The sequence below is a fragment of the Faecalibacterium sp. DFI.5.82 genome, assembly GCF_029076575.1.
Lineage (GTDB): Bacteria > Bacillota > Clostridia > Oscillospirales > Ruminococcaceae > Faecalibacterium > Faecalibacterium duncaniae.
On record NZ_JARFIS010000010.1, the window covers coordinates 1 to 112263 of the forward strand.

A 112263-nucleotide genomic window follows, 5' to 3' on the forward strand; every position below is an offset into this window, starting at 1 on the left:
ATAAGTCCAGCGGAAAGCGGGTGCAGCACATCCATATCAAGTACGATGGGCTGGGGTACATCCCTCTGGATGAACTGGAAGCAAAAGAAAAGGCGTGACCGAAGTCACGCCAAATCTTCCCCATTTCGGGAGCTTTTGCAAATACTGTTTTATGGGAACTCTGCTACCGGGAACCACCCCCTTTTTATGATTCTGCCGATCCTGCTCAGACCCCGCAGCTCTCACCGCTGCAATGGTCACAGTCTTCTTCCAGCTTGCCCACGATGGGTTCCGGATCGATGCCCTGACGGCGGTAGTAGTCAGACAGGGCAGCCTTCACGGCCTGCTCTGCCAGAACGGAGCAGTGCACTTTGATGGGGGGCAGACCTTCCAGAGCTTCCACAACGGCCTTGTTGGTCAGCTTCAGGGCCTCGTCAATGGTCTTGCCCTTGATGAGGTCGGTGGCCATGCTGCTGGTGGCAATGGCGGCACCGCAGCCAAAGGTCAGGAACTTGACATCAACGATCACGTTGTTCTCGATCTTCAGGTACATGCGCATGATATCGCCGCACTTGGGGTTGCCGACCTCACCCACGCCGTTTGCATCGGGGATCTCGCCGACATTGTGCGGGTTTGCGAAATGCTCCATGACCTTTGCGCTATACATACTTGCCATCTTAGTTTTCTCCCTTCAGGCTGAACTGGCGGGCGGTGTTCTGGCCCTGCAGCCACATACAACTCATAGCACGGCGGCGGGGAATGACCTCCTCCAGCACGTCGCACAGATATTTTGCTTCCTCCATGGTATTCTGCGGGCCAAAGGTGAACCGCATGGAACCGTGGCCGATCTCCTCCGGCACGCCGATGCTCAGCAGAACATGGCTGGGGTCCAGGCTGTCGGAGTTGCAGGCAGAGCCAGTGGATGCGCAGATGTGGTGCATATCCAGATCCAGCAGAATGGTCTCGCCCTCCAGGCCGGGGAAGCTGATGTTCGCATTGCCAGGCAGGCGGTGCTCCAGGCCGCCGTTCAGGCGAGCCTCCGGGATGTTCTTGAGCACGCGGTCAATGACGTAATCACGCAGCTCTTTCTCGTGGGCCATCCGCTCATCCAGATGGGCGACGGCCATTTCCAGTGCCTTGCCCATACCGGCGATACCGGCCACGTTCTCGGTGCCGGCGCGGTGGCGGGCCTCCTGGCTGCCGCCGTCAATCAGGTTCTGGGGCCAGATGCCCTTGCGGCAGTACAGTGCGCCCATGCCCTTGGGGCCATTGAACTTATGGGCGCTCATGGACAGCATATCCACGCCCAGCTCCTTGACATCCACCGGAATGGTGCCAACGGCCTGCACCGCATCGGTGTGCATCCACACGCCGTGCTTGTGGGCGATCTCCGCGATCTCCTTGATGGGCTGGATGGTGCCGATCTCATTGTTGGCCATCATAATGCTGACCAGCGCGGTATCGGGACGGATGGCCGCCTCCACATCCTCCGGGCGGATATAACCTTCCGGGGTGGGCTTGATATAAGTGACCTCAAAGCCCATGCGCTCCAGAGCCGCCATGCTGTGCATGATGGCGTGGTGCTCAAAGGCGCTGGTGATGAGGTGCTTCTTGTTCTGGCGTGCCTTGGTGAAGGCAGTGCCCTTCACGGCCCAGTTGTCGGCCTCAGAGCCGCAGCCGGTGAAGAAGATCTCTGCCGGGGAAGCATTGATGGCCTTGGCCACCTGTGCGCGGCCGGTGTCCACAAACTCTTTGGCCTCATAGCCGACGCTGTAATGGCTGCTGGGGTTGCCGCAGGCACCGCTCAGGGCCTGGGTCATCACTGCCAGCACCTCCGGGGCACAGGCAGTCGTGGCAGCATTGTCGAGATAAACCACTTTCTCCATAGTTTCCATGGGATTGATCCTTTCTGGCAAACGACAAATCGTTTTTGCATTTCCGGACCGAACGTCCGGGCCTATGATACCTTTTAACGGGAATGTTATACCATATCATTCCCTAGCATGTCAATAGGAATACTGGAAATTCATCAATCCGTAACAATCCGGGCAGATTCAGCGCCCTTTTCCGGCCAGCTTTCCCAGAACCACCTTCCATTTGGGGTAGCCCCAGCGTTTGTCCTCGGCAAAATCATCGGCCAGCTTCCAGGGGAAGGTGCCGCCATCGAAGTACAGATTGCCCGCTTCGTCCACCCGGTCCAGCTTTTTGGGCAGGTACTCCTCATCATAATAACTCTTGCGCTTATCCGGCAGGGCCCAGTGCAAGGTGCCGTCGGCATCCATGCCGGAAGCCCACACGCCGAACACAAAGGTCGCCGCCTCGCCGTAGCAGTGCTGCTCAAAGCGGATGGCACCATCATAATAGAATTTGATGACCTCCAGCGTACCGGATTCCTTTTTGCCGTCCCGGCCCAGCGTGGGGCGGTAGTCCTGCTGATACCGGCAGCCGCAATGGGCTCCGGCAAACTTTTTCGGGTCGAACGCCATAAGTGCACATCCTTTCTTTTGCACAAAACTCCCTCCGTTATCGCTGTGCGCTGCCACCTTCCTCTAGGAGGGAGGCTTACCGCACGGACAGGCCCCATCTCAGAGGGGGCTGTCTGCGAAGCAGACTGGGGGAGCTTCTTTTAAAAATGCCCCTCAAAATCGCCCTCGATCTCATACGGCCAGCTCAGGATGCCGCCGAGATCACGCAGGTTGGTGTAGCCCTGCGCTTCCAGCTTCTGTGCGGCATCGGCACTGCGGCGGCCGGTGCGGCAGTAGATCAGCCACTGGGCATTTTTGTCCGGCATGACCTCCTCCGCACGGGTCAGCACGTCACCCAGGGGCAGCAGCTTTGCGCCGGGGATATGCCCCACGGCAAATTCGTCCGGCTCCCGGACATCCACGGCCTGCGCCTTGCCTGCATCCAGCAGGCGGATGGCTTCGGCCGGAGTGATCTTCTCTACCATTGTCTCATCTCCAAGTTCCAATAATTTCTCTATTATATGATAACAGACGTTTTTTGTTTCGGCAAGAGAAACCGGCGTTTTCGCTTTGCAAAACCTGCACCGCGTGGTATACTAAGGGGAGAAACAAGGAGAGTAGACCATGAAATTTTCCACAAAGAGCCGCTACGCCCTGCGGCTGATGGCCGAGCTGGCCCGCTACGCACCGGGCACCACCGTCTCCCTGAAAGAGATCAGCGAGCGGCAGAACCTGAGCCTGAAATATCTGGAACAGATCGTCACCCCGCTGGCCCGGGTGGGGCTTGTGAAAAGTGAGCGCGGCAGCCAGGGCGGCTACCGGCTGACCAAGGCCCCCGCCGACTACACCGCCGGTGAGATCCTGCGCGCCATTGAGGGCAGCGTGGCCCCCATCCCCTGCCTTGGCAGCGAGACCAACGAGTGCCCCATGTCCGAGCAGTGCTTCACCCTGCCGTTCTGGGCCGGGCTGGACGAGGTCATCAACCAGTACATCGACAGCGTCACTCTGGAGCAGCTGGCCCAGAGCCTGCCCGCCGCCAAGGACGGCTGCTGCGGCTGCAACACCAAGACCTGAAAATTTATGCTTGACATTTTGCGCCAAATCTTATATAATAAGCAGGCATTCAGCGAATGCAGCATAGATTTAGGGGTATAGCTCAGTTGGTAGAGCAGCGGTCTCCAAAACCGCGTGCCGTGAGTTCGAGACTTACTACCCCTGCCACAAACCTCCGGAGCAGCCGTTCCGGAGGTTTTGTTTTTGCGTAAACATACTCCCCCAGTCATCGCTGCGCGATGCCAGCCCCCTCTGGGATGGGGCCTTTGTGCCCCTGCAAAGAGGCTCCCTCATGGAAGGAGCTGGCTGCGAATGCAGTGAGCAGACTGAGGAAGTCCGCCTTTTTCATCTTTTTTGCGGCTTTTTTGTTTTTTCCGCTTGACAAGCCGCCTATCTTCCGGTATAATAAGGCACGTTCCGGCGGTAAACGCCGCACGAACTTGAGCGATCATGGCCCGGTAGCTCAGTTGGTTAGAGCACCAGCCTGTCACGCTGGGGGTCGTCGGTTCGAGCCCGATCCGGGTCGCCATTTGCTGCTATAGCTCAGTTGGTAGAGCGCATCCTTGGTAAGGATGAGGTCTCCAGTTCGAATCTGGATAGCAGCTCCATTGAAAAACCACTTGAAGTCTTAGAGCTTCAGGTGGTTTTTTGTTTGCCATTTTCCCGGTTTCTCCGGCCGGGAAGCCCTCCCTTTCCAGCGAAATGCCCAAAATTGGGTCTGATTTTTCCACATTCCGGCAATTGAACTTTTGGATGGTTTGCAGTACACTTTGTGTAAGAGAGTTGGTTATTTTTGTGTCAAATATCCACAGACTAGAGAGTTTTGATTGAATCGGAGGTATTTCCCATGGCTCGTTTTACTCTTCCCCGCGATCTGTACCACGGCAAGGGTGCTCTGGAAGCCCTGAAGTCCTTTACCGGCAAAAAGGCCATGATCTGTGTCGGCGGCGGCTCCATGAAGCGGTTCGGCTTCCTTGACCGCGCTGTTGGCTACCTGAAGGAAGCCGGCATGGAAGTGGAGCTGTTTGAGGGCATCGAGCCCGATCCCTCTGTTGAGACCGTCATGCGCGGCGCAGAGGCCATGCTGAAGTTTGAGCCCGACTGGATCATTGCCATGGGCGGCGGCTCCCCCATTGATGCCGCAAAGGCCATGTGGATCAAGTACGAGTACCCTGAGATCACCTTTGAGGAGATGTGCAAGGTGTTCGGCATTCCGCCGCTCCGCCGCAAGGCCCACTTCTGCGCCATCTCTTCCACCTCCGGCACCGCCACTGAGGTGACCGCCTTCTCCATCATCACCGATTATCAGAAGGGCATCAAGTACCCCATCGCTGACTTTGAGATCACCCCCGATGTCGCCATCGTCGATCCCGATCTGGCCGAGACCATGCCCAAGAAGCTGGTTGCCCACACCGGTATGGATGCAATGACCCACGCCATCGAGGCTTACGTTTCCACCGCCCACTGCGACTACACCGACCCGCTGGCCATCTTCGCCATCCGGATGATCCAGGGCGATCTGGTGGACAGCTACAACGGCGATATGTCCAAGCGTGATTCCATGCACAACGCACAGTGCCTGGCCGGTATGGCGTTCTCCAATGCGCTGCTGGGCATCGTCCACTCCATGGCACACAAGACCGGTGCTGCCTTTGCCGACTACGGCGCACACATCATCCACGGTGCTGCCAACGCCATATATCTGCCCAAGGTCATCGCCTTCAACGCCAAGGACCCCGAGGCCAAGAAGCGCTATGGTGTCATCGCCGACGAGATGAAGCTGGGCGGTTCCAACGACGACGAGAAGGTCAAGCTGCTCATCGAGTACCTGCGCGGCATGAACGATGCGCTGAACATCCCCCACTGCATCAAGAACTACGGCCCCGATTCCTACCCCACCGAGCAGGGCTTTGTTCCCGAGGAAGTGTTCCTGGAGCGTCTGCCCGAGATCGCAAAGAACGCCATCGGCGATGCCTGCACCGGCTCCAACCCCCGCCAGCCCAGCCAGGAGGAGATGGAGAAGCTGCTCAAGTGCTGCTACTACGACACTGAGGTCGACTTCTGATTTAAACCGACATTTTACAGACACTTTTACCTCTTTCCCATAACAGCAAAGCCGCAAGCCCTCAACAGGCCTGCGGCTTTGTTGTTTGATGGACCTCTCAGGCGCTCCGTGCCAGCTCCCCTGACTGGGGCTGCCAGGCTTGCGCTGCTGCAGACGGCAGAGCGATGGATGCAAAAAACCGCCCTGACGGTTTCCCATCAAGGCGGTTTGAGCTGGAGCTGCTATCCAGATTCGAACTGGAGACCTCATCCTTACCAAGGATGCGCTCTACCAACTGAGCTATAGCAGCACAATCACAGCTCAATTATTTTACCACAAGAATTCTCTCTTTGCAAGTGTTTTTTGCAAAAAATCCGATTTTTCTGTTCCAAAGCAAAAAAGCCCAGAGCAATACCGCTCCAGGCTCCTTTGTCTGTATGTACATATCATATTATAATGTCCGGGGCGTATATTATGTCCGAGGCGGATATTGTCAAGGGAAGTGAACGGGTTTCATCTCCAGGTGCCCACCGATTCATCTTGTTTGGTGTTTTGCATCCACCGCACCAGCGCTTCGGCATCCTGTTTGCCTTTGGCGTACATTTTTTCAAGGCCGGCGCGGTTCTTGGTCAGGGTGGACATTCCCTCGGTGCTGTCCGGGGCGATGATGCAGACAAGGCCCTGCCGCTCCAGCTCCCGCGCCCGCTGGACAGCCGTGTTGTACCGCCATGCCCGGCGGCGCAGCCCCTCGGCTGCAGCGGGGTAATGCGACTGCAGCAGGTGTGCCAGATGCTCGTCCAGGGCATCACTCCTCACCAGCCCCATGGGCTTGGTCAGGATGAGAGCCACCCGGTCGCAGCCGTGGGCAAAGGCCCATTCCAGCGGGACGGGGTCGGCCAGGCCGCCATCAAAATAAGGCACGCCGTCGATGACGCAGGGCTGGTCGATGACCGGGATGCAGCAGGATGCCATGAGGACGCGGTAGTCGTCCGGGTGGAGGTCTGCCTTGGTGAAATACTGCGCCTCGCCGTTCTGTGCATTAGCGGCCACCACGCAGAGCTCTGCCGGGCTGCGGGCAAGCGCCGCGTAATCCAGCGGATTCTCGCCGCCTGCATTGCTGAGGGTGCCGTAGACATAGCCCAGATCGAGATAGGAGTGCTTGTGGATGAGGTTGTGCACGCTCATGTACTCCCTGCGGAAGGAGTATTCATCATAAAAGGGCTTGTTCCGCCCATGCTGGCCTGCCAGATAGGATGTCATATTGGCGCTGCCCGCCGAAACGCCGATGCAGAGATCGAAGCGGAGGTCCTCCTCCAGGCAGCGGTCCAGCACGCCAGCGCCGTAAATGCCCCGCAGGCCGCCACCCACATCGATGACACCGTATTTCATGGTCTGTTCCTCCATCGTTTCATTCCATTTCCCTCCCAGTATAACGGGACGGCGGGAAATACTCATTGAGCAAACGGCGGGATCTGATGCAATTTGCGGCAGAAAGCAGGATCTGCCGCAAAAGAAAAGCACGAGACCGAAATCTCGTGCTTTTTTGGTGGGCCAGCCAGGACTTGAACCCGGGACCAAGCGGTTATGAGCCGCCAGCTCTGACCAACTGAGCTACTAGCCCCCATTGCCCGGTTTGCCGGGCGCACAAGTAAGTATAACAAAAAACGCGCGAAATGAAAAGCGTTTCGGGCAAAATTATTTTGTGCGGTGGGCTTCCAGCTTCTGCTGCATGAACTTGTCCAGCATCTCCTGCGGAAAAAGCGGCTCCTTGTAGCCAAAGGCCTCCCGGATGAAGATCAGGGTGGCGATGGTCTGCCGCCCGGGGTCAAGCCGGAGGGTATACAGGGTGTCCAGCGGCTGCTGGGTTGGCTGGTGCAGAGTCAGATGGAGCAGGAAACCGCCATCGTTCTCACGGCGGCACTCGTAGGCGAACTCGTCGTCCGGGCTGTGCTGGTCCAGCCGGTCGAAGCAGTCGTCCAGCGGCAGGTCAGTGCGGAATTCGGAAAGGCCGCTGGGGCCATACTGGCTGCGGCGGGCGTTTTCCCGCCGGGTGAGCAGAAAAACGATGCAGCCCAGGGCGGCCGCCAGCAGGATGAGTGAGAATACAACGTTCATGGGTCCCTCCGCAGATTTTGAATCATGTTTTCCTTATTGTAACACAACCTGCGGAAAATTGTGTTATAATATTTGAAACAATCCAAATTTTGCTGGAGGACTTCCCCTATGAAGCTCAAATTCACCCATAAGACCTGGTATTTCTTCCTGCTGTGCGCAGCGGCGGCATCCATGCTCAACGGCTTTGCCGTGCTGGGCGGCATGGATTTTTCTTTTCTGGAGATGGTCGCGTTCTGCATCACCGGCATCACCATCCTGTTTCTGGCCGCTGAAAAGGGCTCTGACCCCAAGGACAAGCGCAGCTATTTCCTGATCTTTGTCCTGCTCATGCTCAGCTATGTGCTGAACGGCTGGGCAGCCTACTTATTCTCCGCACTGGTCTGGCCCGCCCTGCTGGCACTGGAGTACCAGAAGGGCAGGCCCATCCAGCGCCAGCTGCAGCTGGTGGGTGCCGCTGAGGCGTTCCACCTGCTCTTTGTCCTGCTCACGGTCTACGGCGGCATGGCAGGCCTGAGCTTCTGGGCCAATCTGCTCTGGGTGCTGCTGGCCTGCGCCCGGGGCTGGGCGGCACTGAGCCTGTACAAGATGCAGGAGGAAGACGCATGACCCAGCGGCGGCGGAACCGGCACCGCAAGCGCCGGGTTGGCCGCCGCGCCTTCCTGATCGGACTGGGCGGCTCTGTATCTGCCGCCCTGACGTATTATCTGCTGCGTTCTATCCCGGCAGGAAACAACGCGGAGCCTGCGCCATCGCCACAGGCTGCCCCCAACCCCGCCCTGCCCAGCGGCGAGTGGCGGGCGGTGTGGGTGAGCTATCTCGAATTTGCAGAGATGGACTTTTCCTCAGAAGCCGCGTTCCGGGCCGATGCCGCCGCGCTGATGGACAACTGCCTGTCCCTTGGGCTGAACACCGTCATTGCGCAGGTGCGGCCCTTCGGGGATGCGCTTTACCGGAGCAGCCTCTTCCCGTGGAGCCACCTGTGCACCGGCGTGCAGGGGCAGGACCCGGGCTTTGACCCGCTGGACGTGCTGCTGACCGAGGCCCACGCCCGGGGGCTTTCGCTGGAGGCCTGGGTCAACCCCTACCGGCTCAGGAGCTCGGCTTCCATGCCCCCTGCTATTGCAGAGAACAGCCTGCTGAACGCCCACCCGGAGTGGGTCTGCACCGTGAACGAGGGGGCCTACCTGAACCCCGCCATTCCGGAGGCTGCCGACTATGTGGTACAGGGCGTGGCAGAGCTGGTGCAGAATTACGCCGTGGACGGCATCCACTTTGACGACTACTTCTACCCCACCACCGATCCTTCCATTGATGCGGCGCAGTTTGCAGCCAGCGGGGAAGTTGACCTGACTGCATGGCGGCGGGCCAACGTGACCCGGCTGGTCAAAGCCGCCCACGATGCCGTCAAGGCCGCCGACCCGACCCTGCGGTTCGGGGTCAGTCCCCAGGGCAACCCAGACAACGACCGAAACGAGCAGTACACCGATCTCTCCGTCTGGCTGACGGCCTCCGGTGCGGATGCCGTTGTGGATTACCTCTGCCCCCAGATCTACTGGGGCTACGGCTATACCCTCTCCTCCGGCAGCACCCGCTTTGCCTTTGAGAACATCACCGCCGAGTGGCTGGCCCTGCCCCGGGCAGAGAACACGGCCCTCTATTTCGGGCTGGGAGCCTACCGGGTCGGTGTGGGAGACGGTGGAGCCAACGCCGACAGCGTCAGCCAGTGGTGCACCGGCAGCGCGCTGGCCCGGCAGGTGACCGACCTGCGCAGCGCCGGTGCCGGGGGCTGGGCGCTCTACCGCTATGGCTCCCTGTTCCGCTCCGACGAAAGCGGCCTTGCCGCCGCCGAACGTGCCGCTCTGACGGCATTGGACGGCTAAGACACAGAAAATCCCTTGTAAGCAGGAAAAAAATGCGGTATACTATGGTATCATGCAAAAATATCGCATTTTTCACCTGCTGTTTTTGAGGATAGAAAAACATGAGTAAAACAAAACGAATCCTTGCCTTTGCGCTGGCAGCTGTGCTGGCCGTTGTCGTCCTGACCGGCTGCAAGAGCATTGCTCAAAAGGTGTTCGGATCTTCCAACGAGGTGCAGGAGGACGACACCACCCAGTGGGCCGTGCTCAGCTCTGACCCGCTGATGCTCGATGGCATTGCCGATACCACGGCCAAATACGCCACAGCCCGGGCCAACGGGGCGCTGAATATCGTGTTCAACGGCATCTGGAGCCGCAAGACCGAATACTTCACCGTGCCCAGCGGCCTGCTGAGCATTTACGGCTGCGGCACCACCGACGGCGGTGCCCAGAAGTTCAAGGTCTCCCTCTGGAAAAAGGTGGACGGCGGCGCGCAGTATGTGGACAACACCACCTTCTATTTCACCGCCGACGGCCAGAACTACCACTGCGACATCGACAACCTTGACCCCAATGCAAGCTACCGCGTTACCATTTCCTACGATTCCAGCCGTTACTACCTCTACGGTCTGATGAAAGTGGAGGGCATCGGCTAAAATGAACACACAAACAAAACACTCTCTCATGCTGATGCTCTGCGCCTTTATCTGGGGCACGGCGTTCGTGGCCCAGAGCGCAGGCTCCGGCATGGGGGCTTATTCTTTTCTGGCCGGGCGCAGCTGGCTGGCGGTGCTGGTGCTGCTGCCCACCGTCCGCGCCTTCGATGCCCTCCACCGCAGGCACGGCGCAGCCTATGGCTGGCCCAAAGCCCCTGCCGACCGCAGACATCTGCTGACGGCGGGGCTTTGCTGCGGCACTTTGCTGTTTGCGGCTTCCGCTGCCCAGCAGATTGGCATCACGCTCAACCCTTCCACGGCCAAGGCCGGTTTCCTGACCGCCATGTATGTGGTGCTGGTGCCGGTATTCGGGCTGTTTCTGGGGCGGCGGGGCAGTGCCCGGCTCTGGCTGAGTATGGTCATCGCCGTGGGCGGGCTCTATCTGCTCTGCATGAAAAACGGCTTTGGCGGCATTGAGGCCAGCGATTGGATCCTGCTTTCCTGCGCTGTGCTGTTCAGCTTTCAGATTATAACGGTGGACCACTTTGCCCCACAGGTAGACGGTGTCCGCCTGAGCCTGCTGCAGTTCTTTGTGGTGGCCGTAGAGAGCACCGCTGCCGCCCTCCTGTTCGAGAACCCCACCCTGGCCGAGTTCGGGGCCAACTGGCTCCCGCTGGCCTACTGCGGCGTAATGTCCAGCGGCGTGGCCTACACCCTGCAGATCCTGGGCCAGCGGGACGTAAACCCCGCCATTGCAAGCCTTATCATGTGTCTGGAAAGCGTGTTCAGCGCACTGGGCGGCTGGCTGCTGCTCCACCAGAGCCTTTCCATGCGGGAGGTCTTTGGCTGCACCCTCATCTTTGCAGCGGTGGTTCTGGCCCAGCTGCCCGTGGAGGACTGGCTGAAATGCCGCAGCGCAAGCCGGAAGTGACCCGGCGCACCGCCGCAGGCATTCCCTATGAGCTGACCCGCAAAAAGGTCAAGCGGCTCAACCTGCACATCCGGCGGGACGGCACCGTGGCCGTGAGCATCCCGTGGACCTACACGATGGGCTTTGCCGATGCCTTTGTGACAGAGCAGGCCCAGTGGATCCGGGAGGCGGTCTCCCGCCAGCTGCGGCGGAACGCCCGGGATGACCAGCCCCTGCCCTCCCAGGCGGAGGCACTGGCCTGTTTTACCGCCATGAGCGACAAGGTCTACCCAGCCTTTGCCGGGGTTCTGGGCGGGCAGAAACCCACCATCAAGGTGCGGGACATGACCAGCAGGTGGGGCGTGTGCTACATGAAACGGCGGCAGATCACCTTTGCATTGCAACTCTACAATATGCCGCCCGCCGCACAGATCTATGTGGTGGTGCACGAGTACTGCCACTTCCTGCAGCCTAACCACAGCCCGGCCTTCTGGGCCGAGGTGGAAAAGCTGCTGCCGGACTGGAAAGAACGGCGGGCTTTATTGAAATAAACCTTGTGATAAAAATCAACAGGAGGGGTTCGACCCTTGGAAAGTGAAAAAAAGACCTCCGGCGGCGATAAATATTCAAAGCTGGCCGGAAACACCATTATCTTTGCCATTTCGAGCTTTTCGTCTAAGCTGCTGACCCTTTTGGTGCAGCCGTTCCTGACCTACGCCATGGCCGAGATCGCCGATCTGGGCCTGGCGAAGATCCTGAGCCAGTATGCAAACCTGCTCATCCCCTTTGTCTCAATGGGCATGTCCAACGCCATCATCCGCTTTGGCCTGGACAAGGGCAACAGCGAAAAGCAGGTGTTCACCAACGGCCTGCTGACCATTCTGGGGGGCTTCGGCATCCTGATCCTCTGCTGGCCTGTGGCGCAGTTCCTGCCCGATATGGCGCAGTACGGCTTCCTCATCTACATCTACGTCCTGATGAGCTGCCTGCGCACCCTCTGCACCCAGTTCGTGCGCAGCCGCCAGTGGAACAAGCTGGTGGCCGTGGACGGCATCCTGTGCACCTTTGCCACCCTGATGTTCTATGTGCTCTACCTTGTAGGCTTCCACTGGGGTGCCAACGGTTACCTGCTGGCCATCATCAGCGGTGACCTGGTCAGCGTGCTCTTCCTCTGCATCACCGGCAGGCTGTGGAACTATGTGGAGCTCAAGGGTCTGAACCGGGATCTCTGGCAGCAGATGCTCCGCTTTTCCCTGCCCATGATCCCGGCCCAGATCAGCTTCTGGGTCATCAACGCATCGGACCTGTTCTTCGTGCGCGAGATGTGCGGTGGGCTGGACGGCCACAGTGGTGACGCTTGGAGCGGCCTGCTTTCCACCGGCTACTTCCTGCCCACCATCCTGACCACGCTGGGCTTGATCTTCTACGATGCCTGGCAGCTCTCCGCCGTGACTGAGGAAGAGGGCCGTGCCCGGTTCTTTACCAAGATCTTCCGCACCTATTCCTCGGTGCTGTTCTGCTGTGCGGCAGGCATCATCTGGCTCTGCCGTCCGGTCATGCACGTGATGAAGGCCAACTACTACTACGCCTGGCACTTTGTGCCCTTCCTGACGCTGGCTTCCACCTGCAGCTGCTTCAACCAGTTCCTCAACAGCGCATACGTTGTCAACAAAAAGTCCACCCACAGCCTGTGGACCATGTTGGCCGGTGCCGTGAGCAACTGCATTATGAACTACTTCTTCATCAAGTGGTGGGGGCCCATCGGCGCAACGGTGGCTTCCTTCTTCGGTCTGGGCATCGTGTTTGTGCTGCGCGCGCTGGATGCCCATAACATGATCGGCATGTCCATCCACCCGGGCCGGGTGGCGCTGAACTTCGGCGTGCTGGCGGGCGAGGCCCTGCTCCTGCTGGCCGAACCTCCGCTCTACGGCCTGTGGACAGGCCTCCTGACCGCCGCCATCATCCTGTTCAACTTTGCAGGTGTCTGGGCCATGGCCCGGATGCTCCTGCCCAAGCTCCTGGGCCGCCGGGGCAGGGCTCTGGTGAGCGCAGTGGACAACTGGATCAAAAAGTAAACCAAAAAACAACCCTCTCCGGGAATTGCAATGCAATACGGAGAGGGTCGTTTTCTCTTAATATCCCAACTTATACGCCAAAGAACTCCTTGGCAATATCGGCACTCTGCTTGGCATCCTTGGCGTACCAGTCGGCACCGATCTTTTTTGCATATTCGGGGGTCAGCACAGCTCCGCCAACCATGATCTTACAGTCCAGCTTGGCATCGTGCAGGGCCCGGATGGTCTCCTCCATGCTCTTGAGGGTGGTGGTCATCAGGGCGGAAAGGCCCACCAGATGCACATCCTTCTCCCGGACGGTGTTCACGACCGTTTCCACCGGCACGTCACGGCCCAGGTCGATGACCTCAAAGCCATAATTCTCCAGGATGACCCGGACGATGTTCTTGCCGATGTCGTGGACATCGCCCTTGACAGTGGCAATGACGATGCGTCCCTTGCTGGCGCTGCCCTCGCCCTTTTGGGCAATGGCGGTCTTGATCTCCTCAAAGGCTCCCTGCGCGGCGGTGGCCGCCTGCAGCAGCTGCGGCAGGAAGAGGGTGCCCTTTTCATACTTTGCGCCCACGATATCCAGCGCCGGAATGAGGGCTTCGTCCACCAGCTCCAGCGGCTCCTTTTCCTCCAGCAGCGCCCGGGTGCGGGCAGCTGCCTCGCCCTTCAGACCCTTTTCCACCGCCTTCATCAAGGGGGCATAGGGGCCGGCGGCCTCCGGTGTTTCGCCTGCTGCCGGGGCGGTCTGGGCATTCTGCACGGCCTGCACCAGTGCGGCAGAAGCGGGCACCCGGTTGGCATACCGCTCAATGTACTTCGTGCTCTGCCGGTCCCGGTTGGTCAGAACGTTGTAAGCGTAGACCGCCGCCATCATCTCCTCGCTGGAGGGGTTCATAATGGCAAGGTCAAGCCCGGCATACATGGCCATGGTGAGGAAGGTGGTGTTCAGGTAGGAGCGGCAGGGCAGACCAAAGCTGATGTTGGACACGCCCAGAATGGTGCGCACCCCCAGCTCCTCCTTGCAGGCGTGAAGGGCCTGCACCGTGGCAAGCACATCCTCCTGCTGGGCGCTGGCCGTCAGGGTCAGGCAGTCGATGTAGATGTCCTCCTGCGGGATGCCTGCCGCCAGTGCCGCGTCCCGGATGCGGCGGGCAATGGCCACGCGGTCCTCGGCTTTGGGCAGGATGCCCCGCTCATCAATGGCAAGGCCGACCACCGCCGCGCCGTACTTTTTGCACAGGGGCAGAATGGTGTTCAGCTTTTCCGCCTCGCCGTTCACCGAGTTGACGATGGGCTTGCCGTTGTAGACCCGCAGGCCCCGTTCCAGCGCCTCGGCATGGGAGGAATCCAGCTGCAACGGCAGGCTGACCACGCTCTGCAGGGCCTTGACCACCTGCTCCATCAGGGCAGGCTCATCCACACCGGGCGCACCCACGTTCACATCCAGGATCTGGGCCCCGGCCTCGGTCTGGCTCACGGCCTGTTCCAGCACATAGTTCATATCCCCTTCCCGCAGGGCCTGCTGGAACCGCTTTTTGCCGGTGGGATTGATGCGCTCACCCACCACCGTGATGCCGTCCACATCCACGCAGTCCATGGGGCTGCATACCACCGACTTCATGGGGTGGTCGGGGCGGCCCGGCCTGCAATCGGCAAACACGCCGTTCAGCAGCTGGATGAACTCCGGGGTGGTACCGCAGCAGCCGCCTGCAGCAAACAGGCCCAGTTCCCGGTAGGGCTTCATCTGCATGGCGTAGAGCTGCGGGGTGATATCGTAGCCCGAGCCATCGGCGCGGGGCAGGCCCGCGTTGGGCTTGACGAACACCGGGAAGCTGCCGGGCAGGGCCTCGGTCAGCCGCTTTGCCATGGGGAAGATCTCCTTGGGGCCAAGAGAGCAGTTGATGCCCACGGCATCGGCCCCCAAACCCCGGGCGGTGGCGGCAAAGCTCTCGACCGTGCAGCCGGTAAAGGTGCGGCCGCCCGCTTCAAAGCTCATGCTGGCCAGCACGGGCAGGCTGCTGTTCTCCTTGACGGCCAGCAGGGCGGCCTTCAGCTCATACAGATCGGTAAAGGTCTCAAGGAACACGAGGTCAGCCCCGGCGGCCACGCCTGCCCGGACGATGCGGCCATACTCTGCCACGGCATCCTCAAACGCAAGGGTGCCGTTGGGTTCCAGCAGCTCCCCCAGCGGCCCCACATCCAGCGCGGCCAGTGCACCGTAAGGGGCACAGGCCCGTTTGCAGTTGGCAATGCCCGCCGCAATGATCTCCTCCAGCGTGTACTCGCTGCCCGCCAGCTTGTGGGCGGAAGCGCCAAAGGTATTGGCATTGATGATGCGGCTGCCTGCGGCGGCATACCGGGCATGGATGCTCTCGATGAGCGCCGGATCGGTGATGTTCAGCTCCTCGGGGCGGGCCCCCAGTTTCAGGCCCGCTGCCTGCAGCATGGTGCCCATGCCGCCATCCAGCAGGATGGTATTGGGCCGGTCAAACAGTTCATTCGCTTGCACAGGTGATCCCCCTCTTTCTATATTCGCACCGGGTGCGGAGCACGCAGTGCCCGCACCCCGCCAGATGACCCCGGACCGGGTGATCGCTGACCCCCAGAATGGCCGTGATGCTCTTGCGGGGGGTCATCAGGTTGTTTTCCGTGACACAGAGCCCGGCGCGGCGGGCGGTGTCCAGCGCGGCTGCCAACAGCGGCTGCACGGCAAGGGGCCAGTCCCCGTAGCCCGGGGAATAGCGCCCCGTCAGATACTTTCCCTGCCGGGCGGCCCACTGGCGCAGCTCAGCCTCAGCGGCCTCCGCAGCCTGTTCGGCCAGTGCGGAGCCCAGCGCATCCGATGCCACACCGGCGGCGATATCGCCCACACCAGCCCGGCGGATCTGGGCATCCACACCGGGGCCAAGCGTTACAGCCAGCAGCAGGGCGGCGGTGCAGCCTTCCAGATGCTTTGCCACATCTTCCCCCGCCAGAATGCCCGCCGCTGTCAGGCTGTCGGGGTCGGCCTCCAGCCAGACTGCCCGGGGCGTGGCTGCCGCCAGCAGCGGCACGGCGCATTTTTCCAGCAGTGCCTGGGTAGCCGCGTCCGCGCCGCCCCGGGCCCCGAAGTACCGCGCCGCTTGTGCAAGGTCGATGCCCTCCGGCTTTTCCAGCCGCAGCGGCATACTTGGCCCAATGCTCATCTGCCCGCCCTCCTTTACAAGAATAAAGAATAGACTTAGTATACAGCATCCCCGTTTTCCCGTCAACGCAAAACACCGCATTTATTTTTGCTTGCAACCGATTGCATTCGCAAGCAATCTGCGTTATACTGTAAAAAAGGAGTGTGATCGTTATGGCTAACACCGCCGCCGTCTATGTCCGCATTGATACCAACCTGAAAGAAAGCGCCGAGGATATCCTTGCTCAACTGGGCATTACCCCATCCAGCGCCATCCAGATGCTTTACCGCCAGATCGTCCTGACCCGGGGGCTCCCGCTCGATCTGCATCTTCCCCCTGCCACCCCCACTGCTGTGGGTGGCATGAGCCGTACCGAGTTGGATACCGAGCTGCAAAAGGGAGTCGCCTCTCTGCAAAATAGCAAAAGTTTTTCTGCCGATGAAGTCGATGCCGCATTGTATCAGGAGTTCGGAATATGAGCAGTGTTTATACGGTCCGCTACGCACCGCAGGCGTTGGACGACCTGCGGGATCTCTACTCCTATGTCGCATTTTCGCTCAAAGAGCCAGCTACCGCCCAAAAACTGGTCAACCGCATCCGCAAGGCTGCTCGCTCACTGGATGCCCTGCCCGGGCGGTACCCTGTTGTGGACTGGGAACCGTGGCAGAGCATGGGGATGCACAGGCTTACCGTGGAGAATTTTCTGCTGTTCTACCTGATCGATCAAAGCACCCGTACCGTAACTCTCGTTCGTATTGTTTATGGTGGGCGGGATCTTCAAAACCTCGCAAAATAGACCCCTGCGGAAAATTTCCAACTTTTTTGCAATAAACCTATTGACAATCTAGGTAAATAGGGATATAATCCAGACAACAAATCCACCAACCTAGTGGGAAATTGAAGCCAAGTTCCCCAGGGTCGTAGAGGATTGGGAAAACCATTGAAAGGAGGGCACCAAAATGACGCTGATCTGGAAAAACCTGCTCCACGCGAACTTCCGTTGTGGGCGAATGTACACCACCCGGGCAGAATATGGGACCGAGCGCTGTGCATTGCCCTCTGCAGACCGAATGTGTGTGCGAATGTGATGGCAAAGCTGCCAAAGCGCTAAACCCGAATTTTTGCCCGGTGCACTGAAATGGTGTCAGTGACCGGGATTTTTTATGCGTCAGAATTATACTTTAAGTACAGATAGAGAGGCTAATTACTATGTCTAACTATAAATTTGAGACCCTGCAGCTTCACGTTGGCCAGGAGCAGGCCGATCCCGCAACCGATTCCCGCGCCGTGCCCATCTACCAGACCACTTCCTATGTGTTCCGCAACAGCCAGCACGCCGCTGACCGTTTCGGTCTGGCCGATGCGGGCAACATCTACGGCCGCCTAACCAACTCCACGCAGGATGTGTTCGAGAAGCGCATCGCTGCTCTGGAGGGCGGCGTGGCTGCTCTGGCCACTGCTTCCGGCGCTGCCGCCATCACCTACACCATCGAGGCGCTGGCACAGGCCGGTGACCACATCGTGGCACAAAAGACCATCTACGGCGGCAGCTACAACCTGCTGGAGCACACCCTGACCCAGTTCGGCGTGACCACCACCTTTGTCAACGCTCACGATCTGGCCGAGGTGGAGAACGCCATCCAGCCCAACACCAAGGCCGTCTATCTGGAGACGCTGGGCAACCCCAACAGCGATATCCCCGACATTGATGCCATCGCCGCCATTGCCCACAAGCACGGCCTGCCGCTGGTCATCGACAACACCTTCGGCACCCCGTACCTGATCCGCCCCATTGAGCACGGCGCAGACATCGTGGTTCACTCTGCCACCAAGTTCATCGGCGGCCATGGCACCACCCTGGGCGGCATCATCGTGGACAGCGGCAAGTTTGACTGGAAGGCCAGCGGCAAGTTCGGCAATATCGCCGATCCCAACCCCAGCTACCACGGTGTTTCCTTCGCCGATGCCGCAGGCCCTGCCGCCTTCGTCACCTACATCCGCGCCATCCTGCTGCGCGATACCGGTGCCACCATCTCCCCGTTCAATGCATTCCTGCTGCTGCAGGGCACCGAGACCCTGAGCCTGCGCATCGAGCGCCATGTGGAGAACACCAAGAAGGTGGTCGAATTCCTGGCAAACCACCCCCAGGTGGAGAAGGTCAACCACCCCTCTCTGCCCGATCACCCGGATCACGCCCTGTACGAGAAGTATTTCCCCAACGGCGGCGCATCCATCTTCACCTTCAACATCAAGGGTGGCCGCGAGGAAGCCTTCAAGTTCATTGACAACCTGAAGATCTTCTCCCTGCTGGCAAACGTTGCGGACGTAAAGAGCCTGGTCATCCACCCGGCCTCCACCACCCACAGCCAGCTGAACGATCAGGAGCTGGCCGAGCAGCAGATCTATCAGAACACCATCCGCCTGTCCATCGGCACCGAGCACATCGATGACATCATTGCCGATCTGGAGGCAGGCTTCGCAGCCGTCCGCGGCGAGTAACGCTCCTATCCCCCATGCTCTGACAAAAACTCTCCTCCATTCTTCTTTTTGATCGTGTGTGCAAAGAACCGCCGCCCGGAAATTTCCGGGCGGCGGTTCTGTTTTTGCGTGTTCGTGTTTTTACAGTCGGCGTTCCAGCCAGTCACCAATGTCAGCAAAGACCTCTTCGCGGTTCAGCTCCACCAGCAGCTCATGCCGGGCGCTGGGGTACAGCTTGACCTCGATGTTCTTCACACCGGCATCCAGCAGGCTCTTGACCGCCCGCTTCACACCTGCGCCCTGTTCGCCCACCGGGTCGGCATCGCCTGCCAGGAACAGCAGGGGCAGATTCTTGGGCACCCGGGCCAGAAGAGCCGGGTCGTACAGCCGCAGGATGCCGCTGAACATGCTGTAATAGGCGTTCAGGGTAAAGATAAAGGTACAGCGCTCGTCGGCGCGGTAGCGGTCCACCTCCACCGGGTCACGGTTGAGCCAGTCGTGGGCCGTGCGGCCCTCCAGCCCCTTGTTGTACCCCAGAAACGAAAGTCTGGCCACCAGTTTGCTGCGGTAGTGCCAGCCATGGAACACGGCCAGCACCCGGCAGATGGTCCTGGCCAGCTGCACCAGCGCTTTGGGCTGGTAGCCGGTGCCCATGATGATGGCACCGTCCAGCTCATCGCCCCACTCACAGAGGTACTGCCGCGCGTAGAACGAGCCCATGCTGTGGCCCAGCAGGAAATAGGGCACGCCGGGATACAGCTGCTTTGTCAGGGTCGTCACGGCGTGCAGATCCTCCAGCACGGCGCGGTTGCCGTCGGGTTCGCCGAAGTAGCCGTAATCCTCTTTGGTGCGGATGGACCCGCCGTGGCCCAGGTGGTCGTTGCCGGTGACAAGGATGCCCCGGGCGGCCAGATTCTCGGCCAGCGGCTTATAGCGGTCGATGAACTCCACCATCCCGTGGGAGAGCTGCAGCACCGCCCGCACCTCTCCCTCCGGCACACAGCGGAACGCGTGGAGCGTCCGCCCCGGCTGGCAGGACGGCAGGGTAAAGTCGATCATCTGGCTCATGGGCTGCCCTCCTTCTCCGCATTATTTTTTCATGTTGCCGATCTTCTTGCGGCAGGAGGTGCAGATGCAGTAGCCTGCATACTGGATTGCGTTGTCGTCTACCTCGCCGCAGAAATCGCAGCTGCCGGTGGGGCGGTATTTTTTGAGGATGATCTCATCGCCCTCCACAAAGATCTCCAGCTTGGCATCGTTGTCCAGCTTCATGCTGGTGCGCAGCTCCTTGGGCAGGACGATACGGCCCAGGCCGTCAACGCCGCGGACGATTCCGGTACTCTTCATAGTTTTTTCTTCTCCTTTATCATTTACACCTCAGACAGCCATTTTCCCCTTCTCTCCCGGCCCTGATCTCTCCTTCAGAGCCTTCAAAGGAAAATTGTGCCATCTCTCCCACTCAGTATACAAAATTTCCAATCATTCGTCAATGATTGCGTGCAGTTTCGACAAAAAGATTTTTCTTTTGCTTCCAAACGCCCATTCTGCCAAATCTGCGGCCGATTCGTTGACAAAACAGCGCACAGCGATTAAACTAAAAGGTAGCTATCCGCAATTTTTTGCCTGTAAATATAAAAGGAGCGTTTTTCTATGCCGAGCAATAAAGTCCGCACCCGTTTTGCCCCCTCGCCCACCGGCTACATGCATGTTGGCAACCTGCGCACCGCGCTGTACACCTACCTGATGGCCAAGCACGAGGATGGCACCTTCATCCTGCGCATTGAGGACACCGACCAGGGCCGTTACGTTGAGGGCGCTGTGGATGTCATCTACAACACCCTGCGGGAGACCGGCCTGCTGTGGGACGAGGGCCCGGACATCGGCGGCCCTGTGGGCCCCTACGTTCAGAGCGAGCGGATGGGCATGTTCAAGCAGTATGCCGAGCAGCTGGTGGCAGAGGGCAAGGCCTACTACTGCTTCTGCACCGAGGAGCGGCTGGAGGCACTGCACGCCGAACAGCGCGCCAACGGTGAGATGACCCACTACGACGGCTGCTGCCGCGACCTGCCCGAGGAGGAGGTCAAGCAGCGTCTGGCCGCAGGTGAGCCCTACGTCATCCGCCAGAAGATCCCCAAGGAGGGCGTGACCGGCTTTGACGATGTGGTCTACGGCCACATCGAGGTCGAGAACAGCGAGATGGACGACCAGATCCTCATCAAGACCGACGGAATGCCCACCTACAACTTTGCCAACGTTGTGGACGACCACCTGATGGGCATCACCCATGTCATCCGCGGCAGCGAGTATCTGTCCTCCACCCCCAAGTACAACCTGCTGTATCAGGCCTTTGGCTGGGAGATCCCCACCTATATCCACTGCCCGCCCGTGATGAAGGACGCGCAGAACAAGCTGTCCAAGCGCAACGGTGATGCCAGCTATCAGGATCTGGTGGCCAAGGGCTACCTGAGCGAGGCCGTGATGAACTACATCTGCCTGCTGGGCTGGAGCCCCAAGGGCGAATACGCCGAGCAGGAGATCTTCAGCCTGGAAGAGCTCATCAAGATCTGGAGCCCGGACGGCATCTCCAAGTCCCCCGCCATCTTCGACCCCCTCAAGCTGCGGGCCATCAACGCGGAGTATATCCGCCGCCTGAGCCCCGAGGAGTTCCAGAAGAAGGCCGAGCCCTGGATCGATCAGGCTGTGCACACCCCCATCGACAAGAAGCTGCTCTGCGCCAACCTGCAGCCCCGCTGTGAGGTGCTGGGCGAGATCCCCGAGCAGCTGGACTTCTTTGACGCAATGCCCGACTACGATGTGAGCCTGTACGCCAACAAGAAGCAGAAGACCACCCCGGAGACCGCCCGGGAGGCACTGGAAGCCCTGCTGCCCCTGCTGAGCGACGAGAGCCTGGACTTCTCTGACCGCGACACCGTGTTCAACGCCTGCAAGGCCAAGGCCGAAGAGCTGGGCAAGAAGAACGGCTGGCTGCTCTACCCGCTGGGCATTGCCCTTTCCGGCAAGCAGCGCACCCCCGGCGGCGGCACCGACCTTGCCTGCATGATGGGCCGCGAGACGACCCTTGCCCGTGTCAAGGCTGCCATTGAGAAGCTGAACGGGTAATTTTTTGCCGCTTCCCCGCATGGCCCCATAAAACGCCGCGCGCCCGCGCTACAGTATATGCAAAGGGCGCGGGAAACAGAACATTGCAAAAGATCCCCGCCGGAAAGCGGGGATTTTTTCATGCCGGAAACCACAAAACTCCACCCGAAGCAGCCTGTTGCCGCCGCGTTGGCCTCCCGGGCGGCGGTACGCCCGGCCCTGCGGCAGGGCGGGGCCTTTGCGCTGGGGCTTGCCGGGGGCTGGGCCGTTCTCTACGGGGCCCTGCTCCCCTTTGGGCTGGGGCTGACATTGGGCCTGCCTGCGGACTGCTTTGCCGCCTGCGCAGCCGGAGCTGCGCTGAGCATCCTGTTCCACGGGTTCGGGGCATTTTCGCTGGACAGCCTCTGCCTGCTCTGCGCCGTGGGGGCGGCCGTGGCCGCCCGATGGCTCTGGCCCGGCAGGCTCCGCCCGGCATTTCTGGCCGGGTGCGGGGCGCTGGTGCTGGGAGGTGCCTGCTTTGCACTGGGGCCCGGCGGGGCAGGCTTCACGCTGGTATTCTTCTGCGGGGCAGATGCCCTGCTGGCGGGTGGCTTCGGCTATGCGCTGCAGCGCTTCCCGCCCGAAAAACCCGGCTTTGGCACCCTGCTGGCCGCTTCTGCCGTGGCGGCGGCGCTGGGCGGGCTGCGCTTCGGCTCCCTCTGCCTTGGGGTAGCGGCCTGTGCTATGGTGGATGCCGCCCTCTGCTGCCGTGGGCAGGAAAAGCCCGCGCTGGCCTTTGCTGCTTTCACCGGGGCCGCGCTCTGCGCCGCAGACCCTTCCCTTGCCCCGGCAGCGGTGGGGCTTTGCTGCGGCACGGCAGCAGCGGTCCTGCTGGCCCCCGGGCGGCGGGCTGAGACCCTTGCCGCCTGTGCGGGCGGGTGTGTGCTGGGGGTGCTCTGTGTTCCCGCCCCCGGCACGGCTCTGCCCCTGCTCCTCAGCGCCGGGCTGGGCCTTGCGGCCCCCGCCTTTTTCCCAAAACATTGGCTGACACCGGTGCCGGAAGCCCCCGCGCCGCCCGAGGAGCCGCCCCGGCTTTCTGCTGCCGCCACCCGGCTGGAAGCAGTGGCCGAGAGCCTTTCCTCGCTGGCCGAGACGGTGAACGCTGTGTACGATGCGTTTCCCCGTCGGTGCGACACCTTCCGCTGGGTCATTGACAACACCCACGACAGCCTGTGCTTCAACTGCGGGCGGCGGGAGACCTGCTGGAAGCAGGAATACACTGCCACGCTGGAGGGGATGAACGCCCTGCGGCCCATTCTGGAACAGCAGGGCCATCTGCAGACCAGCGACCTACCCGGCCAGCTGTCCAGATGCATCCACCCGGCGGCGCTCTGCGCGGCGGCAAACCGCTCCTTTGCGCTCTACCGGAGCCGGAAGGAGGCCCATGTCCACGCCGAGGCCATGCGCACCGCCCTGACCGAACAATACAGCGCCATGGCCGATGCCCTGAGCGTGCTCAGTGAGCAGCTGGGCCGCCCCGGAAACCCGGAGCCCTACAAATCCGGGCGGGTGGCCGCGTTTTTTGCCAGCCTGGGCACGCCGCCGCTGGAATGCGCTGTCACGCTGGACGACCTGGGCCGGGCACGGGCGGCGGTCACCCTGCCCCGCACCCGCTTCTCCTCCCCCGAGCTGGCCGCGCTGGCGCAGGAGACCGGGCGCATCTGCCGCCGGGACTTCGACCCGCCGCAGGTGCTCTCCTGCAAAGGGATGACCACCCTGCTCTTCTGCGAAAAGCCCGCCCTCCGGGCCGTGTTCGGAAGCGCAGGCACGGCGGCAAAGGGCACTGTCTCCGGGGATGCGGTCCAGCAGTTCTGCAGCCCGGCCGCTGCCCAGATGATCCTGTGTGACGGCATGGGCACAGGCCGCCCGGCCGCCGTGGACGGCAGCCTTGCCGCCGAGCTCACTGCCCGCCTGCTGAAAGCCGGTTTCACCGCTGAGCTGGCAGCGCGGCTGGTCAATGTGGCGCTGACCCTGAAAAGCGATGAGGAGAGCGGGGCCACCCTCGACCTGATCAGCGTGGACCTTTACACCGGCACGGCACGGATCTTCAAGGCCGGGGCCGCCCCGGGCTTTCTGGTGCACGGGGGCCGCGCCCGTCCGGTGGGCGATATCAGCCTGCCCATCGGCATTCTGGGCGGCGTGAACGGCCAGAGCCGGGTGGTGCATCTTGCTGCCGGGGACTATGCCGTACTGGTCTCGGACGGTCTGCTGGTGGACGGTCCCGGCTGGGTGGCCAAGCAGCTGGAACTCTCCGCTGCTGCAGGCGACCCGCCCGAGAAGGTGGCCCGGATCCTTGTGGAGACCGCCCGCGCCCGCGCCGAACAGACCGGCCGACCCGATGATATCACCGCCGCCGTGCTCCGGTTAGAGCCCTGCGGACATTGAAAATTTCACAAAAGGGGCATATAATAGCCTTATCTTTTACAAGGGAGGACTGCCCATGTTAAAACTCACCGTTTCCCAGGATGGCAGCGGCGATTTTGCCAGCATCTCGGAGGCCGTGCTGGCGGTGCCCTACGAGCTGGAAGCAGAGATCTGCATCGGCCCCGGCATCTACCGGGAAAAGCTGGTCTGTGAAAAACGGGCGCTCACCCTGCGGGGCGCGGGAGCTGATGCTACCACCCTGATCTTTGGGGACGGCGGCAAGCTGCCCCACCCGGATGGGCGGCCCACCCACACCTTCCGCAGCTACACCGCTTTTTTCAGCGGCGGCAGCGTAACGGTGGAGGATCTGACCATTGCCAACGATGCCGGTCCGGGCAGTGCCGTGGGGCAGGCCATTGCTGCCTATGTGGATGCCGAAAAGGCCGTGTTCCGCCGGGTAAGGCTGCTGGGCAACCAGGACACGCTCTTCTGCGCGCCCCTGCCCGAGGCTGAACGGGAGAAGGACGGTTTTCTGGGCCCCCGCAAGTTTGCGCCCCGCCGCCCCTCGGCGCAGTATTACCAGAGCTGTGAGATCGCGGGGGACATCGACTTCATCTTTGGCGGGGCCGATGTCCTGTTTGAGCAGTGCATCCTGCGCACGGTAGACAACCACCTTCCCCACAGCTACATCACCGCCCCTTCGGGCAGTGCCAACGGGCTGGGCTTCGTGTTCTGGGACTGCGATTTCGTCTCCGACTGCCCCGCCGGAACGGTCTATCTGGGCAGGCCCTGGCGGCCCACCGGCAAGACTGCCGTACTGGACTGCCGCCTTGGAGCCCACATTGCGCCGGAGGGCTTTTCCGGCTGGAATGACCGCACGGACACCTGCCTTGCCCGCTTTGCCGAGACCGGAAGCAGCGGCCCGGGGGCTCGCCAGCGCCCGGACTGGGTCGCAGCGCCCTCTGCCGCCGATGCCGCCGCCCTGCTGGCCCGGGCGCGGAAGCTCTGCCGCCCCTGAGATCAAAAACAAAGGAATACGAATATGAAAAAACTCCCCAACGCCGTAAAATGGCTCATTATCGTGGTGGTGCTGGCCCTGATGGGCTGGATGCTGGTCAAGGTGAACGACCGCGCCTCCCGCGTGAAGATGCCGGAACCGGACAACAGTCTGGGCATTTACCGGAAAGCAGATGCTTAAAAAGAGCGACCCTCTCCGTCATTCCGAAACAATGACGGAGAGGGCCGCTTTATTTGGTATCCGTTGCAATGAACCAGAAGGTCGTGCCTTTGCCCAGCGTACTCTGCACGCCGAAGCGGAAGCCGTGCTGCTGGAAGATGGCCTTGGTGATGGAAAGCCCCAGGCCGGTGCCCTGCTTGCCCGCATCGGAGCGGGAGCGGTAATACCGGTCAAAGATATAGGGCAGATCCTCGGCACAGATGCCGGGGCCGTGGTCCTCGATCTCCACCCGGACCCCCTCGGGCACCTTAGAGGCCCGCAGGAGGAAGATGCCGTCCCCGCCGATGTGGTGCATGGCGTTGCCCAGCAGGTTGTGGAGGGCGCGCTGCATCATGTTGGGGTCGGCATAGACAGGCAGCTCTTCCTCCGGCAGTTCCAGCTTGAGCTGCCAGCCATTTTGGGCACAGACCGCGTCATAGCGCTCACTGACCTCATCGCAGAGCTGGCCCATATCAAAATGGACCTTCTCGCACTTTTCCGCGCCGCTGGTCACCTTGCTCAGCTCCATGACGCTGGAGACCAGCGCCGTCAGCCGGTCGGCCTCATCCACGATGATGTTCATCTGCTCGTCCCGGTGGGCCTTGTCATCGCCGGTGATGTCCCGCACCGTCTCCGCATAGCCCTTGATGAGGGTCAGCGGAGTGCGCAGGTCGTGGGAGACATTCGCCAGCAGGTCACGCTGCATCTGAGCCGCGTGCTGGACTTCCTTGGCCATGTGGTTGAACTCCTGCGCCAAGTCGCCCAGTTCGTCCCGGCGGTTGGTCTCCACCTGAACGGCATAATCGCCCTGTGCCACCTGCCGGGCCGCGCCCGAAAGCTGGCGCAGGGGCTTGGTGAACCACTCGCTGAACAGCCACGCCGCGCTCATGGAAAAGGCAAAGATCAGCGCCGCCGCCAGCGGCAGCACCGTGCTCATCACCTCGCCGGCCTCCGAGACATGCATCAGGCTTGTGGTCACCAGCACGGTATAGCTGCCGTCGGAGGTCGTTCTGCCCACCATCAGCTCCACCGTGCCCGAGGGCGTGGGCGGATTGATCTTCCGCACGCAGCTGCCGGTCTCGCGGCAGAGCTGGCGCATGGCGCGGGCGGTGCTGTAAGAGGGCAGCTCGCTGTTTTCATCGGTGGGCCGGGTGCGGTGAAGGTTGCAGTAGGAGAGATTCTCCACCTTGAAGATCTGCCGCAGCGTGACATCGGAGATATCCACGCAGAAGCTGCTCATGCCGCCGTTTTCGTAGATCTCGCTGCCGAGCTGGTTGAAGAACTGGCTGTTGACATAGAGCTGACTGCCGAACCCCCAATAAGAGAGGGTCTGGCCGTCGGCAATGGCATCGTCCAGCTTCTGCACGATGGCATCCGCCTGTTCGGTCAGCTGCTTCTGGATATGGGTGGTGTACAGGGGCTCCAGCAGCTGGGTGCACAAAAACCAGAACAGCACCAGCAGCAGCAGGCAGATGAAGCAGAGGAACCACATCAGCTGCCCGCGGATGCCCACGGTACGCCGCTTTTTTTCGGGTTGCCGCATCAACCGCAAACCTCCTGTTTAACGCGCTGCATCCGGGTCGAACTTATAGCCGATGCCCCATACGGTGGCAATATAGCCCCGGCATTTGCCCAGATGGCCGCGCAGCATCTTGACATGGGTATCCACAGTGCGGTCCTCGCCAAAATAGTCGTAGTTCCACACCTTCTGCAGGATCTTCTCCCGGCTCAGGGCAATGCCCTTGTTGGAGGCCAGGAACACCAGCAGGTCAAACTCCTTGGGGGTCAGGCTCACATCCTCGCCCGCCACCCGCACGGTGTGGCTGGCCGTGTCGATGGTCAGTTCGCCGAAGGTCATGGTGCCGTCCGATGCCTCGGAGCGGGGCATGGTGCGGTTGAGCACCGCCTTGACACGGGCCACCAACTCCCGCGGGGAGAAAGGCTTGACCACATAGTCATCCGCGCCGCCTTCCAGACCGGCCAGCTTGTCATATTCCTCGCCGCGCGCGGTCAGGATGATCACCGGCGTGTTGATGTGGCGGGCGCGCATCTCGCGCAGGCAGGTCATGCCGTCCATAAAGGGCATCATCACATCCAGGATCACCAGATCAAAGCCGCCGCCGCTCAGCAGCGAAAGGGCGGCAGAGCCGTCGCCCGCTTCCTCGCAGACATAGCCTGCATATTGTAAATGCTCCCGGATCAGTTCCCGGATGCGGGGTTCATCATCAACGATCAGTATCTTTGCCATCTGAGGTTTCCTCCTCGTTATCAAAATAGCTCCAGTTTCTAGGGGTATCATAATATAATTATTGGAAAATTTTGTGAAGTTTAAGTGAATGGTTTGGAAAACCGCCGCCCCATTTCTTTTAGTATACCACAAAAGCCCCGCAAGAAACAGCAGGAGCCTGCCGCCGGCTTGCTTCTCTGCTATAAAGTGTGCTATACTGATTTGATAAAAACAACCATCAGAACAAAGGAAATCTGCCTATGCGCATCGGATTCGTTGAACTGCTTCTCATCCTGCTCATCGCGTCACTGACCATCGGGCCCAGTGCGGCCCTGTGGGTAGACCGCTGGCTTCGCCGCGCCAACCGGGCCAGCGCCGCCGCTGCCCGCCGCCGGGCCGTGCAGGAGGCCCAGCGTGCCGCCGAGCGGGAGGAAGTGCTCCAGAGGTTCCAGAAATTGAGCATCGTGTTTACGCTGGCCGTGGTTGCGGCGCTGGTCTGGGCGCTGGTGCTCCGGCCCATTGAGGCCCCGCCCAAAGCCTACACCGCCCCGGATCACCGGCAGGCCTCCGGCGCGGCGCAGGCAGAGCTTTCCACCGACCGCAGGGAGATCTGGGATCTGGGCGGGTATCAGGGTGTGGACTGCATCCGCACCCGGGATGGCCTTGTCTATGCGACGGCGTGGAACGGCTCCTCCCTGAAAAAACGCACCAGCGATCTGGTGCGCACCGACGGCGGCAACGCTGCGGTCATCCTGAGCGTAGAGGGCGAGCTGACCGGCTTTGCGTTCGATGCTGCGGGAGACCTGTGGCTCACAGTTCTCACCCCTGCCGGGGGCACCCTCTGTCGCGCCCGGCACGACAGCTGGGGCGCTTCGGTAGTGCAGGTGGTCACGCAGATCGACGGGGCCCCGCTGGGGGCCCTTTCTGCCGTAGAGGTCGGTGCGGACGGCAAGGTCTACTTTGCCGTGGTCGGGCAGGAGAGCGCGGAACAGGGGCTGGAAATTGCCCTGCGCACCGAGCTGCTGGCCCACACCGGAACAGGTGCGGTATACGTTTATGATCCCGCTGCCCGCACCGTGGAGCAGGTGGTGGGCGGCATTGCCGGAGCGTCCGGCCTTGCGCTGGACGAGCGCACCCAGACCCTCTACATCTCCGACCTCGGCAGCCGCTGCATCTGGAGCGTTGCGGCCTCTGCCCGCGGCCTGACTGCAGGGGGCAAGGGCTGTCAGAGCAGCTTCAGCGGGCTGCCGGGCTATCCCGGCGCGCTGGCGCTGGATGAGGACAGCACCCTCTACATCAGCTACCGCTGGGCCAGCTCCAGCTGGCTGGAACGCCATGCAAGCAGCACCTTCCTGCGCGGCGTGGCTCTGCGGCTGAGCGAATCGATGCAGGAGAACCTGTTCTCCCTGCCCGCCGACGGCATCCGCGCCGAGGCCGTTTCCACCGCCAGCGGAAGCTGGCTGTGGAGCTTTTCCGGCAAGCCTCAGGGCAGCAGCTCTGCCCTCTGCCCGGTGGAGAACCGGGTGTATTTTGGCATTGCGGGAGAAAAAGCGCTTTATTCTGTACGGGTCTGAACCGCTCCGTCACGCTTCGCGTGCCAGCTCCCCTGCCAGGGGAGCTCTTGGCATCCCGGAAAAATTGTTGTAAACGCTTGGGCCCAATCGAACACAGAACATCGGGTCATCGCGGCAACCGATCGATACGAGGTAATTGATATGACAGACGCATTCAAACAGCAGATCCAGGCGGAAGCCCGGCAGGCAGTGGAAGAGCTGCTGGAACAGGCAAAGCTGAAAAAAGGCGACGTGTTCGTGGTGGGCTGCTCGTCCAGCGAGATCGTGGGCGGGCACATCGGCAAGGACAGCAGTCTGGAGGCCGCACAGGCCGTGTATGCAGGCATTGCACCGGTGCTGGCTCAGCGCGGCATCTGGCTGGCGGCACAGTGCTGTGAGCACCTGAACCGGGCCATTATCATTGAGCGGGAAGCCGCCGAACAATACGGCTGGGAGGAAGTGTGTGTCGTGCCCCGGCCCCATGCGGGCGGCAGCTGGGCCACCACCTGCTGGAAGCAGTGCAAAGATCCCATTGCTGTGGAGGAGATCCGCGCCCACGCCGGTATCGACATTGGCGGCACCCTGATCGGGATGCACCTGCGCCGGGTGGCCGTGCCGGTGCGGCTGAGCCTGAACCGGATCGGTGAAGCAAACATTCTCTGCGCCCGCACCCGTCCGAAGCTCATTGGCGGAGAGCGCGCAAAATATACCGAGGAGGACTGATGCCTTATGGCAGAAAAAACACCGGAAGAGATGCGGGAGGCCGTGCTGGCCATCCGTGAAAAGATGGCCGCCGCTGCCCGGGAGGCAGGCCGCGACCCTGCCGAGGTCCAGCTGTGCGCCGCCTGCAAGACCCGCACCGCTGAAACCGTGGCCGCAAGTGCCGCCCTGCCCATTGACGTGTTTGGCGAAAACCATGTGCAGGAGCTCTGCGCAAACTTTGACGCAGGCGCTTACTGCGGCAAGCCCAGCCATTTCATCGGGCACCTGCAGACCAACAAGATCAAAAAAGTCCTGGGCCGGGCCAGCCTGATCCAGAGCGTGGGCAGTGAACACCTTCTGACCGCCATCGAGAAGGAAGCCGCCAAGGCGGGCATCGTGCAGAACGTCCTGCTGGAGGTGAACATCGGCGGGGAGGAGAGCAAGAGCGGCGTTTCGCCAGAAGCGCTCTGGCCCCTGCTGGATGCCGCTGCCGCGCAGGAGCACATCCGGGTCAAGGGCCTGATGGCCATTCCCCCGGTCAATGATGACGATGCACAAAACCGCCGGTATCTCGCCGCCGTCCATGACCTGTTCGTAAAGGCCGGGGAGCGCGGCTATTCCAACGTGGAGATGCAGACCCTCTCCATGGGCATGAGCGGCGATTACGAGAACGCCATCCGCGAAGGCGCAACGCTGGTGCGCATTGGCACCGCGGTCTACGGCGAACGGGATTATAGGAAAAGATAAAATTGCTCGCCCTCTCAGTCTCGCTTCGCTCGCCAGCTCTCCCAAAGGGAGAGCCCTTGGCATAAAGATGAAGCTTGCAAATCCTGCCAAAGCCTCCCACTTTGGGGGAGGTGGCATTGCGTCAGCAATGACGGAGAGGGTGAGCCCGTTAAAAAGGAGGAACCATGGCAAAGCAAAGCATCAAAGACCCCGGAGCGCATCACAACAGCAGCGGCGCGCTCATCCGCCGCTTTTTACCCTATCTGGCAAAGCACAAGGCAGTGCTCTTTCTCGACCTGTTCTGCGCCGCGCTGACCACCCTGTGTGACATCTTCCTGCCCAAGATCATGAGCACCATCACCAACTCGGCCATGGGCGTTGGCATCACCCTGACCACCGGCATCGTGCTCAAGCTGGCTGGCATCTACTTTGTGCTCCGCATCATCGACGGCGCGGCCCAGTATTTCATGTCCGGCATCGGCCACATCATGGGCGTGCACATCGAGACCGACATGCGCCGGGATGCCTTCGACCACCTGCTGCTGCTCGACCACACCTATTACAATAACACCAAGGTCGGCACCATCATGGGCCGCATCACCAACGATCTGTTCGATGTGACCGAGTTTGCCCACCACTGCCCCGAGGAATTTTTCATCGCCTTTATCAAGATCCTGGCCTCCTTCATCATCCTGTGCCAGGCCAGCATCCCGCTGACGCTGGCGGTGTTCGCCTGCGTGCCCCTGATGGGCGTGGTTTCCGTTTACCTGAACGGCCGTCTGCGTGCCCGGTTCCGGCAGCAGCGTATCCAGATCGGTGAGCTGAACGCTACCATCGAGGACAGCCTGCTGGGGCAGGGCGTGGTAAAAGCCTTTGCCGCCGAGGAGCAGGAGCGCGTCAAGTTCGAGCAGGGCAACAAGGACTTTGAGCACATCAAAACGCTGGGCTACTACGCCATGGCTGCCTTCAACACCTCCACCCGCCTGTTCGACGGCCTGATGTATCTGGTGGTCATTCTGGCGGGCGGCCTGTCGCTGGTCAACGGCAAGATCACCGCCGGTGACCTGGTGGCCTACATGCTCTATGTCACCACCCTCATCGCCACCATCCGCCGCATCGTCGAGTTCGCCGAGCAGTTCCAGCGCGGCATGACCGGCATCGAGCGCTTTGCCGAGATCATGGACACCCCCGTGCCCATCCACGATGCCCCCGATGCCCGGCCCCTGCAGCCCGGCCCCGGTGCCATCCGCTTTGACGATGTCAGCTTTGAGTACCCGGACGACCACAACAAGGTGCTCCACCATGTCAGTCTGGACATCAAGGCAGGCGAGCGGCTGGCTCTGGTCGGCCCATCCGGCGGCGGCAAGACCACCCTGTGCAACCTCATCCCCCGCTTCTACGATGTGACCAGCGGCCACATCTACATCGACGGGCAGGACATCCAGCAGGTCACCCTCAAGAGCCTGCGCGAGGACATCGGCATCGTCCAGCAGGACGTGTACCTGTTCAGCGGCTCTGTGGCGGATAACATCGCCTACGGCAAGCCCGATGCCACCCGGGAGGAGATCATCGAAGCCGCCCGTCTGGCCGGTGCAGAGCGCTTTATCATGGCCCTGAAGGACGGCTTCGACACCTATGTCGGCGAGCGCGGTGTCAAGCTCTCGGGCGGCCAGAAGCAGCGCATCGCCATTGCCCGTGTCTTCCTGAAGAACCCGCCCATCCTGATCCTGGACGAGGCCACCAGCGCACTGGACAACGAGAGCGAGATCCTTGTGGGGCAGAGCCTGGAAAAGCTGGCCCATGGCCGCACCACCCTGACCATTGCCCACCGCCTGACCACCATCAAGAACTACGACCGTATTCTTGTGCTTGGCTCCGAGGGCATTGTGGAATCCGGCACTCACGACCAGCTGCTGGCAAAGCAGGGCGTGTACTACCGCCTGTGGAACCAGCTGCCCGGTGAGGACACCTTATAACAGGAGAACGTTTATGACAGAACGTGAAAAATGGGAAGCAGGTCTCTGGTACGACGCAAACTACACCCCGGAGCTCTGTGCCGAACGAGAGAAAGCCGAGGAGCTCTACACCGAGTTCAACCAGACCCGCCCCTCTGAAAAAGCAAAGCGGGCAGAGCTTCTGCGTCAGCTGCTGCCCCACATGGAAGAACATGTGGTCATTCTGCCGCACCTGTATGTGGATTACGGCTATCACTGCTTCATCGGTGCGGGCACCTACATCAACCACGGTGCTTACCTGATGGACTGCGCAAAAATCACACTGGGCAGGCACTGCTTCATCGGCCCCAACTGCGGCATGTACACTGCCATCCACCCCATGCTGCCGGAAGAGCGCAACAGCGGCCTTGAGACCACAGCCCCCATCACACTGGGGGACAACGTCTGGCTGGGCGGTGATGTCACCATCCTGCCCGGGGTCACCATCGGCTCCAACACGGTCATCGGTGCAGGCAGCGTGGTCACAAAGGATATTCCCTCCGGCGTGGTGGCCGTGGGCAACCCCTGTAAGGTGCTGCGGCCTATCACCGAAAAAGACAGCATCCGGTATCAGAAATAATTGCAACAACAAAAAGCGGAACCGCTGAGTTTTCAACGGTTCCGCTTTTTGTTGTGGAAAATCAGGTGTTATTTTTCTTCCGGTTCATCGTCCAACTTTTTCCGGTTCTTCTTCACCAGATGTGCACAGAATTGGAGCAGTGCAAAGCAGAGCAGACCTGTCGAAACACCAGTAAACGCAGCGCCCATCCAATAGCCATAGGTCAGGCCATGAAGCACCGTAACCGCCACAGCCGCCAGCAGAGAACAAACCGCATTGGCACCCATACTGGAAGAAAGATGGCGGTCCCACAGGCCATTCCGGACGCACTCTGCAACGGTGTAAACACATCCGGCCATAAAAACGACCCCTTCTCCGGTCGCTTTATCTGCATTGCCCGTCAGCTGCTGAATCACCATTGCGGCCAGCAGACCGCCCCACATCAGCCAGAAGCCACGCCTCTCAATTTTGGACATGGTCTGCTCCTGCATCTCATCCAGAACATTTTTCTTGCTGTACAGTGAAAATTTCATTTCTCATTCCTCCCAGAACAGTTCATCCAGTGTTTTTCCCAGAATTTTGCAGATGCTGCGGCAGAGATTGATGGTGGGGTTGTACTCGCCCTTTTCGATCGCGTTGATGGTCTGGCGCGAGACCCCAGCCGCTTCTGCCAATGCCCCCTGCGTCATATCTTTTTCCGCGCGGGCAGCTTTCAGTTTCAGATTCTTCGGCATCCTGTCACCTCGTCTATTTCCTGTGAGGGTGAACTCGTTCCCTCTGGATACAGAATAACACTCACCAGACATTATGTCAAGTATAATTTACTTTTTGTCTTGTATTTTATATTTCAAAAATAGAAAAAGCCCCATACCCACACATTCAGAGTGCAGGCATGGGGCTCAACCATTTCATCAGGTCGCAGCTTTCTGCAAGTAAAACTCACTTTCTGCCACACGGGTCACAAAGTCGTATTCCAGACGGGTCGCTCTGGATGGATTGATATTGTACCTCTTACAAACTGTGCGGAAATAGGAAAAATATTCCCGATCTTCCTCATTCAGCGGTGTGACCCAGCTTCTTTCCATCGGTTCATTCATCTGCATTCACCTCGTATTCTGCAATCAATCTTTGTGCAGCATCTTCCCAGAGTACTAACCGGAATGGGTCATATCTCCCTACCGGACGTGCTCCAAATTCGTGAAGATAGTATTCCAGAAGAGTATCCGTTTTTGCTTTGAACAGTACCACGCCATCATAGCCATGATTGATAGATTCCTGTACTGCATATGCAAATAATGCCTTTGCAATTCCCTGATACTTCTTTTCCTGTCCATTCTGATGCAGAAGATTTGCATTGCTTTCCGGCTGACTTTCCAGATAGACAAGTTCTAATGCCAGAAACCGATCATCGCAGAAGTAAGACATCAAACCCAGCAATTCCTGTTCTTCTGTTTTCAGTGCAACACGATTCGGGAAATATGCAGTGTCCATCGTTTTCCAATTCGTCTGCCATCCCATGCTGGCAGTCTGCTGAAAATCCAGCTTTCCCGCCGCCACAACATGTACTGGCACTTTTGCACCATCCTGCAACCGGGTAACTTGCAGATTCAGCTTCATCTTATTCTCCCACGATGAGCCGCACAGCACCATAGATGCCGGCATCATTGCCGAGGGTAGCGGCAACGATGGGGGTCTCGCGGCAGGAACTGAAGGCATAGGTCTTGAAATGCTCCCGCAGGGGGTTGAAGAGGACATCTCCGGCACGGGCGACACCGCCGCCCACCATAAACATCTCGGGGTCGGTGGTGGAGGCAATAGAGGCCAGCGCCATGCCCAGGGTGTCGGTCATCTCGTCCACCTCACGGGCGGCCAGTGCATCGCCTGCACGGGCGGCATCAAAGACATCCTTGGCGGCAAAGTCGGTGCCGCGCAGGGTGCAGGGGGTGTCCGGGTTCTCGTCCAGCAGCTTCTTCATACAGCGGACCACGCCGGTGGCGCTGGAATACTGCTCCAGACAGCCGTGCTTGCCGCAGCCGCAGACCGCCGTCTCGTGGGGGTTGACGGTAATGTGGCCGATCTCGCCGCCTGCACCGTGTGCACCTTCGATGATCCTGCCGTTGACGATGACACCGCCGCCGACACCGGTGCCCAGCGTGACCATCACCGCGCTGCGGCAGCCCTTGGCACAGCCCATCCAGATCTCGCCCAGCGCGGCCACATCGGCATCGTTGCCCACCAGCACCTTGATGCCGTCCAGCAGGCCGGACAGCTGGATGGAGACGTTCCGCTCACCCCAGCCGCCGAGGTTGGCGCAGACAATGGGCACGATGCGGCTGTCCAGCACAGGGCCGGGCACACCGACACCCACGCCCTCCACCTGCTCGGCAGTGATGCCGTTTTCCTGCATCTTGTCCTTCACGGCCTTGGCCAGGTTCCCGAGGATGTGTTCACCTGCATTGGAGGTGTCGGTGGGCACCTCCCACTTTTCCAGCAGAGCGCCCGCCGTGGTGAACAGGCCCACCTTGGCCGTGGTGCCGCCCAGGTCGATGCCGAATGCGTACTCTTTCATATTCATTTACCCCTTCTTTGCGGCGGTCAGGCCGCCGGTTTTCTCATCGTTATCATTATAACATATCCATTTGCAAAAGACAGAGGCTGAAACAGGATTTATGCAAAAAGCCGAAAATCCGTTTCGATTTTTGGCAAAGCAAAAGGCCCTCCCGCAGTGGGAGGGCCGGAAAGCCTTGGGAGAACTTACTCCTCGTCAGAGGATTCCTCTTCGTCATCCTCATCCTCGTCGTCATCATCCGTCTTGGGCTTATAGAAAATGCCGCTGAGGAAGATGCTGATAAAGTACAGCAGGCACATGGGCACAGCCACGAAGCACTGCGACACGATATCGGGCGGGGTGATGATGGCTGCGACCAGGAAGATCAGGACAATGGCAACGCCGCGGCCCTTCTTCATGATCTCGGGGTTTGCAATGCCCATCTTGGCCAGAATGATGGTAACCAGAGGCATTTCAAACACACAGCCGAAGATGATGAACATGGTCAGGCAGAGGTTGATGTAGCTCTCGATGCTGATGGATGCCGTGATGTAATCGGTACCCTCCAGCGTGACGAGGAAGTTCAGCATGAACGGCAGGGTGACCTTGTAGGCGAACAGCACACCCACGCAGAACAGAGCCAGACCGAACAGCAGCACCAGCCGGAAGAAGAAGCTCTCGCTCCGTTTCAGGCCGGGTTTTGCAAAGGCGTAGACCTGATACAGCGCCACCGGAATGGTCACGATCACCGCAGCGATCAGGGACACCCGGAAATACTGCATCAGCTTTTCCTGCGGGGCCAGGAACACGAAGGTGTAGTTCGCATTCATTGCCATGGCCGTCAGCAGGTCGATCAGCTTATCCGAAATTGCCAGGAAACCGATCACGCCCACTACAAACACCGCCGCGCAGATGATCAGCCGGTTCCGCAGCTCTTTCAGATGTCCGGTCAGCGTCATGCTGCCGTCGTCCGACATGACTTCGGCTTTCTTTTTGCGCTTCACGTTGGTAGCCACAAATTACTCCTCGTCCTTCTTCTCAGCCTTTTCCTCGGTCTTGGTCTCGGCAGGCTTGGCATCGCCGTTCTCATCCACGTCGTCCATGCCTTCCTTAAAGTTCTTCATGGTCTTGCCGAACATCTTGCCCAGCTTCGGCAGGTTCTTGGGTCCAAAGATGACCAGAACGATGATCAGAACAATGATAAGCTCCTGAGGTCCGATTCTCATAATAATAATCTCCTTTTTACTCTTGCCGCGCCGCTCTGGCGGGCTGGATTCCAGTTTTTATCCTACAACCGCGGGCGCGGGTGTATCCATGTACTTAGACCTTTGCCTCTTCGGCAGGGGCAGCCTCCTCAGCGGGAGCAGCCTCGGCAGGGGCTTCGTTTGCAGCGGGGGCCTCCTCGGGCTTTTCCTCTGCAGCAGGCTCTTCTGCCTTTTCCTCTGCCTTCACAGGCTCAGCGACAGGCTCCTCCGCCTTGGCGGGCTCTTCGGGCAGCTCCTCCACGGGTTCCTCCAGCTCGGCCACCTCCTCGACCTCTTCGGCCTTCTTGGCTTCTTCCTTGCTGGTCTTACCAATGTTGGTAAAGCTCTTGGTGACATCCTTCATGCTGTCGTCGATGTCCTTCTTGATGTCGGTCAGGGGAGCAACGGCTTCCTTGATGGGGGCCTGGATCTCGTTCAGGGGCTCCACCACATTCTTCTGGATCTCCTCGGAAGCGGCACCGGTGTACTTCTTCAGCTCCCGCAGCATCTTGCCGAGCTTGCGGGCGTACTCGGGCAGCTTATCGGGGCCGATGACCACGAAGGCCACGATGGCCACCAGGATCAGCTCTGTAAAACCAATTTTCATAGCGTTCCAATTCCTTTCCTCTCACACAACAGGCATCCTTTGCGGCCTGCCGTGCTGTTACTGCACAGGGGATGCGGCGCGGTGTGCGCCTTTGTTGCCCTATGTATACCGGAAGTGTGTGAATTTCAAATGAACTTATTTTGAACAGTATATGAACAAGAGCAATTTCATGTTCATTTATATAACAGTTCATATACTCTGTCAAAGATATTACGTCTTGGAATCACTTGACCGGATTTGTCAGCGTACCAATACCATCGATCTCGCACCGCACCACATCTCCGGGTTTGAGGAACTGCGGCGGGTCCATGCCCATGCCCACACCCGCCGGGGTGCCGGTGGCAATGATGGTGCCCGCTTTCAGGGTCATACCCTGCGAAAGCTCGGCAATGACATGGTCGATGTCAAAGATCTGCAGGGCCGTATTGGAATCCTGCCGCTTCTCGCCGTTGACAAAGCTGCGGATGCCCAGCCTGGGCGGGTAGTCGGCAAAGGCATCTGCCGTGACGATGCAGGGCCCGATGGGGGTAAAGCCGTCCAGACTCTTGCCAAAGTACCACTGTTTGTGCGTCGTCTGCACATCCCGGGCCGAGACATCGTTCAGGATGGTGTAGCCGAAGATATAGTCCCGGGTCTGACCGGCGGGCACGTCCCTGGCATCCCTGCCCAGCACCACAGCCAGCTCACACTCATAATCCAGCTTTTTCACCAGATCGGTGTGGGCCTCGATGGGGCCGCCGTCCGGCACGGCGCGGGTCACGCGCTTGGAAAAGTAGATGGCATCCTCGTGCTTGGTGGCAAAGGCAGCGGCAGAATATTTCTCCGCCTCATCGGAGTGGGCCATATAATTGATGCCCAGACAGATGACATCCTGCGCCGGGGCCGGGATGGGGCTTTCCAGCGTGACGGCCTCCACAGGCAGAGCGGGAATGCCCGCAATGGCCAGCGACAGCCCATACCGCACCTGCGGGGTCAGAAACGGGATGGCCTCGCTCAGGGTCTCATAGCTCAGGCCCAGCCAGCTCAGCGGCCAGACCTGCCGCCCATCCTCCGATAAAATCGCCGGGTCTTCCACGCCGTCCGGCAAGCGGCAGGTAATAAAGCGCATACCGTATCCCCTTTCTCAGTGCCGATACGCAATGGCGTTCCGGATACGCTCCGCCTCTGCCTGACCGGCCAGCTGGCGCACCAGTTCCAGTGCAAAGGGGATGGCACCGCCCAGCCCATAGCTGGTGGTGATGTTGCCATCCACCACGACCTCTTCATCGTGGACGATGGCACCGGCCAGCTGATCCTGGAAGCCAGCGTGGGCGGTGGCGTTCCTGCCCTCCAGCAGGCCCAGAGAGGCCAGGATGCTGGGGGCGGCACAGATGGCGGCCACCTTCCGGCCCGCCTTTGCAAAGGCGGCACAGGTCTCGGTGACCGTCTTGTTGGCGGCAAGGTTGGGTGTGCCCGGGATCCCGCCGGGCAGAACGACCATGTCCACATCGGAATAATCCACTTCCTCGGCCAGCGCATCGGCGGTCAGGTGGATCTTATGGCTGCTCACCAGCTCCCTGCGGCCCATGGCAGAGGCCACGATGACCTCCACCTTGGCGCGGCGCAGCAGGTCTACCACCAGCAGAGCTTCGCACTCCTCGGTGCCATCGGCAAAAAATACAACTGCCTTACTCATCTTTACAGACTCCCTTCTAAAAAAGCGCACCGCAGGGCGGGTGCTCCCCTGCCCCGCGGCGCGCGGTCCGTGTTATTCTTCGGCGGGCTGTTCCGCCTTTTCTTCCAGCAGGCGGCGCAGCACACTGTCATCCTTGCTGATGACCCGGCTCACCCGGCTGATGATGGCGCTGGACGCACCAATGTTGCCCATGATGCTGGTATAGCTCTGCTTGTTGACCAGCTTTTCCGCAATGTTATACCGCTGCTCCATTGCACTGAGCTCAGCGTAGCTGCACACATCCTGCAAAAAGCGGTAGCACTCCTCAGGCGTTTTCAGTTCCAGCAATGCAGAATACAGGCCGGACTCTCCGGTGGGATGATCTTTTGCCATGGCTTGTTCCTCCCCTATCGTTCAGGTTGGGTCTGGCCCGCGCGGGGCACTTCAATACACTACTTTATTGTAGTGCAAACGCGGCAAAAAATCAACGGGAAATTTACAGCATTTTTTCCAGCGTGGTCAGCTGCATGGGAATGCCCGCCGCTTCTGCCTCGGCTGGGCCCAGCACGCGGTAGCCCTTGGTCTTGAAGAACTGCAGCACCGGCAGGCACTTGGTGTGTACCTCGCAGTACAGGCGGCCCCGGCCCTCACCCCGGGCCAGACGCTCGCAGGTGGCCAGGATATCCCGGCCCAGTGCCTTGCCCCGGTACTCGGGCTTGAGGTAGAGGTGGAGCAGGTGCAGAGCCGTATTCTCCATCTTCCAGGCAAAGTAGCCGATGGTCTTGCCGCCCAGCACCACGAGGAAATAGTTCACATCGTTGTCGATATCCGCCTCAATGGCATCGGCGCTCTGCAGCGTTTCCACCAGTGTGTCCAGCTGCTTTGCAGGGTAATAGCGCTTGTAGACCTCGTGCCAGATCTCACTGGCAAGGTCAGCGTTGGCGTGAATGTATTTGGCCTTTGCGACCAGCTTGTAATCGGGTTTCATAGTGCTCCTTATGCGTATACGATATAATCCGGCTTGCGGGGGGCGGCGGGGCGGGGTTCCTCTGCCGGGTAGCCCAGAATGCAGTGGCCCACACCGATATAGTCCCCCTCAATGCCCCACTTCTTCAGCAGGGCCTTGCCCTCTTCGGTCTCGAACTCTTCCTTTGCGCGGTTGATCCAGCAGCTGCCCAGCCCGATGGCGGCAGCAGCGTTCATCAGGTTGCCCATCACAAGGCTGCCATCCTGCACCACCACGATCTTTGCGCTCTGGCGGTTCATGGCGCTGGGGGCAAAGGTGCCTGCACGCAGAACGGCTTCCAGCTCCTCTTTCGTGATCTGCTCCGGCTTGTAGGCGCGGCAGCTGCGGCGGGTCTCAAGGGTATGTAAGGTCTCATTGGTCATAGCAATTTCCCTCCCTAAAAGTTCTGGTGTTATTGTACCATACAACGCCGTAAAGTGCAAAACAAAAAGGCGGCTGCGCCTTCCTTTTTGAAAGCGCAGCCGCCTGATTGCTCTTCGTTGGTTTGGAACGAGATGTTTTACAGCGCGGTCTTGATGTTGTGATGCGTGGAGCTGTAACGAACAACTGCTTCCATCAGGGCAACGGGCCACAGAATGACCTTACCCAGGATCTCGGCCGGCTTGACATCCACCGTATCCATGCTGTTGATGCCGAACAGAACCAGACAAGCAATGCCGCAACCCAGAATGTAATAGTACATAAGTCAAACCTCCTATATTTTTCTCACAGGCTTACGCCTGAAGCTCAAGTGTCGGCGGGGCGTTTTCCGCTCTCCGCATCCTTACTATACCGCAGTTTTGATATAAAGTCAATATCCAAAAACGTGAAACAAATTAAAGTTTCTTTTGAAAGCCGTTTTGTTCATGTAAATAAAGCAGTGAAGTTCGCTTTGCTTTATAAATGTGAAGTCAGTGTCCTGAATTGGCCGTGAGCCGGAAACAAATTGTTCATATTCTGCCCTGAAAGAGGCCGAAAACGGGCGTTTTGTACTTGTAAGAAAAACAGGAAATGGTGCACAAAGCTCCATCTGCAATTTTGTGCAGAGCGCCCTGCAATAACAGCTGTTTTTCATACGTTTACAGGTTAAGGAAAGACGTGTCGGAATTTTTTGTTTTTTGAAGTGAGGACACCGCCATGAAGAAAATTTTTCGCAAAAAAATTTTTGCTTTTTTCCTCTCGGCCCTGCTGGTGCTGGCCCTTTCCCTGCCCGTTTTTGCGGACATGGGCCCCAAGCCCTCGGTCACGCTCAAGCTCTATTACACACCGGGCCAGCGCTATGCGGTCACCCTGCTGGGCAATACGGCCCTCAACGGCCCCTGGACCGCCCCGGCAGACTACCGGGAGCGGATGGGTTCCCGGGAGGCCTGGGAGGCCTTCCGGAACTATCCCGCCCCCGAGGGCTACTACTTTCTGGGCTATTTTCAGGAATACCCCGGCACGGCCGACGAGGAGTTCGTCTGGGGCTACTACCCGCCCAACAAGTTCTATGTTTTGCTCTATAATATAGAGACTGGTACATTCTACCGCAGTCAGGAGCCGGTGGAGCGCTATGCCTTTTCCAGCGAGTGGCAGGTGCTTCTCGATTCCCAAGACGGCCTGCGGGTCTACCATAACCGCAACGATTCTGACATCCTTTCCTCCTTTGCCGCCCGGGTGCTCATTACCCTGATTTTAGAGCTGACGTGGGGCATCCTGCTTTTCGGGCTGCGCGGCCCCGCCCAGCGCGCTCTCATCGGCAAGGTCAACCTTGCCACGCAGATCATCCTGAACCTTGGGCTGTGCTACGGCACACTCTACCTCGGGCCGATGTGGGGCAATTTCCTTTATTTTGCACTGGAGGTGCTGGTGTTCTCCGTGGAAGCCTTTGTCTACAACCGGTATCTACCCTGGCCGGAGGGCAAAAAGCCTCACCCCATCCTCTATGCGCTGACCGCCAATCTCCTTTCCTTCGGCATCGGGCTGGAATTGAACACCCACTGCACCAACACGCAGATCCGGCTGATCGGGCTTGTCTGTCTGGTGTTGTGGTACGCCGGGCCGTGGCTCTGTCGAAAGCTGCAGAAAGTGCAAAATGCACAATAAAAAGAAAAATATTCGTCAAGAATCAATCTTGTTGCGCACCGGGAAATCCGCTATAATAGAAGCGTCAAACCAGATTTTACCGGAAAGGAGACACGGACGTATGGCAAAAGCATCTCAGGTCGTTTTACTGGAAAATGAGTTTTACCTCATCAAGGCACCCAATGGGAAGGTGTTGGAGATCAAGAACTTCAACACGGAGAACGGCGCGGCCATCCGTCTGTGGGACTACGCCGGGCATCCGTGGCAGCAGTGGCAGTTCGTGGACGCTGGCGAGGGACGCTGGCGGATCAGGAACCGCTTTACAGGCAAGTTCATCGATCTGGCCCTGGGCGGCGTGGTCGAGGGCACCTGGCTGCATCAGTGGGGCCGCACCAGCGGGCTGAGCCAGTGCTGGGAGTTGGAGTCCACCCGGAATGGCCGCACCCGCATCCGCAATGTGCTGGCCGACAAGTACATCGACCTTGTGGGCATGAACACCTCCAACGGTGCACAGGCCCAGATCTGGAATTACGTCTCGGGCGGCAATCAGGAATGGAACCTTGTGCGCGTTGACCCCGACACCGCGCAGACCAACGCCCGTGCCGAGGAAAAGCGGGACCCGGAGCCCACGCCCTCCCAGCGCAAGCACCAGAATGATCTGGTGCGGAAGCTGAACAACGCCGGAAAAGGCCGGGCCGCACGGAAATAAGAAACGATAAAAGCGTCCCACAGGGGGCTCCCTGTGGGACGCTTTTTGTAATGCTGACAGAAACGGAGAATTGCTGATGGATCCCAAATTTCCCATGCGCAACACCACCCTGTGCTATCTGGAACAGGATAATGCCTACCTGATGCTCCACCGCGTGACCAAGAAGAACGACCTGAACCACGACAAATGGATCGGTGTGGGCGGCAAGTTTGAGCCGTTTGAAAGCCCGGAGGACTGCCTGCTGCGGGAAGTGCAGGAGGAGACCGGCCTCACCCTGACCTCCTACCGCTGCCGGGGTGTGGTGACCTTTCTTCTGGGCGAGCTGACCGAATACATGTTCCTTTACACCGCCGATGCCTGGACGGGCACACTGGTAAAGGATGCCGCCCGGAACGAGGGCATTCTGGAATGGGTGCCCAAGGAGCAGGTGGAGCAGCTGCCCATCTGGGAGGGCGACAAGATCTTCTTCCGCCTGCTCGAGGAGGACAGACCCTTTTTCTCGCTCAAACTCCGATATGAAGATGATACGCTGGCTGAAGCCGTGTTGGACGGGAAACCTTTATAACTCCCTCAGTCACGGCTTTGCCGTGCCAGCTCCCTCGGAGAGGGAGCCTTTTAGCCTCCCTCATTGAGGGAGGTGGCATCGCGTAAGCGATGACGGAGGGAGTTTAGTTCAGCTTCAGCTCGCCCTCTTTGATCCAGCCCAGCTTGCGCTCGATCTCGCAGAAGAGAACGCTCAGGACTGCGGGCAGAACAAAGCAGATGAGGGCCATGGCAGCCCAGTCCATGGGGGTGATGGCGGCCTTGGTGCCGGCGGCGATATCGTTCACCCAGCCGGTGTACACGCCGATCTGGCCCACCAGACCGCAGGTGCCCATGCCGGAGGAGACCGCCGCGCCGTTCATCTCAAAGTGGAACAGGCAGGTCGCCAGCGGGCCGGTGATGGCCGAGGCCAGCGTGGGGGCGATCCAGATGCGGGGATTCTTGATGATATTGCCCATCTGGAGCATACTGGTGCCCAGGCCCTGGCTGACCAGGCCGCCCACACCGTTCTCCTTATAGCTCATCACGGCAAAGCCGACCATCTGGGCGCAGCAGCCTGCCACAGCAGCGCCGCCCGCCAGACCGGTCAGGCCCAGAGCCGCGCAGATGGCGGCAGAGGAGATGGGCAGGGTCAGCGCCACACCCACGATGACAGACACCAGAATGCCCATGACCAGCGGGGCCTGCTCAGTGGCCCACATGATCAGGGTGCCCACCTGGCTGGCGGCGGCACCGATGGGAGCCGCGATGAGCATGGAAAGGCCCACGCCCACAAAAATGGTCACCAGCGGGGTGACAAGGATATCGACCTTGGTCTCCTTGCTCACGGCCTTGCCCATCTCAGCAGCCACAATGGCAATGATCAGGACAGCCAGCGGGCCGCCTGCTCCGCCCAGTGCATTGGCCGAGTAGCCCACGGTGATCAGGCTGAACAGCACCAGCGGGGGGCAGTGCAGTGCCCAGCCGATGGCACAGGCCATGGCCGGGCCGCTCATGGCCGAGGCATAGCCGCCCAGATCGACCAGCACCTCCAGCCCGGTCTGCTGGCCCAGCGTTTTGATGATGGTGCCGATCAGCAGGCTGGCGAACAGGCCCTGTGCCATGGCACCCAGAGCCTCGATGAGATAACGCTGCGGAGTGATAACGATATCCTTCCGCTTCAAAAAGTCCTTTACACTTGACATAGACTCTTCCTAACCTTTCTCTCCCGGCCCATTGCGCGGGAGCTTTCCGTGTCAAGTATCATACCATACACCTGTCAAGACAGCAAGAGGAGGCCGCGTTTTTCGTCCAAAGCGACAAATTTCACAGCTTTGGATGCAATGATTCTGCTTTCCTGCTCGTTTTTACTGTGGAGCGTGTTTTTCTTTCCGCTTTTTCTGCCTGACGCGATGCCGAAGCACAGCGAACTGATTGACGGCGACACGGGTTTGGGTGTATACTGGGAGAGTAAAAATAGCTTTATCCGCAATTATGCGAGACTATATTGGCGGGCCGGTGCAGTTCGTGTATCCTGCCCGGTCCAGCTTGGAGGCAGAGCAAGCGGCATGAAACAAACATCTTTCAAGAAATCAAGCAAGAACGGCACCGGCCGCAGCATCGGCCAGGCTGTTGCGTGCCTGGTGATGGCGGCAGCCATCACCATTGGCGGTGCGGGCACCACCTTCCTGCTGGCATCCCAGCCTGCGGGCCTGACGGTCGAGCCCGCCGCCCTGCAGACTGAGGGCAGAGTGACTCTGCCCAGGTTCGATCATAAGAGTGACAGGAGCGAGGCAAAGGCCGAGAGCACCCAGCCAGAGGAGAGCGCTTCTTCTCAGGAGCAGGCCGCAGCCAGCACCCCTGCCGCACCCGCGACCAAGGCGGAGAACACCGCCGCCCCGGCAGAGAGCACCGCCCCCGCTGCGGAGCCCGCTGTGCAGCCGGAAGCCGCACCCGCCGACCCCATGGCCGGGGATGCTTCGGAGATCGAGAACGAGAACTCCTTCCCCCACTTCCTGACAGAGACCGAGGCGCTGGCCGCTGAGGACCCGATGGCTGCTCCTGAAGAGGCCGCCATCCTGCCCGAAACGGAGGAGACCGCCCCCGTAGCCGAGGAAGCGCCTGCCGCTTCCGAGAACGGCGAGGATGTGCTGGCCGAAGCCCAGATCAAGGATATCAACGGCACCGTTCTGCTGACCCCTGAGGAGATCCGGGATGCACTGGACAGCGGCACGCTGGACGAAGAGAGCATCGACCCCACCTGCCTGACCGGTGAAAACGGCCTGCTGCAGTGGCTGTGGGAGTTCTTCTTCGGCAAGGATGAGGAAGAAACGCCCCAGTATTCCGGCTGGCGCACCGAAAACGGCAAGACCTATTACTACGACCAGAACACTCACCAGCCCGTCACCGGCATCCAGAGCATCGACAACAAGCTCTATTATTTTGATGCCTCCGGCGTGCAGCAGCCCGCCACCTTCGGCATCGATGTTTCCAAGTACCAGAGCAGCATCGATTGGGACAAGGTGAAAACGGCAGGTGTGGAGTTTGCCATCATCCGCGTAGGCTACCGCGGCTACGGCTCCGGCGCGCTGGTGCAGGACCCCAAGTTTGAGGAGCACTTCACCAACGCCCGCAACGCCGGGCTGCGGGTGGGCATCTACTGCTTCAGCCAGGCCGTCAACGAGAACGAGGCCCGCGAGGAAGCACAGGCCTGCGTCTATGTGCTGAATGGCCGCCAGCTCGATTACCCCATCTACTTTGATACCGAGGCTTCCGGTGCAGGCAATGGCCGTGCCGATGGTCTGGGCGTGGAAGACCGCACCAAGTGTGCTGTGGCTTTCTGCGAAGAGGTCAAGGCACTGGGCTACAAGCCCGGCGTGTACGCCTCCACCACCTGGTTCCGCAAGCGGCTGGATATGAGCCAGCTGTCCAACTACTACATCTGGAACGCCCACTACAACGTGGCCTCCAGCCCCATTGCCTGCAATATGTGGCAGGGCACCTGCACCGCCCGCATTCCCGGTTACGGCGGCCAGATCGATGTGAACATCAGCTATATGGGCTGATCTGACTGCAAACAAAAAGAGCGAAGATTCAACCGAATCTTCGCTCTTTTTTGATGGACAGCTTATGCGAACATATCCTTCAGCTTTTTGAAGAAGCCCTTGCGCTTTTCGTAGTTCTCCTCTTTCAGGGTGCCCTCAAACTTCTTCAGGGCATCCCGCTGGGCCTTGTTCAGCTTCTTGGGGATCTCCACCTCGCACTTGACGTACATATCGCCCCGGCCGCGGCCGTTCAGATACTGGATGCCCTTGCCGCGCAGGCGGAAGGTGGTGCCGCTCTGGGTGCCTTCGGGCACGGTGTACTCCACCTTGCCGTCAATGGAAGGCACGGTGATGCTGTCGCCCAGAACCGCCTGGCTGTAGGTAATGGGCACCGTGACCCAGACATCATAGCCGTCGCGCTGGAACACCTCGCTGGGCCGGACCGTGACCATCACGATCACATCACCGGCAGGGCCGCCGTTGGCACCGGCATCGCCCATGCCGCGCAGTGCAAAGCTCTGATCGTCGTCGATGCCCATGGGGATGGACACCTCCAGCGTTTTCCTGGCGGCAGTTTTTCCACTGCCGTGGCAGACCTTGCAGGGGTTCTTGACCAGCTTGCCCTTGCCGCCGCAGCGGGAGCAGGGCTGCTGGGTCTGCATCACGCCAAAGGGAGTGCGCTGCTGCCGGATGACATAGCCGCGGCCGCCGCAGTCCGGGCAGGTCTCGGGGCTGCTGCCGGCGGCGCAGCCGCTGCCATGGCACTCCGTGCACTCCTGCTGGCGGGTGATGGTGATGTTCTTCTTGCAGCCATGCACGGCCTCATCAAAGCTCAGGGTGATCCGCACACGGATATCCTGACCCTTGCGGGGGGCGTTGGGGTTTGCCTGACGGGCAGAGCCGCCAAAGCCGCCGAAACCGCCGCCAAAGATATCACCAAAGATATCGCCCAGATCGACCCCATCGCCGCCAAAGCCGCTGAAGCCGCCCGCGCCGCCGCCGTTCTGGGCTGCATAGCTGGGGTCCACACCGGCAAAGCCGTACTGATCGTACAGCTGGCGCTTCTTCGGGTCCGAAAGCACCTCGTTGGCTTCATTGACTTCCTTGAACTTTTCCTCGGCATCCTTATCGCCGGGGTTGTAGTCCGGGTGGTACTTCATGGCCAGCTTGCGGTAAGCCTTTTTGATCTCCGCATCGGTGGCCGTTTTGGATACTCCCAGCACTTCGTAGTAATCGCGCTTTTCCTGTGCCATAACCATACCTCTATAAAACCAGCAAAGGCCGCCCCGGCAAAACCGGAGCGGCTTTTGCTTTTATCCGGCACGCCTGCCCGCCGGTTTGGCCGGGCATCTGCCGTTTGTGTCAGAACTTAAACTTCCTTGAAGTCAGCGTCCACAACGCCGTCATCGTTGGGCTTCTGCTGGTTGTTTGCGCCAGCATCGGGGCCGGGCTGTGCGCCTGCAGCCTGCTGGGCAGCAGCGGCAGCCTGATACATCTTCTCAAAGACATGGCTCAGCTCATCCTGCTTTGCCTTGATCTCATCGATGGAGCCGGACTGAACAGCGGTCTTGAGGTCGGCCAGTTTTGCCTCAGCTTCGCTCTTCACGTCAGCGGGCATCTTGTCGCCGTTCTCCTTCAGCATCTTCTCAGTCTGGAACACCATCTGATCAGCGCCGTTGCGGATATCGACCTCTTCACGCTTCTTCTTATCATCGGCAGCAAACTGCTCAGCTTCCTTCACAGCCTTGTCGATATCTTCCTTGGACATATTGGTGGAAGCGGTGATGGTGATATTCTGCTCCTTGCCGGTGCCCAGATCCTTCGCGCTGACCTTCACGATGCCGTTTGCATCGATATCGAAGGTGACTTCGATCTGAGGCACACCACGGGGAGCCGGAGCAATGCCATCCAGGTGGAACACACCCAGGCTCTTGTTGTCGCGGGCAAACTCACGCTCGCCCTGCAGAACGTTGATCTCAACAGAGGGCTGGTTATCAGCAGCAGTGGAGAACACCTGGCTCTTGTGGGTGGGGATGGTGGTGTTGCGGTCAATGATCTTGGTGCACACGCCGCCCAGGGTCTCAATGCCCAGGCTCAGCGGGGTGACATCCAGCAGCAGCAGGCCCTTGACATCGCCCTGCAGAACGCCGCCCTGGATGGCAGCGCCCACAGCCACGCACTCATCGGGGTTGATGCCCTTGAAGGGCTCGCAGTTCAGTTCCTTCTTGACTGCATCGTAGACAGCGGGGATACGGGTGGAACCACCGACCATCAGGACCTTCTTCAGGTCAGAGGGACGCAGGCCTGCATCCTGCAGAGCCTTGCGGACAGGGGTCATGGTGCGGTCAACCAGATCAGCGGTCAGCTCATTGAACTTTGCGCGGGTCAGGGTCATATCCAGATGCTTGGGGCCGGTAGCGTCGGCAGTGATGAAGGGCAGGTTGATCTGGCTGCTCATTGCGCTGGACAGCTCGATCTTTGCCTTCTCAGCAGCTTCCTTCAAGCGCTGTGCGGCCATCTTATCCTTGCGCAGGTCGATGCCGTTCTCGTTCTGGAACGCATCTGCCATCCAGTCGATGATGCGCTGGTCGAAGTCATCGCCGCCCAGGTGGGTATCACCGTTGGTGGCCAGAACCTCGGTCACGCCGTCGCCCATCTCGATGATGGAGACATCGAAGGTGCCGCCGCCCAGGTCGTAGACCATGATCTTCTGGTCCTCTTCCTTATCGATGCCGTATGCCAGAGATGCGGCAGTGGGCTCGTTGATGATACGCTTGACGTTCAGGCCGGCAATGGTGCCTGCGTCCTTGGTTGCCTGACGCTGGCTGTCGTTGAAGTATGCAGGAACGGTGATGACTGCATCGGTGACAGTCTCGCCCAGATAAGCCTCAGCATCTGCCTTCAGCTTCTGCAGGATCATCGCGCTGACCTGCTGGGGAGTGTACTCCTTGCCGTTCAGGGTCACCTTGTGGTCGGTGCCCATATAACGCTTGATGGAAGCCACCGTGTTCTCAGGGTTGGTGATGGCCTGGCGCTTTGCGACCTGACCCACCAGACGGTCGCCGGTCTTGGTGAAGCCGACAACAGACGGGGTGGTGCGTGCACCCTCAGAGTTTGCGATAACAACGGGCTCGCCGCCCTCCATAACAGCCACGCAGCTGTTGGTAGTACCAAGGTCGATACCAATGATCTTACTCATAATGAAAGCTCCTCTCAAATTCAGAACGTTTTTTGTTTATGTGATGCTCAAATGTTACCAAGCGGATGTTATATTTGAAAACCCTTGCGGGGTCTTGCAAAATCACTCTGCCACAACAACGGTGGCATGGCGGACGATCTTATCGCCCAGCTTGTAGCCCTTCTGGTAAACCGTGATCACGGTGCCGCTCTCCTGCCCATCGGGGGCGGGGATCTGCTGCACGGCATTCATAAAGTTGGGGTCAAAGGGCTTGCCCAGCGCCTCGATCTCCTCCACATGGAGGGCGTTCAGCGCCTTGGCGGCTTTGTCCAGCGTCATGGTCACGCCCTTCTTGTAATTCTCGTCGGTGGTGGGGGCGTTGGCCGCCATCTCCAGCGTATCCAGAATGGGGATGATCTGGTTCACGGCAAAGGACACGCCGTCGTTGAACTTCTGGTCAGCCTCACGGGTGGAGCGCTTGCGGTAATTCTCATACTCGGCGGCCATCCGCAGCAGCTGATCCTTGGCCTGATTGGCATTCTTCTCAGCCGCGTCCAGCTTTGCCTTCACGGCCTCCAGCTCCCGGGCCTTCTTGTTGAAGAAGCCATCCTTTTTCTTGGGGTCTGCCGCTTCAGCGTTCGTCTCGGGAGCCGCTGCCTGCTCAGGTGCAGTTTCCGGGGCGGCCTGCTCGGCGGTGTTGGGCTCCACGGCAGGTTCTTCTGCCTGCGGGGTCTTTTTTGTTTCTTCGCTCATTCCAGGTCCTCCTTATAGATCACAGTCCGCCGGGGTGCGGCTGCCTGCGGGGTATCTTTTCGTTTGCCGCTCATTCCTTCGCCAAGCTGATCGGCAAAGGTGTGGAGCAGCGGCATCAGCTTCTGGAAGGGCATCCGGGTGGGGCCGATGAGGGCCACAGAGCCCCAGAGGCCTCCGCCCACCAGATACCGGTCACTCACGATGCACAGGCCGGGGATCTGAGGTTCCAGATCCTCGCCCAGCAGGATGCTTTCGCTCTGCTCTGCCGGGGGTGCAATGAGGGCGGCGGCCTGCTCTTCGTCGTTCAGCAGGCTCAGGATGCTGCCCACCTTGCCGTCCAGCTGGGGCCAGTCCAGCAGGTACTGCTCACCACCCAGATACACATGGGGCTGGGTGGAATCCTGCAGGATGGCGGCGGCGGCGCTGATCACCGGCACCAGCTCCGGGCTGATCTGGCTGCACAGCTCTGCAAGGAGCCGGGGCGACAGATCAACAGGAGCCACAAAGGTCAGGTTCCGGTTGAGCAGGGCGGCAAGCGCCGCTGCATTTTCCCGGGAAAGACCGGTGCGGACCCGCGCCACACGGGTGCGGACATAACCGGCAGTGGTCACAGCCAGCACCGCTGCGGCGCTGCGGCCCACCTGCACCACCTCGTAGTGGGCGATGCAGAGATCCTCAGCACAGGGGGTGCTGACGGCGGCGGTGCAGCCGCTGATGGCGGCCAGCGCCTTGGCGGCACCCTGTGCCAGCTTTTCCGGCTCGTGGTCGAGGCTTGCGAACACCGCATCCACACGGGCGCGGGTCACACGGTCCAGCGGCTGGTCATCGGTGAGAAGATGATCCAGATAATAACGGTAGCCCTTGGCACTGGGGACACGGCCTGCGCTGGTGTGGGGCTGCTCCAGCAGACCCAGCTTGGTCAGCGCGGCCATCTCGTTGCGCAGCGTGGCACTGGAAACTGCCATATCAAAGTAGTTTGCCAGCACACTGCTGCCCACGGGCTCGCCCTCGAGGCCATACAGCGCAACGATCGCCTGCAAGACACGCTGCTTGCGTGCATCCATCGTCATAGCGCCTGCCTCCTTCGTTCGCTTTTCGTTTCTTTAGCACTCCTTCTTCCTGAGTGCTAAGACCATTATATCCAATTTTGCGGCGCTGTCAATAGCTTCTCAGAAAAGTTTTGAAAGATTCATAATTCTGTCATAAAGGCCGCACAAAAAAGAGCCGCCCTGCGGCGGCTCTCCTATATAATAGATCATTCCTCCATCTGCTTTGCCAGAAATGCCGCCGCCACGTTCACCGCCTTGAGCTGGGCGGCATCGGGCTGGGCAGTGCGGTCCTCCGTAAGCAGGCCCACACTGCCGGTGACATCCCCCGCCGCAATGATGGGCACAGCGCACAGCAGCGCCCGGGGCGAGCCCTCACAGGGCAGCAATGCCTTTTCGGGGCTACCATCGCTCTGGTAGGGCTTGCGGCTGTCCATCAGCTTTTCCAGCGGCTGGCTTACGCTGCGGTCTGCCAGATCCCGCCTGCCCGCACCGGATGCCGCCAGAATGCGGTCCCGGTCTGAGACAAAGGCCGTCAGGGCAAAGCACTTGCTCAGCACATCCACATACTGGGCCGTCACCCCGCTCAGTTCCCCCATGGGCGAATACTTTTTGAAGATGACCTCGCCGTCCCCCGTTGTGAAGATCTCCAGCGGGTCTCCCCTGCGGATGCGCTGGGTGCGGCGGATCTCCTTGGGGATGACCACCCGCCCCAGCTCATCGATGCGGCGCACGATGCCGGTTGCTTTCATAAGGTTCCCTTCCTTTCCATGTTCCGGTTTTGCTTCCAGATTTCTGTGAAGTATGGTTATTCTGTGGAAACAGGAAGGGAATTATTCATTCAGCTCCGGCCGGAGCCTTACCTGCGCACATACTGCGTCTTTCTGCCCGCGCCGATCCTCTCCAGAACGCCCTCCTCTGTCAGTTTTTTCAGCGCGCTTTCAATCGAGCTTGTACCAAAGCCCGGGCAGGCCTCTGCGGCCTCCTGTTTTGTAAAGGCTCCCAGCCTTTCCATCGCATAGCTGCGCACTCGCTCGTACGCCGTCACGCGCTTCTGTCCCCCGCCGACCAGATCGACCCGCTGCTCAAAATCCTGATAACAGGAGCAGATCACCGCCAGCATATATTTGATGAACGGTGTCGGGTCATTTTCCTCCTCATGCCAGTGCTGATCAGCCTGCGCCAATGCTGCATAGTACTCATCCTTAGTCTCTGCAATTGCTTTTTCAATGCTGATGTACTGCCCCACAACATATCCATTCTGATACAGCATCAAAAGGGTCAGCAGCCGGCTCATTCTGCCGTTACCATCATTGAAAGGATGGATACAGAGAAAATCCAAGATAAAACAGGGGATCAAAAGCAGGGGATCAACGAGTTCTCTGTGCAGCACATCCTGATAAGTGCAGCAAAGTGCCTCCACAGCACCCGGTGTCTCGTATGGTTCCAGCGGGCGGAACAGCACATGGCGTTCCCCGCTGGGAAGGGTCATATCGATCTCATTGGGTGTAGTCTTAAAATGTCCTCGATAGGTCAAATTCGTATATTTCAGCAGATCACGGTGCAGTTGCAGGATGTACCCCGGCTCTACCGGAATATAGGCATAGTTCTCGTGGATGAGATTTAAAACATTCCGATATCCCAATATCTCCATTTCGTCCCGGTTACGTGGAGTCGTTTTATCTTCAACCAGCTGTTTCAGGCGTGCATTGGTCGTGATGATTCCTTCGATCCGATTGGAGGACTCTGTACTTTGGATCTTTGCGATCTCCACCAGCCGCTCCAATTCAGCGGGCCTTTGTTTCAGATATAGTTCCTGCCGCCCCTTGCATTCATGGATCTTCGCAACATAAGACAAGACCTCATTATCCCAGGAGTATTCTGCAATCTTTTTATAATCAAATGTACGCATGATTCACCCATTTCTTCTCCCAGCCCGTTCTTCCTTCTCCCAATTATACGCTCATTTTGGGAGAAAGTACAAGAAACTGGGAGAAAGCTTTTATCGTTCTCGTCACTCGCAGCTCCGGCCGGAGCGCTGCTTATCCTCATACATCCGGTGGTCGGCCAGGATGCGGATGGCACGCACATCGTCGCTGTCGCAGGGGTAGACCGCACAGCCGCAGCTGGTGCCAACCTGCACCTCTGCATCCTTCAGGCGGTAAGGCTCCCGGATGGCTGCCTTGATCTTTTCCACCCGGCTCTTGCAGAACCCCTCCGTTATGGCTCCGTTGACGATGAGGGCGAACTCATCCCCGCCGATGCGGAACACCGCATCGCTCTCCCGCACGCAGCCCCGCAGGCGGCTGGCCACCTCCTTGAGCAGCTGGTCGCCCACATCGTGGCCGTAACGGTCGTTCACAGGCTTGAAACGGTCAAGGTCGAGGTAGAACAGGACAAACGGTGTCCTGTTCAGCTCGTTTTCTTTCAACAATGCGTCAAAATAGCGTTCATTATACAGTCCGGTCAGGCCGTCGGTGTTGGCCAGGTCCTCCATCTGCTGGCGGGCCTCCTCTTCCTGCCGGAGGGCGCGCTCCTTTTCCTCCACGCGCAGGCGAGCATCGATGCGGACACCGTGCACCAGCACGATGCCTGCGCAGAAGAACAGCCCAGCCAGCAGCAGGATGGTGGCGTTCTGGATCTTCCGCATTCCACTGTCCACCACGTCACGGCCGACGATGCCCACAATGGACAGATCCTGAAAGCCCACAGGCTGGTAGACCAGATAATAGCTCTTGCCCTCAAGCCAGTAGAAAAGGCTGCCGCTGCGGCCCTCTGCCACGTCCTGCCGGGCCCGGGTCAGTGTGCCCGCATCCACCTGCGCACGCTTCTGCAGGTAGTCGAACAGGTTGTCCATCCAGTCCTCGATCTCGCTCTTGGGCTCCTCCGAGAGCATCACATCGCCATCGGGATGGATGATGTAGCAGTCGCTCTGACCGCCATAAGCACTGCCGCCGATCAATTCCTCTATGGTCTTATTCCGATAGCTCACGGCAAGGCTGGTGTAGGTGGTGCCGTCGATCTCCACCGGCGCAATGGGCGCAGAGTATACCACCCGGCGCTCCCCGCTCCGCATGATGTAGCTGGACACCGTAGGCTTGCCGGTGCGGTACATCTCCTCAAAGGCCGTCCAGAGGTGATCCACTTTTTCATGCTTGCCCCGGATGCTCCAATATTCGCAGTTTTCATTGAACAGATACACGCTGCTGTACCGCCAGATCTCCCGCTCGGCCTCATAGCTGTGCAGGCGTTCCTCCGCCAGGCCCTCCTCATTGGCAGCCTGCAGGCTCTTGCCCCACTCGTTCAGCATGTTCCAGTTGCTCCGGCTGAAGATGGTAAACGCCTTATCCACCTGCTCATAGGTCTCCAGCAGGTTGCGGGTGCCTTCGTCATAGAACTGCTGCCGGATGTACAGGATGTACCAGCACAGACCTGTCACCACGACCATCGCCAGCAGCAGCGCAGCAGCCGTCCATCTTTCTTTTTTCTTCCACATATTCAGCTTCTCCTCAGCAGAGTCCCAACTCTCTGCCCTTTTCCGGCCGCATTTCCACAGCCTGCGAAACCACGCAATTCCGTCGAATCAACACTACCAAATTCTGCTTTTTCTGTCAAGGCTTTCGCCAAAGATTATTCGCTGCAAATTTGGGGCATTCTTCTATCCTTTTGCTGTTGTGTATGTTATAATAAAATGTATGGATTTCTGAGGGGGTGCTCTTATGCAGCAGATCGTGATATTGGGCGGCGGTGCAGCGGGCCTTGCCGCCGCATTGGCCGCCGCCCAGTCTGCCCCGGCAGGGGCAGTGCGGGTGACGGTGCTGGACCGCAACCCCAGGTGCGGCAAAAAGCTGTTGGCCACCGGCAACGGCCGCTGCAATTTGGACAACACCGGCATTGCACCGGAGCAGTATTTCACCGCTGACCCCGCCGCCCTGCGGCCCCTGCTGGCCGCGGTGGATGCCGCCGCACCGCTGGAATGGTTCGCGGCGCTGGGCCTGTACACCCGCACCGATGAGGCCGGGCGGGTGTACCCCTACTCCAACCAGGCCGCAGACGTGCTGGCCCTGCTGGAAGGCCACCTTGCCCGGCTGGGCGTGAAGGTGCGTACCGGCTGCACTGTGCAGACCCTGAGCCAGAACCGCAGCGGCTACACCATCCTGTGCGAGGATGCCGAGGGTCAGGACCAGACCCTGCGGGCCGATGCCGTCATCTGCGCCATGGGCGGCAATGCCGGGCCGCAGTTCGGCACCGACGGCTTCGGTACCCGATTCGCCGCCCAGTGCGGCGGAAAGCTGGAGCCGCTGTACCCCTGCCTGACCGCCCTGCAGACAGCAAAGCCCAACCGATCTCTGGCCGGCATCCGGGCCAAGGCCGCTGCCACCCTGCTGGACCTCGACCGCCACTGCACTGTGGCTATGGAAAACGGCGAGGTGCAGTTCACGGACTACGGACTTTCGGGCATCTGCATCATGCAGCTGTCCGGCCATCTGGCCCCGGGGCGGGGGCCAAAGCGCCCGGCCGTGGAGCTGGACCTCTTCCCCATGCTGGACGAGACTGCCCTGACCGCCCTGTTTGCGGCCCGGGTGCCCCTGCTGCCGGGCAAGGCACCTGCGGATTTCTGGACAGGTCTGCTCAATCCCAAGCTGGGCCGCGCCCTGTGGGCAGCGGCAAAGCTGCCTGAAAAACCGGTGGACACCCTGCCGGATGCCGCCTGGCAGGTGCTGGCCAACGCGGCCAAGCACTGGCTGTTCGAGGGCCTGACCCCCTGCGGCTGGAAGCAGGCCCAGACCACCGGCGGCGGCCTGTGCCTGACCGAAGTGACCCCCAGCTTCCAGTTCAAGGGCTGCCCCGGCCTTTACTTTGTGGGTGAAGCGCTGGACTGCGCCGGCAGCTGCGGCGGCTTCAACCTGCACTGGGCCTTTGGCAGCGGCATCGCCGCCGGGCGTGACGCGGTGCGGAGCCTGAAGCGGCCTGCCCCGAAGCCGAATAAAAAGAAGCGATAAAGAATGACCCTCTCCATCCCGCATCTGACAGACAGACTGCAGGGACGGAGAGGGTCATTTTCGTTTCAGGTACGCTTGTGTCTCCCGGACCACCACGCCCGAAAGCCCCACCACGCCCACAAGATTGGGCAGCATCATCAGGCCGTTGAAGGTATCGGAGAGTGCCCAGGCCAGATCCAGCTTCATCACAGCACCCACCAGCACCATGGCCGCAAACACCAGTTTATATCCTGCGGCGGCACGCTCCCCCAGCAGATACACCACTGCCCGGGTGCCGTAATGGCTCCACCCCAGCGTAGTGGAATAGGCAAACAACAGGACCGACACCGCGATGAACTGCGGCCCGAACGCCCCGAACACCGTGGAAAAGGCCTGCCCCACCAGTGCGGAGCCCTCCACGCCGGTCAGGGCCGCACCGGTGTCCAGATCCACAAGGCCGCTGGTGAGTACCACAAGGGCTGTGAGGGTGCAGACCACCATGGTATCTGCAAACACCTCGAACATGCCCCACATGCCCTGCTGGACAGGCTCCTCCACGTTGGCCGCGCAGTGCACCAGCACCGACGCGCCCAGTCCTGCTTCGTTGGAAAAGGCTCCCCGCTTGAATCCCCAGCTGATGACCCGGGCCATGCCGTAACCCAGCACCCCGCCCCCGGCGGCCTGCAAGCCAAACGCCCCCCGGAAGATGGCCGCGAATGCCGCCGGGACAGCCGCCCAATGGACACAGACCACGGTCAGCGCCCCGAACAGGTAGAACAGGGCCATGAGCGGGACGATGGCCTCCGTGACTGCGGCCACCCGCTTCAGTCCGCCCAGTATGACCCGCCCGGTGAGCAGGGCCAGTACGATGCCCGTTGCCACCGGCGGCACCCGGAACACCGCCTGCAGATTGCCTGCAATGGAGTTGATCTGGCTCATATTCCCCATGCCGAAGCTGGCCAGCACACAAAAGCAGGCAAACAGCACCGCCAGTGCCCGGCCAAAGCCGCCGCCCAGCCCCTCGGCCAGATAGTACATGGGCCCGCCGCACCATCTTCCGGCGGCATCCCGGCGGCGGTAGCAGATGCCCAGCACGTTCTCGGCATAGCTGGTCATCATCCCCAGCAGGGCCATGACCCACATCCAGAACACAGCCCCTGGCCCGCCCGCCAGAATGGCCGCCGCCACGCCCACGATGTTGCCGGTGCCGATGGTTGCCGCCAGCGCCGTGCAAAGGCTCTGAAACTGGCTGATGGCTTCATCGTCCGTGTGGGCGGTCACATTCCGGTCCAGGAAGATAGCCCCGATGGTGTGCCGCATCCAGTACCCGAAATACCGCAGCTGGAAAAAACCGGTGCGCACTGTCAGCAGACAGCCGGTGCCAAACAGCAGCGCCAGCCCCACCGGCCCCCATACCACACCGCCGACCACCGCGTTCACCCGCGCCAAGCTCTCCCACATATACAAACGCCCCCTGTGCTCTACTGTATGGCACAGGGGGCGTTTTCATGCCCGGGCAGCGGTTTCTGTATAAAAAAGCACATCCCGGCCCACCCTGTTCCAAAACGGAACGGAGGAACACGGGATGCACAAGAACGGTTGGAGGCCCTTCTGGGCGGCTTTGGGGGCGGCACTTCTGGTGCTGCTGCCGCTGGTGGGCGGCACAGTCCTGCTCACCCGGCAGATGGTGCGCACCCGCATCCAGACCGCCCAGCCCCAGAGCGGGGTGCCCATCCAGCTGCCCCGGGCCGAGCACCGGATGACCCTGCTTCTCTGCACCGCCGGGGAGCAGCCGGGCTTTTTGCTGGTCTACCTGAACGCCGCCCAGAACAGTCTGAACCTGCTGGCCGTGCCGGGGGAGCTGACGGTTCCCTTCAACGGAGAGACTGCCAGCCTTGCCCACTGCTACGGAGCGGCAGGGCCCGCCCGGTGCCGTCAGGCACTTCTGGAGGTGCTGGGCCTGCCGGAGGATATGTTTTATCTGGCGCTGTCCCCCGCCGTGCTGGAAAAGACTGCTTCCCGTTACGGGCCGGTGCGGGTGGGGTTTTCGGGGGCACTGACTGCCGATGAGCTGGCCGAAACCGGGCTTTCCGCCGCCGTGCAGAGCATTTCGGCCAAGGAGGCCCACGCTCTGCTCTCCGGCTGGGATGCGGAGGGCACCCTGCCGCCTGCCCGCCGGGCCGCCGCCCGGGCGGCAGTGTGGGAAGCCTTTTTCCGGCAGGACCTCGCCCTGCTGCCCGCCACCCTGCCGGATGCCCTGCGGGCCAGCAGCGCGGCCCTGCTCACCGACTTTGCAGCACAGGATTATACCCTGCTGGGCACGGTCCTGGAGTTTCTGGCCAACAACAGCGCCCTCCCCCACGCCGAGGCCCTGCCCGGGGCGTGGGATGCAAAAGCGGGCACTTACACGGTCACAGACGCTTCCCGGGCGGCGGTGCAGACCTTCCTCAGCGTTTCGCCCGCCTCGGGGAACGATGCCTCGCTCAGGGAGCCATAGCCCAGCACAAACGTACCGGAAAAATCCTGTTCCCCGCCGGTCAGGTCATAATCGCTCAGCAGGCTCAGGGCCACGCCCTGCGCCTTTGCGGCGGCGTGAAGGGCGGCATCCGGCGGGGCATTTTTCAGCCTTGCCAACAGATGCAGGCCGGTGTGCAGGCCGGTCAGGGTCAGCTCGTCCGGCGCAAAGGCAGCGCGCAGAGAGGCAGCCAGAGCATCCCGCCGGGCCTTGTAGGCCACGCGCTCCCGGGCAAGGTGCCGGGTAAAGTAGCCCTCGCGGATGAAGCGGGCCAGGGTCTGCTGCTCAAACCGGCTGACGGTGCCGGAATAGATCCGGTACTTTGCCCGCCAGGCGGGCAGCAGCTGCCGTGGCAGCACCATGTAAGCGATGCGGATGCCGGGGGCCAGACTGCGGGAACAGGTGGAAAGGTAGACCACCGGACCGTCGGCCCCGGCCATGCCCTGCAGGCTGGGCAGGGGGCGGGTATCAAAGCGGAACTCCGAATCGTAATCGTCCTCTATGATATACCGCTGGCCCGGGCAGCGGGATGCCCAGTGGAGCAGCTCCGTTCGGCGGCCCGCCGGCATGGTCACGCCCGTGGGGAACTGGTGGCTGGGCGTGACATAGCACACCGCCGCGCCCGAGCCGGACAATGCCTCAACAGAAAGGCCGTCCGCATCCACAGGCAGGCAGCAGCACGCCACGCCGTTGTTTTCCAGCACCTGCTTCGCGCGCTGGTAGCCGGGGTTTTCCACCGCCGTTTTGCCGGGCAGGAGCGGGGCCAGCAGGCTCAGCAGATACTCCATACCGGCACCCACCACCACCTGCTCGGCGGTGCACCGCACGCCCCGGTATTCCTCCAGATAGTCCGCCAGCGCCTGCCGCAGCTCCACGTCCCCCTGTGCATCGCCATGGGTCAGCAGCTGGGGTGAGGAATAGAGCAGCTCTTTCTGCAGTCGGGCCCAGGTGCGGAACGGGAACAGCCCCGGGTCCACGCCCCGGGTGGACAGATCGAACCGGACGGGCGGCTCGGCTGCTTCCGGCGGAGCGGCAGACACCGGGGGCGGCACTTCCTCGGGCCGGGTGGGCAGGGCAAGATATTCCTGTACATAAAAGCCGCTGCGCTCCCGCGGCTCCATGTAGCCCTCGGTCGCCAGGATCTGATATGCCGCGTCCACCGTGTTGACAGACACCGACAGCTCTGCCGCCAGCCGCCGCTTGCCGGGCATCCGGGTGCCCGCCGGAATGGCCCCGCTGCGCATCTCGGCGGCAAGGCTCTCATAGAGCTGCTCGTACAGCGGCACCCCGCTGGCGGCATCCAGTGCAGTTGTCAGATGAAACATAAGACCTCTCCCCTTTTTGGGTGCTTTGCCAAACTGACCCCATAAAAAAACTTTATTCTGGATATTTTCATGGTGCCAGTTTCGCGTATAATAGGAGCATACCAACCACACACCCAAATGTCAAGTAGTTTTATGGGTAAGTGGCTTTGAAACGGGCGAAGGATCCTGCAGAGCAGGACAGAGGGGGTTCGCCCCGAAGAAATTTGGAGGGAAAAATCATGTCTACAACTGCAATGTGGCTGCTGCTGGCTGTGGTGATCGTTGTCATCCTGTTCGGCAGTGTGCTGTACAAGCGCACCTTTACCACCAAGGAACTGGCCCTGACCGGCGTTATGGCCGCGTTGAGCCTGGTGGCATACCTGTTCTTCCGCGTGCCGTTCTACGGCGGCTCCTCGTTCCATCTGGGCAACACCTTCACCGCCCTGACCGCCCTGCTACTGGACGGCGTTTCCGGCGGCCTGGCCGGTGCGATCGGTCTGGCTCTGGCCGATATCCTGGCCGGTGACCCGGGCTATGCCGTGACCACCTTTGTGCTGAAGTTCATCATCGGCATCACCTGCGGTGCCGTGGCCCACAAGGTGTTCAAGCTGCGCGATCTCGACCGCCACAGCAAGGGCTACCTGCTCAAGGTCATCGTGGCAGGCGGCTCCGGCCTGCTGCTGAACGTTATCACCGACCCGTTCCTGGGCTATTTCCGCAACATTTACATCTTTGGCCAGGAGTATACCGTGGCACAGGCCCTGTCCAAGATCGCCGGTGGTGTCACCTTTGTCAACAGCGTAGCCTCCACCATCTGCGTGGTCATCCTGTATCTGGCCCTGCGCCCGGCTCTGGAGCGCGCCGGTCTGCTGCCCAAAGGCGAAAAAAAGTAAGCCTCTCATCTCTTTCTGACGCATATATGGAAAGCCCCCGGCCTGTATCCTCAACATGATATGCTCCCCCTGGAGTAGACAGAGTAAAAAGAAAACTCTGCGTACTCTGGGGGTATTTTCATGTCAAGCAAGAACAATCACGATACAGCGGAGGTAAAATATCCAAAAATGTCCCGTGTTGGACACTGCAAGCTCACGTCCGTGCCATGAATCGAGCGTCCTAACGCCGATTTGCACAAAAAATTCGCCGTTCCCTTGTGGAAACGGCGAACAAAAATCTTATATTATTTTTTCTGTCTACTTGACGGGGCACTTCACGGGCAGACGATGTGAGACAGAAGCGCAGAAGATCAGCCCTCGATGAGCTCAACGGTCTTCATCTTGACGGGGGTGGTGGGCTTATCGTTCCAGTCGGTGCGGACGGAAGCGATCTTATCCACAACCTCCATTCCGGCAACGACCTTGCCGAAAGCGGCATACTGGCCGTCCAGATGGGGAGCGTCCTTGTGCATGATGAAGAACTGGCTGCCGGCGCTGTTGGGGTTCATGCTGCGGGCCATGCTGATCACGCCGCGGGTGTGCTTGATGGGGTTGTTCACACCGTTTGCAGCGAACTCGCCCTTGATGTTCCAGCCCGGGCCGCCGGTGCCGTTGCCCAGCGGGCAGCCGCCCTGGATCATAAAGCCGGGGATGACACGGTGGAAGGTCAGGCCGTTATAGAAGCCCTCGCTGACCAGCTTCTTGAAATTCTCACAGGTGATGGGGGCGACTTCCTCATTCAGCTCAATGTCGATGATGCCGCCGTCTTCCATAGTAATGCGAACCATAACGCTACAATACTCCTTTTGTGTTGACCCCGCAGCGGGGGTGTGTGGGGCAGAAATGCCTGCCCGGATATCTCTTATAGTATACCATAGGTTTTGCAGGTTGCAACTGCATGGTTGCAACCTTTTTGTAAATTCGGCAAAGTTCCGGGGCCGGGAGCCTGCTTATTCCATCTTCATCCGCTTTGTGACGAGTTGGCCATTCTGTACTGTGCCGTCCGTGATATAATACTTCCACTCGGTCGAGCCGTCGGACATCAGGTACTCCACAGCAAACACCTGCCCGGCCTGGATTTTTATAGGGTAGTTGTCGGCTGGCAGAATCTCACGGGGTGTCGGCAGATTCTTGAAGTCCTCGTATGCGTCTTCCAACCGCCAGAACTTTCGGGTCTTGTAGCCCTTTACCATCGAAATATCCTGCTCACCGAAATAGGATGCTGTGTAGGTCTTTCCGTTGACTTCCAGCGCGTCGATCCGTTCCGGTTCCTGCGTCAGATCTTTGGTATGGAGATGTTCCCCATAGTTCTCGCTCAACTGTTTTGCCATGCGAAAATCCGAGTTCCGATACTCCGACTCCACAATATGTGCACTTCCATAGATACCCATGATATCGGTGCGGCGTACCGCTTCCAGCTCCTGATAGCTGCGCCGGAAGTTCTCCACCATCCGATCCTCCCGGTATCGGACCGAAGAAGCTTCATCCGTCGCCTCGATCTCATAGTACCGTTTGCCCTGTTCCATGTTTTCCTGCGCACGCCGGTACTCTTCGCTGTCCTTCTGCCCATTGGCTTCCAGATAGGCCAGATACCGCGGCCCGGTTCTTTCCCAGGTATGGCCCACGTCGGTGCCGTGGAACACGGTCTCAGGATACTGCTCCTTGATCTGTTTCAGAAAATTCTTCTCGACCTCGGTGCCGCCTGCTGTACCTTCCCAGTCCTTGAACTGCAGATCCAGCAATTCATCATCGTCGGCCTGCATCCACAGGTTCAGAAATTGTGCATCCGTATACGGGAATTCCACAAACAGATCCCGCATTCCTTTTTCGTAATACTCGCCCCAGATGGAAAGTTCCTTGTCGAGAATGCTCTGCTTGCTGTGTTCTTCTCCATAGAGATAGATTTCGCCCTTCGGCCCATTTTTTACATGGTTCCAGAGCAGCCCTATCAGCAGGGCCGCAATCAGCACGATGGCAGCATATTTCCAGCGTCCGGTCTTTGTTTCCTTTTTCATTCCAATTCCTCTTTCATCTCGGTCATATCGGCCCAGAAGCGTTTGGGGCAGTGGGTCATGCGGCCTTTTTCGTTGTGGCGTGCTCTGATCTCCAGCGTTTTGTAAAACTGCTTCCACAGCTCCTGAAACTGCTGCTCCTTTTCATCAGGTGGGGGCAGGGTGAGGGGTTCGGCCAGCTCCATGAGCTGAGCCTGGTGGTTCTGGTACAGCAGCACCGCCTGATGGACAGCATCATAGATCAGGAAGTTCTCCTCCGGGAAGCGGGCACAGAAATGCCCGCGCAGGAGGGGCAGAATATAGTTTTTGGGGTGGATGACTGCGCCCAGCATCCCCTCGTGCTCCTGAAAACGGACAAAGCCCTGAAACTTGTCCACTTCCCAGTCCAGGCTCTGCTTCATCTGGTAGAGCGGAGCCACCTCCGGGTGGCCCCGCCGCCTGACGGTGCCTGGCCCCAGCGCAAAGGCCAGATGCAGAAATCGGATGAGCCGCAGCTCCTTATCCTCCCAGCCCGAGAGAAAATCCCGGGTGACGAGGGATTCCGTCTCTTCGCCCAGCTTGGCGCGGAAGCTGGCAAAGACCCGCCGGGCCGTTGCGCGGTCAGTGGAGATCTCCTTCACAGGGTAGAGGGTAGTCGTCTCCCGTTCCGGGGTCCAGACCGCGAAGGGCAGCTCATGCTGGGCAAAGCTCTCAAACACACAGCAGAGAAAGCCCTCGAAGCTGCCATCATAGAGGTAGACCACGTCGGCATCGTGGAGCTTCCGGGCAGGGCTTACAGGGCTCTGGCCAGACATTGCACTGCCTCCTCCCGCACCATTTTCTGGGCTGTGCGGGGCGGCACGCCCTGCTCCACCAGCCGATCCACGGCGGGCGGGCTGAACATGCTCAGCTGCTCCACCCCGCCGCTGAATACGTTGGGGTCGATAAGCGCCCGGGTGATGCGCTCCCGCCCGGCACTGCCGCGGCCCGGGTGCGCCCCCGCAAAGCCCCGGCAGGTGATGAAATACTGCGCCCGCTTGAGCACCACGCCCATCCGCTTGAGCTCGTCCAGCCCCAGCGCGGCCTGTTTGCGGGCGTGCCAGATGCGCCGGGCGCTCTTGGGGCCGATGCCCGGCACCCGCAGCAGCATCTCAAAAGGGGCGTGGTTCACGTCCACCGGGAACAGCCCGTAATGCTGCACCGCCCAGTTGCACTTGGGGTCCAGATAGGGGTTGAAGTTGGGGTTGTCCCTGTCCAGAAGTTCCTCTGCCTTGAACTCGTAAAAGCGGAGCAGCCAGTCTGCCTGATAGAGCCGATGCTCCCGCAGCAGCGGCGGCTTGGTATCCAGCGCGGGCAGGCGGGTGTCCTCTGTCACAGGGATGTAGGCGGAGTAAAACACCCGTTTCAGGTGATACTTATTGTATAATCCTTCCGTTAATTGCAGGATGTGATAATCTGTTTCCGGGGAAGCACCCACGATCATCTGGGTGCTCTGGCCCGCCGGGGCAAATCTGGGGGCCTTGCGGTAGAGCGCCACCTCTTCCCGGTTGGCGGCCCCCTCCACCGCGATCTGCTTCATGGGCCGGAAAATGGAGTGCCGCCCTTTGTCCGGAGCCAGCAGGTTCAGGCTGCGCTCACTGGGCAGCTCGATGTTCACACTCAGGCGGTCGGCCAAAAGCCCAGCTGTTCCAGCAGCTCCGGGCTGGTGCCGGGAATGGCCTTGGCGTGGATGTAGCCGCCGAAATGATACTCCCCCCGCAGCAGGCGCAGAACCGCCAGCATCCGCTCGGTGGTATAGTCCGGGCTCACCAGCACGGCACTGGAAAGGAACAGACCCTCGATGTAGTTGCGGCGGTAGAATTCAATGGTCAGCTCGGCCAGCTCCCGGGGGGTGAAGGTGGCCCGGGGCACATCGTTGGACTTGCGGTTGACGCAGTAGCTGCAATCGAAGGAGCAGCAGTTGGTCATCAGCACCTTCAGCAGGCTGACACAGCGGCCATCGGCAGTAAAGGCGTGGCAGCAGCCCGGGGCGTAACAGCTGCCGACCCCGCCCGCTCCTGCTGCCCGGGAAGCGCCGCTGGAGGTACAGGCCACATCATATTTTGCGCTGTCCGCCAGGATCGTCAGCTTATCCATCAGGCTCTGTTCCATGGGGCACCTCCGAAAAATGGGTATAAAAAGAAAGCCATACTGGATGGCTTTTCTCTTTCAGGCGCTGGTGGGGCGTTTTTACCACTTCGCCTTGGTCTCCACCACACGGCCTGCAATGTGCAGGTGGTTGAGCTCCTCGCCCTTGATGACCATTTCCTTATAGGCCGGGTTGAAGGGCTGCAGCACCACGCAGTTGCCGCGCTGGAGGTAGCGCTTGAGGGTACCCTCGCCCTCGTCGCCGTAGATCAGCACGCCCAGGTCGCCGTTTTCCAGCGTATCCTGACGGTGCACCAGGGCAAGGTCACCATCGTGGATGCGGGGCTCCATGCTGTCGCCGCGCACAACGAGATAGAAGTAGCTGGAAGGGTCCTTGACCCGGGCATACTCCTTGCCGTAGTCTTCCTCATAGGCCAGCGCGCCGTAGCCCGCCTTGACCGTGCCGATGACAGGGATCAGGCTGTACACATAGCTGCCGAAGAAGCGCTCTTCGGTCTGGCCCTCCGCGGTGGGGTCGAACAGACCCAACAGATAGTCCGCGGTCGTGTCCAGGATCTCCGCCAGCTTTGCCACGGTGGTGGGGTCCGGGGAACTCTTTCCGCTCTCCCATTTTCCCACGGCCTGCTGGGTCACGCCCAACAGGGAAGCAAGCTCCGCCTGGCTCATGTGCTTTTGCTTTCGGCATTGCCGTAACAGCTCCGGAAACGACATTGTTCAACACTCCTCTGCTTGTACCGGGTCCGGTAGGGTTTTATCTGTATTTATTATACAACAAAAAGATGTTTCAGTAAAGAGGAAATCCCGCTTTTTCTCGAAGAAAAGTTGTCGTTCCGCACAAAAATGCGCACAACGAGCGGAAATTTTGATTTTGGGCTTGACAGCGCCGCTGAAATCTGGTAAATTAAATAGGCATTCGGTACGGCGTGTGCGGGTGCCCACGAGGAGAGATGTCCGAGTGGTTTAAGGAAGCAGTCTTGAAAACTGCCGTACGGCAACGTACCGTGGGTTCGAATCCCACTCTCTCCGCCATTTTTATTGAATAAGTGCAACACACTTTGCTCTGGAGTAGTACTCAAGAGGCCGAAGAGGCGCCCCTGCTAAGGGCGTAGGTCGTCTAAACAACGGCGCGAGGGTTCAAATCCCTCCTACTCCGCCAAGAAAAAGCTCGATGATTCTTTGAAATCACCGGGCTTTTTCCATTTTCAGAAACCAAAAGGCCGCCTCCTCGGAATTTGTTCCGTGAAAGCGGCTTTTCTGTTACAAGATCAGATTCGTCACCACAGCCAGCACGCTCAGGTGCACCGGGTAGAACCAGTAAAAGGCCTTCTTTTGCAGCGGACTGCACGCGCCCCGCTGGCCGTTATAGAACCAGACCAGCACAAAGGCCAGCGGTGCGGTGAGTTCCCAGGCAAACAGCACGGCTCCCACGATGCACTGCCGCTTGCGGTCGCCACGGGTCAGGTACAGCGCACAGATGATGAGCACACCGATGCCGTCGTAGTCCGTACAAGCCAGAAGCGCCGCAAGCGTGCAGCCTGCCGCACACAAGAGTCCTTTCCAGCTGGCAGAGCCGTCCGGCTTTTCAAAATGCTTCAGACCTGCCATGGCCAGCACGCCCAGCGCCAGCGTCCAGTAAACGTTCTGATGGTCCAGTGCAAAGGGCGTGCGGAAAAATGCAAGGTCAAAGGGCACCTCACTGATGAGGGCAAACAGGAACAGCCTCCGGACGTATTTTTTCACATCGTGGGTATGTACAAAGCCCTCCACCAGCAGAAAACAGAAGATGGGAAACGCCAGCCGCCCGGTGAAGCGCAGGACCCTGTCCAGCTGGAACAGCGAAAGCTGATCCCATGCGCCGCCGGAAACTTCTCCCCTTTCCAGCTCCGGCAGCAAAAGGCCTGCCTCGATGCAGGACGCGCCGATGTGGTCCACCAGCATGGTGATGCAGGCAATGGTTTTAAGAGCGGTGCCGCTGAAACTGCAGCGCGGGGAAAGTGCGGTCATAAAAAAACACCTCGGTCAGTTTGTAAAAAATCGTTATAAGAATTATAACGGAGGAAAGGTGGCATTTCCTCCGTCTGCTGCGGCAAAATCTGCACAGAGCGTGCACAAATCAGCCCAAAATGCTTGACAGGACGGGCGCAGGATAGTAAAATCAAGAAGATAATTGAACTATCTCAAACCAAAGATGAAAAAGATTCACAGAGGATCGAGCGTCTCCGAACCAGATCAGACCGGAAGGAGGCATTGGGAATGACGCTGTTTTCTTATGAGATTTTCGACGCAGTTGCACGGCAGGGCAGCTTTAACAAGGCGGCTCAGCAGCTGCATCTGACCCCCTCAGCCATCAGCCACGCCATCGCCGTGATGGAGGCTGAGCTGGGCTTTACCTTATTCAATCGCGGCAAAAACGGCGTTACCATGACCAGCTACGGCGCTTCGCTGTACCCCTCCATCCGTGCGGTGCTGAACAGCGACGAGGCCCTGCAGCAGAGCATTGCCCGCCTGAACGGCCTGGAAAAGGGCAAGGTCAAGCTGGGTGCCTTCAACTCGATCTGCTCCGGGCTGCTGCCCAGCATCCTCAAGGGCTTTATGGCCCACTACCCCCAGATCGAAGTCGAGGTCTATCAGGGCACCTACGACGATGTTAAGGAGTGGCTGCGCACCGGTCAGGTGGACATTGCCTTCCTCTCCAACAACTGCCGGGAGGAGTTTGTTCTGACCGAGCTGTTCCACGAGCCGCTGCTCTGCATCACCCCCATGGACTGGCCCGAGCCGCCCAACGGCGTGATGACCCCCGCCCTGATGAACGGGCAGAACTTTGTGGTGCAGTGGGATGCCACCGACGCGGAGATGCGTCAGTTCCTCAAGAAGTATTCCCTCTCAACGGAGCGCCGCTGCCATGTCATCGACGACCAGTCGAACATTGCCATGGTCGAGGCAGGCCTGGGTATTTCCATCATGCCCCGGATGCTGCTGCGCAACTGCACGGCAGCGGTCAAGATCTACCCCATCGAGCCCGAAGAGGACCGCGTGGTGGGTCTGGCCGTCCAGCGTCCCACCGCCATGGCTCCCGCCGTGGAGCAGATGTTCCACCACATCGTGGAGTGCTGCAAGGATCTGGACTGAACAACAGTGTAACATAACGGGCCGGTGTGCGCAACACCGGCCCGTTTTATGCCGCCCGGAAAACTTTGGATTGTATCCCCGCCCGGGATACGGTATACTAAGAAAAAATCCATTCTGGTTTTTGAGGGGAAAAATTATGGATCGAAGAAGTTTTTGCAAGGTGCTGGGGTTTGCGGCCGGCAGCACTCTGCTGCCCGGGCTGATGGTCCAGGCCGCCGGGCAGGGCTCCGTGGGCCATGCAGTGCCGGATGGCCGCTACACCATCGGCATCCGCAGCGACCTGAGCGGCTGCGACCTGACCCACGCGTTCTATTACTCCGACAGCTTTTTCACCCACCCGGCCACCCAATATGACCACCAGCTGGCGCTGGCAACACTGGGTCTGGCCTGCGCCGCGGCCAACACCATAGCCAGCGATGCGGAATACTGGGTCAACGGCTCTGTGGGGCGGGAAGCCCACATTGCCGCCGCCTACGAGACCCTGGGCTTTGAGGACGCGCTGTTCTACAATTACGACCTCGACACCGGCCGGGCCGGGGACTTTGTGGGCTACTCGCTGGCCCGCAAGACCCTGACCCTGAACGGCCAGCGCACCACCCTTGTGGCGCTTGTCCTGCGGGGCGGCGGCTACGGCGGCGAGTGGGCCAGCAACTTCCACACAGGTGATACCAGCGCGCACACCGGCTTTGTCACGCCTGTGGCGGCGGTGTTTGCGTCCCTCAAGGCCTATCTGGCCCGGGCAGAACAGGGCGGCACCTTCAAGCTCTGGCTGGGCGGCTACAGCCGCGGCTCCATCATTGCAAATCTGCTGGCGGCAAAGATCGCCCGGGAGCTCCCCCAGCTGGGGCGGGAGAATATCTATGCCTACGGCTTTGCGGTGCCTGCGGCCCTGACTGCCGCCGACCGGCCTGACCTGCAGCAGGATTTCGATGCCAATCACGCCCCGGACGGCACCCTGTTGGAAAGCTGGCCCGAGAGCAACATCTTCAGCATCATTTCCAGCGGCGACGCGGTGGCCCGGGTGCTGCCCGCTGCCTGGGGCTACCACCGCAACGGCTGTGACCGCTTTCTGCCCGCCACCCGGAATACCGAAGAGCTGGCCGACCTGGACGCACTGGGGGCGGAATTCGGCCCCACGCCGCTGGTGATCAGCAGTCTTGCCACCGCCGAGGACACCAGCGCCCTCATCAACATCGTGGCCAAGTTCTGCGTTTCCCGGGAAAATTTCCACCAGAAGTACGAGGCCGCCATCATGGACATGATCCAGTGTGCCTTTATCCGCTCCGAAAAAGAGGTGGTCGATGGCTACATCCTCAGCGACGGTGAGATCGTGGAGCGGCTGCAGAGCCTTTCCCACATGAAAGAGATCGATTACTGGCAGATCGTGGGCAGCGTCTGGGCCGCCTCCACCATGAGCCGCCCCATCCTTGAGCGGTACGGCCAGAACGTGCCCCTGCTGGCCCGGCAGATCCTCATCCCGGTGCTGGCGGTCGGCCTGTGCTACGGCATCGAAACCGATGTGGTGCAGATGGTAGCCCAGTACATCATCCGTCTGCTCACCGCCCGGGGCGAGCTGGACAGCGTTCTGCGCGCGGCGTTCTGCCACCACCCGGAAAACTACATTTCCCTGATGGAATACTACACCCCCGAGGAGCACGGTATGGAGCCCTTTACCCGAAAGTGATTCACTTTTCTTCATCTTCCGCCTGAAATCTCTCCACCGGTGAAACGCCTGCGATTCGTTGAAATCCTGTTTTCTCTATGTTACACTTGATTTTATCAACTGGAAAAGAGGAAAAAAACATGGAAACTCAACACAAGCGCAGTGCGTTTTCCGGCAAACTCGGATTCGTGCTGTCCGCCGCCGGTGCGTCGGTCGGGTTGGGAAACATCTGGCGCTTCCCGTATCTGGCCGCAAAATACGGCGGCGGCATTTTTCTGCTCATCTACATCCTGCTGGCTGTCACCTTTGGCTACACCATGATCATTGCCGAAACGGCGCTGGGCCGGATGACCCGCAAAAGCCCGGTGGGCGCTTACAGCCATTTTGGCAAGGGGAAAGGGCTGGCGTTCGGCGGCTGGATCAACGCCGTCATCCCCATCCTGATCGTTCCCTATTATTCGGTCATCGGCGGATGGGTCATCCACTATCTGGCCCAGTATCTCACCGGCCACGGCAGCGCGCTGGCATCGGACGGGTATTTCTCCGGCTTCATCTCCAACGGTCTGCTGGCCGAGATCGCGTTCCTGCTGTTCACCTTTATCACGCTGGGCATCATCTTTGCAGGTGTGCGCAACGGCGTGGAGCGCGTTTCCAAGGTGATGATGCCGGTGCTGGTGGTGCTCTCGGTGGTCATTGCTGTCTACTCGGTCACACGGCCCGGCGCGCTGGCAGGTGTAAAGTATTTTCTGGTGCCCAACCCGGCCAACTTCTCGTGGATGACCGTGGTTTCCGCCATGGGGCAGATGTTCTACTCCCTCTCCATTGCCATGGGCATCCTGGTGACCTTTGGCTCCTACATGAAAAAGAACGTGTCCATTGAGCAGTCCACGGAAAACGTGGAGATCTTCGACACCGCCATTGCCATCATGGCGGGCCTGATGATCATTCCCGCCGTGTTCGCTTTTTCGGGCGGCGACCCTGACACCCTGCAGGCGGGCCCGGCCCTGATGTTCATTACCATCCCCAAGGTCTTTGCCAGCATGGGCATGGGCACCGCCGTAGGCGTGCTCTTCTTTGTGCTGGTGCTGTTCGCGGCCCTCACCAGCTCCATTGCCCTGACCGAGAGTGCTGTTTCTACCTTTGAGGACGAATTGGGCTGGGACCGCACCCGCTCCACCATCCTCATCGGCTGTATTATGATCACACTGGGCAGCCTTTCCGCGCTGGGCTACGGCCCCCTTGCCAGCGTGACCGTGTTCGGGATGCAGTTCCTCGATTTCTTCGACTTCCTGACCAACTCGGTGATGATGCCCATTGCGGCCATTGCCACCTGCCTGCTGGTCTCCCGGATCGTCGGTGTGGAAAAGATCGAGGAAGAGGTCACACGGGAAGGTCAGCCCTTCCGCCGCAAACCGGTGTTCAACTTTATGCTCCGGTATCTCTGCCCCATCTTCGCGGCCATCATCCTGGCCAGCTCGGTCGCCAACGCACTGGGCTGGATCGCGATGTAACCCTGTTTTCTGCATACAAAAAGCCCCCGGCCTGTATCCTCACAGGCCGGGGGCTTTTCGATCATTCTTTTTCAAACACAAGGAAGCGGAACGCGATATCCGTGGTCAGCTCGGGCAGGGCGGCCAGGCGGGCCGCACCATCCCGTGGCGTTTTCCAGTAATAGGGGGTCATGGCGAACAGCGCCTCCAGCTGCCCGGCAGGCACCGTGATGCTGCCCGAGACCTCCCGCTCCCCAATGGGACGGAAGCCCTCATAGGCCACCTCCTGCACCGGATTTTTATAGGGCGTGTCGTAGAGGACAGCCTTCATCTGGTAGAGGTGCTCTGCACCGGGCACAACATAGATCATCCGTCCGCCCGGGCGCAGCACGCGCCGGAACTCTTCCTGTGCAAAGGGCGAGAAGCAGTTAAGCAGCAGGTCGGCCCATCCGGTGCGGACAGGCTGGGCAAAACTGGATGCCACCGCGTATTTTGCGGCAGGCAGTGCCTTTGCGGCCAGACGCACCGCAGGCTTTGCGATATCAAAGCCCGCCAGCTGCACTGGCCTGCCCGCCTGCGCAAAGGCCTGTGCAATGCAGCGGTCGTACCAGCCCTCGCCGCAGCCCGCATCCAGCAGGTGGAGCGGTGCATCTGCCCCAGCGGAAGCGCCGTACGCAAGGCACAGTTCCCCCAGCGCCCGGCCGAAGATGCCGTAATACCCGGCGTTCAGGAAGGCACGGCGGGCGGCGACCATCTCTTTGCTGTCGCCCGGGGCCTTGGTGCGCATACTCTGCACCGGCAGCAGGTGCCAGTACCCCTCTTTCGCCCGGTCAAAGCTGTGGTTCCTGCCGCATTTCAGGGCAGTGTCCCCGGTCAGGGGTTCGCCGCAGAGCGGGCACTGCCAGGGGGCAAACGGCTCAGGTTTCATCGGTGTGATCCTCAATGGGTGCGGTGGCACCGCCGTGGGCGGTCATATACTCTTCAAAGTTGGTGAACTTCTGCTGGGGCGGGCGGCGGCTGATCAGCATCAGGCCCGGGTCCTCGTCCCGTGCGGGGGCGGTGTTCCGGCTGCGGCCACGGGGTGCCTCGCTCTTGGCGGGGCGGTCCGGGCGGCTGCTCTGCACTGCATTGCGATTATTGCGGCTGCCCTGCTGGCTCTGGCTGTTCTGGGCCGGGCGGGCATTGCGCGCGTTCCGCTCTGCCCGCTGCTCGGTGCGCGGATCATTGCGGTCGGTGCGCTGCTCGGCACGGGCAGGCTGACCGCCGCGCTGACGCTGGCTGTTCTGGACCGGAGCAGTCTGCTTTGCGGCAGGCTGCGCAGCCGGAGCCTTTTTGACCGGGCGCAGGGGGGTAGCCTCCGGGGCGCTCACAAAGTGGGGGTCGAATTTGGGCTGGGCGTTGCTGCCGCGGTTGGCCGGCTGCGGGGCATTGCCCTCGCGGCGGGTGCGGCTGTTATTGGAGCGGCGGTTCTCACTGCGGCCGCCGGAAGTGCGCTTCTGGTTTTCCTCCATGGATGTTCCTTCTTTCGGTTCGGTATTCTTGGGGCTGGGCTGTTTTGCAGCCGCTTTTTCCTTCTTGGGGGCAGCGGGCTTTTCGGCCTTGGCTGCCTTTTCTGCTTTGGCAGGCTTCTCTGCCTTCACAGGCTTTTCCGGCTGCTCTGCTTCCGCCTTGGGCTTTTTGCCCCGCACCGGGGGTGCAGCCTTGACAGGGGCAGGCACGCCGTCCCAGGGATGGCCGGAGACAACCGGGATCTGGCGGCGGTTCAGCTTTTCGATCCCGGCCAGATATTCCTTTTCCTCCGGGGCGCAGAAGCTGACGGCAGTGCCGTCGGCACCGGCACGGGCCGTGCGGCCAATGCGGTGGACGTAGGTCTCGGGCACCTCGGGCAGGTCGTAGTTGAACACATGGGACAGCTCGCTGATGTCAATGCCGCGGGCGGCGATATCGGTCGCCACCAGCACCCGGGTCTTGCCCGCCTTGAAATCCTCCAGCGCCGTCACGCGGGCGGTCTGGCTCTTGTTGCCGTGGATGGCGGCAGCGGGGATGCCCTGCTTGTTCAGATCTTTTGCAATTTTATCGGCTCCGTGCTTGGTGCGGCTGAACACCAGCGCGTTCACCACCTCAGGCCTCAGGTTTTTGATGAGCCAGGGCAGCAGGAACTTCTTGTTGCCCTTCTCCACAAAATACAGGCTCTGCTGGATGCGGTCCACCGTGCTGGACACCGGGTCTACCTTGACAAAGGCCGGGTCATGCAGGATGCCTGCGGCCAGCTGCTCGATCTCCTTGGGCATGGTGGCGCTGAACATCAGGTTCTGGCGCTGCCTGGGCAGCTTGGCGATCACCTTTTTCACGTCGTGGACAAAGCCCATATCCAGCATCCGGTCGGCTTCGTCCAGAACAAAGATCTCAATATTGGAGAGGTCCAGCAGCCCCTGCCCCACCAGGTCGTTCAAGCGGCCCGGGCAGGCAATGAGGATGTCCACGCCCTTTTTCAGGGCCGCGACCTGCGGAGCCTGACCCACACCGCCAAAGATGACGGTGCTGCGCAGGGTCAGATACTTGCCGTAGGCTTCAAAGCTCTCGCCGATCTGCAAAGCCAGCTCCCGGGTAGGAGTCAGGATCAGGGCGCGGATGGCACCCTTTTTGCGGGGCGCGCTGGCAGTCAGGCGGTCGAGCATGGGCAGCGCAAAGGCAGCCGTCTTGCCGGTACCCGTCTGGGCGCAGCCCATCAAGTCCCTCCCGGCCAGCACCGGCGGAATGGCCGCCGCCTGAATGGGCGAGGGGGATTCATAGCCCGCCTGTGCCACAGCACGCAGCACAGGCGCGGAAAGATTCAGTTCGTTAAATGTCATTCTTCACCTAAAATGTTTCTGCATTCCATATAATAGCGCTTTTCCTCTGCGTGCCCCATGCTGAAGGTCTTGCGGGGCAGCACACCACCCATAACGATACCCTTGAACAGATCGCTCTTCTCAAAGGGCGGCATCAGGAAAGCCACACCCCCCTGCCTGCACAGGGCGCGGACAGCGGGCTCATCGTGGACATAATCCACCCGGGCCTCGATGTGGCGGGCCATGAAATACTCAATGAATGCGTCAATGGTGCCCACGGTCAGCGGGGCAACGGGATGTTCAAAGCTGAGCACATTGGCCACATGGGGGCCTGCCAGCGTAAAGGACTGCTGTTTTGCATCGCCGAAGCAGATGCCTGCCGCGTGGGAATCGCTCCACGCGATGAGGGCCAGCAGCACGGCACCGCAGTCCACATTGAAAAGGACACGGTGGATGGGCTCGATCTCAATGGCCGGAGAGTGGACATTGCAGACCTCAGCCAGGCACCAGCGGGCCGGATGGGTCAGCTGCTGCTCCGGGGTCAGGGTCTTTTTCAGTTCCTCCCAGCAGGCCTTGGCGGAAGCCAGCGAATGGTTGCCGTCGCCCACGGCCAGCGTCAGGGGCGCGCCGCCCTTTGCCTGGGGATACCGGGCATCAAAGGCCTCCTGGCTGCCCAGAGCGTTCAGGGCGCTGTCGATCTGTGCCAGCAGGGCGGGATCTTCCACTGCCCAGCCGGCAATGTGGCCGCCGTTCAGCATCAGGTCGCCCTCGTAGACCTTGCGAAGCTGCTCCTTCTTCTCGCCGATGGGCTCGATGAGGGTGCAGCCGGGGTCATCGGCCAGCATCATAATATGGGGCGTTTCCAGCCTTGCCCCCCGGCGCACCGCCATGCGGGGCGGGATGCGGCTTTCCACGGTGTGTTCACTGGGGCGGATGGCAGGCACCGCACCCTCGGCATAGCTGTATGCCTCCAGGTCGATCCTGCCCACAAGGCCCTGCCGCACCCGGCCGCTCTGCTCAGTGCGCTCCACATAAATGAAGCCGTCCACCGCGCGGGTCAGCACGTTCCGGGTATAATCGTCCATGGCCGCATGGATGGCGCTGATCCTTGCATCCACGTCATCCTCTTCCAGATAGACCTCCGGCAGGATCAGGTCCAGTGTGCTGGGGCCGCCTGCGGCGGCCTGCGCAGCCTTTTCCCAGTAGGAGCGGTCACTGGTGAACTGATCGCAGGCCACACAGCCCCACTGCCCCACCGGGATCTGTTCCGACGGCAGCAGGATGTGCGCCGGGGAAAAACAGGGTGTTTTGTTCATAATACTTCCCTCCCTCTCACAAAAACGCAGGGATCACTCAAAATAGCTGGCGGCATCGTCCCGGATGACCACATGCTCCACACCTGCCTCGGTCAGGGAGAGGGTCAGCTCCTCCCGGGCCGCTGCATCCAGCGTAGAGGAGGACGGGACCTTCACCAGCAGGTTCTTCACGCCCAGCTGGGCCGCAGGGGCTCCCAGCTGGCTGGAGGAGCCGGTCACCTCGGCCAGCGAATAACCGTACCAGAGCGTCACCGTATCTCCGAAGCGGGCCTGCCAGGCGGCGATATCCGCAGTCAGCTGCCCGGCACGATCCACACCGTTGGTGGTGCCATAGTCCTGCTTGGCGCTGGTGGACGAGGGGAACTGGACATTTTCCAGCAGCACCTGATCAAACCCGGCGGCGTGCACCTCGGCGATCAGATCGCCGATATACTGCACGGTCTCCGCGGCGTAGGGGTTCAGCCAGGGGTTGCCTCCGGCGGAAGCCTTGTTGTCCAGCCAGAGGTACTCCTGCCCCTGATACCGGATGGCCAGAGCGTGGTCGGCCCGGGCACCGGCAGGGTCACGGAAGGCAGTCAGCGCAGCCACCGGCACCAGCCCCTCCTCCTTGAAGATGGATGCCACACTCGTCAGCTCGACCTGCGTGGGGGCTGCATTGGCGGCACCCACCGCCGTCTGGGAGGCGTAATACACCTGCCCGGCGGTGTCCTTCAGGGTCAGGATGGCATAGGTCATGCCCTGTGCCTTGAGCTGCCGGGCGGCGGAGCGGATGGCGGCCTCGTCGGTCAGGGTGCTCACATCCACCTCTGCCCACAAGCCCGTCACAATATCAGTGCCCTTGACCTCGGGCTCCGGCTCTTTTTCCGGCACCGAGGAAGCTGCCGGTTCGCTGGCAGCGGTGCTCTGTGCTCCGGAGGATGCACTCTCGCTGACAGCACTGGATGCGGAGAGGTCACGATCCCGCACCACGGTATACCAGGTGTGGGTGGCCCAGTCCAGCACATGGGGCGCGGCCACCCAGGCCGCTGCCAGCACGGCCACCACCAGCACCGCAATGCCGATGCCCTTTTTCAGCCGCATCTCACGGGTGTAAAAGCTGCGCCGGTAGCGCTTGACCTTCTGGCGTTTGGGATATCTTGCCATAATCAACCACCCTCCTTGGGGTCAACTTACAGGATCACGGAATGGCCGGTAAAGCCGTAGATGGCCAGCGCCAGCACACCGATATAGATCAGGGTGATGGGCAGACCGCGGAATGCTTCGGGGATGGCCTTGCTGCGCAGGCGGTTGCCCGCCTCGGTCACCAGCATCACAGCCAGCAGATAGCCCAGGCCGCTGCCCAGGCCAAAGCCGATGGACTGCGCCAGCGTAAAGCTCTGGGTGCGTTCCACCAGCACGGTGCCCAGCACGCCGCTGTTCACGGCGGCAATGGGCAGGATGCGGATGAGCAGGCCGCTGCGGGGGCCCTTGACCGCCCGCAGGATGGCGTGCTCAAAGATGCAGACCACCGCCACACAGGCCAGGTAGAGCAGCGGGCGGAGCTGGGCACGGTAGGGCAGATCCACGATCTGGCTGCCCGCAAAATACGCCAGCGGGGCCACCAGCGTCTGGGTAACACAGAGCAGCAGGGCAAACCACCAGCTGCTGGTGCGCTCGTCACCCACCAGCTGGATCAGGCGCGACACGCCCAGACCACGGGTAAAGATGGCGTTCTGGGCAAACAGGGCCAGCACGGCGTAGGCAAAGGCCACACCGATGGTATTCATCACAGCACTCACTGATCCTGCACCTCCTTCCGGGGGTGCGCAGCCAGAGTGCCGCGCGCCTCAGTTTTCAGGTATTCCTTGTGTTTGCGGGCCAGCGCGCGCCAGACGGCACACACCACGCCCAGCACGATGAAACCGCCTGCCGGCATGGATGCCATGGGCAGGACAGAGCGACTGAGCTGGATCCCAAACACACTGCCCAGCGCCAGCCACTCCCGCAGGCAGCCCACGATGAACAGGATGAGCGCGTAGCCCACCGTGATGCGCAGACCCTTGGAGACAGCCTTGCGCATGGTTTCCTGCACACGGCCAAAGCGGTAGGTCAGCAGAGGCTCCACCACCAGCATGGGCAGGTAGATGCCCAGCATCAGCAGGTCGGTGCCGAACACAGCATTCAGGATGGGATAAGCGGCAAGGTAGACCACCGCCGCACTGCCGCTGTACACCAGCGCCCGGGGCAGCAACTTTTTCTCCAGCTCTTCCGGGGCGGGCTGCTCGTCCCGCAGGGGGAACAGGCGGCTGACCAGGCAGGCCAGCATCCGGGAAGGCGTGAGCAACAGGGCCACAGCCACGGCCAGCATCAAAGCATTTTTGCCCGTGGTGGCAAGCACCACCAGCGGAGCCAGACCCATGCCCTGCATGACAACGGGATTATTTTTGAACACCCGATCATGGTGGGCAAACTTCTCCGGATCGCGGGTGATCAGTTCTGCAATGGAACGTTTCATTCAGCACCCTCCTTTCCGGCCGCAGGGCGGTGCATCAGCTGATACAGGCGGCTCTCGGTGCGGTCCATCCAGCCGGAAATGCTGTTGACCGTGAGCAGGGCAAAGCAGACACCCGTCTCGTACACGCCGTAATACCGGAAGCCCATGGTGATCGCACCCACCAGCACACCGTACAGGATGCGGCCCAGATGGTGGTGGGCGCAGGTGTAGGGCTCGTTGAGCAGGAACACCGCGCTGAACAGCATGGCACCGGTCAGCAGCTCGTCCCGTACGCACTGCAGGCGCAGGGCGATGTCCACGCCGTTCACCCCCACCTGACGGGGGAAGAGGAAGGCGATGAGGGCACAGGTGACCACAAAGCTGACAGAAGCGCTCAGACGGACATCCTTTTGCAGCCAGAGGAAAAGCCCGCAGGCCAGAAGGATGAGGGCGGCACCGGTGCCCATGGGGGCGGCGTACTCGCCCAGCACCAGCGAAATTGCGCTGATGTTCAGGCTGCCGCCGCTGCGCAGGGTATCCGAGATGGTGCTGGACACCGGCACGCCGGTGGCATCCCACAGGGGAATGTTGGTATAGGGCTGGGGGTAGCGGAACACCTGCTCCGGCCAGGACACCGCCGCCACGGCGTAGCCCACAGCAGCAGGGTTGAAGGGATAGCTGCCGTAGCCGCCAAACACCTCCTTGCCGATGAGGACACCGGCCAGCACCGCCATAATGACCACATACCAGTCCACCGTGGCGGGCATAAGCAGGGCGATGATGAGGGCAAAGCTCTCGTTGGAGAAATCCCCGGCCCGATACACGCGGCGGCGCAGCAGGGAGACCAGGCGGTCACACAGATTGCCGGTGAGCAGCGCCGCGCCGCAGAGCAGCAGGGGCCGCAGACCGTACAGGAAGCAGGCCATGCAGAGCAGCGGGATGGTCATAAAGCAGACGTGCAGATAGTACCGCCCCGTCTTTGCAAGCTCCTGCTCCTGCTGCTGGATCAAACGTTCATCCATGGTAAGGCACCTCTCACAGGGCGGCCAGACGGCGCACCGCCGCAGCCGGGTCGGCTGCGCCGAACACGGCACTGCCCGCCACCAGAATATCGGCACCCGCCTCCACACACAGGGGGGCGGTGGTGTCATCCACGCCGCCATCCACTTCCAGCAGGTAGCGGGCGCTCCGCTTTGCCCGCTCTTCCTTGAGCCAGCGCAGCTTTTCCAGCGCCGAGGGCATGAACTTCTGCCCGCCGAAGCCGGGCTCCACGCTCATCACCAGCACCAGATCCAGCTGGTCGAGATACGGGGCCAGCGCTTCCGGATCGGTCCCGGGCTTGATGGTCAGGCCCACCTTGCAGCCCAGTGCCTTGACCGCATCGATGGTCTGCTGGATGTCGTCCTCGCACTCGAGGTGGAAGTTGTACAGGCTGGCACCCGCCTTGATGAAAGGCTCTGCATACTGCAGCGGGTGGCTGATCATCAGGTGGACATCGTAGAATGCTGCGGGCATCCCCTTGTGCAGGCTTTTCAGCACCGGCACGCCAAAGCTGATGTTGGGCACAAAGTGGCCGTCCATCACGTCATAATGCAGCATCTGCGCACCGGCATCCAGCACCATGCGGCAGTCTGCGCCAAGCTGATTGAAATCAGCCGAAAGGATCGAAGGACTAATGATCGTCATTGTGTTTTATACTCTCCGTTATTTTTCAGAAAGATTACACCATTCGTCCTGCCAGAGCACCTGTTTTGGGGCCGGAATGCAGGGCGGGCATGGTTATTCTTAGTTTACATGAAAACACGCAAAAAATCAAACCCGGAGCCGTGTTTTTCACGGAAAAGTCTCAAACCTGCCCCTGAATCCATCCAAAATCCATTCCAAAACCAAAAACGACCAGACCGCCCCGCCCGTTTCAGGGGGACAGTCTGGCCGCGGATTCAGTTGACAGGCTTCATGCTGGCGGGGTCCTCCACCGGCACGGGCTGACCGGATTCGTCCGGCAGGCGCTTCATGCCGCTGGGGTTGGGGGGCGTGGCGGGCAGGGTGAACACGAACTGACACCACTCGCCCTGCTGGCTCTCCACACGGATCTGGCCTCCGGAAAGGTTGACCAGCACCTTGCAGATATTCAGGCCAAGACCAGCCCCCCGGGCGTGCAGGCCGCGGGACCTGTCCTCTTTGTAGAAGCGCTGGAACACATAGGGCAGCGCCTCGGGGCTGATGCCCTGACCGGAATTCCAGATCGAGATCTCCACCTCGGGGCCCAGCTTCTCCACATGGAACTTGATGGTGCCGCCCGCCGGGGTAAACTTGATGGCATTGTCCAGAATGTTATAAGCCACCTGATGGATGAGGTCGGGGTCCGCGTAGACCAGCACCTTTTCATCCATGGTCAGGCCTTCCAGATCGATCATGCCGTCGTTGATGCGCTGCTCCGCCGAAAGGGCCACACCGGTGAGCGTCTCCCAGATGTTGAACATCCGGGCGTTCACCTGATACTCGCCGCTTTCCAGCTTGGAGAGATCGAGCATGTTCTGGATGAGCCGGGCCAGGCGACCGGTCTCCTCGCTGACCAGCTGCAGGTAGTGGTTCTGCATATCGGGCGGGATGGTGCCGTCCAGAATGCCGTCCACAAAGCCCTTGATGGTGGTCATGGGGGTGCGCAGCTCGTGGGCGATGTTGCCCATGAACTGGCCGCGGGAATTGTCGTTGGACTGGATGTTCTCCGCCATCTGGTTGAAGGTGTGGGCCAGATCCACCACCTCGCCCTCACCTTCCACGCCCTCAACACGGACAGAGAAGTCCCCGCCGCCGAACCGCTGGGCGGCATCGGTGATCTTCTGGAGCGGGTCGGTCAGCTTCCGCATCAGGAAGGAGGTCAGCACGCTGGCGCAGAGCAGCATAACACAGGCCGAGAAGAAGAAGTTCGACCAGAACTCCTCCTTGAAGTCGGTCAGCCGCGCGCCGGAGGAGCAGAGGAAGAGATAGCCGCTGTTGTTGCCCCGTGCATCCTGCATGTGCCGCACCGAGACATAGCTCTTCTCGGTCAGCACACCGTCCAGCGTGCTCAGGGTGTGGTAGGGCTGATCTCCGACAACTTTTTTCATAAGCTCCGGCCCCACAATATCTGTTCCCACCATCTCGGGGTTGGAGGCAATGAGGATTCTGCCCTCTTCATCGGTGAAAAACAGGTAAGCCTCGGCGCTCTCGCCGATGATCTCCAGCTTGGTGTTCAGGGCATCCAGCTCGGCCCCCTTGGGCAGAGCCGCCTGCTGCACAATATAATCCGCCGCGCGCTGGGTCACATCCGCCACGCTGTCCAGCGTGTCGTACCGCTCCTGGGCAAAATAGCGGCTGAACAGCAGCCACTCGGAACAGCCCAGCACCGCCGTGCCCAGCACCAGCAGGGTGGCCACCATCGAAAAGAAGGTGACCGAAATACTTTTGCGCATTACTGACGCACCTCGAACTTATAGCCCACGCCCCAGACGGTCTTGAGCTCCCACTTGTCGGAAGCGCCCGCCAGCTTTTCGCGCAGGCGCTTGACATGAACATCGATGGTGCGGCTGTCGCCGTAGTACTCAAAGCCCCACACCTCGTCCAGCAGCTGGTCGCGGGTGTAAACACGGTTGGGGTGGGAGGCCAGGCAGTTCAGCAGCTCCAGCTCCTTGGGGGGAGCCTCCACCACCTTGCCCTTGACCCGCAGCTCGTAGCTGTTCATGTCCAGCCGCAGGTTGTCGAACTCGATCACGCCCTCGGTGCTCTCGGTCTGGGCGGTGGTGGTGGTGCAGCGGCGCAGCACCGCCTTGATGCGGGCCACAACTTCCTTGGTGTCAAAGGGCTTGACCATGTAATCGTCCGCGCCCAGCTCCAGGCCCAGCACCTTGTCAAAAGTCTCGCCCTTGGCGGTCAGCATCATCACCGGGGTGTTGCCCAGCTTGCGGATGCGGCGGCAGACCTCCAGGCCATCCATCTTGGGCATCATCACATCCAGCAGCACCATATCAGGCTTGACCTGATTGAACTTGTCCAGACCTTCTTCGCCGTCGTTCGCGGTGGTGACCTGATAGCCCTCCTTGGTCAGATAAAGCCGCAGCAGCTCGCAGATGTTGGTATCGTCGTCCACGACGAGGATCTTTTCGTTGGCCATAGTGGTTTCCTCCCCAATTCTGTATGTTCCGGCCCTTTCGGGCCTTGTGACAAAGTATTCCACTTCTTATTATACGGAAGAGTTATGACAAAATAAAGAAGGTTTTGTATGATTTTTGGGACGCAGGCTCCGCCGCTCAGCTCATCATCAGCCGGATGATCTCCTCATTGGTCTGCCGCATCCCGTCCTTGCCCAGACGTCCGATGCCCTTGATGGTGGTCTCGATGTCCTTCATCACAATGCCATCGCCGCCCTTGAACTCCTGATTGCACTTGTACATGTTGTAGCCCAGCAGCGCCGCATCCACCGAAGATGCGATCTTTGCGGCGCAGGAAGCCTTGGCTCCGTCGCACACGATGCCGGACACGATGGCAAGGGCGTTGACCACCGTGTGGATGGCAGCCTGATAGCCGTCGCCGCACAGGTACACGATGCCTGCGCCTGCACCCGCACCCGCGCTGACCGCGCCGCAGTAGGCAGACAGGGTGCCGATGCCGGTCTTTTCGTGGATGGCCACCAGATTGGAGATGATGAGGGCGCGGTAGAGCTTTTCCTTGCCGCTGTGCAGCTCCTTGGCGTACTCGATGAGGGGCACCGAGCAGGTGATGCCCTGATTGCCGCTGCCGGAGTTGATGATGACCGGCAGCTCACAGCCGTTCATGCGGGCATCGGAGCCGGCGGCGGCCTTGGCTTTTGCGCGGTTGGAGACATCGTTGCCGTAAGTGGTCAGCAGCACCCGCCCGATGTTGGCGCCGTAGTCGCCCAGCAGGCCCTCTTCTGCAATGGCGTTGTTGTAGCGGATCTGCCGTTCCAGCAGGTCTGCCACGTCCCGCAGGTCGGCGGTCTCGGCAAAGTCCCAGATGTCCTGCATGTTCAGCAGGCTGCGGTCGGCGCGGGTGTCCTCCTGCACGGTCTCGTCCAGCAGGGGCACCTCATACAGCACCGTGCCGTTCTTCTCGATGCGGCAGATGTTGGTGTGGTAGTCCGCGATGCGCACCCGGGCGTAGTCCTGCCCGCAGCGCTCGGTGACGACGATGTCAAACACATGCCCCTGCTCGGTGTGCTCGATGGTGATGGGCACTGTCTGCAGATAGTCCCGGATGGCAGACTTCTTTTCCTCGCTGACCTCCGAGATGACCTCCAGCTCCTTCTCGGCGGAACCGGCGATGATGCCTGCCGCCACCGCCGCCTCCATGCCCTTCAGGTGCCCGGTGTTGGGCACGATGACGCTTTTCACGTTCTTGATGATGCTGCCGCTCACCTGCAGCTGCACGCTGTCCGGCAGCACCCCCAGCACCTCGCGGGCTTTTGCCGCCGCATAGGCCAGCGCGATGGGCTCGGTGCAGCCCATCGCCGGGATCAGCTCCTCCTTCAGGATCTCCACATAAGCCTGATAGCGCGGGTCGTTGCGTTCCATAACATCCTCCTGCCTTCCCTTCCGGAAATCGGTTCGTATTTTAAGAACAGTATAATATAGAACTCCCGCCGTGTAAATCCGTTGTTTTGCGCCCATCCCCTTGCGCTCCGGGTTTTCATCGCGTATAATGATAGTTGTATCGTTATGCCAAAAAACGTGTAAGGAGCGTATTTTATATGAAGTTAGGTATCGTCGGTCTGCCGAACGTCGGCAAGTCCACTCTGTTCAACGCCATCACCTCCACCAAGAACGCGGAAGCCGCCAACTACCCCTTCTGCACCATTGAACCCAACAGCGGCATCGTGGCCGTGCCGGACAAGCGGCTGGACAAGCTGGCTGAGATCTGGCAGACCAATAAAAAGACACCTGCCATCGTGGAGTTTGTAGACATCGCCGGTCTGGTCAAGGGTGCCAGCCAGGGTGCAGGCCTGGGCAACAAGTTCCTGGGCCACATCCGCGAGTGCGATGCCATCGTGCATGTGGTGCGCTGCTTTGATGACGACAACATCATCCATGTGGTGGAGGACGTGACCAAGGCCGAGGCCGTGGACCCCATCGCTGACATCGATGCCATTGACTACGAGCTGATCCTCTCTGACCTCGAAGTCGTTCAGAACCGCGCAGGCCGGATGGCCAAGGCTGCCAAGAGCGGCAACAACAAGGGTGCTGCCGCCGAAGCCGCCTGGCTGCAGAAGCTGGCCGACCACCTGAGCGCAGGCAAGCCTGCCCGCAGCTTTGACTTTGACGAGGGGGATGCCGAGCAGCAGGCCGTGCTGCACGAGATGGGCCTGCTGAGCTCCAAGCCTGTGCTCTACGCCTGCAACGTGGGCGAGGATGACCTGATGGAGGGCATTGAGAATAACCGCTATGTCCCGCTGGTGGCCGCCCGCGCCGCCGAGGAGGGGGCCCGCTACATTCCCATCTGCGCCAAGACCGAAGAGGACATTGCCGACTACTCCCCCGAGGAGAAGAAGGCTTTCCTGGCCGAGATGGGCATCGAGGCCAGCGGCCTGGACAACCTGATCACTGCCAGCTACGACCTGCTGGGCCTCATCTCCTTCCTGACCGACGGCAAGAAGGAGTGCCGCGCCTGGACCATCCGCAAGGGCACCAAGGCTCCTCAGGCCGCCGGTAAGATCCACAGCGATTTCGAGCGCGGCTTCATCCGCGCCAGCGTCATCGGCTATGGCGACCTGGAAGCCAACAACTTCGATTATGCCGCTGTCAAGGCCAAGGGCCTGCAGCGCACCGAGGGCAAGGAGTACGTCGTGAAGGACGGCGACGTGATCGAGTTCCTGTTCAACGTCTGATGTATGATAAAAGTGTCTCCCGCGCGCCGCGCGGGAGACACTTTTGCCCAGGAGAAAGGACATCTATATGATTATCGGAATTATGGGCGCAATGCCCGATGAAGTCGATCAGCTGTGTGCAAAACTGGAAAACGTCACCGTGGAGCCCTACGGCGGCGTGGAGTACCACAGGGGCACGCTGGCAGGCAAGCAGGTCGTGGTCTGCTGTGCAGGCATGGGCAAGGCCAATGCCGCCGCCACCACTCAGGTGCTCATCACCCGATACGGTGCCGAGAAGATCATCTTCTCCGGCATTGCAGGCAACATGACCAGCAAGATCGGCATTGGTGATGTGGTCATTGGCAAGACGGTGCTCTACCACGATGCCCAGCTGGACATGATCTGCCAGAACCCGCCCTACCTGAAGGAGTACGCCGGTGACCCGGCCCTCATCGCCGCCGCTGAAAAAGCCTGCGCCGAGGCAGGGGTCAAGGCCCTGACCGGCAAGATCGCCACCGGCGACCTGTTCGTGGGTGACAGCGAGACCAAGGCCGCCATTGAGGCCAAATGCGCCCCCGACTGCGTTGAGATGGAGGGTGCTGCCGTGAGCCAGATTGCCGCCAAGAACGATGTGCCCTGCGTCATCCTGCGCGCCATGAGCGACAACGCCGACGAGGACGGCCACGAGGTGCTGGTGGTGAAGAAATTCAGCATCGCCGAGTACGTGGCTACCGCCACCCGGATCGTGGCGGCCATGGTGGAAGCACTCTGAGCAGCCGGAGCGGCCTTTACAGAAACTGCTCCAGTTTCAGCCGGTTCTCTTCCTCCAGGTCCTGCAGCTTCTGCATCAGGCGCTTGGAGCCGGGAGCCGCATCGGGATAATCCTTCTGGCTCTTGATGCAGTCCATCACGCCCTGACTGCTTCCCTCGCTGAGCATTTCGGCCAGATTGCGGGTGGATCTGTCGGTGAGCGTTTTCATGCCGATGCCCATTTTGGTGTTGAGCTTTGCCATGATGCTCTGGCCCTGAGCCGTGCCGCCGCAGGCCTCGATGGCGGTGTGGGCCTCCTGATTCAGTTCCCGGTAGAGGTTCCGCTCCCGCAGAAGCTCGGCCCGGAAGGCAGGGTCCTCGGTCATGGGCACGATCTGTTCCAGCGTGTTCTTGCCCATCTCCGTGTTCTGCACCACCGCTTCCAGCAGATTCAGGTTATCATTTTTCTGATTTTCCATACAAAAATCCCCCTTTGTGGCACTAGCTTGTACCGCAAAGGGGGATTTTATGCATTCGGTTTATTTGCTGCAGATCTGGTCGCCGCCGGCGGTCTGGGCCGCCTTCAGGCGCTGCTCACACAGCTGATACAGCGCGTCCCAGTTCTTGCCCCGCACCTCGCCGGTGCAGGCGCAACCGATGGACTGGGTAAAGGGCACCCGGCGCATCAGGCCCACCGATGCCACGCACGCGCGGGGCATCTCGGCATAAATGCCGTTCAGCTCCTCGGCCAGCTCTGCGCAGTTCTTATCCGCACAGCCGATGGCGAACAGCGTGTCCGTCAGGCGGCAGACCACCCGCTCTGCAGGGCGGTCGTAGTACTTTTTCCACTGGTTGGCCACAAAACAGACCAGCTGGTTCATCACGGCATCGCCCTGCCGGGCGCGCATCCCGTCCTCATCGTCCAGCGCCACCAGCGCCAGCGAAGCACAGCGGTGAGCATCCGTCCACTCATCCAGCCGGGTGCAGAACTCCGTTTCAAAATAGCGGCGGTTGAACACGCCGGTCAGGAAATCGTGATTCATATCGTCCCGGCAGAGCTCCCGCTCCCGCGCGGTCATCCGATCCTCCGGCAAGTCGCTGCCCGCCAGCGGAGCCGTCATCTGCAGCTGCCAGAGCTTGCCGTCCGCCTCGATCAAGCGGCGCAGCACGCAGTCCACCTGCCCATTGCGCAGGACATAATCCACCTGCAGGCCATCGTCCTGCCAGGTGTCCGCGGCCTCCTCATCGGCTTCCGTCAGGGTCACATCTTCAAAGGCGGTCTGTGCGTTTTCTGCAAAGGCGCGCAGATCCTGTTCCGTCCATTCTTTTTTCATGCGTTTTTCCCCATTATCCGGTGCCGGCTCTCTCCCTTCCGGCACAGCTTTGCCACACGGCCGCTGAAAGCGCAGCCCCATTACCGGAATTATACCATCTTGTGCCGGGCGTTTCCAGCAAAACGCACAAACTTTAACGTATTTTTTTACATTTTCGTCAAACTGCTAAACACACTCCGGATTTCCGGCCCGGTTATGTACGGCAGTACACGGCGCACTCCGCCAGAATGCGCTTGGCCAGCGCGGCAGTGTCGAACCCATCGGCGGCGCGCCAGCTCCAGTTTCCGCCCAGCTTGCCGGGGCTGTTCAGGTGGGCTTCCTCGCCCAGGCCCAGCCAGTCGGCCATGGGGATGATGGCACGGTCGGCCACAGAGCCCAGCGCAGCCCGGAGCAGCGCGGTGCGGGCCGCCTCTGTTTTGACAGCGGCCACCTCCTTTGCGGTGGGCTGACAGCCGGTCAGATGCAGGTAGGCGGCGGCCACAGCCTTCTCCTTGGCCGATGCGCTCTCGTCCCACCAGGCGGTCAGCGTCGTGTTGTCATGGGTGCCGGGGTAGACCACGCTGTTCTTGACGTGGTTGTGGGGCAGGTACTCGCTGTCCCCGCCGCCGAACGCGAACTGCAGCACCTTCATGCCCGGGAAGGTGCTGTCTGCCAGCAGCTCCCGCACACTGGGGAAGAGCTCACCCAGATCCTCGGCGATGATGGGCAGCTTGCCCAGCGCAGCTTCCAGCGCGTTGAACAGCTCCATCCGGGGGCCGGTCTCCCACTTGCCGGTCTTGGCGGTAGTGCTGTCCGCCGGGATGGCCCAGTAGGTGTCAAAACCACGGAAGTGGTCGATGCGGAGCAGGTCATAGATGCCCAGGGCATGGCGGACACGCTGGATCCACCAGGCATATCCGGTCTGCTTATGGTAGGGCCAGTTGTACAGCGGGTTGCCCCAGAGCTGGCCTTCTGCCGAGAAGTAATCCGGCGGGCAGCCTGCCACCCGGGCAAAGCCGCCGTCTGCATCCAGCTCAAACAGCGGGCCGCCCACCCAGGCATCCACGGAATCTGCCGAGACATAGATGGGGATATCGCCCAGGATCTGCACGTTGTTGGCGTTGGCATAGGCTTTCAGCTTCTTCCACTGGATGCTGAACTCGTACTGCAGAAACTTCCAGAAGCCGATCTCTTCCTCGTTCTCTGCCTTAAAAGCTTCCAGCGCCTGCGGCTCCCGCTTGCGGTACTCCCGGGGCCACTGGGTCCAGCTCTTCATGCCGTTGGCGGTCTTGAGGGCCATGTAGAGGGCATAATCCTCCAGCCAGCCCTCATTTTCCAGCGTGAAGGCATAGTACGCATCCGGATAATAATGGGCACAGCCGTGCTGGCCTGCACACTGCCTGCGCCAGGCGGCATAGGCGGCACGCAGGATCTTGTAGCGGCTGGTGTACAGGGTGCCGTAATCCACGTTCAGCGGGTCCTTGCCCCAAGGCTCGGCCTTGAGCTGGGCGGCTGTCAGCAGCCCCTCGGCTTTCAGAGCATCCAGATCAATGAAATAGGGGTTGCCCGCAAAGGCAGAGCAGCTCTGGTAGGGGCTGTCCCCATAGCCCGTGGGGCTCAGGGGCAGAATCTGCCAGATCTTCTGGCCTGCCGCCGCAAGGAAATCCACAAATTTTTCTGCCTTTTTGCCAAAGCAGCCGATCCCGTAGGGGCCGGGCAGGCTGGACACCGGCATCAGAATACCACTTTCACGCATTGTAAATCCTTCCTCGTCTCAAACTTTTTGCTGGGGCTTGTCTGTTTTCTATCATAACATAACCGCAGACTATTTTCCACAGGCAAAAAACGTGGTATACTTGGTTTTAGACCATGAGCGAGCGTGTATCCGGGCAGGCTGGCCTTCGTACAACCTCTCCGTCATTGCTCCGCAATGCCACCTCTCCTAGTAGGAGAGGCCTTGGCAGTAATTGCAAAGTTTCCGTTTTTGCCAAGGGCTCCCCTACTAGGGGAGCTGCCGAGCGTCAGCGAAGGCTGAGGGGTTGGACAAAGACGGAACCTTTCCTTTGGAGGTTCTATGCAACGCACTGAGAAATATTTTGAGCAAAATGCCTACCGCCGGGAGGCGGTGGGGCATATTTTAGCCGCAGAGCCGGACAGCCGGACCGGCGGCGGACGCATCGCGCTGGACGGCACGGTGTTTTACCCCGAGGGCGGCGGCCAGCCTGCCGACCGGGGCACCCTGACCCTTGCCGACGGCACGGTGCTGACCGTCACCGATGTCCACGAGCAGGCGGGTGTCATCTGGCACATGGTCACTTTCCTGCCCGCCGGGGCGGTGCCCGGGGCCGAAGCGGCACAGGCCATCGACTGGGCGTGGCGTTTTGACAAGATGCAGCAGCACACCGGCGAGCACATCCTCTCCGGCATCCTGCACAGCATGTTCGGGGCCGAGAACGTGGGCTTCCACATCGGCTCCGATGCCGTGCGGATGGACACGAACATCCCCATCTCCGCCGAGGGGCTGAAAGCGGCCGAAACTGCCGCCAACCGCATCATCTGGGAAAATGTGCCGGTGAACATCACCTACCCCACCCGGGAGGAGCTGGCCGCCCTGACCTACCGCTCCAAAAAGGAGATCGAAGGGCAGGTGCGGATCGTGACCATCCCCGGGGCGGATGTCTGTGCCTGCTGCGGCACCCACACCGCCTTTACCGGTGCGGTGGGCCAGATCAAGATCCTGGCCGCTGAAAACTATAAGGGCGGCGTGCGCCTGAGCATCGTCTGCGGCGGGCGCGCGCTGGAAGCCGCGCAGGCCATGCGGGAGCGGCAGGCAGAGATCGGTGCCCTGCTCAGCGCCAAGGCCAGCGAGACGGCCAACGCCGTGCATCGGGTGTATGACGAGTACACCGCCCTGAAATTCACCCACTTCGGGCTGTGCAGCCAGCTCTTTGACGCGCTGGCCGCGCAGGTAACGCCCGGTGCGGATGCCATCCGCATCGTGCCGGGGCTGGACCCGGACGGCCTGCACCGGCTGGCTAACCGCCTGACCGAAGCCACCACCGGCCTGTGCGCGGCCCTGACCCCCAACGAAAAGGGCACCGGCTACTGCCTTGCCCAGGCGGGCGGCGATGTCCGCGCCCTGACCAAAGCCCTGAACGCCGCCCTCAATGGCCGCGGCGGCGGCAAACCCGGCATCTGTCAGGGAAGCTGCGCCGCAGAGCCGGAGGAAGTAAAAGAATTTTTGAAAAGTACGAAATTGTAAGCATCCTCACCCTCTCAGGCGCTGACGCGCCAGCTCCCCCAAAGGGGGAGCCCTTGGCAAAACCGGTAAGTTTTCCGCACTGCCAAGGCCTCTCCCTTTGGGAGAGGTGGATTTGCGAAGCAAAGACGGAGAGGGTGAGCCACTTAAAATTCAAGGAGAACAACAAACTATGAGAATGCGTTTCAAACCCTACGCCCACGATGAGCTGATGGCCGCCGATTTCCACGTCCACGAGCCCCTGATCTGGGGCGGCAAGTGGCACGCACAGTATGCCCGCCCGGAGCAGCCCTTTGTGCTGGAGCTGGGCTGCGGCAAGGGCGGCTTTATCTCCCAGCTGGCCTGCGCCCACCCGGAAAACAACTATCTGGGCATCGACATCACCGACAAGGTGCTGATCCTTGCCAAGCGCAAGATCGAGGCCGCTTACACCGAGGCAGGCCGCCCCATCGACAACGTGAAGATCATGAGCACCGACATCGAGCGCATCAAGGGTGTGCTCACCGCCCAGGATACCGTCAGCCGCATCTATATCAACTTCTGCAACCCGTGGAGCAAGAACGCTTCCTCCAACAAGCACCGGCTCACCTATCCCCGCCAGCTCATCCAGTACCGCGAATTCCTGAAGGACGGCGGCGAGATCTACTTCAAGACCGATGACGACGACCTGTTCCGCGACAGCCTGGAGTACTTCCCCGCTTCCGGCTACGAGATCACCTGGAAGACCTTTGACCTGCACGAGAACGAGCCGGAGTGGAACATCCGCACCGAGCACGAGGGGATGTTCACCGAGATGGGCATCAAGATCAAGGCCCTGATCGCCAGAAAGCTGCCCGGCGATGCCGCCGTGACCTGGATCGAGCCCAAGGTCCTGAAAAAGAGGAAGGCTGCGGAGGAAGCCGCTGCCGCCGCAAAGGAGGAGTAAGATGTCCTTTTTTGTCAACACCATGGTCTGCGGCTTTTCGCTGTATCAGATCCTGGCGTTTTTCCTGATCTACTCCTGCCTGGGCTGGTGTTTGGAGGTCATCTATGCCGCCGTTTCCACCGGCCAGCTGGTGAACCGCGGCTTTCTGAACGGCCCGGTCTGCCCCATCTACGGCTTTGGCATGATCATTGTGCTGTTCACCCTTTCGCCGCTGGCAGACAACCTGCTGCTGCTCTATCTCGGCGGCGTGATCCTGCCCAGCGTGCTGGAGCTGGTGGGCGGCTGGGCGCTCTACAAGCTCTACCACACCCGGTGGTGGGATTACAGCGACTTCCCCTTCAACATCGGCGGATATATCTGCCTGGAATTCTCCCTTTTGTGGGGCGTGGGCACCGTTGTGGTGATGAAGGCCGTTCACCCCGTGATCGCGGGTTTTGTGGAGATGGTCCCCCAGATGGTGGGCTTTGTCCTCATGTGCATCCTGTACGCCTGCTACGCCGCCGACGTGGTGGTGACCGCCTTTGCGGCCTCTGACCTGGCCCGTGAGCTGGATGCCCTGGAAAAGGTGGCCGACAGTATGCACGCCGTGTCCGATGCCATGACCGAGCTGCTGGGCACCACCGCCATGGACGTGGACCAGAAGATGGACGAGAGCCGCCTGCAGCTCAAGCTGGCGGCTGCCGAGGCCCGGGACAATGCCGCCAAACTGAGCCCCCGGGATGCCGCTGCCGCCCTGCGCGCCAAGGCCGACGAGGCCATGGAGGCCGCCCGCAAGTCCTCGCAGGAGGCCCGGCTCAATGCCTCTGAGGCCGCCACTGCCGTCAAGCTGGCCGCCAAGGGCACCGCAGAGCGCACGGCAGAGCTGCTCCGTCTGGAACAGCTGGCCGAGGAGCTGCAGGCCCGCAGCGAGGAGATGCGCGCCCGCACCCGGAGCTCCAAGTACTTTGGCAAGGGCCGTATGCTCCGCGCTTACCCCAAGCTGCGCCACGGCGAAAAGCACCGCTCTCTGGACGAGCTGCGGGAGCGTCTGAAGTACGAGCGCAGGCACTGACCCTGACCGTTGCAGCAACCCCAAATGCCCCTGACCGGCTTCTTTCGGTCAGGGGCATTTTTCTTGCACTGCGCCCTCCATAAAGTCAGGCAGATCTTGTGCTGCCGCAGGATTTTATTCTCATTCTGTTTTCCACATTATACGTTCCTTTTTTGTACACTCTTCCAAATCTTTTTCGTCATATTGACAAAAAAAAAAAAGAGTATCTTATCCTGTGCAATATGCTATTCCGCTAAAAACTGAAGAATCGGCAAGCCAGTCGAAAGGCTGCGACGCAAAGCTACAAGGGCCTGTAATATGGCAGCCAGCCGCACGTTATTCTCTCCGGGTAAGGTAATACGAAACCTTGCACCTCCTTGTGAAGATGCGTCGGCTTCCCTTCAGGAGAGCGAGCGCGCAGCGGGTCTACAAGGGTTCAGAGCGTCGTACCAGCCGTTTGGCCGGTGCGGCGCTCTTTTGTTTTGGCTGAAATAGAGAGAGTTTTTTGGGAAAATCATGGAAAAGGAGTAAAGAATTATGAAACCCAAGCGTTTGATCAGCTTATTGGTTGCGGTCTGCATGATGATCACCATGCTGCCCCTGTCGGCAGTCACGGCATTTGCAGCAGACACGGCAACTGAACAAGAAGCCATCGTTGACGGTTACAAGTATAAGTATAAGGTAAATGGCGGTAATGCAACCATCACAAAATTTCTTGGCCCTGTGAAACCAACAAACTACGACTACGACATCGACATACCCGAAACGTTGGACGACAAATACACTGTAACCGCCATCGGCAATTATGCCTTTTATTCAGACCATCAGCTGGGGGAGGTCACCATTCCACAAAGCGTCACTTCCATCGGCGATCATGCCTTTGCAGGTTGCCGCAACTTGAACTCTCTTACCATCAATGACGCTGCCACATCAATAGGAAACCGGGCCTTTACGGAATGCCCTCTTACAACAACGCTTTCATTAGGTAAAAAAATTACGACGATCGACGATCGTGCCTTTTATGATTGCCGTGGTCTGACGAGCGTCACCATTCCACCAAGCGTTACTTCCATCGGTGATCATGCCTTTGGTGAATGCATTCATCTTAAAACGCTTTCGTTCGGTGAGAATTCGTTCGGTGAGAATATTGAGACGAATATTACGACGATCGGCAATTATGCCTTTTTTCATTGCAATGATCTGGAGAGTGTCACCATTCCACAAAGCGTCACTTCCATCGGCAGAGAAGCTTTTAGATTTTGCAACAACATGAAATCTCTTGCCATCAATGGCGCCATCGAATCGATGGGGACAGGCGCCTTTGCTGGGTGCATTTCTCTTGAAAAGATTTCGTTAGGTGAGAATATTAAGACGATCGGCTATTCTGCCTTTGATTCTTGCACTTCCATTAATCTGACGAACGTCACCATCCCGGAAAATGTAACAACCATTAGACCTGGTACCTTTCGCTATTGCACCCATCTGGAATACATTACGCTCCCTGCTGGATTGACTTCTTTCCAAGACAGTCTGAAAGGTTGTCCGGCTGGGAACCCCAATGGTGCCATCTACTACAAAAACTACAAGGCCAAGGCAGATGCTCTGCTTGCAGACAATGATAACAATCCTAAAATTGATGCCAATGATAAACTGAGAAAACGCAATTTTCTTTACCTCTGCAAGGTGACCTTTGATGCCAAGGGCGGCGAACTGAACGACGACGCTGTGGTGCCGGTTTATAAGACCGAAAAAATCACTGATACCAAGGCAAACGATCTGACTGCCATCCATGATCCCACCCGTGCGGGTTACAAGTTCACCGGCTGGTACACCGAAGATGGCAACCTCTTTAATGTGAAAGATACCGCAATTATGGAGGACATCACCCTCCATGCCGGTTGGGAGTTCGACCCCAATGCTCCGGGCTGCCACCCGCTGACCGTGACCGGCGGCACTGTTACTGTGAAATACGACGGCAGCGATGTGACCAGCAAGCTGAACAGCAACACTGACGCAGCCACCGGCCAAAAGACCTACGATGTACCGGACAACGCAGAAGTGACCGTGACGCTGGACAAGGACCGGACCCCTGCGGGCATGGTGTTTGACGGTTGGTCTACCGGCGAGTTCTCCCTGCCGCAGGATCAGAACTACAAGGCAGAAAGCATCACTTTCCCCATGAGCAGTGGTGTGGATATTGCCGCACAGTACCGTGATGCCGCCGCTGACCACACCCACGATACCGCAGTCTTCCACCCGCTGACCGTGACCGGCGGCATTGTTACCGTGAAAAACGGTGACAAGGATGTGACCGATACCTTGACTGTTACTACTGACGAGACCACCGGCAAAAAGACCTACTCTGTACCGGACGGCGCAACAGTGACCGTGACGCTGGACAAGACCCTGATCCCTGAGGGCATGGTGTTTGACATCTGGTCTACCGGCAAGTTCTCCCTGCCGCTGGGTCAGGATTACAAGGCTGAGAGCATCACCTTTACCATGAACACCATGAGCAGTGATGTGGATATTGCCGCACAGTACCGCGATGCCACCATTGAAGATGATGGGCCCAATGTGCTGGGCACTGCCGCGATCATTGGTACTGCCGCTGTGGGCGGTGCAGTGCTGGGCTATCAGGCCTATTCTCTGGGCGCTGAATTTGCAGGCAAGCTGATGGCTCTGCCCTACTTCCCCAGCAACCGCAGCGCCCTTGCCATGATGCTGTGGGAGGATGCAGGCAAGCCCATGCCCGAATCCGAACTGCTCTACCCCGATGTAGAGCAGGAAGAGCAGGATATGGACCTGCAGCACGCCGCCCGCTGGGCCATGGAAAACGAGCTTATCCCTGACCTGAACGATGAGGGCACGGCTCCGGAAGAGATGAAGTTCTTCCCGGCCAATCCCGTAAGCAAGCTTGATGTGCTGAATGCATGGCAGAAGGCACAGGAGCTCAAGAACAACTAACGCCATCCCCGAATATTCCCAAATATACGTAGAAGCGCCTCATCCTTCACCGGATGGGGCGCTTCTGCGTTGTAATGAGTCGAATTTTCTGTTATACTGTACCTGTCGGCCTTCCGACCCATTTGATGTGGGAAGGAGGTGGTAACCATGGAAATGGTAGTCTCATTTATACTGTCCGTCGCAGCGGGTGTGGTCAGCTACTACATCTGCAAGTGGCTTGAGGAACAGTTCAAGGCCGGTAAGCACTAACCCTTAGCAAGCAGGAAGCCCCCTTGGTATTCGCAGTACCGAGGGGGCTTCTTGTTGCTTTGGTGGAACCATGGAATGGTTCCGTAGTCTCATCTACAACTTTAGTATATGCACTCCTGCGCAAAAAGTCAAGAGGGCCGCCACAGATTTTGTTTCGCATCTGCGCCTGTTTCAGCTTATCACGCCCACAGATCCTCGGGGTACAGGCCCTCCTGGGTTTTCTGGGCGATGGCGGCCACCACGGTGGGCTTATCCTCGCGGTAGGTCACGCCGTACCACTTATCGGTGCTCTTGAGCACGGTGACTGCCGCCTTGCCCTCATCGATGAGCTCGCTGGCCACAGTGGGCAGGAAATACTCGCATTTGAGGGGGTTCTTGGGCAGATTCTCACGCAGCCAGCCTGCAAAGCGGTGGTCGGCCTCGTCCAGGAAGCTCTTGCCGAAGCCCCACAGGTTCATGCTGACAGGTGCTTCCACCGGCAGGTCATCCGTGCCCTCACCGGTGAGGGAGGTGCAGCGGATGCCGCCCTCACAGGTCTCGATGCCGGTGCGCTCGGTCACGCTGTGCAGGGTGCCGTCCGGGTTCACCACGCAGACACCGCGGGAGACGGTGCCGTTCTCAGAGACGGTATTTTTGAGCAGGTAGCTCACCATGCAGTAATCGTAAACTGCGCCGTCCTGATGGGTGGACAGATACTCATAGATGACCTTGAAGGCCTCGGGGCCGTAGTAATCGTCCGCGTTGATGACAGCGAAGGGACCATCGATGAGGTCTTTTGCGGCCAGCACGGCGTGGCAGGTGCCCCAGGGCTTGACACGGCCCTCGGGGATGGTGAAGCCTGCGGGCAGCTCGTCCAGCTGCTGGAAAGCGTATTTCACGTTCATGCCCTGAGAGACGCGGTCACCGATGGCGGCTTTGAAGGCCTCCTCGATCTCGTGCTTGATGACAAAGATCACGGTCTCAAAGCCTGCGCGGTGGGCATCGTACAGGGAGTACTCCACAATGGGCTGGCCCTTGGGGCCCACCGGGTCGATCTGCTTCATGCCGCCGTAACGGCTGCCCATGCCGGCAGCCATGACCACCAATACCGGTTTGTTCATTTTTCTTTCCTCCTGCGTCAGTGCGCTGTTCTTTGAGTCTATTATACTCCAAATTTTCCCGGGCAACAAGGGACAGCTTTTCCTTGAATTTTTGCATGGATTCTCACCCGCTGCCGTGATAGAATAGAGGCAATGGAGTTTCCGCAGAAAAGGAGAATGCTTATGTCAACCAAAACTGTCTGGATCACCGGCGCGTCCTCCGGCATCGGGCGGGAGTTTGCCCGCCGCTATGCCCGGCTGGGCTTCCGGCTCATTCTGACCGCCCGCCGCCGCGACCGGCTGGAGACCCTTGCCGCTGAGCTCCGGGCGAAACACGGCACCCTCTGCCGCATCGTACCCGCCGACCTTGCGCAGGATGCGCAGGTCACCGCCCTGTGCGAAGCACTGGCAGACGAACGCATCGACCTGTTCATCAACAACGCGGGCTTTGGTGCCTGCGGTGCCTTTTCCGAGACGGATGAGGGCAAGGAGCTTTCCATGCTGCGGGTAAACGTGCTGGCCATGCACCGGCTGTTCAAGTTCACTCTGCGCAAGATGGAAGCCCAGGGCTTTGGCACCATCCTGAACGTGGCATCCTCGGCGGGCCTGCTGCCGGGCGGGCCCTATATGGCGGGCTACTATGCCTCCAAGGCATACGTTGTCAGCCTGACCCGCGGCGTGGCTGAGGAGCTGCGGGAGCAGCACAGCCCGGTCTACGTCTGTGCCCTCTGCCCCGGCCCCGTGGACACCGAGTTCAACGACCGTGCCGACGTGGTGTTCGCCCTCAAGGGCATCACCCCGGAGCTCTGCGTGGAGGAAGCCATGCGCGGGATGCTCCGCCGCAAGACCATCATCGTGCCCAGCACCCTGATGCGCCTTGCCACCACGGCCCAGAAGCTCGTTCCCACGCCCCTGCTCATGCCCATTCTGGCCCACCAGCAGAAGAAAAAGCTGGGCTGATGGCCACCTACATCAAGACCCTGCTGTAAGCGGAAGCGGCAGGATATATTTTCAAGCGCTTTGCACCCGGAGAGCCTTTTCTTTTTTGAAATTTGAAAAGGCTTTCCGGGTGTTTTTTGTCATTTTTTACATTTCTCAATTGAAATTTTGTCGATTTCAACAATTGACGATATATATATATATATATAATGGTTATAGACAAAATTCATCGAGTTTCGACACTCTTTTGCTGCTTCATGGAGGTGAAGCCAATGGCCGGAAAGCTCTGCCCGAACTGCAAACAATTCACATTTTTCAAAACAGTTGGTGAAAACCGTGAGTGCACCAAATGCGGGTACAAAATGGTCGTTCCGATCCAAAGCAAGGGCCGCGGCGAACGCTGCCCCAACTGCGGAAAACTGACTGTACAAAATCAGGGTGGAAGGAAGTGCTGCACAAACTGCGGCGCAACCTTCAAAGGAGGAAAAAATGGCTAAAACCAAAGTTACAATGCCGGATGACCTGAAGAGCAAGTGCGCCGCTGTCATTCACACTGCCACAACAGCTGCCGCCGCTGCGGGTGTTATCCCGATTCCTATGGCTGATACAATTCCCATCACCGGTGCTCAAATGACAATGATCATGGGTCTTGCCAAAGTGTTCGATATCCCCATGACACAGGCTGCCGCTCAATCCATTCTTGGTGGTACGATGGCCAGTCAGGCGGGTCGTGCAATTTTCTCCAACATCGTTAAGGGAATCCCCGGTATCGGAACCGTTGTGGGCGGTGTCATCAGCGCTGGTACTTCTGTTGCATTGACCGAGACCCTTGGCTGGATCGTTGCGGAGGACTTTTATAAACAAAGTATCGGTCTCGGCTCAGACAGCCCTTTGGAGGGCGCAAAAGATGCCTATACCGGTTTCAGTGACTTTGCCAAATCTGTAAATACCAGCCAGTCTGTAAATACCAGCCAGTCAAAGAAAAAACATTTCGGTGTTTTTTAACGGTGTTTTTCTTTTTTAACAGCTGCTTTTCATCAGTAGAGGAGTTATTATGTCCTTTTTCAAGTCAATCTTCAATGCCGTCTGCGATGCCGGTTCTGAACTGCTGGATAAGCAGCAGGATTACGCAGAGGGCTTTGAAGGGATGAGTGATTATCAGCTAAAGCAGCTCTACCGAGAGATGAGAGCACATCCATATAACGTCGGTATTCTGAATGGAATTGCGCGAAATTCAGCTTTAGAGCAGGAATGCGTCGCACGGGGTATCGTTATCTCGAATCAGGAAGCCGAACGCCAGCGGCAGTATTGGCAAGGCCGCTACTCAAAAATGAGTAGTCATGCACTCAAGCGAGAACATCAATCCATCATCTGTAAATACAGAAGTTATGTATCCGGCCCAGCAAGAGATGACGATTCCCTTTTAAAAGCTTCCATCCTAAAGCCTCAAATAACCGCTCTCGAAAATATCTTCCGTGAAAGAGGACTATCAACCTAATTTTTGTTTGAAAGAGGAATTGTTCATGGCTTTTTTCAAATCACCGGAAGAAATGTATACTGCTCGCGCCAAGAGTTTTAGAAGCAGTGCGGATCGTCACTGGTCAATGGCAAAATCCGGGCAAGGCGGTTTTCACTATGCCGCAGCACGGAAAGACTACGAAGCAGCAGAGCACAATGAGGCCTGTGCAAAACGTGCGCATGATACGAATGCTACCTTCGCCAAACATAAACGCAAAAAATAAATCCGAGTTGCCGTACACTCCTGTAAGTTTGTACGGCAACTTTTTTGCTGTTCCTGCGATTGACTTTTCCCCGGAAACCGGATACACTAATCTTATCCAAACACATCCTGCTCGCTCCGAAAAGGGGCGGTTTATGATACGAAACACGAGGAAGTCTAATATGGCATGGTTATACCATTTCAATCAGATCGTCACCCACGGCATGGAGGGGTTTCTGGAGACGGCGGTGCCGCTGATCTCCGGGCTGGCTGAGATCATCGGCCTGTTCATCATCGTCACCAGCCTTGTCAAGGCCACCTACCACTATGTGCGGGTCACCTTTTTCCATGGCCAGCACGATTTCCTTCACGAGATGTCCAGCGGCCTGACCACGGCGCTGGAGTTTCTGATGTCGGCGGAGATCGCCAAGACCTTCCTGTTGCAGAATCTGGAATCGGTGGTGCCGCTGGCGGCCACCTTTGCCCTGCGGGCCATGATGAGCCTGATGCTCCACTGGGAGATGGAGGGCGGGCACCGCTCCGGCCGCAAAAAGGAAGAAACGCCCGCCGGTGAGGCTGAGAAAAAGAATGACTTATAAAGTTTCCCTCTTTTTTCTCGGTTCTGGGTTGTGTAAAACGTAAAAATCGCACCCCGGCTCTTGACAGTTTTGCACAAAGGGGCTATACTCGTGCCATCGAAAGCAAAGGCGCTGACGGAAGTGATTCCGCCAGCGCCTTTTGTGTTTTCGCTGGATATTGCTCGGGAGGAATAGAGGGCCTCCTGAACAAGGCTCCCGCGCACATTCGGTGCGGGGAGCGCATTACAAACCGGGGAGGTATTATAATGTTCAGTTCCATAAACACCTGCTGGGTGCTGGTTGCGGCATTCCTGGTCTACTTTATGCAGGCCGGTTTTGCGCTGTGTGAGACGGGCTTTACCCGCGCCAAAAACACCGGCAACATCCTGATGAAAAACATGATGGACTTCTGCATCGGCACACCGTGCTACTGGGTCATCGGCTTCGGCCTGATGTTCGGCGGCACAAGCGCGCTGATCGGCGGGTTCGATCCGTTCATTCAGGGCGATTACAGCCACCTGGGGCTTGATATCCCGCTGTGGGTGTACATCGTGTTCCAGACCGTGTTCTGTGCCACGGCAGCCACCATCGTGTCCGGCTCCATGGCCGAGCGCACCAACTTCAAGGCTTACTGCGTTTATTCTGCTGCCATTTCGCTGGTGGTCTACCCCATCTGCGGCCACTGGATGTGGGGCGGCGGCTGGCTGCAGAGCATGGGCTTCCATGATTTTGCCGGTTCCGCAGCCGTTCACAATGTGGGCGGTGTGATTGCCCTGCTGGGTGCCGCAATGCTCGGCCCCCGCATCGGCAAGTACGATAAGGACGGCAACCCCCACGCCATTCCCGGCCACAACCTGACCGCCGGTGCGCTGGGCGTGTTCATCCTGTGGTTCTGCTGGTTCGGCTTCAACGGCGGCTCTTCCCTGAGCCTTGCCACCGATGAGGCCATGACCCTGACGGGCCTTGTCTGCTTCAACACCAACCTGGCCGCTGCCGTTGCCACCTGCGTGACCATGATCTTCACCTGGCTGCGCTACGGCAAGCCCGATGTCTCCATGACCCTGAACGGTTCTCTGGCCGGTCTGGTCGCCATCACCGCAGGCTGCGACGCTGTCTCTCCCTTCGGTGCCTTCCTCATCGGCTTCGTGGCCGGCATCATCGTTGTCCTGAGCGTTGAATTCTTTGATAAGATCGCAAAGATCGATGACCCCGTGGGCGCTGTCTCCGTTCACTTTGCAAACGGCGTGTGGGGCACCATTGCCGTGGGCCTGTTCTCCAACGGCGGCGACGGCGTGGGCAAGGGCCTGTTCTACGGTGGCGGCTTTGCACAGCTGGGCACCCAGCTGCTGGGCCTTATCACCGTTGATGTGTACGTTGTGGTCGTGATGTTCATCATCTTCAAGATCATCGACAAAACCATCGGCCTACGCGTCCCCGCTGAGGTGGAGATCGACGGCCTGGATATCCACGAGCACGGCCTGGCTTCCGCTTACGCCGGTTTCTCCATCTCCGATGCCAACGCCGCCGCCATGGTGCCCAACGAGAACACCGATCTGGGCGAGGATGATGCCTCCAAGGCAAGCGCCGTGCAGATGAACGCTGCCGTGCCTGTGGTCAAGGAGCCTGCCGTCATCCACGATGGCATCTACGACACCGGTATGCACAAGGTGTCCATCATTGCAAAGCTCTCCAAGTTCGATCAGCTCAAGACCGCGCTGAACGATCTGGGCGTGACCGGCATGACCGTGACCCAGGTGATGGGCTGCGGCATCCAGAAGGGCACCACCGAGAAATACCGCGGCGTGCCTGTGGACAGCACCCTGCTGCCCAAGATCAAGGTCGAGGTCATCGTTTCCAAGATCAGCGTGGACGCTGTGGTGGATGCCGCTAAGAAGGCCCTGTACACCGGCCACATCGGCGATGGCAAGATCTTTGTCTACAACGTGACCCGCGTGGTCAAGATCCGCACCGGCGAAGAGGACTTCGCCGCCCTGCAGGATGTGGAGTAACGCTCCGCACAATTTCAACCGCTGTCCCGCTTTGAAAGCGTGACGATATTTGTTCTCCTTGTTCTCCTTTTCCTTTTTCTGAAATCCATTCGGCAGAACCCCTGCTTCCTCCGCACAAGGAAGCAGGGGTTTGTCGTTGTCACCACGATGTGAGCCCCCCTGCAATGGTTCCGGGTTGACATCCCCGTGCGGGCGTGTTATTTTGGAGTGTAAAATTTTCAGTTTTTTTGTATCAGGAGTTTCTATGAGCAACTTGAATGATTTTAACCGCGAGGCCAAAGCCGCCCTGTGGGTGGTCCTGCAATGGCTGCTGCTGGCCGTGCCCACGGGTCTGGTCTGCGGCGCAGTCGGCACAGCGTTCCACCTGAGCGTGGAGTACGTCACCGAGCTGCGGGCCGCGCAGAGCTGGCTGCTGCTCTGCCTGCCGCTGGCGGGCCTTGCCATCGTGGCACTCTACAAGGTCACAAAGTGCGAAGGCGTGGGCACCAACAATGTCATCCGCGCCGTGCAGAGCGGCGAGCCGGTCAGCCTGCTGCTGGTGCCCGCCATCTTTCTGGGCACGGTGCTCACCCACCTGTGCGGCGGTTCTGCCGGCCGCGAGGGTGCAGCCCTGCAGATGGGCGGCAGCATCGGCTGGAACGTGGGCAAACTGCTCCATCTGAGCGATTACGTCCGCCGCACCGCCACCATCAGCGGGATGGCCGCGTTCTTTTCCGCTCTGTTCGGCACCCCGCTGACCGCCGCCCTGTTTGCCATGATGGTGGAGGACGTGGGGCTGACGTTCACTTCGGCCTTTATGCCCGCGTTCACTTCGGCCCTCATTGCTTACGGCGTATCCCTGTTCTTCGGGATCGCCCCGACCAATTTTGTGCTCAATTCCATCCCGCACCTGACGCTGGAAACCGCGCTTCAGACCGCCCTGCTGGGCATTGCCTGTGCCGCCGTGACCCGACTGTTCTGCTGGACGCTTCACACCCTAGAACACGGGATCCCCAAACGGATCCCGAATCCCTGGCTCCGGGCTTTTGCAGGCGGTGCAGCCGTGGTAGCGTTCTCGTATCTGTTCGGTGTCGGGCGGTACAACGGGGCCGGAATGGCCGTCATTGCCGATGCCGCGGAGCAGGGCACTGCCCTGCCCTGGGATTTTGCCTGCAAGATCTTCCTGACCGCCCTGACCCTGGCAGTAGGCTTCAAAGGCGGCGAGGTGGTCCCAAGTTTCTACATCGGGGCGACCTTTGGCTGCATCGCCGGGCCATGGCTGGGCCTGCCCGCCGGGTTTGCCGGTGCCATCGGTCTGGTCTGCGTGTTCTGCGGAGCCACAAACGCCCTGATCCCCTCCATCCTGCTTGGATTCGAGCTGTTTGGCGGGCAGGGGCTGGAGCTTATTGCGCTGGGCTGCGGCGTGTGCTACATGCTCTCGGGCCACCACGGCCTCTACAGCAGCCAGACCTTTGTCACCAACAAGCTGCGGCCGGAGTACGCCTCCCACAAGTGGCGGGTCAAGCTGAAGAAAAAAGAAGAATGATTTTTCGCAGATTTTCGCCGCGGAGAGCTTGATTTTTTGCCGCCATCGTGCTACAATCAGCGTAGTTTCATCCTGACCAAAGCGATGATGCGGACAAACCGAAGCTCGTTCCCCATGACGCAGAGAGGGCTGCCCCGGATACCGGGTGCTGTAAGCAGCCTGCCGTGCATCGGGCTTCTACCACCGCAGAGCGCAGAGGAGAACCTCTGCCGGGTGCGCCCGTTACAGCACAGCGAGTGGCGTGTTCTCAAGGGCACGCAATTCGGGTGGAACCGTGGAACGCGTGAAATCTTCAGGCGCTTCATCCCGTAAATTTGAGCGGGATGGAGCGCTTTTTTGTTTTAACTTTCATCAAAAGGAGAACCACTATGAAGATCATCTACAAAGACGGCCATGTGGACGAGTGCCCGCAGGACCAGGAACTGCATGTTATCCGACATACCGCTGCTCACATCATGGCGCAGGCCATCAAGCGCCTGTACCCCGAGGCTGACTTTGCCTTTGGCCCTGCCACCGAGAACGGCTTCTACTACGATGTCGATCTGGGCGACACCAAGCTCACCGATGACGATCTGGCCAACATCGAAAAAGAGATGCGCAAGATCTGCAAGGAAAATCTGGCCATCAAGCCCTTCATCCTGCCCCGTGACGAGGCTGTGAAGCTGATGGAGGAGCGCCAGGAGCACTACAAGATCGAGCACATGGCTGATCTGGCCGACGAGACCGAGTTCAGCTTCTTCCAGCAGGGCGAGTACGTTGACATGTGCATCGGACCCCACCTGACCTACACCAAGGCGCTGAAGGCCTTCAAGATCACCCAGCAATCCGGCGCATACTGGAAGAATGACAAGGAAAACAAGATGCTGACCCGTATCAACGGTGTGGCATTCCACAACCAGGAAGAGCTGGAAGCCTGGGAGAAGGAGCAGCAGGAGGCCCGTGAGCGCGATCACCGCAAGATCGGCAAGGAGATGGGCCTGTTTATGACCGACGACCTGGTGGGCCGCGGCCTGCCCATGTTCCTGCCCGCAGGCTACACCGTCTGGCAGGAGCTGGAGAACTATATCAAGGAGAAGGAGCGTGCACGCGGCTACCTGCACGTGATGACCCCCTGCATCGGCACCGTGAACCTGTACAAGACCTCCGGCCACTGGGATCACTACCGCGAGAACATGTTCCCCGCCATGGAGATGGAGGGTGAAAGCTACGTCCTGCGCCCGATGAACTGCCCCCACCACATGATGATCTACGCAAATCGTCCCCACTCTTACCGTGACCTGCCCATGCGCATCGGTGAGATCGCACACGATTTCCGCTACGAGTCCTCCGGCACCCTGAAGGGCATTGAGCGCGGCCGCCACTTCTGCCAGAACGATGCCCACCTGTTCTGCACTCCGGAGCAGATCAAGAGCGAGGTCGCCGATGTCTGCAACCTGATCTTCGAGACCTACAAGGACTTCAAGATCACCGATTACCGCTGCGTTCTGTCCCTGCGTGACCCCGCCGACAAGAAGAAGTACCACGACGACGATGCCATGTGGAACCACGCCGAAAACGCTCTGCGCGAGGTGCTGACCGAGCTGGGCATCCACTTCACCGAAGAGATCGGCGAGGCCGCCTTCTACGGCCCCAAGCTGGACGTGAACGTCAAGCCCGCCGTGGGTGCTGAGTACACTCTGTCCACCTGCCAGCTGGACTTCTGCCTGCCCGCAAAGTTCCACCTGACCTATGTGGACAAGGACGGCTCCGAAAAGACCCCCGTTGTCCTGCACCGTGCAATCCTGGGCTCCCTGGATCGCTTCATGGCCTACCTGATCGAGGAGACCAAGGGCAAGTTCCCCACCTGGCTGGCACCTGTTCAGGTCAAGGTCCTGCCCGTTTCCGAAAAGACCCTCGAGTATGCGGAGAGCATCACCGAGAAGCTGGTGGAGGCCGGTGTCCGCGTGGCTCTGGACGACGACAACCAGAAGATCGGCTACAAGATCCGTGCCGCACAGCAGGTGGACCGTGTGCCCTACATGCTGGTTCTGGGTGCAAAGGAAGCCGAGGCCGGCAACCTCTCTGTCCGTGACCGCAAGGGCGAGACCACCACGATGGAAGTGGATGAATTCATCGCAAAGGTCACCGAGGAGATCAAGACCCGCGCATATAACAACTGATTTCGCCTGAAATAAACAGTAAGCGCCGCGTTCCCAAGGGAGTGCGGCGCTTGTTTTATAATATTCTGTTTCAAACCCCGCTGCTGCCACGGGAGCTGATGCTCATAGGCGGCACTCCACTGAATACCGCCTGACCATTTACGGTGTTCTGGGTCATGCCGATAATATCCAGCAGCTGACTTTCACTGTACGTCGTCGGATAGTGGAGAATCGTTTCATTCTGGCAGATGTATTTTCCTGCCGCCGTTTCAACTGCGCCTGCACGTTCCAGCTTTGCCAGAATTTTTCCCAACTGTTTACGATCCAGCCGGGTTCCCTTTTCTGTCAACGCCGCAGAGAGCTGCTGCGCTGTCAGTGGCTTTTCCCGCACCAGCAGCGCCAGCGCCAGTTCGGACGGGGCCAGGTGGTACAGTGCCAGACCTTTTCTCAGCCAGATGCCTTTTTGTTTCATTTCGCAGCCCTCCTTTTATGATTCTGGCCTAAGTATATCATATTCTCCTGTTTTTGCAAGAATCGAACAGTTGATTTTTGCCTTTCCGAATTTTTGTGTTAATTTTTCGTGCAATGCATTGATTTTTTCGTGCAATGCATTATAATTCAATTGAAAGGAGTTGATTTTTATGGCAACCACGAATATCAGCATCCGGATGGATTCCGACCTGAAAGCACAGGCAGAAGCCCTGTTTGCAGAGCTGGGCATGAATCTTTCCACCGCATTCAACGTCTTTGTCCGTCAGTCTCTGCGTGACGGCGGCATTCCCTTTGAGATCAAGATGGATCAGCCCAACAAGGAAACCATGGCTGCCATGTTGGAAGCGGAACGCATTGCAAAAGACCCGAATGTAAAGCACTATTCTGATGTAGAAGAGGCTCTTCGGGAGTTGAAGCGATGAACCGCGATATCGTCTGGACGAACCAATTCAAGAAGGACTACAAACTTGCTCAAAAACGGCATCTCGACATTGATCTTCTGGATAATATCATCCGCACCTTATCACATGGGGAACCGCTCCCAGAGAAAAACAGAGACCACGCTTTGACCGGCGATTGGATCGGCCATCGCGAATGCCACATCCAGCCAGACTGGCTGCTCATCTACCGCATCGAAGACAATGTGCTCGTTTTGACTTTGGCCCGCACCGGCAGCCACAGCGATTTATTCAACAAATAATGCGAAACAAACAGCGCCGCTTTCCCATGACCGGGAGAGCGGCGCTGTTCGTTTACTGATTTTTTCGGTCTGCCCACGCACGGACGGCGGAGTAAAGGGCGGCGAAGACAAGCCCGGCCACGGCCCAGATGATCCAGCTCTTTTCCCAGTTGTTGTTCCAGAAGCTGACAGCGAGGTACACCGCCGTTACAAGGCACCAGTAGGCCCCGGCAAACCAACCGACGCGGCGGTTCGTCCACTTTTCGCGGACGGTGTATTCCCCCGTTTGCAGCAGCTTATCAAAGCTGCCCTGGGTCATCCCGGCCCGGATGAACAACTGTACTGCACCGGCCACAATGGCCAGCAGCAGGCCGACTGCGGCAGCGACCCAGAAGTCTGGTACTCCCAGCATGGCCGTACCCAGGATCGGCACCACGGCCAGCACACAGAGCACCACGCCCTGGGTCATGCTGCGGCGGTAGGTGGGCGCATACTCCTGTTTCTGCCGCTCCACGATGCCCTCCACACCATAGGCAAGGGCGATCTGCTCTTTTTCCAGATATTCAAACGCTTCCAGCCGGATGGCGGCGGGCAGGATGAGCAGCAGCCCCAGCGCGACGAAGAGCAGCAGGAAGATGACACCGAGCCCTGCCATCCGCTCTTCGCTGGGTGTACCATCGCTCCATGCGCCCAGAACAAGCAGCGCGATGGGACTGAGGATGCACAAGCCCACACCCGCCGCCATCTTCCCATGCACGGCCTGCACCGTGCTGAGATATGCGTTTGCCTCGTCAAATGAGACGGTGCGGCAGGGTTCTGTCACCCGCTCTTCCTTCGGCAGCGGGGCCGTGGCATCGGGCTGTTCCAGCTCATCTTTTAATAAGTAGTCGGTGCTCACTTCAAACAGAGCACTCAGCTTCAGTATTTTATCCAAGTCGGGGATGGACGTTCCGCCCTCCCACTTCGAGACAGCCTGACGCGAAACGTTCAACTGATCGGCAAGCTCTTCCTGGCTCCATCCATTCTGGCGGCGGAGCAGGGCAATTTTTTCTGCTAAGATCATACTGTATTCCTCATTTCAGCCGCAGTGCGGCGGGTGTGGATCGATCTTCGGACAGGTTCCTGTGGTCTTATCATAGCAGATTTTCCAGTTGACAACCACCAATTGCGGCTTGAAATTTGTCAACCAGCGGTTGCAGCCACGCAAAAACCGCCTGCACCCAGCATAATCGCATGGGCACAGGCGGTTTTGTTTCTACCATTTGTTACTTCAGCAGGTTATTATCCGCGAAGTAGTCAATGCGCATGGCTTTGCGGACATTGGCCAGGGTGGCGGCAGCGGTCTTTTCAGCCACGGCGCTGCCTTCCTTCAGGATCTCCACGACCTCGGGCAGGCGCTGCTCCCACTCCTTGCGGCGGTTGCGGATGGGCTCCAGCTCGGCCTGCATGACGGCGTTGAGGAACTTCTTGATCTTCACGTCGCCCAGACCGCCGCGCTGATAGTGGGCCTTGAGCTCATCGAGGTTCTGGTACTCCGGCAGGAACTCGGCGAAGTGTTCGGGGCGGCTGAAAGCGTCCAGATAGATGAACACGGGGTTGCCCTCCACCTTGCCGGGGTCCTGCACCCGCAGGTGGTTGGGGTCGGTGTACATGGACATGATCTTCTTCTTGATGTCCTCGGGCTCATCCGACAGATAGATGCAGTTGCCCAGGCTCTTACTCATCTTGGCCTTGCCATCGATGCCCGGCAGGCGCAGGCAGGCGGCATTCTGGGGCAGCATGATCTCAGGCATGGTCAGGGTCTCGCCGTAGACGGCGTTGAACTTGTGCACGATCTCGCGGCACTGCTCCAGCATGGGCATCTGATCCTCACCGGCCGGCACAGTGGTGGCACCGAATGCCGTGATATCCGCTGCCTGGCTGATGGGGTAGGTGAAGAAGCCCACCGGGATGCTGGTCTCGAAGTTCCGCATCTGGATCTCGCTCTTCACGGTGGGGTTGCGCTGCAGGCGGCTCACCGTGACCAGATTCATATAATAGAAGCTCAGCTCTGTCAGCTGAGGCACCATGGACTGGATGAAGATGTGGACCTTGTTGGGGTCCAGACCGCAGGCCAGATAGTCCAGTGCCACCTGCAGGATGTTCTGGCGGACCTTCTCCGGGTTATCGGCATTGTCCGTCAGGGCCTGCGCATCGGCGATCATAATATAGATCTCGTCGAACTTGCCGGTGTTCTGCAGGCGCACGCGCTCCTTCAAAGAGCCAACGTAGTGGCCAACATGCAGGCGGCCCGTGGGACGGTCGCCGGTCAGAATGATCTGTTTCATGGTAATGATTCTCCTTCTCCGTCAGGCGGCTCACCCTCTCAGTCATTGCTGCGCAATGCCAGCTCCCCCAAAGGGGGAGCCCTTGGCAGGGCCTTTCCCTCGTCCGGAGCTCTCCCTTTGGGAGAGCTGGCGCGCACGCGCCTGAGAGGGTGAGGCTGCTGGCCGCAAGGCTGCCGCTGACGCGGTATGCTTTTCTTATAAGTAGTATATCCCCCGCCGCATTCGCTGTCAACAAAAAGAAAAAAGCGATGGAACATTTCCATCGCTTTGCTGGCGCCTCTTGCCTGACTCGAACAGGCGACACCCTGATTAACAGTCAGGTGCTCTAACCGACTGAGCTAAAGAGGCATCTATATAAAACGGCATACAGCCGTTTTACTACTATAAAATGGTGACCCGTACCGGAATCGAACCGATGTTAAAGGCGTGAGAGGCCTCTGTCTTAACCGCTTGACCAACGGGCCATACGTCCATTTTCGCATCGGGGTTTCGCTCCCGACTCGATTATTTTAGCATAGCAGTCGTACTTTGTCAACAGGAAATTTCAAGTTTTTCAGAAATTTGTGCTGCGGGCCTCCCGCCCCGGTTTTCCGCTCTGGGATACCCAGTTGCATCCAGAATCGACAAAATATTATCAAAGTTGTGTTTTGGGTCTCTTTTCTTTATTTTGTTCGCCGCGGTTCCCCTTTCTTCTTATGAAATCACTTCAAACAGCTAAGATTCTGAATAAAATTTGTTACATTTATAAGAACCTTTTGTTCCCTCTGGTTGATTTTGGAACGATTTTATGTATAATGATAAACAGGAGAATACGCATCTGTATTTCTTCATCGCCCGCGCTGCCCATTGGCTAAGGGCATGTGCGTCGCGCGATCAGAATTGATCTGAACGAAAGAAGAGGTATAAGTATTATGGCAAAGGTAGATCTGAGCAAGTACGGCATTACCGGCACGACCGAGGTCGTGTATAACCCCTCTTACGAGCAGCTGTTCGAGGAAGAGACCAAGCCCGGCCTGGAAGGCTACGAAGTGGGCAAGGTCAGCGAGCTGGGCGCTGTGGACGTTATGACCGGCATCTACACCGGCCGTTCCCCCAAGGACAAGTTCATCGTGATGGACGAGAACTCCAAGAACACCGTTTGGTGGACCAGCGACGAGTACAAGAACGACAACCACCCCGCTTCTGAGGAAGCCTGGGCTGCCGTGAAGGAGATTGCAAAGAAGGAGCTGTCCAACAAGCGCCTGTACGTTGTGGATGCTTTCTGCGGCGCAAACAAGGACACCCGCATGGCTGTCCGTTTCATCATGGAAGTGGCCTGGCAGGCACACTTCGTCACCAACATGTTCATCAAGCCCACCGCTGAGGAGCTGGAGAACTTTGAGCCTGATTTCGTTGTTTACAACGCTTCCAAGGCCAAGGTCGAGAACTACAAGGAGCTGGGCCTGAACTCCGAGACTGCTGTTATGTTCAACATCACCAGCAAGGAGCAGGTCATCGTCAACACCTGGTACGGCGGCGAGATGAAGAAGGGCATGTTCTCCATGATGAACTACTTCCTGCCGCTGAAGGGCATTGCTTCCATGCACTGCTCCGCCAACACCGATAAGGAGGGCAAGAACACTGCCATCTTCTTCGGTCTGTCCGGCACCGGCAAGACCACCCTGTCCACCGATCCCAAGCGTCTGCTGATCGGCGATGACGAGCACGGCTGGGACGACAACGGCGTGTTCAACTTTGAGGGCGGCTGCTACGCAAAGGTCATCAACCTGGACAAGGACTCCGAGCCCGATATCTACAACGCCATCAAGCGCAACGCTCTGCTGGAGAACGTCACTCTGGATGCTGAGGGCCACATCGACTTCGCTGACAAGTCTGTCACCGAGAACACCCGTGTGTCCTACCCCATCAACCACATCCAGAACATCGTCCGCCCCATCTCTTCTGCACCTGCTGCAAAGAATGTCATCTTCCTGTCTGCTGACGCATTCGGTGTTCTGCCTCCCGTCTCTATCCTGAGCCCCGAGCAGACCCAGTACTACTTCCTGTCCGGCTTCACCGCCAAGCTGGCTGGCACCGAGCGCGGCATCACCGAGCCCACCCCCACCTTCTCCGCTTGCTTCGGCCAGGCTTTCCTGGAGCTGCACCCCACCAAGTACGCTGAGGAGCTGGTCAAGAAGATGAAGATGAGCGGCGCTAAGGCTTACCTGGTCAACACCGGCTGGAACGGCACCGGCAAGCGCATCTCCATCAAGGACACCCGTGGCATCATCGATGCTATCCTGAACGGCGATATCAACAACGTGCCCACCAAGAAGATCCCCTACTTCGACTTCGAGGTTCCCACCGTCCTGAACGGTGTTGACACCGGCATCCTGGATCCCCGCGATACCTACGCCGACGCTTCCCAGTGGGAGGAGAAGGCCAAGGATCTGGCTGGCCGCTTCATCAAGAACTTCAAGAAGTACGAGGGTAACGAGCACGGCAAGGCTCTGGTTTCTGCCGGCCCCCAGCTGTAAGCTCTGATCCCAGCATTTTTCTTCTGAACTCCATATAAAATATCCCCCGCTGCCTGTCCATTGACCGAACAGGCGGTGGGGGATTTGTGTTTTGGAGCAGGTAAACAAAGCGTCGATTGCCTTTTGGTGCGTGGTATGCTATCCTTTTTCCAAAGGATGTGAGCATAATGGATGCGAAAACGTTCGGGGCATTTCTTGCCCGGATGCGCAAGTCACAGGGATTAACACAGGCAGAGCTGGCCCAGCAGCTGCATGTAACAGATAAGGCTGTCAGCCGATGGGAGCGCGGGGTCGGCCTGCCGGACATCAACACGCTGGAACCACTAGCCGACGCGCTGGGGCTGACCCTTGCCGACCTGATGCACTGCCGTGACCCGCAGGAAGCAGATATTGCACCGGAAGTCCCGCTGGAAGATTTCTTTACCCTGCTGCGCCGTCAACAATCCATTGACTGGCGCTCGGTACGGGCAGTTTTGTTTTGGCTCAGTGCCG

The 112263-nt window shown here is 59.6% G+C and carries 109 protein-coding genes, 9 tRNA genes, 1 pseudogene and 1 riboswitch (1 of these 120 only partly in view); of the genes and pseudogenes, 55 read left to right on the forward strand and 64 right to left on the reverse strand.

Annotated elements, in window-relative coordinates; all coding sequences use genetic code 11:
• Window positions 1-205: 205 nt before the first annotated feature.
• The 4 genes from nifU to P0G09_RS11805 form a co-directional block, all read right to left on the reverse strand.
• A complete protein-coding gene (gene nifU / locus P0G09_RS11790) occupies window positions 206-655 on the reverse strand; it encodes a Fe-S cluster assembly scaffold protein NifU (RefSeq protein ID WP_156076315.1) in 450 nt (149 codons plus the stop codon).
• Window position 656: 1 nt separating this feature from the next.
• On the reverse strand, window positions 657-1874 hold the full coding sequence (locus P0G09_RS11795) for a cysteine desulfurase family protein (RefSeq protein WP_156058579.1): 1218 nt from the start codon (window positions 1872-1874) through the stop codon (window positions 657-659).
• A 159-nt stretch (window positions 1875-2033) separates the two neighbouring features.
• Complete coding sequence (locus P0G09_RS11800) at window positions 2034-2465, reverse strand: hypothetical protein (RefSeq protein ID WP_227622248.1); 432 nt, start codon at window positions 2463-2465, stop codon at window positions 2034-2036.
• Between the two features lie 140 nt (window positions 2466-2605).
• Entirely contained in the window at window positions 2606-2929 is a 324-nt protein-coding gene (locus P0G09_RS11805; RefSeq protein ID WP_275252766.1) for a rhodanese-like domain-containing protein, read from the reverse strand.
• A gap of 139 nt (window positions 2930-3068) precedes the next feature.
• On the opposite strand from P0G09_RS11805, the gene P0G09_RS11810 reads away from it, so the two are divergent.
• From P0G09_RS11810 to P0G09_RS11830, 5 genes are all read left to right on the forward strand, one after another.
• On the forward strand, window positions 3069-3518 hold the full coding sequence (locus P0G09_RS11810; protein WP_005934524.1) for an Rrf2 family transcriptional regulator: 450 nt from the start codon (window positions 3069-3071) through the stop codon (window positions 3516-3518).
• A gap of 71 nt (window positions 3519-3589) precedes the next feature.
• Window positions 3590-3665: transfer RNA gene (locus tag P0G09_RS11815), tRNA-Trp, on the forward strand.
• 284 nt (window positions 3666-3949) lie between these two features.
• Window positions 3950-4026: transfer RNA gene (locus P0G09_RS11820), tRNA-Asp, on the forward strand.
• A 3-nt stretch (window positions 4027-4029) separates the two neighbouring features.
• Window positions 4030-4105, forward strand: a tRNA-Thr gene (locus tag P0G09_RS11825).
• 239 nt (window positions 4106-4344) lie between these two features.
• Complete coding sequence (locus P0G09_RS11830; RefSeq protein ID WP_275252767.1) at window positions 4345-5562, forward strand: iron-containing alcohol dehydrogenase; 1218 nt, start codon at window positions 4345-4347, stop codon at window positions 5560-5562.
• Between the two features lie 213 nt (window positions 5563-5775).
• On the opposite strand, the gene P0G09_RS11835 is transcribed toward P0G09_RS11830, so the two are convergent.
• From P0G09_RS11835 to P0G09_RS11850, 4 genes are all read right to left on the reverse strand, one after another.
• Window positions 5776-5851: transfer RNA gene (locus P0G09_RS11835), tRNA-Thr, on the reverse strand.
• Between the two features lie 203 nt (window positions 5852-6054).
• The gene (locus tag P0G09_RS11840) at window positions 6055-6930 is read right to left on the reverse strand and encodes a patatin family protein (protein WP_342760532.1); all 876 of its coding nucleotides are present in this window, start codon (window positions 6928-6930) and stop codon (window positions 6055-6057) included.
• A gap of 155 nt (window positions 6931-7085) precedes the next feature.
• Window positions 7086-7162: transfer RNA gene (locus P0G09_RS11845), tRNA-Ile, on the reverse strand.
• A gap of 74 nt (window positions 7163-7236) precedes the next feature.
• The gene (locus P0G09_RS11850) at window positions 7237-7656 is read right to left on the reverse strand and encodes a hypothetical protein (protein WP_005934560.1); all 420 of its coding nucleotides are present in this window, start codon (window positions 7654-7656) and stop codon (window positions 7237-7239) included.
• Between the two features lie 108 nt (window positions 7657-7764).
• Between P0G09_RS11850 and P0G09_RS11855 the strand changes: the two genes are divergently transcribed.
• From P0G09_RS11855 to P0G09_RS11880, 6 genes are all read left to right on the forward strand, one after another.
• Window positions 7765-8262 (forward strand): hypothetical protein, encoded by a 498-nt coding sequence (locus tag P0G09_RS11855; RefSeq protein ID WP_005934562.1) that lies wholly within the window; start codon window positions 7765-7767, stop codon window positions 8260-8262.
• Window positions 8259-9536, forward strand: coding sequence for a family 10 glycosylhydrolase (locus P0G09_RS11860; RefSeq protein WP_275252769.1), 1278 nt, complete (start codon window positions 8259-8261; stop codon window positions 9534-9536). Before P0G09_RS11855 ends, P0G09_RS11860 begins: the two co-directional genes overlap by 4 nt.
• Before the next feature lie 101 nt (window positions 9537-9637).
• On the forward strand, window positions 9638-10171 hold the full coding sequence (locus tag P0G09_RS11865; RefSeq protein ID WP_156074903.1) for a hypothetical protein: 534 nt from the start codon (window positions 9638-9640) through the stop codon (window positions 10169-10171).
• A 1-nt stretch (window position 10172) separates the two neighbouring features.
• The gene (locus P0G09_RS11870; RefSeq protein WP_275252770.1) at window positions 10173-11102 is read left to right on the forward strand and encodes a DMT family transporter; all 930 of its coding nucleotides are present in this window, start codon (window positions 10173-10175) and stop codon (window positions 11100-11102) included.
• Window positions 11078-11632, forward strand: coding sequence for a M48 family metallopeptidase (locus P0G09_RS11875; RefSeq protein WP_275252771.1), 555 nt, complete (start codon window positions 11078-11080; stop codon window positions 11630-11632). The genes P0G09_RS11870 and P0G09_RS11875 overlap by 25 nt, the downstream gene beginning before the upstream one ends.
• Before the next feature lie 36 nt (window positions 11633-11668).
• Window positions 11669-13156 carry a lipopolysaccharide biosynthesis protein gene (locus P0G09_RS11880; RefSeq protein ID WP_253494799.1) on the forward strand — a complete coding sequence of 496 codons (1488 nt, stop codon included), beginning with the start codon at window positions 11669-11671 and terminating at the stop codon, window positions 13154-13156.
• Between the two features lie 70 nt (window positions 13157-13226).
• Here the strand turns inward: P0G09_RS11880 and P0G09_RS11885 are convergent, their stop codons facing one another.
• Window positions 13227-15656 carry a homocysteine S-methyltransferase family protein gene (locus P0G09_RS11885; protein ID WP_275252772.1) on the reverse strand — a complete coding sequence of 810 codons (2430 nt, stop codon included), beginning with the start codon at window positions 15654-15656 and terminating at the stop codon, window positions 13227-13229.
• Complete coding sequence (locus P0G09_RS11890) at window positions 15643-16332, reverse strand: vitamin B12 dependent-methionine synthase activation domain-containing protein (RefSeq protein WP_098924220.1); 690 nt, start codon at window positions 16330-16332, stop codon at window positions 15643-15645. Before P0G09_RS11890 ends, P0G09_RS11885 begins: the two co-directional genes overlap by 14 nt.
• Window positions 16333-16484: 152 nt before the next feature.
• On the opposite strand from P0G09_RS11890, the gene P0G09_RS11895 reads away from it, so the two are divergent.
• From P0G09_RS11895 to P0G09_RS11910, 4 genes are all read left to right on the forward strand, one after another.
• Window positions 16485-16790 carry a type II toxin-antitoxin system RelB/DinJ family antitoxin gene (locus P0G09_RS11895; RefSeq protein WP_275252773.1) on the forward strand — a complete coding sequence of 102 codons (306 nt, stop codon included), beginning with the start codon at window positions 16485-16487 and terminating at the stop codon, window positions 16788-16790.
• Window positions 16787-17107 carry a type II toxin-antitoxin system RelE/ParE family toxin gene (locus tag P0G09_RS11900; protein WP_275252774.1) on the forward strand — a complete coding sequence of 107 codons (321 nt, stop codon included), beginning with the start codon at window positions 16787-16789 and terminating at the stop codon, window positions 17105-17107. Before P0G09_RS11895 ends, P0G09_RS11900 begins: the two co-directional genes overlap by 4 nt.
• A 163-nt stretch (window positions 17108-17270) precedes the next feature.
• The gene (locus tag P0G09_RS11905; protein WP_255536615.1) at window positions 17271-17399 is read left to right on the forward strand and encodes a hypothetical protein; all 129 of its coding nucleotides are present in this window, start codon (window positions 17271-17273) and stop codon (window positions 17397-17399) included.
• A 121-nt stretch (window positions 17400-17520) separates the two neighbouring features.
• Window positions 17521-18810, forward strand: a complete 1290-nt coding sequence (locus tag P0G09_RS11910; RefSeq protein WP_005934580.1) for an O-acetylhomoserine aminocarboxypropyltransferase/cysteine synthase family protein — start codon at window positions 17521-17523, stop codon at window positions 18808-18810.
• Between the two features lie 120 nt (window positions 18811-18930).
• Here P0G09_RS11910 and P0G09_RS11915 read toward each other — a convergent pair whose 3' ends face one another.
• Together P0G09_RS11915 and P0G09_RS11920 are read right to left on the reverse strand one after the other, a co-directional pair.
• Complete coding sequence (locus P0G09_RS11915; RefSeq protein WP_275252775.1) at window positions 18931-19857, reverse strand: alpha/beta fold hydrolase; 927 nt, start codon at window positions 19855-19857, stop codon at window positions 18931-18933.
• A 21-nt stretch (window positions 19858-19878) separates the two neighbouring features.
• Window positions 19879-20136 carry an AbrB/MazE/SpoVT family DNA-binding domain-containing protein gene (locus tag P0G09_RS11920; protein ID WP_005934583.1) on the reverse strand — a complete coding sequence of 86 codons (258 nt, stop codon included), beginning with the start codon at window positions 20134-20136 and terminating at the stop codon, window positions 19879-19881.
• Window positions 20137-20439: 303 nt separating this feature from the next.
• Between P0G09_RS11920 and gltX the strand changes: the two genes are divergently transcribed.
• From gltX to P0G09_RS11940, 4 genes are all read left to right on the forward strand, one after another.
• The gene (gene gltX / locus P0G09_RS11925) at window positions 20440-21909 is read left to right on the forward strand and encodes a glutamate--tRNA ligase (protein WP_097773209.1); all 1470 of its coding nucleotides are present in this window, start codon (window positions 20440-20442) and stop codon (window positions 21907-21909) included.
• A 120-nt stretch (window positions 21910-22029) separates the two neighbouring features.
• Window positions 22030-24312: a SpoIIE family protein phosphatase gene (locus P0G09_RS11930; protein WP_275252776.1), complete on the forward strand. Its 2283-nt coding sequence runs from the start codon at window positions 22030-22032 to the stop codon at window positions 24310-24312.
• A 55-nt stretch (window positions 24313-24367) separates the two neighbouring features.
• A complete protein-coding gene (locus P0G09_RS11935) occupies window positions 24368-25309 on the forward strand; it encodes a pectinesterase family protein (RefSeq protein WP_275252777.1) in 942 nt (313 codons plus the stop codon).
• Window positions 25310-25333: 24 nt separating this feature from the next.
• Complete coding sequence (locus P0G09_RS11940) at window positions 25334-25489, forward strand: hypothetical protein (protein ID WP_166444380.1); 156 nt, start codon at window positions 25334-25336, stop codon at window positions 25487-25489.
• Between the two features lie 49 nt (window positions 25490-25538).
• Here P0G09_RS11940 and P0G09_RS11945 read toward each other — a convergent pair whose 3' ends face one another.
• The gene (locus tag P0G09_RS11945; RefSeq protein ID WP_275252778.1) at window positions 25539-27050 is read right to left on the reverse strand and encodes a HAMP domain-containing sensor histidine kinase; all 1512 of its coding nucleotides are present in this window, start codon (window positions 27048-27050) and stop codon (window positions 25539-25541) included.
• A gap of 18 nt (window positions 27051-27068) precedes the next feature.
• Window positions 27069-27755, reverse strand: coding sequence for a response regulator transcription factor (locus tag P0G09_RS11950; protein WP_035394613.1), 687 nt, complete (start codon window positions 27753-27755; stop codon window positions 27069-27071).
• A gap of 239 nt (window positions 27756-27994) precedes the next feature.
• On the opposite strand from P0G09_RS11950, the gene P0G09_RS11955 reads away from it, so the two are divergent.
• The 5 genes from P0G09_RS11955 (at window position 27995) to P0G09_RS11975 (ending at window position 33289) form a co-directional block, all read left to right on the forward strand.
• Window positions 27995-29308, forward strand: coding sequence for an SMP-30/gluconolactonase/LRE family protein (locus tag P0G09_RS11955; protein ID WP_275252780.1), 1314 nt, complete (start codon window positions 27995-27997; stop codon window positions 29306-29308).
• 141 nt (window positions 29309-29449) lie between these two features.
• Complete coding sequence (locus P0G09_RS11960; RefSeq protein WP_156066657.1) at window positions 29450-30010, forward strand: TIGR01440 family protein; 561 nt, start codon at window positions 29450-29452, stop codon at window positions 30008-30010.
• A 6-nt stretch (window positions 30011-30016) separates the two neighbouring features.
• The gene (locus P0G09_RS11965) at window positions 30017-30736 is read left to right on the forward strand and encodes a YggS family pyridoxal phosphate-dependent enzyme (RefSeq protein WP_275252781.1); all 720 of its coding nucleotides are present in this window, start codon (window positions 30017-30019) and stop codon (window positions 30734-30736) included.
• A gap of 164 nt (window positions 30737-30900) precedes the next feature.
• A complete protein-coding gene (locus P0G09_RS11970) occupies window positions 30901-32691 on the forward strand; it encodes an ABC transporter ATP-binding protein (RefSeq protein ID WP_275252782.1) in 1791 nt (596 codons plus the stop codon).
• 13 nt (window positions 32692-32704) lie between these two features.
• The gene (locus tag P0G09_RS11975) at window positions 32705-33289 is read left to right on the forward strand and encodes a sugar O-acetyltransferase (protein ID WP_098924203.1); all 585 of its coding nucleotides are present in this window, start codon (window positions 32705-32707) and stop codon (window positions 33287-33289) included.
• Between the two features lie 68 nt (window positions 33290-33357).
• Here P0G09_RS11975 and P0G09_RS11980 read toward each other — a convergent pair whose 3' ends face one another.
• From P0G09_RS11980 to P0G09_RS12045, 14 genes are all read right to left on the reverse strand, one after another.
• Window positions 33358-33801, reverse strand: coding sequence for a DUF6773 family protein (locus tag P0G09_RS11980; protein ID WP_275252783.1), 444 nt, complete (start codon window positions 33799-33801; stop codon window positions 33358-33360).
• Window positions 33802-33804: 3 nt separating this feature from the next.
• Window positions 33805-34002: a helix-turn-helix transcriptional regulator gene (locus P0G09_RS11985; protein WP_005934630.1), complete on the reverse strand. Its 198-nt coding sequence runs from the start codon at window positions 34000-34002 to the stop codon at window positions 33805-33807.
• Window positions 34003-34179: 177 nt separating this feature from the next.
• On the reverse strand, window positions 34180-34365 hold the full coding sequence (locus P0G09_RS11990; protein WP_097773200.1) for a hypothetical protein: 186 nt from the start codon (window positions 34363-34365) through the stop codon (window positions 34180-34182).
• Window positions 34358-34885: a hypothetical protein gene (locus P0G09_RS11995; RefSeq protein WP_275252784.1), complete on the reverse strand. Its 528-nt coding sequence runs from the start codon at window positions 34883-34885 to the stop codon at window positions 34358-34360. Before P0G09_RS11995 ends, P0G09_RS11990 begins: the two co-directional genes overlap by 8 nt.
• Window position 34886: 1 nt before the next feature.
• Window positions 34887-35837 (reverse strand): ROK family glucokinase, encoded by a 951-nt coding sequence (locus P0G09_RS12000; protein WP_156058694.1) that lies wholly within the window; start codon window positions 35835-35837, stop codon window positions 34887-34889.
• Window positions 35838-36022: 185 nt separating this feature from the next.
• Window positions 36023-36832, reverse strand: coding sequence for a twin-arginine translocase subunit TatC (gene tatC, locus P0G09_RS12005; protein WP_005934641.1), 810 nt, complete (start codon window positions 36830-36832; stop codon window positions 36023-36025).
• 3 nt (window positions 36833-36835) lie between these two features.
• On the reverse strand, window positions 36836-37042 hold the full coding sequence (gene tatA / locus P0G09_RS12010; RefSeq protein WP_097771347.1) for a twin-arginine translocase TatA/TatE family subunit: 207 nt from the start codon (window positions 37040-37042) through the stop codon (window positions 36836-36838).
• Between the two features lie 94 nt (window positions 37043-37136).
• A complete protein-coding gene (locus tag P0G09_RS12015; protein WP_275252785.1) occupies window positions 37137-37667 on the reverse strand; it encodes a twin-arginine translocase TatA/TatE family subunit in 531 nt (176 codons plus the stop codon).
• Window positions 37668-37890: 223 nt separating this feature from the next.
• Window positions 37891-38775 (reverse strand): fumarylacetoacetate hydrolase family protein, encoded by an 885-nt coding sequence (locus P0G09_RS12020; protein WP_275252786.1) that lies wholly within the window; start codon window positions 38773-38775, stop codon window positions 37891-37893.
• A gap of 15 nt (window positions 38776-38790) precedes the next feature.
• Entirely contained in the window at window positions 38791-39342 is a 552-nt protein-coding gene (locus P0G09_RS12025) for a DJ-1 family glyoxalase III (protein WP_005934650.1), read from the reverse strand.
• A 72-nt stretch (window positions 39343-39414) separates the two neighbouring features.
• Window positions 39415-39714, reverse strand: a complete 300-nt coding sequence (locus P0G09_RS12030; protein ID WP_005934651.1) for a YerC/YecD family TrpR-related protein — start codon at window positions 39712-39714, stop codon at window positions 39415-39417.
• A 103-nt stretch (window positions 39715-39817) separates the two neighbouring features.
• Window positions 39818-40309, reverse strand: coding sequence for a GNAT family N-acetyltransferase (locus tag P0G09_RS12035; protein ID WP_005934652.1), 492 nt, complete (start codon window positions 40307-40309; stop codon window positions 39818-39820).
• Between the two features lie 8 nt (window positions 40310-40317).
• Window positions 40318-40710, reverse strand: coding sequence for a nitroreductase family protein (locus P0G09_RS12040; RefSeq protein WP_275252787.1), 393 nt, complete (start codon window positions 40708-40710; stop codon window positions 40318-40320).
• 137 nt (window positions 40711-40847) lie between these two features.
• Window positions 40848-41030 carry a hypothetical protein gene (locus P0G09_RS12045; RefSeq protein WP_005934654.1) on the reverse strand — a complete coding sequence of 61 codons (183 nt, stop codon included), beginning with the start codon at window positions 41028-41030 and terminating at the stop codon, window positions 40848-40850.
• Between the two features lie 434 nt (window positions 41031-41464).
• Here P0G09_RS12045 and P0G09_RS12050 point away from each other — a divergent pair, with 434 nt between their 5' ends.
• From P0G09_RS12050 to P0G09_RS12060, 3 genes are all read left to right on the forward strand, one after another.
• A complete protein-coding gene (locus P0G09_RS12050) occupies window positions 41465-42412 on the forward strand; it encodes a hypothetical protein (RefSeq protein WP_275252788.1) in 948 nt (315 codons plus the stop codon).
• 100 nt (window positions 42413-42512) lie between these two features.
• On the forward strand, window positions 42513-43100 hold the full coding sequence (locus P0G09_RS12055) for an RICIN domain-containing protein (RefSeq protein WP_035394617.1): 588 nt from the start codon (window positions 42513-42515) through the stop codon (window positions 43098-43100).
• Window positions 43101-43176: 76 nt separating this feature from the next.
• The gene (locus P0G09_RS12060) at window positions 43177-43665 is read left to right on the forward strand and encodes an 8-oxo-dGTP diphosphatase (protein WP_154277125.1); all 489 of its coding nucleotides are present in this window, start codon (window positions 43177-43179) and stop codon (window positions 43663-43665) included.
• A 103-nt stretch (window positions 43666-43768) separates the two neighbouring features.
• On the opposite strand, the gene P0G09_RS12065 is transcribed toward P0G09_RS12060, so the two are convergent.
• A complete protein-coding gene (locus P0G09_RS12065) occupies window positions 43769-44827 on the reverse strand; it encodes a PTS sugar transporter subunit IIC (protein ID WP_275252789.1) in 1059 nt (352 codons plus the stop codon).
• A 363-nt stretch (window positions 44828-45190) separates the two neighbouring features.
• Between P0G09_RS12065 and P0G09_RS12070 the strand changes: the two genes are divergently transcribed.
• Window positions 45191-46687, forward strand: coding sequence for a GH25 family lysozyme (locus P0G09_RS12070; RefSeq protein ID WP_275252790.1), 1497 nt, complete (start codon window positions 45191-45193; stop codon window positions 46685-46687).
• 62 nt (window positions 46688-46749) lie between these two features.
• Here the strand turns inward: P0G09_RS12070 and dnaJ are convergent, their stop codons facing one another.
• The 7 genes from dnaJ to P0G09_RS12105 all read right to left on the reverse strand — a co-directional run bounded on the left by dnaJ (window position 46750) and on the right by P0G09_RS12105 (window position 55139).
• Window positions 46750-47919 carry a molecular chaperone DnaJ gene (dnaJ, locus tag P0G09_RS12075; RefSeq protein WP_035394621.1) on the reverse strand — a complete coding sequence of 390 codons (1170 nt, stop codon included), beginning with the start codon at window positions 47917-47919 and terminating at the stop codon, window positions 46750-46752.
• Between the two features lie 116 nt (window positions 47920-48035).
• A complete protein-coding gene (gene dnaK, locus P0G09_RS12080; protein WP_005934665.1) occupies window positions 48036-49865 on the reverse strand; it encodes a molecular chaperone DnaK in 1830 nt (609 codons plus the stop codon).
• 102 nt (window positions 49866-49967) lie between these two features.
• Complete coding sequence (grpE, locus tag P0G09_RS12085) at window positions 49968-50597, reverse strand: nucleotide exchange factor GrpE (RefSeq protein ID WP_117477060.1); 630 nt, start codon at window positions 50595-50597, stop codon at window positions 49968-49970.
• Window positions 50594-51667 carry a heat-inducible transcriptional repressor HrcA gene (gene hrcA, locus P0G09_RS12090; protein WP_097771359.1) on the reverse strand — a complete coding sequence of 358 codons (1074 nt, stop codon included), beginning with the start codon at window positions 51665-51667 and terminating at the stop codon, window positions 50594-50596. The genes grpE and hrcA overlap by 4 nt, the downstream gene beginning before the upstream one ends.
• A gap of 185 nt (window positions 51668-51852) precedes the next feature.
• On the reverse strand, window positions 51853-52395 hold the full coding sequence (locus tag P0G09_RS12095) for a stage V sporulation T C-terminal domain-containing protein (protein ID WP_005934668.1): 543 nt from the start codon (window positions 52393-52395) through the stop codon (window positions 51853-51855).
• Between the two features lie 107 nt (window positions 52396-52502).
• A complete protein-coding gene (locus P0G09_RS12100; RefSeq protein ID WP_342760533.1) occupies window positions 52503-53417 on the reverse strand; it encodes a Fic family protein in 915 nt (304 codons plus the stop codon).
• Window positions 53418-53657: 240 nt separating this feature from the next.
• Complete coding sequence (locus P0G09_RS12105) at window positions 53658-55139, reverse strand: diguanylate cyclase (protein WP_275252791.1); 1482 nt, start codon at window positions 55137-55139, stop codon at window positions 53658-53660.
• A 223-nt stretch (window positions 55140-55362) separates the two neighbouring features.
• Here P0G09_RS12105 and P0G09_RS12110 point away from each other — a divergent pair, with 223 nt between their 5' ends.
• Window positions 55363-56646, forward strand: coding sequence for an aminoacetone oxidase family FAD-binding enzyme (locus tag P0G09_RS12110; RefSeq protein WP_275252792.1), 1284 nt, complete (start codon window positions 55363-55365; stop codon window positions 56644-56646).
• Between the two features lie 54 nt (window positions 56647-56700).
• Here P0G09_RS12110 and P0G09_RS12115 read toward each other — a convergent pair whose 3' ends face one another.
• Window positions 56701-58086: a sodium:alanine symporter family protein gene (locus tag P0G09_RS12115; protein WP_275252793.1), complete on the reverse strand. Its 1386-nt coding sequence runs from the start codon at window positions 58084-58086 to the stop codon at window positions 56701-56703.
• A 124-nt stretch (window positions 58087-58210) separates the two neighbouring features.
• Between P0G09_RS12115 and P0G09_RS12120 the strand changes: the two genes are divergently transcribed.
• Complete coding sequence (locus P0G09_RS12120; RefSeq protein WP_275252794.1) at window positions 58211-59122, forward strand: hypothetical protein; 912 nt, start codon at window positions 58211-58213, stop codon at window positions 59120-59122.
• Here P0G09_RS12120 and P0G09_RS12125 read toward each other — a convergent pair.
• Entirely contained in the window at window positions 59029-60465 is a 1437-nt protein-coding gene (locus P0G09_RS12125) for a PLP-dependent aminotransferase family protein (RefSeq protein WP_156068643.1), read from the reverse strand. The genes P0G09_RS12120 and P0G09_RS12125 overlap by 94 nt on opposite strands.
• 218 nt (window positions 60466-60683) lie before the next feature.
• On the opposite strand from P0G09_RS12125, the gene P0G09_RS12130 reads away from it, so the two are divergent.
• Window positions 60684-61337, forward strand: a complete 654-nt coding sequence (locus P0G09_RS12130; RefSeq protein WP_117533782.1) for an ECF transporter S component — start codon at window positions 60684-60686, stop codon at window positions 61335-61337.
• A gap of 350 nt (window positions 61338-61687) precedes the next feature.
• Here the strand turns inward: P0G09_RS12130 and P0G09_RS12135 are convergent, their stop codons facing one another.
• From P0G09_RS12135 to P0G09_RS12155, 5 genes and pseudogenes are all read right to left on the reverse strand, one after another.
• Window positions 61688-62164 carry a peptidylprolyl isomerase gene (locus P0G09_RS12135; protein WP_005934679.1) on the reverse strand — a complete coding sequence of 159 codons (477 nt, stop codon included), beginning with the start codon at window positions 62162-62164 and terminating at the stop codon, window positions 61688-61690.
• 162 nt (window positions 62165-62326) lie between these two features.
• Window positions 62327-63391, reverse strand: a complete 1065-nt coding sequence (locus P0G09_RS12140; protein ID WP_275252795.1) for a hypothetical protein — start codon at window positions 63389-63391, stop codon at window positions 62327-62329.
• Window positions 63388-64182 carry a TIGR03915 family putative DNA repair protein gene (locus P0G09_RS12145; protein WP_275252796.1) on the reverse strand — a complete coding sequence of 265 codons (795 nt, stop codon included), beginning with the start codon at window positions 64180-64182 and terminating at the stop codon, window positions 63388-63390. Before P0G09_RS12145 ends, P0G09_RS12140 begins: the two co-directional genes overlap by 4 nt.
• Window positions 64161-65518, reverse strand: a pseudogene (locus tag P0G09_RS12150) (putative DNA modification/repair radical SAM protein). Before P0G09_RS12150 ends, P0G09_RS12145 begins: the two are co-directional and overlap by 22 nt.
• Before the next feature lie 78 nt (window positions 65519-65596).
• Window positions 65597-66226: an XRE family transcriptional regulator gene (locus P0G09_RS12155; RefSeq protein WP_005934683.1), complete on the reverse strand. Its 630-nt coding sequence runs from the start codon at window positions 66224-66226 to the stop codon at window positions 65597-65599.
• Between the two features lie 230 nt (window positions 66227-66456).
• Here P0G09_RS12155 and P0G09_RS12160 point away from each other — a divergent pair.
• Together P0G09_RS12160 and P0G09_RS12165 are read left to right on the forward strand one after the other, a co-directional pair.
• A tRNA-Ser gene (locus tag P0G09_RS12160) sits at window positions 66457-66544 on the forward strand.
• A 33-nt stretch (window positions 66545-66577) separates the two neighbouring features.
• A tRNA-Ser gene (locus P0G09_RS12165) sits at window positions 66578-66671 on the forward strand.
• A gap of 101 nt (window positions 66672-66772) precedes the next feature.
• On the opposite strand, the gene P0G09_RS12170 is transcribed toward P0G09_RS12165, so the two are convergent.
• The gene (locus P0G09_RS12170) at window positions 66773-67519 is read right to left on the reverse strand and encodes a TraX family protein (RefSeq protein ID WP_275252797.1); all 747 of its coding nucleotides are present in this window, start codon (window positions 67517-67519) and stop codon (window positions 66773-66775) included.
• Between the two features lie 249 nt (window positions 67520-67768).
• Between P0G09_RS12170 and P0G09_RS12175 the strand changes: the two genes are divergently transcribed.
• The 3 genes from P0G09_RS12175 (at window position 67769) to P0G09_RS12185 (ending at window position 71818) form a co-directional block, all read left to right on the forward strand.
• Window positions 67769-68644, forward strand: coding sequence for a LysR family transcriptional regulator (locus P0G09_RS12175; RefSeq protein ID WP_097773180.1), 876 nt, complete (start codon window positions 67769-67771; stop codon window positions 68642-68644).
• A gap of 136 nt (window positions 68645-68780) precedes the next feature.
• The gene (locus P0G09_RS12180) at window positions 68781-70328 is read left to right on the forward strand and encodes a lipase (RefSeq protein WP_275252798.1); all 1548 of its coding nucleotides are present in this window, start codon (window positions 68781-68783) and stop codon (window positions 70326-70328) included.
• A 119-nt stretch (window positions 70329-70447) separates the two neighbouring features.
• Complete coding sequence (locus P0G09_RS12185) at window positions 70448-71818, forward strand: sodium-dependent transporter (RefSeq protein WP_035394632.1); 1371 nt, start codon at window positions 70448-70450, stop codon at window positions 71816-71818.
• 61 nt (window positions 71819-71879) lie between these two features.
• Here P0G09_RS12185 and P0G09_RS12190 read toward each other — a convergent pair whose 3' ends face one another.
• From P0G09_RS12190 to P0G09_RS12240, 11 genes are all read right to left on the reverse strand, one after another.
• Complete coding sequence (locus P0G09_RS12190; RefSeq protein WP_154277110.1) at window positions 71880-72725, reverse strand: putative RNA methyltransferase; 846 nt, start codon at window positions 72723-72725, stop codon at window positions 71880-71882.
• Window positions 72715-74649 carry a DEAD/DEAH box helicase gene (locus P0G09_RS12195; protein WP_275252799.1) on the reverse strand — a complete coding sequence of 645 codons (1935 nt, stop codon included), beginning with the start codon at window positions 74647-74649 and terminating at the stop codon, window positions 72715-72717. Before P0G09_RS12195 ends, P0G09_RS12190 begins: the two co-directional genes overlap by 11 nt.
• Window positions 74646-75944: a DUF1015 domain-containing protein gene (locus tag P0G09_RS12200; RefSeq protein WP_098924151.1), complete on the reverse strand. Its 1299-nt coding sequence runs from the start codon at window positions 75942-75944 to the stop codon at window positions 74646-74648. Before P0G09_RS12200 ends, P0G09_RS12195 begins: the two co-directional genes overlap by 4 nt.
• Before the next feature lie 33 nt (window positions 75945-75977).
• Window positions 75978-77087, reverse strand: a complete 1110-nt coding sequence (locus tag P0G09_RS12205) for a putative glycoside hydrolase (protein ID WP_275252800.1) — start codon at window positions 77085-77087, stop codon at window positions 75978-75980.
• 26 nt (window positions 77088-77113) lie between these two features.
• Window positions 77114-77722 carry an Rnf-Nqr domain containing protein gene (locus P0G09_RS12210; RefSeq protein ID WP_227610946.1) on the reverse strand — a complete coding sequence of 203 codons (609 nt, stop codon included), beginning with the start codon at window positions 77720-77722 and terminating at the stop codon, window positions 77114-77116.
• The gene (locus P0G09_RS12215; RefSeq protein WP_097773173.1) at window positions 77719-78438 is read right to left on the reverse strand and encodes an Rnf-Nqr domain containing protein; all 720 of its coding nucleotides are present in this window, start codon (window positions 78436-78438) and stop codon (window positions 77719-77721) included. Before P0G09_RS12215 ends, P0G09_RS12210 begins: the two co-directional genes overlap by 4 nt.
• Window positions 78435-79439: an RnfABCDGE type electron transport complex subunit D gene (locus tag P0G09_RS12220; RefSeq protein WP_117477079.1), complete on the reverse strand. Its 1005-nt coding sequence runs from the start codon at window positions 79437-79439 to the stop codon at window positions 78435-78437. Before P0G09_RS12220 ends, P0G09_RS12215 begins: the two co-directional genes overlap by 4 nt.
• 13 nt (window positions 79440-79452) lie before the next feature.
• The gene (gene rpe / locus P0G09_RS12225; RefSeq protein WP_097771380.1) at window positions 79453-80103 is read right to left on the reverse strand and encodes a ribulose-phosphate 3-epimerase; all 651 of its coding nucleotides are present in this window, start codon (window positions 80101-80103) and stop codon (window positions 79453-79455) included.
• A 254-nt stretch (window positions 80104-80357) separates the two neighbouring features.
• On the reverse strand, window positions 80358-81872 hold the full coding sequence (locus P0G09_RS12230; protein WP_275252801.1) for a HAMP domain-containing sensor histidine kinase: 1515 nt from the start codon (window positions 81870-81872) through the stop codon (window positions 80358-80360).
• Window positions 81872-82570 carry a response regulator transcription factor gene (locus P0G09_RS12235; protein ID WP_005934701.1) on the reverse strand — a complete coding sequence of 233 codons (699 nt, stop codon included), beginning with the start codon at window positions 82568-82570 and terminating at the stop codon, window positions 81872-81874. The genes P0G09_RS12230 and P0G09_RS12235 overlap by 1 nt, the downstream gene beginning before the upstream one ends.
• A 136-nt stretch (window positions 82571-82706) precedes the next feature.
• Complete coding sequence (locus tag P0G09_RS12240) at window positions 82707-83987, reverse strand: L-serine ammonia-lyase, iron-sulfur-dependent, subunit alpha (RefSeq protein WP_207684625.1); 1281 nt, start codon at window positions 83985-83987, stop codon at window positions 82707-82709.
• A 176-nt stretch (window positions 83988-84163) separates the two neighbouring features.
• On the opposite strand from P0G09_RS12240, the gene ychF reads away from it, so the two are divergent.
• Both ychF and P0G09_RS12250 read left to right on the forward strand, forming a co-directional pair.
• On the forward strand, window positions 84164-85297 hold the full coding sequence (gene ychF, locus P0G09_RS12245; protein WP_097771383.1) for a redox-regulated ATPase YchF: 1134 nt from the start codon (window positions 84164-84166) through the stop codon (window positions 85295-85297).
• Between the two features lie 67 nt (window positions 85298-85364).
• The gene (locus tag P0G09_RS12250) at window positions 85365-86048 is read left to right on the forward strand and encodes a 5'-methylthioadenosine/adenosylhomocysteine nucleosidase (protein WP_098924142.1); all 684 of its coding nucleotides are present in this window, start codon (window positions 85365-85367) and stop codon (window positions 86046-86048) included.
• A gap of 16 nt (window positions 86049-86064) precedes the next feature.
• On the opposite strand, the gene P0G09_RS12255 is transcribed toward P0G09_RS12250, so the two are convergent.
• From P0G09_RS12255 to malQ, 3 genes are all read right to left on the reverse strand, one after another.
• A complete protein-coding gene (locus P0G09_RS12255) occupies window positions 86065-86505 on the reverse strand; it encodes a hypothetical protein (protein ID WP_005934706.1) in 441 nt (146 codons plus the stop codon).
• Window positions 86506-86565: 60 nt separating this feature from the next.
• Window positions 86566-87360: a diguanylate cyclase gene (locus tag P0G09_RS12260; RefSeq protein WP_117477083.1), complete on the reverse strand. Its 795-nt coding sequence runs from the start codon at window positions 87358-87360 to the stop codon at window positions 86566-86568.
• A gap of 193 nt (window positions 87361-87553) precedes the next feature.
• Window positions 87554-89095 carry a 4-alpha-glucanotransferase gene (gene malQ / locus P0G09_RS12265; RefSeq protein WP_275252803.1) on the reverse strand — a complete coding sequence of 514 codons (1542 nt, stop codon included), beginning with the start codon at window positions 89093-89095 and terminating at the stop codon, window positions 87554-87556.
• Between the two features lie 318 nt (window positions 89096-89413).
• Here malQ and P0G09_RS12270 point away from each other — a divergent pair, with 318 nt between their 5' ends.
• From P0G09_RS12270 to P0G09_RS12285, 4 genes are all read left to right on the forward strand, one after another.
• Entirely contained in the window at window positions 89414-90601 is a 1188-nt protein-coding gene (locus tag P0G09_RS12270) for an alanyl-tRNA editing protein (RefSeq protein ID WP_275252804.1), read from the forward strand.
• A gap of 169 nt (window positions 90602-90770) precedes the next feature.
• Window positions 90771-91523, forward strand: a complete 753-nt coding sequence (trmB, locus tag P0G09_RS12275) for a tRNA (guanosine(46)-N7)-methyltransferase TrmB (RefSeq protein ID WP_238077826.1) — start codon at window positions 90771-90773, stop codon at window positions 91521-91523.
• 1 nt (window position 91524) lies between these two features.
• Complete coding sequence (locus P0G09_RS12280; protein ID WP_097773167.1) at window positions 91525-92574, forward strand: putative ABC transporter permease; 1050 nt, start codon at window positions 91525-91527, stop codon at window positions 92572-92574.
• A gap of 239 nt (window positions 92575-92813) precedes the next feature.
• Window positions 92814-92890: riboswitch (cyclic di-GMP riboswitch) on the forward strand.
• A gap of 200 nt (window positions 92891-93090) precedes the next feature.
• Window positions 93091-95520: a leucine-rich repeat protein gene (locus P0G09_RS12285; protein ID WP_275252805.1), complete on the forward strand. Its 2430-nt coding sequence runs from the start codon at window positions 93091-93093 to the stop codon at window positions 95518-95520.
• Window positions 95521-95948: 428 nt separating this feature from the next.
• On the opposite strand, the gene P0G09_RS12290 is transcribed toward P0G09_RS12285, so the two are convergent.
• Window positions 95949-96869 carry a sugar phosphate nucleotidyltransferase gene (locus P0G09_RS12290; RefSeq protein ID WP_275252806.1) on the reverse strand — a complete coding sequence of 307 codons (921 nt, stop codon included), beginning with the start codon at window positions 96867-96869 and terminating at the stop codon, window positions 95949-95951.
• Between the two features lie 162 nt (window positions 96870-97031).
• Between P0G09_RS12290 and P0G09_RS12295 the strand changes: the two genes are divergently transcribed.
• The 9 genes from P0G09_RS12295 (at window position 97032) to thrS (ending at window position 105778) form a co-directional block, all read left to right on the forward strand.
• On the forward strand, window positions 97032-97808 hold the full coding sequence (locus tag P0G09_RS12295) for an SDR family oxidoreductase (RefSeq protein ID WP_275252807.1): 777 nt from the start codon (window positions 97032-97034) through the stop codon (window positions 97806-97808).
• A 251-nt stretch (window positions 97809-98059) separates the two neighbouring features.
• Entirely contained in the window at window positions 98060-98284 is a 225-nt protein-coding gene (locus P0G09_RS12300) for a hypothetical protein (protein ID WP_005934721.1), read from the forward strand.
• Complete coding sequence (locus tag P0G09_RS12305; RefSeq protein ID WP_275252808.1) at window positions 98277-98792, forward strand: DUF697 domain-containing protein; 516 nt, start codon at window positions 98277-98279, stop codon at window positions 98790-98792. The genes P0G09_RS12300 and P0G09_RS12305 overlap by 8 nt, the downstream gene beginning before the upstream one ends.
• A 49-nt stretch (window positions 98793-98841) precedes the next feature.
• Window positions 98842-99285 (forward strand): hypothetical protein, encoded by a 444-nt coding sequence (locus P0G09_RS12310; protein WP_275252809.1) that lies wholly within the window; start codon window positions 98842-98844, stop codon window positions 99283-99285.
• Between the two features lie 25 nt (window positions 99286-99310).
• Window positions 99311-99529, forward strand: a complete 219-nt coding sequence (locus tag P0G09_RS12315; RefSeq protein ID WP_275252810.1) for a hypothetical protein — start codon at window positions 99311-99313, stop codon at window positions 99527-99529.
• 160 nt (window positions 99530-99689) lie between these two features.
• Window positions 99690-100106 (forward strand): DUF1622 domain-containing protein, encoded by a 417-nt coding sequence (locus P0G09_RS12320; protein ID WP_035394646.1) that lies wholly within the window; start codon window positions 99690-99692, stop codon window positions 100104-100106.
• 245 nt (window positions 100107-100351) lie between these two features.
• Window positions 100352-102094, forward strand: coding sequence for an ammonium transporter (locus tag P0G09_RS12325; protein ID WP_275252811.1), 1743 nt, complete (start codon window positions 100352-100354; stop codon window positions 102092-102094).
• 244 nt (window positions 102095-102338) lie between these two features.
• Window positions 102339-103619, forward strand: coding sequence for a chloride channel protein (locus P0G09_RS12330; RefSeq protein WP_275252812.1), 1281 nt, complete (start codon window positions 102339-102341; stop codon window positions 103617-103619).
• A gap of 368 nt (window positions 103620-103987) precedes the next feature.
• Complete coding sequence (gene thrS / locus P0G09_RS12335) at window positions 103988-105778, forward strand: threonine--tRNA ligase (RefSeq protein ID WP_097771397.1); 1791 nt, start codon at window positions 103988-103990, stop codon at window positions 105776-105778.
• Window positions 105779-105848: 70 nt separating this feature from the next.
• On the opposite strand, the gene P0G09_RS12340 is transcribed toward thrS, so the two are convergent.
• Window positions 105849-106229, reverse strand: coding sequence for a hypothetical protein (locus P0G09_RS12340; protein ID WP_249257625.1), 381 nt, complete (start codon window positions 106227-106229; stop codon window positions 105849-105851).
• 169 nt (window positions 106230-106398) lie between these two features.
• Here P0G09_RS12340 and P0G09_RS12345 point away from each other — a divergent pair, with 169 nt between their 5' ends.
• Together P0G09_RS12345 and P0G09_RS12350 are read left to right on the forward strand one after the other, a co-directional pair.
• Window positions 106399-106671 (forward strand): type II toxin-antitoxin system RelB/DinJ family antitoxin, encoded by a 273-nt coding sequence (locus tag P0G09_RS12345; protein ID WP_097773160.1) that lies wholly within the window; start codon window positions 106399-106401, stop codon window positions 106669-106671.
• Entirely contained in the window at window positions 106668-106949 is a 282-nt protein-coding gene (locus P0G09_RS12350) for a type II toxin-antitoxin system YafQ family toxin (protein ID WP_097773159.1), read from the forward strand. The genes P0G09_RS12345 and P0G09_RS12350 overlap by 4 nt, the downstream gene beginning before the upstream one ends.
• A gap of 52 nt (window positions 106950-107001) precedes the next feature.
• Here the strand turns inward: P0G09_RS12350 and P0G09_RS12355 are convergent, their stop codons facing one another.
• From P0G09_RS12355 to P0G09_RS12370, 4 genes are all read right to left on the reverse strand, one after another.
• Complete coding sequence (locus P0G09_RS12355; protein ID WP_275252813.1) at window positions 107002-107991, reverse strand: helix-turn-helix transcriptional regulator; 990 nt, start codon at window positions 107989-107991, stop codon at window positions 107002-107004.
• Between the two features lie 202 nt (window positions 107992-108193).
• Entirely contained in the window at window positions 108194-109255 is a 1062-nt protein-coding gene (gene trpS, locus P0G09_RS12360; RefSeq protein WP_005934814.1) for a tryptophan--tRNA ligase, read from the reverse strand.
• 271 nt (window positions 109256-109526) lie between these two features.
• Window positions 109527-109603, reverse strand: a tRNA-Asn gene (locus tag P0G09_RS12365).
• Window positions 109604-109644: 41 nt separating this feature from the next.
• Window positions 109645-109719 (reverse strand) — tRNA-Glu (locus tag P0G09_RS12370).
• Between the two features lie 447 nt (window positions 109720-110166).
• On the opposite strand from P0G09_RS12370, the gene pckA reads away from it, so the two are divergent.
• Both pckA and P0G09_RS12380 read left to right on the forward strand, forming a co-directional pair.
• Entirely contained in the window at window positions 110167-111771 is a 1605-nt protein-coding gene (gene pckA / locus P0G09_RS12375; RefSeq protein WP_275252814.1) for a phosphoenolpyruvate carboxykinase (ATP), read from the forward strand.
• A gap of 167 nt (window positions 111772-111938) precedes the next feature.
• Window positions 111939-112263: the 5' portion of a helix-turn-helix transcriptional regulator gene (locus tag P0G09_RS12380; RefSeq protein ID WP_005934817.1), read on the forward strand. The gene runs 338 nt beyond the window's last position; 325 of the gene's 663 nt are visible here — the first part of the coding sequence; it begins with the start codon at window positions 111939-111941; its stop codon lies off the right edge, out of view.

Coding starts and splice junctions, on each gene's coding strand:
- nifU (WP_156076315.1), bottom strand. CDS start 655: ATGGCAAGTATGTATAGCGCAAAGGTCATGGAGCATTTCGCAAACCCG.
- P0G09_RS11795 (WP_156058579.1), bottom strand. CDS start 1,874: ATGGAAACTATGGAGAAAGTGGTTTATCTCGACAATGCTGCCACGACT.
- P0G09_RS11800 (WP_227622248.1), bottom strand. CDS start 2,465: ATGGCGTTCGACCCGAAAAAGTTTGCCGGAGCCCATTGCGGCTGCCGG.
- P0G09_RS11805 (WP_275252766.1), bottom strand. CDS start 2,929: ATGGTAGAGAAGATCACTCCGGCCGAAGCCATCCGCCTGCTGGATGCA.
- P0G09_RS11810 (WP_005934524.1), top strand. CDS start 3,069: ATGAAATTTTCCACAAAGAGCCGCTACGCCCTGCGGCTGATGGCCGAG.
- P0G09_RS11830 (WP_275252767.1), top strand. CDS start 4,345: ATGGCTCGTTTTACTCTTCCCCGCGATCTGTACCACGGCAAGGGTGCT.
- P0G09_RS11840 (WP_342760532.1), bottom strand. CDS start 6,930: ATGAAATACGGTGTCATCGATGTGGGTGGCGGCCTGCGGGGCATTTAC.
- P0G09_RS11850 (WP_005934560.1), bottom strand. CDS start 7,656: ATGAACGTTGTATTCTCACTCATCCTGCTGGCGGCCGCCCTGGGCTGC.
- P0G09_RS11855 (WP_005934562.1), top strand. CDS start 7,765: ATGAAGCTCAAATTCACCCATAAGACCTGGTATTTCTTCCTGCTGTGC.
- P0G09_RS11860 (WP_275252769.1), top strand. CDS start 8,259: ATGACCCAGCGGCGGCGGAACCGGCACCGCAAGCGCCGGGTTGGCCGC.
- P0G09_RS11865 (WP_156074903.1), top strand. CDS start 9,638: ATGAGTAAAACAAAACGAATCCTTGCCTTTGCGCTGGCAGCTGTGCTG.
- P0G09_RS11870 (WP_275252770.1), top strand. CDS start 10,173: ATGAACACACAAACAAAACACTCTCTCATGCTGATGCTCTGCGCCTTT.
- P0G09_RS11875 (WP_275252771.1), top strand. CDS start 11,078: ATGCCGCAGCGCAAGCCGGAAGTGACCCGGCGCACCGCCGCAGGCATT.
- P0G09_RS11890 (WP_098924220.1), bottom strand. CDS start 16,332: ATGAGCATTGGGCCAAGTATGCCGCTGCGGCTGGAAAAGCCGGAGGGC.
- P0G09_RS11895 (WP_275252773.1), top strand. CDS start 16,485: ATGGCTAACACCGCCGCCGTCTATGTCCGCATTGATACCAACCTGAAA.
- P0G09_RS11900 (WP_275252774.1), top strand. CDS start 16,787: ATGAGCAGTGTTTATACGGTCCGCTACGCACCGCAGGCGTTGGACGAC.
- P0G09_RS11905 (WP_255536615.1), top strand. CDS start 17,271: ATGACGCTGATCTGGAAAAACCTGCTCCACGCGAACTTCCGTTGTGGG.
- P0G09_RS11910 (WP_005934580.1), top strand. CDS start 17,521: ATGTCTAACTATAAATTTGAGACCCTGCAGCTTCACGTTGGCCAGGAG.
- P0G09_RS11915 (WP_275252775.1), bottom strand. CDS start 19,857: ATGAGCCAGATGATCGACTTTACCCTGCCGTCCTGCCAGCCGGGGCGG.
- P0G09_RS11920 (WP_005934583.1), bottom strand. CDS start 20,136: ATGAAGAGTACCGGAATCGTCCGCGGCGTTGACGGCCTGGGCCGTATC.
- gltX (WP_097773209.1), top strand. CDS start 20,440: ATGCCGAGCAATAAAGTCCGCACCCGTTTTGCCCCCTCGCCCACCGGC.
- P0G09_RS11930 (WP_275252776.1), top strand. CDS start 22,030: ATGCCGGAAACCACAAAACTCCACCCGAAGCAGCCTGTTGCCGCCGCG.
- P0G09_RS11935 (WP_275252777.1), top strand. CDS start 24,368: ATGTTAAAACTCACCGTTTCCCAGGATGGCAGCGGCGATTTTGCCAGC.
- P0G09_RS11940 (WP_166444380.1), top strand. CDS start 25,334: ATGAAAAAACTCCCCAACGCCGTAAAATGGCTCATTATCGTGGTGGTG.
- P0G09_RS11945 (WP_275252778.1), bottom strand. CDS start 27,050: ATGCGGCAACCCGAAAAAAAGCGGCGTACCGTGGGCATCCGCGGGCAG.
- P0G09_RS11950 (WP_035394613.1), bottom strand. CDS start 27,755: ATGGCAAAGATACTGATCGTTGATGATGAACCCCGCATCCGGGAACTG.
- P0G09_RS11955 (WP_275252780.1), top strand. CDS start 27,995: ATGCGCATCGGATTCGTTGAACTGCTTCTCATCCTGCTCATCGCGTCA.
- P0G09_RS11960 (WP_156066657.1), top strand. CDS start 29,450: ATGACAGACGCATTCAAACAGCAGATCCAGGCGGAAGCCCGGCAGGCA.
- P0G09_RS11965 (WP_275252781.1), top strand. CDS start 30,017: ATGGCAGAAAAAACACCGGAAGAGATGCGGGAGGCCGTGCTGGCCATC.
- P0G09_RS11970 (WP_275252782.1), top strand. CDS start 30,901: ATGGCAAAGCAAAGCATCAAAGACCCCGGAGCGCATCACAACAGCAGC.
- P0G09_RS11975 (WP_098924203.1), top strand. CDS start 32,705: ATGACAGAACGTGAAAAATGGGAAGCAGGTCTCTGGTACGACGCAAAC.
- P0G09_RS11980 (WP_275252783.1), bottom strand. CDS start 33,801: ATGAAATTTTCACTGTACAGCAAGAAAAATGTTCTGGATGAGATGCAG.
- P0G09_RS11985 (WP_005934630.1), bottom strand. CDS start 34,002: ATGCCGAAGAATCTGAAACTGAAAGCTGCCCGCGCGGAAAAAGATATG.
- P0G09_RS11990 (WP_097773200.1), bottom strand. CDS start 34,365: ATGAATGAACCGATGGAAAGAAGCTGGGTCACACCGCTGAATGAGGAA.
- P0G09_RS11995 (WP_275252784.1), bottom strand. CDS start 34,885: ATGAAGCTGAATCTGCAAGTTACCCGGTTGCAGGATGGTGCAAAAGTG.
- P0G09_RS12000 (WP_156058694.1), bottom strand. CDS start 35,837: ATGAAAGAGTACGCATTCGGCATCGACCTGGGCGGCACCACGGCCAAG.
- tatA (WP_097771347.1), bottom strand. CDS start 37,042: ATGAGAATCGGACCTCAGGAGCTTATCATTGTTCTGATCATCGTTCTG.
- P0G09_RS12015 (WP_275252785.1), bottom strand. CDS start 37,667: ATGAAAATTGGTTTTACAGAGCTGATCCTGGTGGCCATCGTGGCCTTC.
- P0G09_RS12020 (WP_275252786.1), bottom strand. CDS start 38,775: ATGCGCTTTATTACCTGCCGCTTGCCGGACGGCGTGGAAGACCCGGCG.
- P0G09_RS12025 (WP_005934650.1), bottom strand. CDS start 39,342: ATGAGTAAGGCAGTTGTATTTTTTGCCGATGGCACCGAGGAGTGCGAA.
- P0G09_RS12030 (WP_005934651.1), bottom strand. CDS start 39,714: ATGGCAAAAGATCATCCCACCGGAGAGTCCGGCCTGTATTCTGCATTG.
- P0G09_RS12035 (WP_005934652.1), bottom strand. CDS start 40,309: ATGAAACCCGATTACAAGCTGGTCGCAAAGGCCAAATACATTCACGCC.
- P0G09_RS12040 (WP_275252787.1), bottom strand. CDS start 40,710: ATGACCAATGAGACCTTACATACCCTTGAGACCCGCCGCAGCTGCCGC.
- P0G09_RS12045 (WP_005934654.1), bottom strand. CDS start 41,030: ATGTACTATTACATTCTGGGTTGCGGCATTGCTTGTCTGGTTCTGTTC.
- P0G09_RS12050 (WP_275252788.1), top strand. CDS start 41,465: ATGAAGAAAATTTTTCGCAAAAAAATTTTTGCTTTTTTCCTCTCGGCC.
- P0G09_RS12055 (WP_035394617.1), top strand. CDS start 42,513: ATGGCAAAAGCATCTCAGGTCGTTTTACTGGAAAATGAGTTTTACCTC.
- P0G09_RS12060 (WP_154277125.1), top strand. CDS start 43,177: ATGGATCCCAAATTTCCCATGCGCAACACCACCCTGTGCTATCTGGAA.
- P0G09_RS12065 (WP_275252789.1), bottom strand. CDS start 44,827: ATGTCAAGTGTAAAGGACTTTTTGAAGCGGAAGGATATCGTTATCACT.
- P0G09_RS12070 (WP_275252790.1), top strand. CDS start 45,191: ATGAAACAAACATCTTTCAAGAAATCAAGCAAGAACGGCACCGGCCGC.
- dnaJ (WP_035394621.1), bottom strand. CDS start 47,919: ATGGCACAGGAAAAGCGCGATTACTACGAAGTGCTGGGAGTATCCAAA.
- dnaK (WP_005934665.1), bottom strand. CDS start 49,865: ATGAGTAAGATCATTGGTATCGACCTTGGTACTACCAACAGCTGCGTG.
- grpE (WP_117477060.1), bottom strand. CDS start 50,597: ATGAGCGAAGAAACAAAAAAGACCCCGCAGGCAGAAGAACCTGCCGTG.
- hrcA (WP_097771359.1), bottom strand. CDS start 51,667: ATGACGATGGATGCACGCAAGCAGCGTGTCTTGCAGGCGATCGTTGCG.
- P0G09_RS12095 (WP_005934668.1), bottom strand. CDS start 52,395: ATGAAAGCAACCGGCATCGTGCGCCGCATCGATGAGCTGGGGCGGGTG.
- P0G09_RS12105 (WP_275252791.1), bottom strand. CDS start 55,139: ATGTGGAAGAAAAAAGAAAGATGGACGGCTGCTGCGCTGCTGCTGGCG.
- P0G09_RS12110 (WP_275252792.1), top strand. CDS start 55,363: ATGCAGCAGATCGTGATATTGGGCGGCGGTGCAGCGGGCCTTGCCGCC.
- P0G09_RS12115 (WP_275252793.1), bottom strand. CDS start 58,086: ATGTGGGAGAGCTTGGCGCGGGTGAACGCGGTGGTCGGCGGTGTGGTA.
- P0G09_RS12120 (WP_275252794.1), top strand. CDS start 58,211: ATGCACAAGAACGGTTGGAGGCCCTTCTGGGCGGCTTTGGGGGCGGCA.
- P0G09_RS12125 (WP_156068643.1), bottom strand. CDS start 60,465: ATGTTTCATCTGACAACTGCACTGGATGCCGCCAGCGGGGTGCCGCTG.
- P0G09_RS12130 (WP_117533782.1), top strand. CDS start 60,684: ATGTCTACAACTGCAATGTGGCTGCTGCTGGCTGTGGTGATCGTTGTC.
- P0G09_RS12135 (WP_005934679.1), bottom strand. CDS start 62,164: ATGGTTCGCATTACTATGGAAGACGGCGGCATCATCGACATTGAGCTG.
- P0G09_RS12140 (WP_275252795.1), bottom strand. CDS start 63,391: ATGAAAAAGGAAACAAAGACCGGACGCTGGAAATATGCTGCCATCGTG.
- P0G09_RS12145 (WP_275252796.1), bottom strand. CDS start 64,182: ATGTCTGGCCAGAGCCCTGTAAGCCCTGCCCGGAAGCTCCACGATGCC.
- P0G09_RS12155 (WP_005934683.1), bottom strand. CDS start 66,226: ATGTCGTTTCCGGAGCTGTTACGGCAATGCCGAAAGCAAAAGCACATG.
- P0G09_RS12170 (WP_275252797.1), bottom strand. CDS start 67,519: ATGACCGCACTTTCCCCGCGCTGCAGTTTCAGCGGCACCGCTCTTAAA.
- P0G09_RS12175 (WP_097773180.1), top strand. CDS start 67,769: ATGACGCTGTTTTCTTATGAGATTTTCGACGCAGTTGCACGGCAGGGC.
- P0G09_RS12180 (WP_275252798.1), top strand. CDS start 68,781: ATGGATCGAAGAAGTTTTTGCAAGGTGCTGGGGTTTGCGGCCGGCAGC.
- P0G09_RS12185 (WP_035394632.1), top strand. CDS start 70,448: ATGGAAACTCAACACAAGCGCAGTGCGTTTTCCGGCAAACTCGGATTC.
- P0G09_RS12190 (WP_154277110.1), bottom strand. CDS start 72,725: ATGAAACCTGAGCCGTTTGCCCCCTGGCAGTGCCCGCTCTGCGGCGAA.
- P0G09_RS12195 (WP_275252799.1), bottom strand. CDS start 74,649: ATGACATTTAACGAACTGAATCTTTCCGCGCCTGTGCTGCGTGCTGTG.
- P0G09_RS12200 (WP_098924151.1), bottom strand. CDS start 75,944: ATGAACAAAACACCCTGTTTTTCCCCGGCGCACATCCTGCTGCCGTCG.
- P0G09_RS12205 (WP_275252800.1), bottom strand. CDS start 77,087: ATGGCAAGATATCCCAAACGCCAGAAGGTCAAGCGCTACCGGCGCAGC.
- P0G09_RS12215 (WP_097773173.1), bottom strand. CDS start 78,438: ATGAAACGTTCCATTGCAGAACTGATCACCCGCGATCCGGAGAAGTTT.
- P0G09_RS12220 (WP_117477079.1), bottom strand. CDS start 79,439: ATGGATGAACGTTTGATCCAGCAGCAGGAGCAGGAGCTTGCAAAGACG.
- rpe (WP_097771380.1), bottom strand. CDS start 80,103: ATGACGATCATTAGTCCTTCGATCCTTTCGGCTGATTTCAATCAGCTT.
- P0G09_RS12230 (WP_275252801.1), bottom strand. CDS start 81,872: ATGCGCAAAAGTATTTCGGTCACCTTCTTTTCGATGGTGGCCACCCTG.
- P0G09_RS12235 (WP_005934701.1), bottom strand. CDS start 82,570: ATGGCCAACGAAAAGATCCTCGTCGTGGACGACGATACCAACATCTGC.
- P0G09_RS12240 (WP_207684625.1), bottom strand. CDS start 83,987: ATGGAACGCAACGACCCGCGCTATCAGGCTTATGTGGAGATCCTGAAG.
- ychF (WP_097771383.1), top strand. CDS start 84,164: ATGAAGTTAGGTATCGTCGGTCTGCCGAACGTCGGCAAGTCCACTCTG.
- P0G09_RS12250 (WP_098924142.1), top strand. CDS start 85,365: ATGATTATCGGAATTATGGGCGCAATGCCCGATGAAGTCGATCAGCTG.
- P0G09_RS12255 (WP_005934706.1), bottom strand. CDS start 86,505: ATGGAAAATCAGAAAAATGATAACCTGAATCTGCTGGAAGCGGTGGTG.
- P0G09_RS12260 (WP_117477083.1), bottom strand. CDS start 87,360: ATGAAAAAAGAATGGACGGAACAGGATCTGCGCGCCTTTGCAGAAAAC.
- malQ (WP_275252803.1), bottom strand. CDS start 89,095: ATGCGTGAAAGTGGTATTCTGATGCCGGTGTCCAGCCTGCCCGGCCCC.
- P0G09_RS12270 (WP_275252804.1), top strand. CDS start 89,414: ATGCAACGCACTGAGAAATATTTTGAGCAAAATGCCTACCGCCGGGAG.
- trmB (WP_238077826.1), top strand. CDS start 90,771: ATGAGAATGCGTTTCAAACCCTACGCCCACGATGAGCTGATGGCCGCC.
- P0G09_RS12280 (WP_097773167.1), top strand. CDS start 91,525: ATGTCCTTTTTTGTCAACACCATGGTCTGCGGCTTTTCGCTGTATCAG.
- P0G09_RS12285 (WP_275252805.1), top strand. CDS start 93,091: ATGAAACCCAAGCGTTTGATCAGCTTATTGGTTGCGGTCTGCATGATG.
- P0G09_RS12290 (WP_275252806.1), bottom strand. CDS start 96,869: ATGAACAAACCGGTATTGGTGGTCATGGCTGCCGGCATGGGCAGCCGT.
- P0G09_RS12295 (WP_275252807.1), top strand. CDS start 97,032: ATGTCAACCAAAACTGTCTGGATCACCGGCGCGTCCTCCGGCATCGGG.
- P0G09_RS12300 (WP_005934721.1), top strand. CDS start 98,060: ATGGCCGGAAAGCTCTGCCCGAACTGCAAACAATTCACATTTTTCAAA.
- P0G09_RS12305 (WP_275252808.1), top strand. CDS start 98,277: ATGGCTAAAACCAAAGTTACAATGCCGGATGACCTGAAGAGCAAGTGC.
- P0G09_RS12310 (WP_275252809.1), top strand. CDS start 98,842: ATGTCCTTTTTCAAGTCAATCTTCAATGCCGTCTGCGATGCCGGTTCT.
- P0G09_RS12315 (WP_275252810.1), top strand. CDS start 99,311: ATGGCTTTTTTCAAATCACCGGAAGAAATGTATACTGCTCGCGCCAAG.
- P0G09_RS12320 (WP_035394646.1), top strand. CDS start 99,690: ATGGCATGGTTATACCATTTCAATCAGATCGTCACCCACGGCATGGAG.
- P0G09_RS12325 (WP_275252811.1), top strand. CDS start 100,352: ATGTTCAGTTCCATAAACACCTGCTGGGTGCTGGTTGCGGCATTCCTG.
- P0G09_RS12330 (WP_275252812.1), top strand. CDS start 102,339: ATGAGCAACTTGAATGATTTTAACCGCGAGGCCAAAGCCGCCCTGTGG.
- thrS (WP_097771397.1), top strand. CDS start 103,988: ATGAAGATCATCTACAAAGACGGCCATGTGGACGAGTGCCCGCAGGAC.
- P0G09_RS12340 (WP_249257625.1), bottom strand. CDS start 106,229: ATGAAACAAAAAGGCATCTGGCTGAGAAAAGGTCTGGCACTGTACCAC.
- P0G09_RS12345 (WP_097773160.1), top strand. CDS start 106,399: ATGGCAACCACGAATATCAGCATCCGGATGGATTCCGACCTGAAAGCA.
- P0G09_RS12350 (WP_097773159.1), top strand. CDS start 106,668: ATGAACCGCGATATCGTCTGGACGAACCAATTCAAGAAGGACTACAAA.
- P0G09_RS12355 (WP_275252813.1), bottom strand. CDS start 107,991: ATGATCTTAGCAGAAAAAATTGCCCTGCTCCGCCGCCAGAATGGATGG.
- trpS (WP_005934814.1), bottom strand. CDS start 109,255: ATGAAACAGATCATTCTGACCGGCGACCGTCCCACGGGCCGCCTGCAT.
- pckA (WP_275252814.1), top strand. CDS start 110,167: ATGGCAAAGGTAGATCTGAGCAAGTACGGCATTACCGGCACGACCGAG.